Genomic DNA, 115,343 nt, shown 5'->3' on the forward strand with positions numbered 1-115,343 from the left:
CTCGTCTGTCAACGTCACCACGGCCACCGGCCGACCCCTACGAGCCACCCGACAACTCTACAATTCATTAACGAACTTCAGGCGCAGGACACTAGCCGCGGCGGTCGCGCAGCCTGGTCAGGGCCAGCGCGGTCGCGCCGGAGAGGAGCAGCAGGCCGCCGAGCACCAGCAGGCCGCGGACCGGGGTGCCGGAGTCAGCCAGGTGGCCACCGTCCGGGAGGACGGCCGCCGGGTGGCTCGTGGCCCCGAGGGTGGAGCTCGCAGCGGTGGTGGTGGGTTCGGTCGTGGTCGGCTCGGTGGTGGTGGTCGTTGTCGTGGGGGTCGTGGGGATCGCGCACTCCGCGAGGATGTCGGCGAAGGGCGCGTAGTGGATCTCTCCGCCGCTGCCGCTCGTCGCGCCGCCGTGCACGAGGGACTTCACGACCACCGCCCCCTCGATGTTGGCCGCGCTCTCGTCGACCAGGGTGGCGTTCGGCGCGTAGACGGTGCCCCAGACGGTGGGCGAGCCCGGTGGCAGCGCGATCGTGCCCGAGGTGGTGATGTTCCACAGCACGTGCCGCGACGGCTCGTTGCCCTGCCAGCTCACCTGCGGCACGTCCCAGGTGTAGTCACCGGTCACGTCGACGTTGACGATCAGCCACGCCTGGTCGCCGGGCTGCAGGTAGCCGTTGCGCGGGTTGATGTTGTCCAGCGCGCTCATCTGGGCGGCGGTCAGGGTCAGCACGTTCTGGCCCGGCAGGAGGCCGATCGTCGCGTTCGGGTCGGTGCCGTTCCACGGGTTCTGCCCGTTCTGGTCGGTCAACGTCACGGTCGACGGGCACGCCGCCACCTCCGCGTTGAGGCCCCGGTAGGTCGCGAACAACGACGCGAAGTCGAACCCGCTCGGAGCGCCGACCGCCGCGGCGGGCTCCGACGTCTGGATCGAGATGCCGGGTGTGGCGCCCGGGGCGGCGCCGTCGGGCACGACCCACGTCACGCCGCCGGACGGGTGCACGTCCGAGGCGCTCAGGTCGCCGATCTTGGCGTAGGAGTTGGCGAGCACGCTGAGCGTGCCCGTGCTCTGCGCGAAGTCGGGCGCGCCACCGATGACGAGGCTCGTCGGCCGAGTGTCGCCGGGGAGGACGTACGTGCCCGGGTTGTTGGGGCCCGCGTTGTACTGCCGGAACCGGACGTCGCCGCCGATCGCCATCGGACCCTCGGTCTCGTTCTCGTACAGCGCCGCGTCGCCTTCGACGAGCACGAGGAACCCGTGGCTCGGGTCGGCGTACACGTCGTCCGGCGCGACCGGCCGCAGGGGGTTCACCACCGCCGCGGGCCTCGGCTGCGGACCGGGCGCCCACCCGATCGCGAGGACGGCGACGACGACCGCCAGACCGACGGCTCCGACGCGGCTGCTCTGCATGTCCGGCTCCCGTGGAGGTCGACAACCCTCCCCGCAGCCAACGTGACCGCGCCGACCTCAGCACGCGGGCACGCCAAGCTTTCACCCACCAGTGTGATCACCGCGCGAGTCCCACGTTCAGGACCCGTGTGTCGAACGTCCAGGACCCCCGAGTTCAACGCTCACGACGAACGGTTCACTAGTTCGTGAACCAGCCCAACCGGCCGTCCGTCGTCACCAACGGCTCGCAGTGGCCGAGCCTGCCGCGGTGCTCCAGGGCCGTGGCGACCTGGTCCAGCATCTCGTCCAGGCTCGTCCACTCGGGTTTGAGCATCTCGCCCGCCTCGCGGTCCCACTCGACGACGCACCCCGACAGCACGCCCGGCCGCAGGTCGACCGCCAACGCGTCACCGCACCCGTCGAACGCGATCGGCAGCCACATCGGGTGGAACCCGGTCGTCGGCGTGCCCGCCTCGGTGCCGAGGTCCGCGGGCCAGAACCGCTCCTTCAACCGCCACGAGCGCAACGCGTTGGACGGACCGAGCGGCGTGTAGAACGGCGGCAGCACCTCCGCGAACGCCAAGTCGGCGGTGCCACCGCACACCGCCCACCACGCGCGCAGGTCGGCAGGCGGCTCGAGGCCGCTCGCAGCCGCCAGCGCCTCGACCGCGGCGCTGTCCTCAGGGGGCACGAACGCCGATCCGGTCAAGGGGGCGTGGTGGTCGAGCCACGCCACAATCCGTTCCCAATGGCGCAAAACACCCACGTACACATGATCAGGTGACGACACCGCCGGCGGTACCGCTCATCGGGGCAGGATCTCGCCGAACGCCGCACAACCCGCCGGCGGATGGGGCAGGATCGCGTTCGCACGGCACCAAAAGGGGGACGAGGGTGGAACGGGGTTTCGGCGTCGACACCGCGGCGCTGTCGGCGTACGGCAGCACGGCGGCGGGACTGGCGAGCGAGGTCGGCGCGGTGGGCACGTCCACGTTGGCGGGCACGACCTCGTTGGCCGCGGGCAGCTTCGGCAAGATCGGCGACGAGGTCGGCCTCGGCGCGGCTCTCCAGCGAGCGGCACAGGCCCAAGTGGACGGTGTTGCCGCCGCCTCGGCCGGGTTGTCGGCGTTCGCCGCGGAGGTCGCGAAGACCGGCCGGGCCTACACCGAGCAGGAGGCGCGCACCAGCGCCGACCTCGACCGGGCGGCACAGGTCTGACGTGGACGTCGGCGGCTTCCTGGCGGCTCTGGTCCAGCCGATGAAGGACCACCTGGCCAAGCTGGAGGGCGACACCGGCGGCGCGACGAGCGCGGCCGAGGCGTTCGGACGGGCGTCCTCGGCGTTGACCGAGCTCGACGGCAGGCACACGGGCGCGGCGAACGCCGCCATGAGCGAGTGGTACGGGGAGAAGGCGAACGCGTTCCAGACCCGGGTCGCCGCGTTCTCCGGTGGCGTCGGCACGTTGGCGCGCAACGCGACGACGACCCAGCAGGCCGCCACGACCGCGGTGGACGCGGTGAACGCCGGCAAGACCGCGATCCAGGGCCTGATCGACGAGTTCACCGGCTGGGCGTGGCCCCGGCTGGCGGCGGCGGTCGCGGCGGGTGCGTTCGGCGGCATCGGCGCGGTGCTCGCGGTGGCGGCGGAGGTGACCGCGAAGGCCCGCGAGTACGAGGGCAAGACCGGTCAGGAGCTGGAGAAGGTCCGCGCCGAGCTGACGGCCGTGGTCGCGCGGTTGCAGGGTTTGGCGCAGCCGGACTTCGCCGGGATCGGCGACCCGTTGGGCGTGGAGAGCGGTGGCACGACGTCGATGTCGTCGGCGGGTGACGCCGGTGGCAGCGGTGGGTCGTCTTCCTCGTCCGGTGGTGGGTCTGGTGGCGGGTCCGGTGGCGGCGGCGGTGGCGGTGGTGGCGGTGGTGGCGGCGGCGGCGGTGGCGGTGGCGAGCCCACGGGGCCGCGCCTGCCCGTGGCCATCCCGCCGCAGCCCGGCACCGGCGTCGGCGTGAACCTGCCGGACGGCAGCTCCGCCGAAGCGCCCAACGAGACGGCCGCACGCGCCGTGCGCAACGCGTTGTCCGCTCTGGGCACCCCGTACGTGTGGGGCGGCGCGAACCCGCCCCAGGGCACGGACTGCAGCGGCCTGACCCAGTGGGCGTACGGCGGGGCCGGGTTCGACATCCCGCGGCCCGCGTCGTCACAGGCGATGGGCGCGTCCGTGCCGCCGGACCAGCTGCTGCCCGGCGACCTGGTGGTGTGGGACGGGCACGTGGCCATGGTGATCGGCAACGGGCAGATGGTGGAGGCGGGCGACCCGGTGCAGGTCAACCCGATCCGCACGAGCAACAGCGGCATGGGCTTCATGGGCTTCTACCGACCGACCGGCTGAGACGGGCTGAGGACGTGGACGAGACGCAGCGGGCGGCCCGGCGGGTCGCCGACACCGAGCGGCAGGTGGTCGAGCACGTGGCCCGCACCGGTCCGGTGCTCGGCCGGGCCTCGTCACCCGACGGCGCGGTCACGGTCGTCGCCGCGCCCGGCGGGCCGCCGCAGGAGGTGCGGGTTTCGCCGTCGGCGTTGAACATGGGACCGCGGGCGTTGGCGGACGAGATCCTGCGCGTGTCGGCGCGGGCGTCCCGTGACGCCGCGTCGCGCCTGCACCGGACGGTGGCGCGGGTGGCCGACCCGGCGGCGGTGCGGGCGTTGGCCGAGGTCGGTTTCGAGCCCGGCCCGGACGACCGCGGTCCGGACGACGACGAGTTCCACGGCACGTACCTGAGGGAGTCGCGGTGACGCAGGAACAACGGCTCGCGGCGGCCGAAGGGCTGACCGAGGTGCTGGCCCGCACCACCGGCAGCGCCGAGCACCCGACCCGCCTGGCCCGCGCCACGGCGACCGCGTCGGGTGAGCTGAAGGCGCTCGACCTGCACCCGAACGCGTTGGCGCAGGGACCGGACGCGGTCGGCAGGCTGGTCGTGGAGACGGCGCGGTTGGCCACGGACGCGGCGGTGCAGAAGAGCTACAACGAGTTGGCCAAGTCGTTGGGCGACGGCATGGCGATGGCGGTGGAGGCGTTCGCCGGGCCGCCGCCCTTGAGGACGGCGGGGGCAGCCCCTCAGCTGGGGCCCATGGCGGCTCCTCAGCCGCAGGTCACACCGCCGGCGGCACACCGGCAGAGGGCGGCCGGGCCCACTCCGCCGCCGTGGGCGGGACAGGTGGAGAGCCGCCCCGCGCCCCGTCCGCAACCCGAGGAAACGGACGACGACGACTACTTCGCGGACCCTTTCCGTGGTCAACGGCAGTAGCGCGTGATCGACCCCGTACTCTTGCCCCCGCATCGCAAAGGGGCATGGCGTGACCGGGAGGTCGGATGGCACAGGACATCGTCCCGATCGAGCTGGGGCTCACCCAGGGTGATGTCGTCACCCTGTGGGCCCCGCGCTGGCGGGAAGAGGGCGAGGAGTGGGAAGCCTTCCTCGGCCACGAGGAGGACCTGTACGCGTTCCCCGATGCCGCGCACTTGGCGGCGTTCGTGCGCAAGACCGAAGAGCACGACCTGACCGACCACCCCGCGTGGCACGTCGTGCCCGCGCTGTCGGTCGGTGAGCTGTCGCCGGACGACAACCACCAGTTCGACCTGGTCGGCGTGCCCGAACTGGTCTCCGAGGAGCCCGACACGTGGGTCATCGGCGAACTCGCCGACGTGATCTCCATCGTGCGGTCGCTGGCGGACGTCTGCGAGCTGGAGAAGGTGCACGAGATCCTCGACTCGGCGGAGGGCTTCGCGCTGCTCCCGCAGGGCACGCTGCCGTTCACCGGCCGCGAGGGTCAGGCGTTGTGGACCGAGATCTCCCAGGTCGTCGCGGAGAAGTGGGACGAGGTGCTGGACGCGATCGACGAGGTCGTGGCCACGCCGGAGGTCGACGAGACCGCGCTCAAGGCCGCGCAGGACGAACTGGCCGAGTTCGAGGAGGCCAACGCCGCCGCGGCGGCCTCCGCGGAGGAGGACGAAGAGGACGGCGACGAGCCGGTCGGCTTCTGGGGCGAGGTCGGCATCGACCCGATCAAGATCATCAGTGGCGCGGGGGAGTACTACACGCTGCGCTGCTACCTGGACGACCAGCCGGTCTTCCTCGGCCGCAAGGGCAGGATCGACGTGTTCGGCTCGCCGCGCGCGTTGGCCCGGTTCATCGTCGAGGCCGACGACAACGACCTGGCCGAGGTGTCGACCTGGGGCGAGCTGGTCACCAAGGCCACCGGCGGCGACCTGGACGTCGAGGTCGACCCGGACAACGTCTACGTGCTCACGGGCCTGGACGAGGACATCGCCGACGGCCCGGACGCGATCGACCCCACGCAGCTCGACCTCGTGGTCGAACTGCTGGAGGACGCGGGCGAGTGGGCGAACGACGACACCGTGAAGGTCGCGCTGAACCAGTCCGAGCGGCTGGGGTGGCTGGTGTCGTACGTGCTCAAGCCGGACCCGACGCGGCTGGCGCCCAGCCCGCCGTTCGACGACGAGCAGGTGGCGTGGCGGACGCTCGTGGCGGCGTTCGAGGACCGGCTCAAGGTGCACTGAGCGATCGCCGGAGGCGCTGAAGCGCTGAGGCGGTGTGAAGCAGCAGAGGTCGCGGGCAGCCATCGGAGCCCGCGACCTCTGTTTTGTGCTGTTGATCGGGTTGTGCTGCTTCCCTACTGCCCCAGAGCGGTGTAGGCGGGCTCGATCACGTCCTGGATCAGCACCCGGCGCTCCTCGTGCGAGATGAACGCGGCCTTGGCGGCGTTGACGGTGAACTTGCGCAGGTCGTCCCAGCCGAACCCGAAGTGCTCGACCACGGTGGCGAACTCACCGGTCAACGACACCATGCTCATCAGCCGGTTGTCGGTGTTCACGGTGACCCGGAAGCCGAGGTCGTGCATCCGCTTGATCGGGTGCTCGGCCAGCGACGCCACCGCCCCGGTGTGCACGTTCGACGTCGGGCACATCTCCAGCGCGATGCGCCGGTCGCGCACGTACGCGGCCAGCGGGCCGACCTCGTCGCCCTTGATGTCCTCGGCCAGCCGCACGCCGTGGCCCAGCCGCTCCGCGCCCGCGAGCTGCACGGCCTCCCACGCCGACTCCGCGCCCGCCGCCTCGGCGGCGTGGATCGTGAAGTGCGCGTTCTGCTGCCGCAGGTACTCGAACGCGGACAGCTCCTTGCTCGGCGGGAACCCGGCCTCCGGGCCCGCGATGTCGAAGCCGACCACGCCCGAGTCCCGGTAGCGGACCACGAGGTCGGCGATGCGCTGCCAACCGTCGTTCTGACGCATGGCGCACAGCAGCGTGCCGACCCTGATGCGGCCACCCGACGCGGCCTCGCCCTGGCGGAAGCCCTCCTGCACCGCCTCGACGGCCTGCTCCATGCTCAGGCCCTTGTCGGTGAACAGCTCCGGTGCGTACCGGATCTCGGCGTACACGACACCGTCGGCGGCGAGGTCCTGCACGGCTTCGGAGGCGACGCGCACCAGCGCGGACTCGTCCTGCATGACGCCGCACGTGTGCGCGAAGCCCTCCAGGTAGCGGACCAGCGAGCCGGAGTTGGCGTTGTCGCGGAACCACGCGCCCAGCGCGACCGGGTCCGTGGTGGGCAAGCCCTGGTGGCCGCAGGCGTCGGCGAGTTCGATCACCGTCTGCGGGCGGAGGCCACCGTCGAGGTGGTCGTGCAGGAGCACCTTCGGCGCGCGGCGAAGGTCTTCCTGGGTCAGCGGGGTCGGCATGGGCGTCACCGTATACCGGTGACACGCCGTGTCGTTCAGAGCTGCGATGATCAAGGACCGGTATGATCGCCCCCGTGTCACCGGGTGTGTTCAGAACCACTCGATCAGGTGCCGCTTTCGTTGTCGTGAACCTGTTGTGCAGTCGTGATGCAGAACTTTCCGCTACTGGTGACCGGGCTTTAGTCACTCACTCGGCGGATGCTCACACGGAGCAGTCACAGGCGCGCTGGCGGTTACGTTGGGGTAAGGTCGGCGACTGTCACTCCAACGGAGTACACGCAAGGTCGATCCAGGCGGTCCCGGTCGGGGGGCGCTACTGCCCGCCGCCCCAACCTGGTTAGGCTCCCGGAGGTCTCCCCTCCCCTGGACGAAGGCACCCGAGCCGTGAACGAGAACAACAACTCCACGATGTCCTTCGATCGGATGCGCAACATGCTCACGCGCGCCGCGGAGATCCGTGAGAGCGAACAGCAGCAGATCTTCGACGCACTGGACGAGATCCACGCGCGGATGTCCCCGCTCGAGTCGCTGGGTTCCGTTCGCAAGCGCCTGTCCGAGCTGCCCGACCGGACCGAGGTCAGCGTGCTGGCCGAGCGGCTGGACGAGGCGCTGGCCAAGCTGGAGGCGCAGGACACCGCGGTGCAGAGCATCGGTCGGGCCGTCGAGGGCCTGGTCGACAAGCTCGCCAAGCCGTTCGCGCAGCTCGACGGTCGGCTCGACGGGGTGACGGGTCGGTTCGAGGGCGTCGCCGGGCGGATGGACGGCCTGGAGGACAAGCTCTCCCACATCCACAAGCGCCTCGACGACCTCGACGGCCACCTGGACAAGCAGGACGGCAAGGTCGAGCAGGTGCCGGGTGCGGTGACCGGGCCGTTGCGGGAGCGCATCGAGGCGTTGGAGGCCGCGCTGCGCGGTCGCCTGGACGAGGTCGACGAGGGCGTGCACGAGCACCTCGACGGCACGCGTGAGGCGTTGCAGCGGTCGGTGGCGGAGTCCGCGAACGGCTTGACCGGCAAGCTGGACGAGACCCGCGACAACCTCAACAGCACCCGGGACGGGCTGCACGCGGCGTTGACCGAGTCGCGCGAGTCGCTCGTGGCGTCGTTGGCCGACACGCGCAGCACGATGACGGGCAAGCTGGACGAGGCCCGTGAGGCGCTGCACGCGGCGTTGGACGAGACGCGCGACCAGGTCGACGCGACCGACCGGTTGGAGGCGCTCGCGCAGCGCTTGGAGCAGGTGACGTCGCGGCTCGACACCATGGCGACCCGGCTCGACTCGGTCGAGGACGACTTCGCGTCGCGGCTCGGCGAGCTGTCCGGCGTGGTGGAGCAGGGCATCGCCAAGGTCGAGGGCACGCTGGCGACCCGGCCGGACGCCGACTCGCTGGCCGGCCTCGTGCGCAAGAGCAACCAGGAGTCGGAGCTGCGCATCGGCGGGCAGTTGGACGAGGCGATGGCGACGTTCGCCGAGCTGATCCTGGGTGGGGGTTCGCCCACGCCTCCTCCGCCGCCCACCGCGTTGCCGCGGCCTCAGCGGCGGACCCGGAAGAACGGGCCCAAGCCCGGGGAGAACCGAAACCTGGACGACGACGACCTGACGGCTGAGGGCGCCTGATCATTTCTGATCACGTCTGATTGCGTTTGGTCAGGGAAGTCGAGAGGCCCGGTCCGCGGTGTGCGGACCGGGCCTTTTCGTGCGGTGGACAGGAGATCGAATAGCAAAGATCAAGAGAGTCCTCGCCGGACGGGCAGATCAGCAGGATGACGGCCGCTTGGGTGGTTCTGTTCCGGGTCCGTTGTGGGCCAGGGTTTCGTGGAAGGGCGTGGCGTGACGGGTCAGCCGCGGATGGTGTCGATGATCAGCGGTGTGGTTCGGGGTGGGGTGTCGCCGATCTCGTAGCCGTCGGAGAGGGATCCCAGGGCGGCGGGGATGGCGTCCGGGGTGTCGGTGTGCAGTTCCAGGAGTGGTTGGCCCTTCGAGACCTGGTCGCCTGGTTTGGCCAGGCAGAGGATGCCCGCGCCGGCTTGGACCGGGTCTTCCTTGCGGGCGCGGCCGGCGCCCAGGCGCCAGGCGGCGACGCCCACCGAGTAGGCGTCGAGGGTGGTCAGGTAGCCGTCGGACGGGGCGGTGACGACGTGCTTGTGCCGGCCGGTGGGGAGTGGGGCGTCCGGGTCGCCGCCCTGGGCCCTGATCATCCTCGCCCACGTCTCGTAGGCCTCGCCGGAGGCGAGGACGTCGCGTGGTGAGGCGGAGATGCCGGCGCGGGACAGCATTTCTTCGGCCAGGGTGACGGTCAGGTCGATGACGTCGGAGGGGCCGTTGCCCTGGAGGACTTCGACCGACTCGGCGACTTCGACCGCGTTGCCCACGGCACGGCCCAGTGGCACGGACATGTCGGTGAGGAGCGCGGAGATGCGCAGGCCGTGGTCGACGCCGATCGAGACCAGGGCCGTGGCGAGTGCGCGGGCCTGGTCGAGGGACTTCATGAACGCGCCTGAGCCGACCTTGACGTCCAGGACCAGCGCTTCCGCGCCCTCGGCGATCTTCTTCGACATGATGGACGAGGCGATCAGCGGGATCGCCTCGACGGTTCCGGTCACGTCGCGCAGGGCGTAGAGCTTCTTGTCGGCCGGGGCCAGGCCGGTGGTGGCGGCGCAGATGACGGCGCCCACGGAGCGGAGTTGGGAGACGACCTCGTCCACGGAGAGTTGCGCGCGCCAGCCGGGGATGGATTCGAGCTTGTCCAACGTGCCGCCGGTGTGGCCGAGGCCGCGGCCGGAGAGTTGGGGCACGGCGGCGCCGCACGCGGCGACCAGGGGAGCCAGGGGCAGGGTGATCTTGTCGCCGACACCGCCGGTGGAGTGCTTGTCGACGGTGGGGCGGCCGACGTCGAGGGTGAGCCGGTCGCCGGAGTCGATCATGGCGTGGGTCCAGCGGGCGGTTTCGGCCGGGTCCATGCCGTTCAGGAAGATCGCCATGGCCAGGGCCGACATCTGCTCGTCGGCCACGTGCCCGCGGGTGTAGGCGTCGACGACCCAGTCGATCTGGTCGTCGGTCAGCCGGTGGCCGTCGCGCTTGGCCCGGATCACGTCCACGGCGGTGTGGGTCATGGCAGGTCCTCCGGGCCGAACGCGTCGGGCAGCACCTTGCTCATCGGCAGGATGCCGGACGGGGTGTCGATCAGGCACGGCGCGCCGCCCAGCTCGTAGATCACCTGGCGGCACCGGCCGCACGGCATCAGCAGGTCGCCGGCGCCGCTGCGGCAGGCGAGGGCGACCAGCCTGCCGCCGCCGGTGAGCGTGAACTGGCCGGCCAGCGTGCACTCGGCGCACAGGCCGACGCCGTAGGCGGCGTTCTCGACGTTGCAGCCGACGACGATCCGGCCGTCGTCGCACAGGGCCGCCGCGCCCACCTGGAGCCCGGAGTACGGGCAGTAGGCGGACTGCGCGGCCTCGACGGCGCGGGCTCGCAGCAGTTCCCAGTCGATGTCAACCACGGCGGTACACCACGCCGTCCGCCGCGGGCATTCGCAATCGTTGGGAGGCGACCGCGAGGACGATGAGGGTGACCAGGTGCGGCGCGTAGGTGGTCAGCTCGCTCGGCACCTCGTCCACCGAGTAGTACACGGCGTAGAGCAGGCCGGCGGCCAGGATGCCGAACGCGGCGGCGAACCAGCGGCGGCGGACCAGTTGCCAGATCACGATGACGACCAGCAGCAGGACCGCGCCGTAGACCAGGGCGAGGAACGTCTTGCCGCCCGAGCGCAGTTGCAGGCCGTCGGCGTAGCCGAAGAGCGCCGCGCCGCCCAGGAGGCCGCCGGGGCGCCAGTTGCCGAAGATCATGGCGGCGAGGCCGATGAAGCCGCGGCCGTTGGTCTGGCCTTCGAGGTAGCCGGGCTGGCCGGGGTTGAGCACGAGGGCCGCGCCGCCGATGCCGGCCAGCGCGCCGGAGCCGATCACGGCCACGTACTTGTACCAGTAGACGTTGACGCCGAGTGACTCCGCGGCGACGGGGTTCTCGCCGCACGACCGCAGGCGCAGGCCGAACCTGGTCCGCCACAGCACCAGGTAGCTGCCGATCACCAGCAGGATCGCGAGCATGGTCAGCGGTGAGACGCCGGTGACGAGGCCGCGCAGGATGCCGGCGACGTCGGACAGGCCCACTCGTTGCTGCGCTTCGAGTTCGCCGAGCCAGTCCGAGAGGCCGGAGGCGGAGTAGGTGTCGAACTTCGGGACGGCGGGCGATTCCCGGGGGTTGTTCGACAGCGGGAAGAAGATCAGCGTGGAGAGGTACTTGGTCAACCCCGCGCCGAGCAGGTTGATCGCCACGCCGGACACGATGTGGTTCACGCCGAACGTCACGGTGGCGATGGCGTGCAGGAGACCGCCGAGCGCGCCGAACACGGCCGCCGCGACGAGCGCCGCCCACGGGCCCCACTGGTAGCCGGCCCAGGCCGCGCCCCACGTGCCCATGATCATCATGCCTTCGAGGCCGATGTTCACCACGCCCGCGCGTTCCGCCCAGAGGCCACCGAGGGCGGCCAGGAGGATCGGCAACGCCAACCGCACCGCGGTCTGGATGGTGCCGGTGGAGGTCAGCTGCGGCACACCGGTCAGGTACGACGTGGTGGACAGCAGCACGACCGCGCCCGCGACGCCCAGCGCGCCCACGGCCCAGCCGGGGATCCGCCGCGACTTGCGCGGCGGCGGGACGGTGGCGGGCGCCTCGGACGGGTTCATCAAGGAAGTGCTCATGCCGCGTCCTCGCTGACGCTCGTCGACGCAAGAGCACGGTGCGCAGTGTTCATCGATTCGCTCGCAAGCTCGCTCATGCCGCATCCACCGTTCCGAGCTGCCGGCCGACCTGCCGCTGCTGCGCGGCCAGTTCGAACCGGCGGACCACCTCGTACGCGACGACGACCGACAGCACGATCGCCCCCTGCATGATCGTCACGATTTCGCGGGGCACGCCCACGTTGTCCAGCGCCAGGCCCGACTTGTCCAGGAACGCCCACAGCAGCGCGCCGAACGCGATGCCGCCGGGGTGGTTGCGCCCGAGCAGCGCGATCGCGATGCCGGAGAAGCCGATCCCGGCCGGGAAGTTCAGGTTGTAGGTGTGGTCGCGGCCCAGGATCTCCGGCATGGAGACGAGGCCCGCGATGCCGCCCGAGAGCAGCATGGCGATCAGCACCATCTTCTTGGCGTTCACGCCACCCGCGGCGGCGGCCGTCGACGACTCGCCGGAGGCCCTCAGCTCGAAGCCGAACCGGGTGCGGTTCATCATCACCCAGTAGCCGATGCCCAGCAGCGCGGCCAGGAACACCAGGCCGAACACCGTGCCGGACGAGCCGAGCGGGATGCCGGGCACCCAGCCGCTCTCCGGGATCTCCGGCGTGCGGATGTTGTTGCCGCGCAGCTCGCCGAACACGTCCGCGCCGATCAGGTACGCGGCCAGGCCGAGCGCCAGGCCGTTCATCATGATCGTGGAGATGACCTCGTTGACGCCGCGCGTCACCTTGAGGATCGCCGGGATCGCGGCCCACAGCGCGCCCGCGACGGCGGCGGTCAGGATGATCACCAGGGCGTGGATGCCGGGCGGCAGGGCGATCGAGCCGCCGACCACGGCCGCGACGACCGCCGCGACCCGGTACTGGCCCTCGACGCCGATGTTGAACAGGTTCATCTGGAACCCGATCGCCACCGCCAGCGCCGCGATGTAGTAGGTGCCGGTGCTGTTGATGATGTCGACCGCGGTGGTGCCCTCGCCGACCTGCGCGAACATCACACCGAACGCCCGCAGGGGGTCCGCGCCGGACACCACCAGCGCGATACCGCACAGCAGGGCGGAGAACAGGATCGCCAGCACGGGCGGCAGCAGTTTGCCGCGCAAGATTCCCATTACGCGCCTTCCGATTCCGGCGCCGGCGAGGCGCCAGGGGCGTGCTCGGCGCTCGTGGCGCCGGTCATCGCGCTGCCGAGGTCTTCCGGGGTGACCGTGGCCGGGTCGGCGTCCGCGACCAGCCGACCGCGCAGCATCACCCGGATGGTGTCGGACAAGCCGATCAGCTCGTCCAGGTCCGCCGAGATCAGCAGCACGGCCAGGCCGCGGGCGCGGGCGTTGCGGATCTCGTCCCAGATCAACGCCTGCGCGCCGACGTCGACGCCGCGGGTCGGGTGCGACGCGATCAGCAGCACCGGGTCGCCGGACAGCTCACGGCCGACCACGAGCTTCTGCTGGTTGCCGCCCGACAGCGCGACGGCGGCCACGTCGATGCCCGGCGTGCGCACGTCGAAGTCCTCGACGATGCGCTCGGTGTCCCGCTTCGCTCCGGCGAGGTCGAGCCACTGGCCCTTCGACACGGGGCGGCGGGTCTGGTGGCCGAGGATGCGGTTGGCCCACAGCGGCTGGGTGAGCAGCAGGCCCTGGCGGTGCCGGTCCTCGGGGATGTAGCCGATGCCCGCTTCCCGGCGGGCCAGCGTGCCGAGCCTGGTCAGGTCGCGGTCGCCGAGCAGCACGCGACCGTGGTGCGCCTTGCGCATGCCCATGATCGTCTCGACCAGCTCGGTCTGCCCGTTGCCCTCGACGCCCGCGATGCCGACGATCTCGCCCGCGCGCACGACCAGGTCGATGTTGTCGAGCACCGGCCGGGTGCCCTCCGCGGCGACCAGGCCGAGGTTCTCCACCTGGAGCACGACGCGGTCGGTGACGGTGGACTCGCGGGTCTCCGGGCTGGGCAGCTCGCTGCCGACCATCATCTCGGCCAGCTGGCGCGAGCTGACGGCCTTCGGGTCGGCGGTGCCGACCGTGGTGCCGCGGCGGATGATCGTGACGGAGTCGGCGATCGAGCGCACCTCGTCCAGCTTGTGCGAGATGAACAGGAACGTGAAGCCCTGCTGCTGCATGCCGCGCAGGGTGGCGAACAGCTCGTCCACCTCCTGCGGCACGAGCACGGCGGTCGGCTCGTCCAGGATGATCACCTTGGCGCCCCGGTAGAGCACCTTGAGGATCTCGACCCGCTGCCGGTCGGCCACGCCGAGGCGTTCGACGAGCACGCCGGGGTCGACGGTCAGGCCGGTGGCGTCGGCCAGCTCCAGGATGCGCTTGCGCGCCTTGCCGCCGATGCCGTGCAGGGACTCCGCGCCCAGGACGACGTTCTCCTGCACGGTCAGGTTGTCGGCGAGCATGAAGTGCTGGTGCACCATGCCGATGCCGACCTTGATCGCGTCTGCCGGGGTGCGGAACCGGACCTGCTCGCCCGCCACCTCGATGGTGCCCTCGTCGGGTTGCTGCATCCCGTAAAGGATCTTCATCAGGGTGGACTTGCCGGCGCCGTTCTCACCGCACAGCGCGTGCACCTCGCCGACCTGCACGCTGAGGTGGACGTCGCTGTTGGCGACGACACCCGGGAAGCGCTTGGTGATGCCCGACAGGACGACGGCAGGGGTCGTAGTGCTCATGGAAGCTCCGTCTGATCTCCGGCTGCGCCGGGGCTAACCACGCACTGGGCCCCGCGAGGGTGCTCGCAGGGCCCAGTGCGCCGGAGGCCGGATGGGGTTACGGCGTGGACTCGACCTTGATCTTGCCCGCGATGATCTGGGCCTTGTAGCCCTCGAGCACCGCCTTCAGGTTGTCGTCGATCTTGCCACCGGAGGTGGAGTAGCCGACGCCGTCCACCGACAGGTCGAACACCTTCGGCAGGCTCGCCAGGTCGTTCTTGGCGACCGCCTTGACGAAGTCGTACACCGCGACGTCGACCCGCTTGAGCATCGACGAGACGATGACGTCCTTCGACTCCTCGACCGTCTTCTGGTTGTACTGGTCGGAGTCGACGCCGATGGCGAGCGCGTTGCCCGTCTTCGCGGCCGAGAACACGCCCTTACCGGAGGCGCCCGCGGCGTGGTAGAGCACGTCGGCGCCGGCCTCGATCTGGCCGGTCGCGGCCTCCTGGCCCTTGGTCGGGTCCTGGAAACCGGTGAAGTCGCCCGCCGGGGTCAGGTACTTCGTCTCGATCTTGATGTCCGGCGCGGCGGTCTTGGCGCCCTGGGCGTAGCCCGCGTCGAACTTCTGGATCAGCGGGATCTCCACACCGCCGACGAAGCCGATGTGGCACGCCTTCGACTTGTAGGCGGCGATGACGCCGGCCAGGAAGGAACCCTGCTCCTCGGCGAACAGCAGCGGCGTGACGTTCGCCGCGCCCTCGACCGCGCCGTCGACGATCGCGAACTTGACGTTCGGGAACTCCGGCGCGACGACCTTCAGGGACTCTGCGTAGGCGAAGCCGACACCGATGATCGGGTTGAAGCCCTCGCTCGCGAGCTGGCGCAGCCGGGTCTGCTTGGCGTCCTCCGGCTCGTTCGGCGCGGCGGTCAGCTCCTTGACCTCGGCGATGCCGAAGTCGGCCTTGGCCTTGTCCAGGCCCGCCGCGGCGGAGTCGTTGAACGACGCGTCGCCCCGACCGCCGATGTCGTAGGCCAGACCCACCTTCAGCGCGCTGCCGTCGACCTTCTCGCCCGACGCGGCGCTGCTGGAAGTCGCGGTGGCGGCCGGCGGCTTGTCAGCCAGCTTGCAGCCACCGGCGGTGTTGGTCGACCCGGACCCGGTGTTGTTCCCACCGGTGTCCTTGGCGCAGGCGGCCATCGTGAGAACGCTGGTCAGCGCGATCGCGGCCACCGCGAGGCCACGCATTCGACGACGCACGGCTCGTCTCCCTCCCTGCTCGTCTAGGAGCAGACAAATCCCGGCGGCCAGGCCGTCGGGGCTTCCGAGTGGCGAACCGTACCCCGTAGTAATGACACCCGCGCACGTACCGGTCCGCACGTGACCTAATCGTTGGTGCCATCAGGCGACTCCGCCACTCGTAGTGATAGCGCGACTTCCCCGCGTCGTAGCCGATTACTCACTGTCAATACGCGGAGCGGGTGACGTGGCCGTTCGGTGACCGTGGGCCGATCAAGGTTCGGAGGCCCGCAGGGTTAACCCGTTGGTGAGGCGTTGGGGCGGCGTTGGCGGGGTCCGGTGCACTCCACGCTGCACCGATATCCCCCCTAGGAGGTTGAGTTGGACCCCCAGCAGTGGCTCGACAACTTCGAGGCGAAGCTGGCCGACCTGCAGCGGAAGTCGGCCGACCTCCAGGAGAACTTCGAGAACTCGCAGGCCACGGCGTCGAGCCCGGACGGCGCGGTGACCATCACGGTCGGCCCGAACGGCGGACTGCTGAACATCCAGCTCGGCCACCGGGCGACCGAGCTCGGCTCCGCCCGCCTCACCGCCCTGATCATGCAGACGGCCAAGGTCGCGCAGAAGCAGGCCGCGCAGCAGGTGATGGCGGCGTTCGAGCCGCTCGGCGAGGGCACCGAGGCCATGCGGATGGTCAGCGACGCCATCCCGGACGACGAGGTCGAGGACGGCGACGAGCCCGACTACGCCGAGCCGGAGCCCGAGTACGTGCCGCCCGCCCCGGTCGCGCCCCACACCCCGGCCCCGACCCCGTACAGCGGTCAGGCGCAGACGCCGTCGCGACCGGCGCGCCCCTCGCGCCCCGGTGACGACGAGGACGACGACAACCAGCCCTGGTGACGAGGAGACCCTGAGCGATGACCGCCCCCGACACCCCGATCGCCTCGCCGCCGGGCATGGAGATCACCGAGAAGAACAAGTTCAAGGGCTCGCTGTTCATCTCGGCCTGGGACGAGATGATCACCACGATCGGCAAGGACGCGGAGACCGAGACCGAGAAGGCGCTGGACATCACGTTCGCCGCGATCGGCACGGCGTCGTCCATGGCCATGCTGGCGGTCGACCCGTTCGGCACGATCCTCGGCGCGGGCATCGGCTGGCTGATCGAGCACGTGTCGTTCCTGAAGGAACCGCTCGACCAGCTCATGGGCGACCCCGACGAGATCGAGGCCAACGTGGAGGCGACCAAGAAGCAGGCCGCCGAGCTGCGCGTGCTGGCCGAGGACCACCGGCGCGAGCTGGCCACGTTCGACGGGTGGACCGGCGCGTCGTCCGAGGCGTTCCAGAAGAACATGGAGTCGATGGGCCAGGAGCTGGACGCGCTGGCCAACGCCGTCGAGCAGAAGGCCAAGATCGTCGCGATCTGCGGCGTGCTGGTGTCCGTGCTGCGCGACATCGTGCGCGACCTGATCGCCCAGCTGCTCGGGTCGCTGCTGGCGGGCGCGCTGATCGCCGCCGCCACCGCGGTCATCACGTTCGGCGCGTCGATCGCGGCCTACATCGGCTTCGCGGTCGGCAAGGCCGTCGCCCTCGGCGTGAACATCGCGTCCCGGATCGCCCGGCTGACCGCGGCGCTGGCCAGGCAGATGGGCCGGATCAAGAACCTCGACGAGATCACCGAGAGCGTCGGCAAGGGCTGGAACCGGTTCGAGAACATCGCCGACGTGGCCGAGGTCGGCTACGAGTCGTGGAAGGCGCAGAAGGGCGTCGACCGCGAGATCGACAAGGCGTTGGCCAAGGACGTGCAGGACGACAAGGTCACCGACGCCAACAAGAAGGCGGAGGAGGCCAACGAGCGGTACAGCAAGGCCAAGGAGGAAGAGGCCGCCGCCGCAGAGGAGGCCAAGAAGGCCAACGAGGACGTGAACGCGGCGGCCACGAAGGCGAGCGAGGCCAACGCCAAGGCCAACGCGTTCGTCGAGGAGGCCAACGCCGCTGCCGCGCGCGGTGACCAGGCGGGCCGGGACGCGGCCATGGCCAAGTACGAGGCGGCCAAGGTCGAGGCGGACGCGGCGCGCGGTGAGGCGGCCCAGGCGGCGGAGAAGGCGGCGAAGGAAGCCCGCGACGTCGCCGACGCGGCCAAGGCGAGCAACGCGGCGCTGGCCGACGCGAAGCCCGCCGACGAGGCCGCGAAGGCCGCGTACGAGGAGTACAAGCGCAACAACCCGGGCACGGACGACCCGGCGCGCGCGTCCGCCGAGAACGACATGTCGGCCAAGAACGACGCGGCGAAGGCGGCGAACGCCACCTACGAGCAGGCCAACGTGGACTTCGCGGCGGCCAACGCGGCGGCGGCCGAGGCCAACGCCAAGGCGTTCGCGTCCGGCAGCGAGGCCGACATCAAGGCCGCCGAGGAGGCGTCGCGCAGGGCCGAGCAGGCGGGCGCGGGCGTCGAGCAGGCGGCGGACGACGCGAAGGCGGCGGGCGAGGCGGCGAAGTCGAGCTACGACTCGTTCCAGTCGCAGTACTCGCAGCCCGCTTCGGGCGGCACGTCCACCAGTTCCGTCTCGGTCTAGTAGAACCACGGAGAACCAGCCATGGCACGCGGTGGCGGCGGCGTCGACTCGAACACCCCGGGTTCCTCGGGCAACCCGTCGTCACCGCCACCGCCGCCACCGCCGTCACCGGGCGGGCCGACCGGCAACTCCGGCTTCGGCATGAACGAGTCGACCATGTCCGACCTGGACAAGCGGGCGGGCAGCCTGCGGGACCGGCTCACCGCGATCTCCAACGGCTTGCAGGGGCTCAAGCTCGCGCCCAACGCGCTCGGCCCGATCGGCATCGTCGCCGTGCCCGCGTTGAACAGCTCGAACGACGCTTCGGTGAAGCAGGCGAACAACGCGTCGAGCGCGATGGGCAACGTCCAGTCGGGCTTGAAGGCCACGCTCCAGACGCACGTGCAGAACGACCAGTTCAGCCGCGACCAGTTCACCAAGATCGACCCGAACTCGAACGCCCAGCGGCCACCCGGCTCACCCGGCAACGGGCCGCTCGGGGTGAAGGGGCCCGGCGGGCCGGCGGTGACGCCGGTGACCACCGTGCCGGGTGCGTCGGGGCCGAACGGGACGGGCGGGCCGAAGGGTCCGGGTGGGCCGTCCGTCACGCCGGTGAAGAACGTGCCGGGCGCGACCGGGCCCAATCCGACGGGTGGGCCCAAGGGTCCGGGCGGGCCGGCGGTCGGACCGGTGAAGAACCTGCCCGGCGCGCCGGGCGTGACGCCGCCCGGTGGGGCGCCCAAGACGGCCGGTGGGCCCGCGGTGGGGCCGATCAAGAACCTGCCCGGCGCGCCGGGCGTGACGCCGCCTGGTGGTACGCGCGGCACCGGTGGGCCGACGGTCGGACCGATCACGAACGTGCCCGGCGCGTCCGGCCCGAACCAGGGTGGGTCGTCCAAGTCGCCGGGTGGGCCGGCCGTCGGGCCGATCAAGGACCTGCCGAGTGCGCCGGGCGTGACGCCGCCCGGTGGTACGCGCGGCACCGGTGGGCCGACGGTGGGGCCGATCTCCGGCATTCCGGGTGCTCCGGGGTCGCCGGGTGGCCCGCGCGGCGGCGGTGGCGTGCCCGGCGGCGGTGTGCCGGGTGTGACGCCACCCGGTTCGTCGACGTCCGGTGGTCCGGTGGCCAAGGGCGGCCCGACACCGGGTGCGGGCCCGGTGACCGGCGCCACCGCGCCTGGTGGGAGCACGGCGGCCCGCAGCATCGGCGGCGCGCTGTCCGGTGCGCCCGGCGTGACACCGCCTCCAGTGGCCGGTGCGCCGATGGCTCCGGGCGCTGCTCCCGGTGCGCCGGGCGGGTCGGACCGTTCGAGCAAGTTCACGGGTGGGCCGGGCAAGGGCGTCTTCGACGCGCCCAAACCACCCACCGGCGACGGCAACATCAACAAGGCCCCGGCCGCTTCGCCCTCAACGCCGCCACCGGCGCCGAAGCCGACCATCAGCACACCTGGCGGCGGGGGTGTCCCGAGCACTCCCAGCATCACCACCCCGACCACCGGCACGCCCGGCACCGGCACGCCCAGCGCCAACGCACCCGGCAGCGGCGCGCCGAGCACCGCGACCGCCCCGCCGTCGACCGGTGCGAAGCCGACCTCGGGCGCGGTGCCCTCGGTGAGCGCACCGGCGGTGCCCCCGATGGCCGGTGCGCCGATGGCTCCCGGCGCGGCACCCGGCGCGGCCGGTGGATCCGACCGTTCGAGCAGGTTCACCGGCGGGCCCGGCAAGGGCGTCTTCGACGCACCCAAACCACCCCCTGGCGACGGCAACATCACCAAGGCGCCGGTCACCTCCCCCTCCACACCACCGCCGGCCCCGAAGCCGACCATCAGCACGCCCAGCGCCCCGCCGATCAGCACCCCGGCCCCCAGCACCCCCACTCCGAGCACCCCGGGCACCGCTGCCCCGAGCACGGGCACGCCGGCCACCAGCGCCCCGCCCACCGCCACCGCTCCACCCGCGACGGGAGCGAAGCCGTCCCCCGTCGTGGCACCTCCCGTGAGCGCACCGGCAGCGCCACCGGTGGCCGCACCACCGCCCCCGGCCGCTCCGGGCGGGAGCCCGTCGACGGACCGTTCGAGCAAGTTCACCGGCGGGCCGGACAAGGGCGTGTTCGACACGCCCAAGCCGCCCACCGGCGACGGCAACATCACCAAGGCGCCGGTCACCTCCCCCTCCACGCCGCCACCAGCGCCCAAGCCCACCATCAGCGCACCGCCGGCTCCGAGCGCGATCAGCACGCCGCCGACCGACATCACCACCCCGAAGCCCGTCACGCCGCCGCCGGCGGCGGCAACCCCGCCAGCCGACACCAACCCCTCCACGCCTCCAGCACCTCAGCCGGCCAAGCCGTCCGCCCCACCAGTCACCGCCCCACCAGTCACGACCCCGCCAACCGCCACCCCACCAACCGCTACCCCGCCCCCGGCACCGGTCACCCCACCGACGCCTGCCCCCGCAACCTCCAGGCCCACACCGCCGCCCGCCGTCACCACGCCACCGGTCGCCACGCCGCCAGTCACGGCACCACCGGTCACCGCACCGCCAGCCGCCGCACCGGCAGTCACCGCGCCACCGGCAGCCAGCGCACCGCCGGTCTCCACACCGCCGGTCTCCACACCGCCGGTCTCCACACCGCCGGTCTCCACACCGCCGGTCTCCACACCGCCGGTCAGCGCTCCACCAGCCGCTACCCCGCCGGCTGCCACACCACCCCCCGCCACCCGGCCGGCGCCACCCGTCGACACCACTCCGCCCGCCACCACCCCACCGGCCGCAACCCCGCCTGCCACCACACCCCCGGCCACCCGGCCGGCGCCACCCGCTGACACCGCGCCGCCTGCGCCGACCTCGCCGGTCACCACCCCGCCGGCCGCGAACCCACCCGCGGCGAACCCACCGGCCACCCGGCCGGCACCGACCGCCGACCCCGCACAACAAGGCCAGCAGACCAACACACCCGCTCCACCTCCCCCGCCGCCGCCACCCGGTTTCGGGTCCGCCGTGCCGCCACCGCCACCCCCACCGCCGGGCTTCGGCGCGGCCGTGCCGCCGCCTCCGCCGCCGCCGCCTCCGGGCTTCGGCGCGGCCGTGCCGCCACCGCCGCCTCCTCCCGGCACGCAGGTACCCGCCGCGGTGGTCGGGATCCCGATCCCGCCGCCGCCCGGCGCACCCGGCGCGCAGGTCAACGCGCCCACCGCACCAGCGGGCCCGTTCTCGCCCCGCCGGGACACCGCCCTGAAGAACGGCACCCTCAACGGACTGCCGCCGGTGTTCCCCTCCGTGCCGCTGACGGTCACCGACGTCGAGATCAACCTCGGGCAGGTCCAAGCCGGGTTCGACGCGATGTTCGACACCCTGCGCGCCAACCACAACGTGACGACCACGCCCACCGTGAACGCCGACCTGGTCGTGCAGTTCGACGAGAGCACCTTCGCCAAGCACTTCGCCCTGCAGCAGGAACTGGACACGGCGTCGCAGAACGCCGCTCCCGGCGGGCCCGCCGTCATCCAGCTGCCCGACGGCCAGACCATCGACGCCCGCCAGACCCGCGCCGAGATCGTGTCCGGCGACTTCCTGCACCGGCTCAACGACGGCGACCCCGACGCCGTGGCGCAGCTGGACACCCTGCTGAACCAGGTCGTCCAAGCCAAGGTCGGCCCCAACGGCGACGTCGACGCGGCACTGGACGCGCTGGTCGACAGCACCCGCACCAACCCGGCCCGCTCCATCAACGGCCACGTGCTGCTCAACACCGGCCACCTCGACGGCCTCACCACCGACCCCGCGCGCAAGGCCGACGCGATCCGCCACCTGCTGACCCACGAGTTCATGCACGTGCACTCCGTCGGCAGCGACGTCACCTTCGCCCACCGCGACGGCCAAGGCGGCGTCTACAGCACGAACGTCAACCCGGACGAGGCGATCACCGAGCTGCTCGCCCGCAACATCACCGACGCGCTCTCCGAACGCCTCGGCGAGTCCAGCCAGTACAACCAGGACGAGAACGGCGCCAACCGCTACCAGAACTACGTCGACCTGCTCAACAACGAGTTCGACAAGACCCGCGGCAGGTGGGCCGCCCCGTTCGACCCCGACGCGACGTTCCAGGACATGCTCGACGACTACTTCGGTGGCACCGAGCCCGACGCCCCGCCCCAGACGCGGTCCGCCCCGCCCGCCGACATCGACGCGCCGCCGACGGCCGACGCGGACGTGCCACCGGCGAAGGACAAGGACGTCCGCGCCGACGAGTCCTGGCGGCACAGCACGGCGAGCACCGCGGACTGGTTCGCGCCGAAGGACCCGCAGCCCTCGGCGGCGTGGGACTCGGTGCGGGACAAGGCTCCCGTGCGCACCGTCGACACCGAGGTCGCCGACGTGCAGCGGTCGAGCACGCCGGGCAACGTCGACTCCCTGACCGGCCTGATCCGGCACGACGTGCGCCGGATGGAGGTGGCGCCCGGGAACTGGGTGAAGGAGTACACCCTCAAGGTCCACCTCAAGCCCGGCGAGGGCGTCCCCCGGTCCGATGTGGACGCGGTGGCCAGGAAGACCACCGACGGCGTCGAGCGGTTGCTGAACCAGGGCTACCGGCTGCCCTCGGGCGACCAGTTCCACGCCAGGGTCGAGTTCGTCACCGACCCCGCGCAGGCGCACACCACGGTCGACGTGACGCCGTCCGCCACGGCGGACCAGCTCAACTGGGGCGCGCAGACCTCGGAGAACGTGCTCGCCCACGAGGTGGCGCACTACTTCGGCCTGCCCGACGAGTACAAGGACGCGGCCGGCCCGGACGCCCGGATCTTCAACAGCGACGGCAAGCCGCTGCCGCCCGGGCACACCCAGTCGAACCTGGTGGTGAACGACGACGGGCTGATGGGCGCGGGCGTGCACGGCGACCCGTCGATCAAGCCGCGCCACCTGTGGGCGATCGAGCGCACCACCGACAGCCAGGTGATGGTGCCGGACGCCGGCCACGCCACGCTGCACGACCCGGACTCGCCCCGCCAGACGCCTCCCCCGCGACCGCCCGACCAGGGCACCCGGCCCGACATCAACCCCCGGCCGGTCGGCGACACGGACAGCGGCACCGAGGTCGACGCGCAGCCCGCAGGCCCTCCGGCGCCACCGCCACCGCCACCGCCGCCGCCCCCGCCGCCGGGGACCACCTCCACGCAGCAAGCAGCGGTGCCACCGCCTCCGCCGCCACCGCCTGCCTTCGGGTCGCAGGCGCCGCCGCCACCGCCGCCACCACCCGCGCCGACCTCGACGCAGCCCGCGGCGGTTCCCCCGCCGCCACCGCCCTTCGGGTCACAAGCACCGCCGCCACCACCGGCCGGACCCGACACGTCCGGCACGACGGCGACCACGCCCGCCGCCCCGCAGGGTCCGTACTCGAACGTCCGGGACGCGGACCTGAAGACCGGCATCCTGACCAGGCTGCCCGCCCAGATCACCCCGGTGCCGTTGCAGATCGCGGGCGTCCAGGTCGACATCGGGCAGGTGCAGGCCGGTTTCGACGCGCTGTCCGGCAAGCTGGGTGAGTTCGGCATCACCACCACGCCGAACGTGAACCCCGACCTGGTCGTGCAGCTCGACCAGCAGACGTTCGCCAAGCACTTCGCCGTCCAGCAGGAGCTGGACACGGCGTTGAAGACCACCGACCGGGGCGACTCCGACGTCACCGTCGGCCAGCTCAACGGTCAGGGCGTCGACCCGGCGCGGGTCCGCGCCGAGATCCTGTCCGGCGACTTCCTGCGGCAGCTCAACGACGGCGACCCCGACGCCGTCGCACGCCTGGACACCCTGCTGGACCAGGTCGCCCAAGCCAAGGTCGGCCCCAACGGCGACGTCGCCGCCACGCGGGCCGGGCTGATCGAGAGCACCCTCACCAACCCGGCACGCGCGATCAACGGGCACGTGCTGCTCAACACCGACCACCTCGACGGCCTCACCACCGACCCCGCGCGCAAGGCCGACGCCATCCGGCACCTGCTGACCCACGAGTTCATGCACGTGCACTCCGTCGGCAGCGACGTCACCTTCGCCCACCGCGACGGCCAAGGCGGCGTCTACAACAAGAACCTGAACCCCGACGAAGCCGTCACCGAGCTGCTCGCCCGCAACATCACCGACGCGCTCTCCGAACGCCTCGGACAACCCAGCCAGTACAACCAGTTCCCCGACGGCAGCGCGCGCTACCAGACCAACATCGACCTGCTGAACCGGGAATTCGACCGGCCCCGGTCCAAGTGGGACAGCTTCAAGCCCGGTCCCGCGTTCCAGACCATGCTCGGCGACTACTTCGTCGGCGCGACTCCACCCGCCACCACGTCCGGCACGCGCCCCGCACCGCCGACCACCACGCGGGGCGTCGACCACGACGTCCAGCCGCCGAACGCGCCGCGGCGCAACCCGTTCCGCTCCACGCCCGCGCCACCGCCGCCGTCGATCTCCGCGCCGATCCCGCTGGTCGACCTGGCACCCGCCAACACCGACGCCGACACCACACCCGCCCCGACCACGCCCGCTCCCGCAGCACCGGCACCCGCGGCACCCACGCCCGCAGCACCCGCCCCGGCGCCGAACCCCGTGCTCGGGTCGCGGAACCTGCCGGACTTCTTCCAGCAGGGCAAGGCACTGGGCACGATCGCGCCCACCGACGTGCGGGGCGCCGAGCACGTCACCGGCACGATGACCGGCATCACGCCGGCCGACGCCGCCGTCATCGAAAGCGCGGTGAAGAACAACTTCGAGTCGTTCCTCGGCCAGGGCCGCGACTTCCAGGTCAAGATCGACGGCACCTGGTACGAGGCCAACGTCCGGGCCACGATGCTCCCGCCGGCCGACGTCGCCGCCGTCACCAGCACGCCGTCCACCACCACGAAGGTGGACATGGCCGCCCAGTCCGCCGCCAACACGGGCACCGCCACCAACCTCACCACCGCCAACGACGTCGGCCTCGCCGCGGCGGCGAGCGCGGGCGTCGGCCCGTACGGCTCCCTGGCAGGCAAGGCGCAGCTCGCCACCCCCGCCACCACGCTGAACACCTCCTCCGGCACGGTGGACCAGCGGTTCATCCGCGGCGGCGAGAGCTCGACGAACGTCGACGTCCCGGTCTCCTTCCAGGTCACGCTGACCGCCGCCAACGGCGCCGTGCGCCCACCCCAAGCGGTCAACGGCGGCGTCACCCTCGCCGTGCCGAACGACCTGGAGACGATCTCCAACTCCGGCAACGCCCAACCGGCCGCGGCCCTGCCGCCGGGCTGGGGCGCGAAGCTGGAGCACCCGACGCCCGAAGCCGTGACGGACTTCGACGCGAAGCAGGCGTTCACGGAGGTCGCCGCGAAGATGCACCCGTCGATCACCAAGATCGGCGCACCGGGCCGCACCGCGTTGCAGGACTTCCTCAACCCCACCACCGTCCGCGACAACCTCGGCGCGATGCTCGGCGGCTGGGTCACGTCCCCGGACCTGGTCAGCCCGCACGGCAGCAAGGCCAACGCCGTGCAGATGAAGGCCACCCTGCTGACCGCCGAACTGGTCGGCACGACCGACGCCGCCCAGCTCCGGCTGCACGAGTCCCAGGCCACCGGCAGCTCCCTGGCCGCCACCAGCAAGACCGGCTTCGACGTCGCGGCCGGCGTCGGCGGCGGTGTGGGCGTGCCCGGCGTGATCGGCGGCACGGGCGGCGCCACGGCCGGCTACTCGGCCCGGACCTCGGACACCTCGAACGCGGGCACGACCAGCAGCACCCGCACCGGCATCCAGCTCAAGGGCGACACCGGCCTCTACAAGGTGACCGCGAACGTCCACATCCGCACGCCCAACGGCGCGGACGTCGTCATGCCGGTCACGAGCTACATGCGGGTCGGCCTGCCCGAGGCCGCCTCGCTGACCCTGCCGGTGCCGCCGGGCGCCCGGGCCGGGCTGACCGAGCCGGGCACGGCGGGCACCAAGTACCTCCCGCCCTACCTGGCCGCGGACCTGGCGGCGGGCAACGTCAAGGTCGGCGAGTTCGGCCCCGGCGCGCAGGTGCAGTCGCAGGTCCAGGCCACGTTGCGCGACGTGCCCGGCTTCGGCAAGTTCCTGCCGGGCTGGAACGACCCGGCCACCGGCTCGCGCAAGGGCCAGGGCCTGGCCGACGTCGCGGAGGCCATGGCGAACCAGCGCAAGCTCGACGCGGAGCTGTCGCCGACCGCGCTGAAGACCAAGATGGACAGCCTGCTCGGCCCCGGTGTGCAGGTGCAGCTCAAGAAGCGCGGCCTGAGCACCAACGAGTACGTCAACATCACCGTCCGCGCCCGGCCGGTGGGCACCCGGCACCTCGGCCAGGTCGACGCGCGCAACGTGCGCGGCTCGGCGAACACCGCGCCGAAGCTGGACAGCACCACCGCCACGCAGAAGTCGGTCACCGTCGGCGTCGAGGGCAAGGCGGTGTTCCCGGTCAGCACCGGCGCCGCGTCGCTCACCCCGACGCCGCAGGTCGGCGCGAAGTACACCTACGGGTGGGGCGCCAAGAACACCGGCGGACCGACCGTCACCAGCACGGGGCTCAACGTCGGCAGCCCGGACGCCCAGGTGTTCGCGCAGGACCTGGAGTTCGACGTCGAGATCACCACGTTCAGCCGCAACCGGGCGTGGGTCAAGCGGGTCACGCCCGGCTCGCCGATCCTCCAGGTGCCCGACCCCAAGCCGGTCGCCAAGACCGGCGGCCCCAACCCGCCCGGCGTGGTGAGCCTGCCGCAGATCTCCGGCCCGGTGCACCTGTGGGTGTCGGACAGCTCGTCGATGGACCACGACCCGTCCGGCTTCGAGCCGGGCAAGCCGGTGGCCACCAGGCTCGACCGGCCGCCGTCGATCAAGGACCTGCTCAACCCGCCGGTGCCCCGGCCCCCCGCGCCGGACTTCCTGCACGTCGAGGCCGTCGTCAACACCGAGGCGGTCCGCGACCAGGCCATCGAGGCGCTCAACCTGGCCGCGAAGGGCGACTCGTCGCTCACCGTGCCGGGCACGGAGGCGCGAAACCAGATCGACAAGCTGTTCAGCCCGGAGAGCATCAAGGCCAACCTGCGCAAGCTGACCGAGACCGGCATGCAGGAGAACGGCCTGAAGTACGGCCGCCGGGTCACCGACCGCACCGGCGCCATCGGCATGGCGATCGAGCTGGGCAACCCGAAGCTGGTGTCGATCTCCGACAACACCGGCACCGAGAACGCGACCACCGGCGGTTACAAGGCCGGTGACGCGAAGACCAGCAGCCACACCGTCGACCTCACCGCGGGCGTCAACCTGCCGGTCAAGCCGAACGTGGCGCCGCCGCCCGCGGGCGAGCCGAAGCCCGCGTCGGGCTCGGGCGGTGTCGCCGTGGCGGGCAAGATCACGCCGTACTCGTCGTCGAAGACCAGCGCGACCGAGGTCAGCGGCAGCGTCGACCGCAACTTCGTCACCCCGCCGAGCGCGCGGACCGTGCTGATCCAGCTCGACGCGGACGTCACCGTGGTCGGTGAGAGCCGGTCGGGCAACGTCGTCTACGGCGGCACCCCGCGCGTCGAAGGCGCCAAGGTCACCCTGCCCGGCGGCGTGTTCGTGCGGGTCAGCGAGGACGTGGCGCGCGAGCTGGGCGTGCTGCCGAAGGTGCAGCCGACGACGCCGCCACCCGCGTTCGGCACGATGGCGCCGCCGGCCACGGTGACGCCGGACCGGCCGAGCTCGCTCGGCCTGAGCACGCTGGACACCGCGCCGGACCTGTCGGGCGTGGTCTCCGGCCTGATCACCGACCTCAACGAGCGGACCAGCGGTCCGTTCAAGAGCGACCTGGTGCCGGACTCGGTCCTCAAGGACTCGATGAACAACTTCCAGCGGCTGGTCGACTTCACCTCGCCGACGAGCGTCAAGGCGATGATCGACAGCGCGCTGGACGGCGGCGTGCCGCTGCTGCTGCACCAGCCGGGCACGTTCGGCAAGGACACCTACCAGGTCACGCTGAAGGCGCGGGTCACGGACGCGCCGAGCTTCTCCGGCGTCGTCAACGACGGCGTCGACATGGAGCACACCATCGCGGGCGCCCGGAAGGTGACCGACGGCCTCGGCCGGTCGACCGGGTGGGGCGTCGGCCTCAAGTCGCCCGGCCTCGCCCAGCCCGGCAGCGCGAACCCGAACGTGTCCGGCGGCGTCGGCGTGATCGCCGCCGCCAACGTCGGCCGGCAGCACAGCAGCAGCGTCACGAAGGCCACCACCGAGCAGTTCGGCCACCTGCGCGCCGGCGGCGGCCCCGCCGTGAAGTACACCGTGCCCATCGAGTTCGAGCTGGTGGTGGAGAAGGGCGACCAGGTCGTCACCAAGGCGACGGCCCAGCCCCAGGACGTCGTGGTGCGGCTGCACGCGGACAACCAGAAGGTGTTCACCCCGGCCGCCACGCCACCGGCCGGCTACACCTCGACCACGACCCCGCGGCCGGCCGCGGAGGGCACGCCGCAGGCCGCGACGGCCTGGCAGCACAACGGCTCACCGGCCACGTTGCCGCCCAAGGCGTCGGTGGAGAACCTCCGCGGGGCCCAGGACCTGCGTGCGGCGGCGATCCAGGCGCTGACCGCGGCGGGCGCGAACCAGGGCATCACCGGCAAGGGCACCGGCCCGCTGAACACCCTGCTGTCGACGCTCGGCTCGGAGAACCTCCAGCCGAGCCTGCCGGGGATGCTCGACGGCCCGCTGGACGTGCCGGGGCTGCACGAGGCCGCGTTGACGTTCGGTCAGCACGCCGACGTGAAGGTCTACGCCAAGCTGGTCAACCCGAGGCTGGGCGGCCTGAGCGACGGCGTGAACCTGGAGAACCCGAAGTCGTCGGTCACCACGACCTCCGGCGAGGCCAAGCACAGCGAGACCGGCGACGTGTCGGTGGGCTGGGCGACCGGCAGCGCCGCGGTCGCGCCGAGCCAGGACCCGAAGGACACCGCGAGCTTCGCCACCGGCGGCGTCGAGACCCGGCACGCCGCCGAGGACGCCGAGGCGGTGTCCGGCGGCTCGGCGACCAACAAGACCAACAACCTCAAGCCGCAGGGCCGCACCGGTCTGGTCGACTTCGACGTGGAGTACCGCGTGGTCGCCACGGTCGGCGGCCGGACCAGCGTGGTCGACCTGAGCGTGCCGGGCTCGGCGTCGGTGCGGATGCCGTCGACCGAGGCCGAGACCGTGCTCGGGCGTGACTTCGACGCCGGGCTGAGCGACGCGCAGACCGCGGTCAAGGACACCGCCAAGGCGTGGCGCGACGCGGAGCTGGCGGTCGACAAGGCGCGGCACGACGCGCAGGCCGTGATCAACCGGGTGGCCGCCGACGTCGCCCGGCTCCAGAGCGACCTGACGACCTCGCAGGTCGACCACGACAACGCGATCGGCGACCAGCTGGCCGAAGCCGGCCGCGTGCCCGCCCTGGAGCAGGCGGTTCAGGACGCGCAGACCCGGCGCGACGCCGCGAACGACGTGGTCGCGGACCTGCGCGACCGGATCCCGGGCCTCGACGCGGCTCACCGGGACGCGCAGGTCGCGCTGGCCGACGCCGAGGCGGACGCGCGCTCCACCGGGCGTGACCTGGCGGACGCGAACACGGAGCTCGACGCGGCACGGGTCAGGTTGGACGACGCGCAGGCGGCGTTGGACGTCGCCCAGGGCGACCTCGACGCGCACCTCGACGACCGTCCCGAGGACGCCCCGCCGATCGTCGACGACAAGGTCGCCAAGGACCTGGTCGGCAAGGTGGACGACGCCCGTGCCACTCGTGACACCCGTGCGACCGAGGTCGGGACGGCGGTCGAGGTCGTCGCCGCGGCACAGGCCGCGAACACCGGCGCGATCGAGGCGCGGGCCGCCGCGCAGCTCGCCGTCGACCAGGCCCGGACCGCCGCCGAGCAGGCGCGGATCGACCTCGACCAGGCCACCGGCGCCCTGGACACCGCCCAGGGCGAGCTGGACACCGCCGAGATCGGCCTGGTCGACGGCCGTGACGCCGCCCAGCGCGCGGCGGAGGCGCGTCAGCACGCCCTGAGCGCGCAGCAGCAGGTCGAGAACACCATCGCGAACCTGGAAGCCGAGATCACCGCGGCCGAGGTGGAGCTGGACAAGCGCCGCGCCGAGGCCGACGCCCGCCAGCGCGACTGGTGGAACGCCCGCATCGAGGTGGACCAGCGGATCGCCGACTTCAACCGCCCGACCCCGCCTCCCCCGCCGCCCGGCGGCACGCCGGCCATCACCATCACCCCGCCGGCCGACACCACGACGAACGGCACCCAGCCCGCCTCGTCCACGACCGACACCACCGCACCACCGGCGCCGCCCCGATCTCCCGCCACCACCCGATCCACCACCGACGCACCGGAGCCGTCGACCGCCCCGTCAACCGCACCGCAGACACCGGCACCGGCACCGGCACCGGCCAAGTCGACCGAGCGGACCCCCAGCGGTCCCCGCCCCGAGCTGTCGCTCGACCTCCCGCCGGCCTCGCCGCCGTCACCGGAGCAGTCCGCCCGGCTCGACGCCCTGGCCGCGGACCTCGCCGAGTCCAACGCGATGCGCGACCGCAACGGCTACCGCCCCGCCGTGGTCGAGGTCTCCGGCCCCCACGCCCGAGCCGTCGCCGACGTGCTCGCGGCCAAGGGCGTCGACGCCACCACCCGCGACACCAACGGCACGGGCACCACCGACGTGCACGTGGACCACGACCTGCGCCGCCCGGACGGCTGGACGCCGCCCGAAGCGCCCAAGGGCGTGAAGGTCACCGACACCGTCATCACCTCACCCGCGCCGCAGGGGCCGCACCCGGTCCTGGACAACCCGGACTGGCGGCACAGCACCGCGCCCGGCGCCGACTGGTTCGACCCGAAACCGGACGCCGCGACCTCCGCCGACATCCGGACCGCGCGGACGAACGCCCCCGTCACCAGCACCGTCCGGGGTGAGGACGGCGGTGTCCTGGACAGCACCACCATCGGCCCCGACGGCGTCGCCATGAAGGCGTGGCGCGGTCCGATCGCCTACGACACCCGCGTGCTGGACGTCAACGGCGTGCCGGTGCGCGACTTCACCGTCAAGGTCTTCCTCGACCCCGACGGCAACGCCACCCCCGACCAGGTCGCCGACGTCCGGACTCGCACCCGGCAGGGCGTCGACGCGCTGTTCAACAACGGCAGCCGGCTGCCGAGCGGCGAGCAGTTCCACGTCACCGTCGAGTTCACGAACGACCCGGCCGACGCGCACGGCAGCATCGCGGTGACCGGTCCCGAGGGCCGCGCCAACCAGCTGAACTGGCCCGTCGACTCCGACGCCCGCACGCTCGGCCACGAGGTCGGCCACTTCCTCGGCCTGCACGACGAGTACTTCGAGACCGGCGACGTCAAGCCGATCTTCCAGCACCAGGACGGCAAGGGCCGCGTCGTCGGCGACAACGCGCCCATGACGGCAGGCGTCGACGCCCCGGACGCGAGCGTCAAGCCGCGCAACCTGTGGCTGGTCGAGAACCGGATGCACGCGCTGGAGTCGTTCAACCCGCCGGGCACGCCCCCGACCACCACGCCGAGCACGACGCCCGCCCAGGACGCCGACGTGCGACCGCCGAACGCGCCGCGCCTGCCGTTCCGCCGCACCGCCCCGAACCCGGTCATCCCCCTGGCCAGGATCACCCCGCCCACCCCGGGCTGGGTGCTGACCGCCACCAACCTGCCGGACTTCTTCCAGCACAACCAGGCCCTCGGCTCGATCGCACCGGTCGACGTGCGGGGCGCCGCCAGGGTCGCCCGCGCGATCGACGGCCTCGACGCCCGGGACGCGGCCCGCATCGAGACCGCGATCGGCTCCGACTTCGAGTCGTTCCTCGGGCACGGCCGCGACTTCCAGGTCAAGGTCGGCGGTCGCTGGTACGAGGCCAACGTGCAGGCCACGATGCTCCCGCCGGCCGACCAGGCCACCGCGGTCGAAACGCCGTCCACCAACACCAAGGTGGACATGACCGCGCAGAGCGGCACGAGCACGTCCACCACCAACACCCTGGCCACCGCCAACGACGTCGGCGGCGCGGTCACGGCCGGTGTCGCGGTCGGACCGTACGGCTCGCTCGGCGGCAAGGCCCAGCTCGCCACCCCGGCCACCGCCACCACCAGCTCGACGTCCACAGTGGACCAGCGGGCCATCCGCTCGGGCGAGTTCTCCACCCGCGCCGCGGTCCCGGTGACCTACCGGATCACGCTCACCGACGCCCACGGCGCCGCGCAGCCGTCGATCACGGTGGACGGCGACCACACCGGACCGGTCGACGTCACGCTCCAGATCCCGAACGACCTGACCACCATCGTCGACTCGAACCCGACCCTCGCCGCGAACCCGAACGCGCCCGCCGCCGACTGGGGCGCGCGGATCGAGCACCCGGTGCCCGAGGCGGTCGCGGTCACCGACCCGAACAAGGCGTTCACCGACGTGGCGGCCAGGTTGCACCCGTCGATCACCAAGATCGGCTCACCGGGCCGCACCGCGCTCCAGGCGTTCCTCAGCCCCACCACGATCCGGGACAACCTCGGCGCCATGCTCACCGGCTGGGTCACGTCCCCCGACCTGGTCAGCCCGCACGCGAGCAAGGGCTCGGCGGTCCAGATGCGCGCGAACCCCCGCACCGCCGAGCTCGTCGGCGTGCACGACTCCGCGCAGCTGCGCCTGCACGAGCTCACGTCGTTCGGCACGGGTGTCGCCGCCACCACCAAGACCGGGTTCGACGCCACCGGCGGGTTCGGCGGCAACGTCGGCGTGCCCGGCGCGGTCGCCGGCCAGGTCGGCGCGACGCTCGGCTACTCGGCGCGCACCGCGGAGTCCTCGAACGCGGGCACGAACACCACCAACCGCGCCGGCATCCAGCTCAAGGGCGAGACCGGCCTCTACAAGGTGACCGCCGATGTGGAGGTGCGCACCCCCAGCGGCGAGAACGTCACCATCCCGGTGACCGCGTACGTGCGGATGGGCACGCCGGAAGCGGCGGCGCTGAACCTGCCGGTGCCGGAGGGCACGCCGACCGGCATCGCGCAGCCGACCGCCGAACCCCGGTGGGCGCCGCCGTACCTGGCCGGCGCGCTCGCCGCGGGCAACGCGAAGGTCGGCGACTTCGAGCCCGCGAGCCGCGTGCAGCCGCAGGTCGAGGCGGCGTTGCGGAACGTCGAGGGCCTGGCCGGTTTCCTGCCGGCCTGGAACGACCCGGACGCCGACCCGCGCAGCGGCAAGGGCAAGGGCTTCGCGGACGTGGCCGAGCAGCTGGCCAACCAGCGCAAGCTGAACCAGCTCTCGCCGACCGCGCTGAAGTCCAGCATGGACAGTCTCATGGGCCCCGGCGTCCAGGTCCAGCTGAAGACCTCCGACGCCACCACCAACACCTACGTCAACATCACGGTCAAGGCGAAGGTCTCCGACACCGCGCACCTCGGCCAGGCGGACGCGCGCAACGTGCGCGGCTCGTCGTCCACCGGTCCCAGGCTGGACAGCGCCACCGCCACCACCAAGGGCTGGAGCGGCGGCGTCGAGGGCAAGGTCGTGATCCCGAGCAAGACCCCGATCGCGACCGTGACGCCGGCGCCGCAGCTCGGCGCGAAGTACAACCACTCGTGGACGACCAGGAACACCGGCGGCCCGAACGCCAACAGCACCGCGCTGAACGTCGGCAGCCCGAACGCGCAGGTGTTCGCGGGCGACGTGGAGTTCGAGGTCGAGATCACCACGTTCACCCGGCCCAGGTCGTGGGTGCAGCGGGTGACGCCGGCCAAGCCCGGCCAGCACGCGCCGCGGCCCCGGGTCGTCGCCCGCACGGTCGGCGCGCCGCTCGACCCGACCGCCGGCCACAACCCGGAGATCCTGCCGCTGATCAGCGGCAAGGTGAACCTGTGGGTGTCCGACAGCTCGGCCTCGAAGGTCGACCCGTCCGGGTTCGCACCCGGCGTCCCCGACGTCACCAAGCTGACCGACGCGCCCACCGTCAAGGACCTGCTCACCCGGCGCACCGGGACGAAGGCGCCGGAGTTCCTGCACGTCGAGGCGGTGGCCAACACCACGGCCCTGCGTGACGAGGCGGTCGACGCGCTCAACCGGGCGGCGAACGGCGACTCGGCGCTGACCGTGCCGGGCACCGAGTCGCGCAACCAGATCGACCGGATGTTCAGCCCGGAGAACATCAAGGCCAACCTGCGCAAGCTGGTCGAGACCGGCATGCAGGAGCAGAGCCTGCGCTACGACCGGCGGGTCACCGACCGCACCGGCTCGGTCGGCATGTCGATGGAGCTCGGCAACCCCAAGCTGGTCTCGATCTCCGACGACACCGGCACCGAGAACGCGGTCACCGGCGGCTACAAGGCCGGTGACGCCACGTCGGTGAACCGGTCGGTCGACCTCACCGCCGGCGTCAACGTGCCGGTCAAGCCGAACGCCACCCCGCCGCCCGCGGGTGAGCCGACCCCGGCGAGCGGCGCCGGCGGCGTGGCCGTGACCGGCAAGCACACCCCGTGGTCGGACTCGACGGCGCGGGCGCGGGAGATCAGCGGCAGCGTGGACCGCAACGTCGTGACGCCGCCCGCCGCCCGGACCGTGCTCGTGCAGCTGGACGCGGACGTGACGATCGTCGGCGAGAGCCGGGCGGGCAACGTCTTCCACGGCGGCACGCCCCGCGCCGAGGGCGCCACCGTCAAGCTGCCGAAATCGGTGTTCGTGCGGGTCAGCGAGGACGTGGCGCGCGAGCTGGGCGTGCTGCCGGACGTGCGGCCCGACGTGCCACCGCGCACGTTCCCCGCGATGGCGCCGCCGAAGGCGCTGGCCGACGGCGAGCCCGGCGCGCTCGGCCTGTCCGCGGTGGAGGGCGTGCCGGACCTCTCCGGTGTGGTCGCGGACCTGATCGCGGACGTGAACCGGAAGACGGGCAAGCGGTTCGGCGACCCGCTGGTGCCGGACTCGGTCCTGAAGGACTCGATGAACAACCTCCAGCGGCTGGTCGACCTCAGCTCGCCGACGAGCGTCAAGGCGATGATCGACAGCGCGCTGGACGGTGGCGTGCCGCTGCTGGTGCACCAGCCGGGCACGTTCGGCAAGGACTCCTACCAGGTCACGCTGCGCGCCAAGGCGGGCACGCCCCGGTTCGACCGGGTGGTCAACGACGGCGTCGACGTGGAGCACACGGTCGCCGGCGCGGAGAAGGTCACCAGCGGTCAGGGGCGCGGCAAGGGGTGGGGCGTCGGCGTCAAGGCGCCGGGGCTGGCCCAGCCGGGCAGCGCGAACCCGAACGTCTCCGGCACGGCGGGCGTGATCGCCGCCGCGGGCTTCAACCACGCGCAGAGCAGTTCGACCACCGACGCCACCACCCGGCAGTTCGGCCACCTGCGCGCGGGTGGCGGACCGGCCGCGAAGTACACCGTGCCGGTCGAGTTCGAGCTGGTGGTGGAGAAGGGCTCGGCGGTCGTCGCCGAGGCGACGAGCGGCCCGCGGGAGATGGCCGTCCGGCTGCACGCGGACAACCAGAAGGTCGCGGGCGGCGTCACGGCGAACCGGCCGTACATGGCGGCGGCGATCAAGCGCGGACCCGAGTTCGGCACGCCGACCGCCGCGCGGGCCTGGCAGCGGGCGGGCGACCCGGCGGCGCTGCCGTCGAACGCGTCGGTGGAGAGCCTGCGGGGCGCGCGGGACCTGCGTGACGCGGCGGTGCGCGCGTTGACCGCGGCGGGCGCGAACCAGGGCATCACCGGCAAGGGCACCGGCCCGCTGAACACCCTGCTGTCCACGTTGAGCTCGGAGAACCTCCAGGCCGCCCTGCCGGGCATGCTCGACGGGCCGCTGGACGTGCCCGGCCTGCACGAGGCCGCGCTGACGTTCGGCCAGGACGCGGACGTGAAGGTGTACGCGAAGCTGGTCAACCCGCGGCTGGGTGGGCTCAGCGACGGCGTGAACCTGGAGAACCCGCGTGCCACCGTGAGCACGACCAGCGGTGAGGCGAAGGTCAGCGAGAACGCCGACGTGTCGCTCGGCCTGGCCACCGGCAGCGTCGGCGTGAAGCAGCACGGCGACCCCAAGGACACGGTCAACGTGCTCGCGAGCGGTGTCGAGGTCAGGCACGCGGCCGAGGACTCGCAGGCCGTCTCCGGAGGCGCCAGCGACAACAAGGTGAACAACCTCAAGCCGCAGGGCCGGTCCGGGCTGGTCGAGTTCGACGTCGAGTACCGGGTGGTCGCCACCATCGGCGGCAGGACCGGCGTGGTCGACCTGGCCGTGCCCGGCTCGACCTCGGTGCGGCTGCCCGCGCCGGAGGCGGAGACCGTCCTCGGCCGCGGGTTCGACACCGCGCTGACCGGGGCCCAGGACGCGGTCAAGACCGCGGCGAAGGACTGGCGGGACGCCGAGATCGCGGTCGACAAGGCCCGCCACGACGCGCAGGACACCGTCAACGAGGTGGCCGCCGAACTCGCCAGGATCGACGCGGCGCTCACCGACGGCCGGCTCGCGCTCGACGCCGCGGTCGAGCTGGACCGCGTCGAGTCCGGCAAGGTCGAGGGCCTGACGACGCTGGTCGAGGAGGCCCGCGCCGCCGTGGCCAAGGCTCAGGGCGACGTGAAGGACCTCGGCGTGAGGGTCGCCGAGCTGGAGATCGCGGCGCAGATCGCGGACGACGTGCTCGGCGACCGGACCCGTGACGTCGCCGACAGCGCCGACCTCGTCGCGCGCCTGGAGGAGCGGAAGGCCGACGCACGCGAACTCGGCGAGGCGCGGCAGCGGCACGAGGCCGACCTGGCGGACCGGCAGAGCGCCGAGGACGCCGCCACGAAGGCCCACGACGACCTGCGCACGACGGCCGAAGCGCTGGCCGGGGCTCGCGCCGACCTCGCCCTCGCGAACGGCGAGCTGAACACGGCCAAGGACAACCTCCGCGACCAGCGGAAGACCGTCCTGGACACCACGACGGCCCGGACGGACGCCCGGACGCGGCACGACGACCTGCTCACCGCCCGTGCCGCTCAGGAAGCCCGGCTCCACGCGGCCGAGGCGGTGCTGAAGGACAAGCGGATCGAGGCGGACAACCGCCAACAGGCCTGGTGGGACGCCAAACGCGCGGTGGACCGCCAGATCGACACCTTCAACGCCCCACCACCCGCACCCACCCCACCTCCCGCACCACCGGCCACCACCACCGGACCGTCCACTTCGCACACGTCCGCCGCGCCACCGCCCCAAGCACCGGCCCCGGTGCCCCCGGTGCCTCCGGTGTCCCCGACGACCTCGGTGACCCCGGTCGTGTCCCCGGACCTCGTCAACGAGGCCCAGGCCCACCTCCGCTTCACCGCCGACGACCTCCTGCCCTCCGCACCACCACCGGCCCCCGGCGGCCTGTACGCGGCCGTCGCCCAGGTCGTCAACATCCCGCCGGCAGCCCTCCGGCACGAAGTGGTGACCTCCGCCACCGGCATCGCCGAGCACGTCGCCGACTTCACCGCCGCCCACCCGATGCGCAAGACCCACCTGTACGGCGCGCTGGTGGAGAACCTGAACTGGTCGCTCCAGGACCCGGCGGAGAACGCCAGGGCGGGCAACGCCCGCGACCTCGCCGGACGGCTCATCGCGACCCGCCTGGGTGTGAACCTGGTCATCCACCTGCCGGGCGTGCCCCAGCCGACGTGGCTGCCGCCGTTCACCGGCCCGGTCCAGCCGGAGATCCACGTCGACCTGGCCGTGCTGCACGGCGTGGCCACCTACCGACCGCGCTGACCAGCGGACGAGGTCCGCAGTGGACGGTGTCGGTCACCCTTCGGGGTGATCGGCACCGCACAGCCGGACGCCCCGGCGTGTGAGGCGGATCCGTCCGGTGACCACCCGGTGTCTCGTCGCTCACAGACGGGTCGGGCTGTTGGGTCGGGTGGCTCGAGCGGGTCTAGCATCCGGGGGTCAAGGTCCGAGTACGCACGTACCGGAGACCAGTCCACCACTGACGCTGGAGGCCGTTGCGCATGGCCGGCACCACCGCACCCGAGCGGGCGGGCACCTCTAAAGGGGGCGGAACGCTCTACCGCGGCGACCTGGGGATGTGGTCCTGGGTCGCCCACCGCATCACCGGTGTGTTGACGTTCTTCTTCCTGTTCGCGCACGTCCTGGACACCGCGCTGGTGCGGGTGTCGCCGGACGCGTACGACAAGGTCATCGAGACCTACAAGAACCCGATCGTCAACCTGTTCGAGGTCGGCCTCGTCGGCGCGGTCCTCTACCACGCGCTCAACGGCATCCGCGTGATGCTCGTCGACTTCTGGGAGAAGGGCGCGCGCTACCAGAAGCAGATGTTGTGGGTGGTGCTCGGCATCTGGGTGCTGGTGATGATCCCCGGCACCTACTACATGATGGTCCGCACGGTTACCGACCTGCTCGGTGGGGGTCACTGATCATGAGCGAACCGACCCTGGCCAAGCCGCGCGCACCGCGCCGCCCCGCCGCCCGCCGAAGCAACTTCGAGCTGTACAGCTGGCTGTTCATGCGCATCTCGGGTGTCGCGCTGGTGGTGCTGGTGCTCGGGCACCTGTTCATCATGAACATCCTCGACGGCGGCGTGCACCGCATCAACTTCGGCTTCGTCGCCGGCCGCTGGGCCTCGCCGTTCTGGCAGATGTGGGACCTGGCCATGCTGTGGCTGGCCCAGATCCACGGCGGCAACGGCCTGCGCACCGTGATCAACGACTACGCCCGCAAGGACGCGACCCGGTTCTGGCTCAAGGTGCTGCTCTACGTCTCGATGGTGCTGATCATCGCCCTCGGCACGTACGTGATCTTCACCTTCGACCCGAACATCACCGACTGACCCGCTGCGGGGAGTGCTCAGAGCCATGCAGTTCCACAAGTACGACGTCGTCATCATCGGCGCGGGTGGCGCCGGGATGCGCGCGGCGATCGAGTCCGGCCAGCGCGCCCGCACGGCCGTGCTCACCAAGCTCTACCCCACGCGTTCCCACACGGGCGCCGCTCAGGGCGGCATGTGCGCCGCGCTGGCGAACGTGGAGGAGGACAACTGGGAGTGGCACACCTTCGACACGATCAAGGGCGGTGACTACCTGGTCGACCAGGACGCCGCCGAGATCATGGCGAAGGAGGCCATCGACGCGGTCCTCGACCTGGAGAAGATGGGCCTGCCGTTCAACCGCACGCCCGAGGGCAAGATCGACCAGCGGCGGTTCGGCGGCCACACCCGCAACCACGGCGAGGCGGCCGTGCGCCGGGCGTGCTACGCGGCCGACCGGACCGGCCACATGATCCTGCAGACGCTGTACCAGAACTGCGTCAAGCACGGCATCGAGTTCTTCAACGAGTTCTACGTGCTCGACATCTGCATGACCGAGACCGCCGACGGCCCGGTGTGCACCGGCGCGGTGGCCTACGAGCTCGCGACCGGCGAGATCCACGTGTTCCAGGCCAAGTCCGTGGTGTTCGCCACCGGCGGCTTCGGCAAGGTCTTCAAGACCACGTCCAACGCGCACACGCTGACCGGCGACGGCATGGGCATCGTGTTCCGCAAGGGCCTGCCGCTGGAGGACATGGAGTTCTACCAGTTCCACCCGACCGGTCTCGCGGGCTTGGGCATCCTGCTCACCGAGGGCGCGCGCGGCGAGGGCGCGATCCTGCGCAACGCGTCCGGCGAGCGGTTCATGGAGCGCTACGCCCCCACCATCAAGGACCTCGCGCCACGCGACATCGTCGCCCGCTCGATGGCGCTGGAGGTGCTGGAGGGCCGCGGCGCGGGCCCGAACAAGGACTACGTCCTCCTCGACTGCACCCACCTGGGCGCGGAGGTGCTGGAGACCAAGCTCCCCGACATCACCGAGTTCGCCCGCACGTACCTCGCGGTCGACCCGGTGACGGAGCCGGTGCCGGTCTACCCGACCGCGCACTACGCGATGGGTGGCATCCCGACCAACGTGCACGGCGAGGTGTTGCGGGACAACGACAACGTCGTGCCCGGCCTCTACGCCGCCGGTGAGTGCGCGTGCGTGTCCGTCCACGGCGCGAACCGGCTCGGCACGAACTCGTTGCTGGACATCAACGTGTTCGGCCGCCGCGCGGGCATCGCCGCCGCCGAGTACGCGTTGGCGCACGACCACGTCGAGCTGCCCTCGGACCCGGCCGCCGCCGTCGAGGCGCAGGTGGCGCTGGTGCTGTCCGAGCACGGCGAGGAGCGCGTGGCGGACATCCGCACCGAGCTGCAGGCCACCATGGACGCCAACGCGTCGGTGTACCGCACCGAGGACACGCTCAAGACGGCGCTGCACGACGTGCAGGCGTTGAAGGAGCGGTACCAGCGGATCACCGTGCAGGACAAGGGGAAGCGGTTCAACACCGACCTCCTGGAAGCCGTCGAGCTGGGCTTCCTCCTGGAGCTGGCCGAGGTTCTCGTCGTGGGCGCGCTGGCGCGCAAGGAGTCCCGCGGCGGTCACGCGCGCGAGGACTACCCGAACCGCGACGACACGAACTTCATGCGCCACAGCATGTACTACAAGCAGGGCGACGGCTTGCTGGCCGACATCCGGCTCGACTACAAGCCCGTGACGTTCACCCGGTACCAGCCGATGGAGCGCAAGTACTGATGACCGCTACCGCTGAAGTGTCCACCGGCTCGCGCGGGAACCAGCCCCCCGTGCCGGACGGCGCGATCACCGTCACCCTGAAGGTGCGCCGGTTCAACCCGGAGTTCGACGACGAGCCGCGCTGGGACTCGTTCGAGATCCCGGCCCTGCCGTCGGACCGCGTGCTGAACCTGCTGCACTACGTGAAGTGGTACCTCGACGGGACGCTGACGTTCCGCCGGTCGTGCGCGCACGGCATCTGCGGCTCGGACGCGATGCGCATCAACGGCGTGAACCGGCTGGCGTGCAAGGTGCTGCTGAAGGACCTGCTGGCGGGCGGCGGCAAGCCGACCACGATCACCATCGAGCCCATCAAGGGCCTGCCGGTGCACAAGGACCTGCTGGTCGACATGGAGCCGTTCTTCGAGGCGTTCAAGGCGGTCAAGCCGTACCTCATCACGTACGGCAACGAGCCGACGCGTGAGCGGGTCCAGTCCATCGCCGACCGCGAGCGGTTCGACGACACCACCAAGTGCATCCTGTGCGCGGCGTGCACCACGTCGTGCCCCGTGTACTGGACCGAGGGCTCGTACTTCGGCCCGGCCGCGATCGTGAACGCGCACCGGTTCATCTTCGACAGCCGTGACGAGGGCGCCGAGGAGCGCCTGGACATCCTCAACGACGTCGACGGCGTCTGGCGCTGCCGGACCACCTTCAACTGCACCGACGCCTGCCCACGTGGCATCCAGGTCACCAAGGCCATCCAGGAAGTCAAGCGCGCCCTCCTCTTCAAGCGCACCTGACCCACCCGCACACCGCGCACCACCGCGTAAGGCCCCCGAGCATCCCTCGGGGGCCTTACGCGCACCGGCGTGTCGAACGCTCAGCGCCCGCGTGTCGAACGCTCAGGTACCCCGAATTCAACGCTCAGGACGACGCACCCGGCGCGGACTTCGGCCCTGGTGCGGTTCTGAGCGTTGAATTCAGCGGTCCTGAGCGTTCGACACGCCGGTCCTGAGCGTTCGACACGCCGGTTAGGGGACGGTTAGGGGTGGTTTTGGGCGGCGGCGCGGGTGCGGGCGGCGCGGGCGGCCTTGGCGCGGCGGTTGCGCAGGTACATCACCAGGCCCAGGAGCAGGCCGAGGCCGGCGACGGCGGTGATCGGGCCACCGACGTTGCCGAACGCCGTCTGCATGGCGGACGGCTGGGTGCCGTCCGGCGTGGAGTTGGCGACCTCGCCCACACCCGCGCTGGTCGGCGTCGGCCGGGGCTCGGTGGTCTTCTTCTTCGCCTGCGGCGCGCCCTCGACCAGCCTGCCGACCGGGTTGCCCGCCGCGGCGGGTTCCAGGGCGAAGCCGTAGTCGAGCAGGCGGGCGGCCTGGTCGGTCATCCGGATCGGCTGCTGCTGACCCCGCAGCAGCACGACCACGAGCCGCTTGCCGTTGCGCTCGGCCGCACCCACGTAGGTGTGCTGCGCGTCGTCGGTGAACCCGGACTTGCCGCCCAACGCACCCTGGTACGTGGTCAGCAGCCGGTTGTCGTTGACGATCGGGACGGTCCCGTTGCCGTTGGCCGCCGGGAAGTCGATCCGCTGCGTCATCACGGCCTTGACGAAGTCCGGGTACTTCATCGCCTCGCGGTAGATCAGCGCCACGTCGTAGGCCGACGTCGACGTGCCCGGCGCGTCCAGCCCGGACGGCGTCACGGCCCGCGTGTCCAGCGCGCCCAGCTCGGCCGCCAGGGCGTTCATCTTCCGGATCGCCGACGGCACCCCGCCCAGCCGACGGGCCAGCGCGTGGGCCACGTCGTTGCCCGACGCCATGACCAGCGCCTGGAGCATCTGCTCGACGCTGTACTCGGCGCCGTTGCGCAGCCCGATGCAGGTGCACTCCTGCGCGAGGTCCTCCGGCGTCGCCGCCACCGTGGCGTCGGGCGCCAGCTCCTTGGCCACCACCATGGCCAGCAGCACCTTGATCACCGACGCGGGCCGCTGCCGGCCGTGCGGGTCGAGGGCCGCCAGCACGGCGCCGCTGTTCATGTCGGCGAGCAGCCAGCTCTTGGCCGTGATGCCGTCCGGGGGCACGGGCGCGTTCGGTGGCAGCACGAGGCCGCACTCACCGAGGCGCTGTCCCCCGATCGGGCTCTCCGGCACCTCGATCGGTGGTGGAGGCTTCTCGCCTGGCGCCACCTGTTCGGAGGTGTCGACCGGTGGGGGCGGTGACACCTTGTTCTCGCAGGCCGGCTGTGCGGCCGCGACCGGTGCGGCCACGAACGACGCGCCGGCCATCAGCGCACAAGCAGCCAGGACCAGGGCAACGGGCCGTCGGAACGCGGAGGAACGCACCCGCCCAGGCTATCCACCCCGGATGAGTGACCTGCACCCGCCACGTCCGATACTGCTCCGGTGAAGCTCTCCCGCGGCATGTCCGTGTTCCTGCTTGCCTTCGGGGTGTGGTCCTGGGTGATCTGGCCGACCTTCCTGCGCAACATCTGGAAGGACCCCCGTTCGTGGGACGGCGGCCCGACCACGTTCTTCACCGTCCACCTGCTGCTCGTTGTCGCGTCGCTCACATTCGGCACGGTCATCGGCGTGCTGGGCGTGCGCGGGCTGCGGGCGGCCAGAAGCGCCAAGAGCGAGTAAACCCACCACACCTGGAGGCTCCGCCGTGGAGTTCGTGCGCCTACTGCTGGTGTTCCTGCACCTGCTCGGCATGGGCATGCTGATCGCGATGTTCTTCGTCCAGCGCCGGTCCGGGGGCGACGCCCCGCTGAACAACGGCTGGCTGCACGGCAGCGCGTTGCAGCTGCTCACCGGCCTGGCGCTGATGGGCCTGGCCCCGGTGACCGACCAGGACTACAACGACATCAAGATCGGCGTGAAGCTGCTGTTCCTGGTCGTCATCGCGGCGCTGGTCGCGGTCAACCTGAAGAAGAAGCCCGCTGCCTGGCTCACGCCCGTCCTGGCCGGCCTGGTCGTGGTGAACGTCGGCATCGCCGTCTTCTGGACGTAGGCGCGGGCCTCAGCGCCGCCGGAACAACGCGCCCAGCAGCAGCCCCGCGCCGACCAGCCCGACGGCGGCGCGGGGGCTGGGCCCGGACCGCACCTCCACCACGGGCCGGATCACCGCCGGCGGTGGAGCCGCCGGCGGCTCCTCGACCACGTTCTCCCGCGCCGTGGCCGTCCACGCGGTGATGAACAGCAGGAACTGGGCCACCAGGTTCGCGAACACCAGCACACCGATGACCGGCCCGAACGCCGCACCGGCCGGCGAGCTCGTGACGCTGCTCAGGTAGATCGTCGCGACCTGCTTGAGCGTCTCGAACCCGATCGCCGCCGCCGCCGCGCCCTTGACCGCGCTGCGCCAGCCGACGGGCTCGCGCGGCAGCTTGGCCAGCACCCAGAGGAACACCAGCCAGTTCGCGACCAGCGCCAGCGCGATCGTGCCGATCTTCAGCATCGCCTCGCCCCACCCGACGCCGTCCAGCCCGACCCACCGCAGGACCAGCTCGGCGAACCCGCTGCCCGCGGCCGTCAGGCCGAACGACACCACCAGCGCCAGCCCGAGGCTGATCAGCGCCAGGAAGTCCTTCGCGGTCGTCTTCAGGAACGGCCGGTCGGCCTTCGCGTGGCCCCACTGCGCGGTCAACGCGTCACGCAGGTTGCTCATCCAGCCGAGGCCGGAGTAGGCGGCGGCCAGCAGGCCGAGCACGCCGACCGTGCCCTTGGACGTGATGGCCTGCTCGACCACCTCGTTGATGGTGTTGCCGAGCGTGCCCGGCACGGCCTCCGCGATGGAGGCCTTCAGCTCGTCGAGCAGGCCCGGCTCCGAGGCGAGCACGAAACCGGCCACGGCGAAGCCGATCATCAGCATGGGCACGAGCGACAGCACGCTGAAGTACGTCACCGCCGCCGCGTAGTGCGCCCCGTACTGCTCGCTGTACCGCTGGGCGGCCCGGAACAGGTGGTCGAGCCACGGCCGCCGCCGGCGCATCCGGTCGAGCTTCGACTCGGTCCCACCCTTTTCCGCCACCCGGAAAAAGCTAATGCGTCAGGTGATCACACGCCACTCGACAGGAAGCCGATCCGGTCGTAGGCCCGCGCCAGCGTCTTCGCGGCCACGCCGCGCGCCCGTTCCGCGCCGCGCGCCAGCACCTTGTCCAGCTCGGCGGTGTCGTCCAGGTACTCGGCCACCCGCGCCCGGACCGGCGTGACGAACTCGGTGAACACCTCGCCGAGGTCCTTCTTGAGGTCCCCGTAGCCCTTGCCGTCGTAGTCCGCGACCAGGGACTCGATCGAACGCCCGGTCAACGCGGAGTAGATCACCAGCAGGTTGCTCACGCCGGCCTTGTGCTCCGGGTCGTACACGATCTCGCGACCGGTGTCCGTGACCGCCGACCTGATCTTCTTGGCCGACCGCTTCGGGTCCTCCAGCAGCTCCACCACGCCCGCAGGCACGGACTTCGACATCTTCGACGTCGGGTCCTGGAGGTCGTAGATCTTGGCGGTGTCCTTGACGATGTAGGGCTCGGGCAGCCGGAACGTCTTCCCGTAGCGGGTGTTGAACCGCTGCGCCAGGTCGCGGGTCAGCTCGAGGTGCTGCCGCTGGTCCTCGCCGACCGGCACGTGGTGCGCCTGGTAGAGGAGGATGTCCGCGGCCTGGAGGATCGGGTACGTGAACAGGCCGACGCCGATGGCCGACTCCTGCCGCGCGGACTTGTCCTTGAACTGGGTCATCCGGCTGGCCTCGCCGAAACCGGTCAGGCACTGCATCACCCAGGCGAGCTGGGCGTGCTCGGGCACGTGCGACTGCACGAACAGCGACGAGCGGTCCGGGTCGATGCCGAGCGCGAGCAGCTGCGCGGCCGAGACGCGGATGTTCTGGCGCAGCACCTTGGGGTCCTGCTCGACGGTGATCGCGTGCAGGTCGACGACGCAGTAGAACGCGTCGTGCGTCTCCTGCAGCGCCACCCACTGGCGGAGCGCGCCGAGGTAGTTGCCGAGGTGGAAGGAGCCCGCGGTCGGCTGGATGCCGGACAGCACGCGGGGGCGGCTCACCGGAGCCGGGTTCTCGACAGGCTGGCCCACGGCCTCGCCTGCGGCGTTCTCCGTAGAGTTTTCGACGGCCACGGGAGGATTCTCCCAGGCCGATCAGACCCCCGTGGTGGCGGGCCGCACCTCGGCCGGGTCGCCGCCGTCGACCGCCGGGGCGGTGGCGACGGGCTGGTTCGCCGCCGTGCGCACCACCGCGGTCCTGCGACGCCGGACCAGGCCGGCCACCAGGCCGATCGCGCCGAACGCCACCGCGGCGACGCCGACCGGTGCTTCGAGGGAGACGGGATCCGCCACCGCGCCGTCGGCCGCCACCGCGACACCTTCGACGACCAGGGAAGACGCCGCGCCCAGGACCAGACCCAGGACCGCACCGCGACCGCGCACCGCCCAGCCTCCTCACCAACACCGTGCCACTCCACCAAGGAGTGAACCTTGTTGACGGACGGCCGCGAACCTACCGAAGCTGTGAGGCTGCGGTGTTCGGTTCAGGTAAACGCGACCGGCGGCAGACTAACCACAACCGCTCCCACCCCTCCCCGCAGGGGTTACCTCACGACGTCGACTCGGCCATATGTCGTAGTGCGCTGTCGGGCCGGGCGTCCGGCGAGTGCTGCGGTGGCGTGGAGCTGGGTGGTGGTGCGGGCGGAGCCGTGTTCGGAGCCGGCCATGCGGCTGATGGTCTCCTCCATGAGGGTGCCGCCGAGGTCGTTGGCGCCGCCGCGGAGGACTTCGGCGGTGCCGTCGTCGCCGAGTTTGACCCAGGAGCACTGGACGTTGTCGATGCGGCCGTGCAGGGCCAGGCGGGCGAAGGCGTGCACGGCCCGGTTGTCCCGCCTCGTCGGGCCCGGGCGGGCGACGCCGGCGAGGTAGATGGGGGCGTTGCGGTGCACGAACGGCAGCCCCACGAACTCCGTCAGCCCGCCGGTGCGGTCCTGCAGGGCGGCGAGTGCCCGGAAGTGGCCGAGCCAGTGACCCGGGTGGTCCACGTGGCCGTACATCATCGTCGACGAGGAGCGGAGGCCGACCTCGTGCGCGGTGGCGACGACGTCGAGCCAGGTGGCGGCGGGGAGCTTGCCCTTGGTCAGGACCCAGCGGACGTCGTCGTCGAGGATCTCGGCGGCGGTGCCGGGGATGGTGTCCAGGCCCGCGTCGCGCAGTTCGGTGAGCCATTCGCGGACGCTGACGCCGGCCTTGGCGGCGGCGGCGACGATCTCCATCGGGCTGAACGCGTGCACGTGCATCCCGGGCACCCGGGTCTTGATCGCGCGGACGACGTCGGCGTAGTAGGTGACGGGCAGTTTCGGGTCGATACCGCCCTGCATGCACACCTCGGTCGCACCCGCGTCCCACGCCTCCTGCGCCCGATCCGCCACCTCCGCGATGGACAGCCGGAAGGCGTCCGCGTCCCGCTCGCGCTGGGCGAAGGCGCAGAACCGGCACCCGACGTAGCAGACGTTGGAGAAGTTGATGTTGCGGTTCACCACGTAGGTGACGTCGTCGCCGACGACCTCGGCGCGCAGCTCGTCGGCGAGCCGGGTCATCGTCTCCAGCGCCGCGCCGTCGGCGGTGAGCAGCGCCATGGCGGCGTCGGTGTCCTCCAGGATCCCGGCCGGGTTGTCCGCGGCCAGCCGCAGCGCCCTCGCGGTGTCCTCGGGCAGCCGTTCGACGGCCTTGGGGACGGTCAGCGAGGCCCAGTCGCCGTAGACGCTGTCGAAATCGCCGCGCCGGTCTTCGGTGCGGCCCTCGGTGTCGATGGCGGTGTTGAGGTCGGCGCGGCCGTAGGTGTCCACGCCGCCGTCGGGTTCCTGCCACTCCCGGCCTGCGACGGGTGCGTCGGGGTCGGCCAGGCCGTCTTCGCGCGCCAGGGCGGCCACGTGCGCGGTGAGGCGGGTGTCGATCCACTGGCCGGCGGTCGCGGTGACGTACCGGGGGTAGACGGCGAGGCGTTCGTTCAGCTCGAAGCCGGCGTCGCGGGTGTGTCGGGCCAGGGTGTCGACGTGGGGCCACGGGCGTTCGGGGTTGACGTGGTCCGGGGTCACCGGCGAGACGCCGCCCCAGTCGTCGATGCCTGCCCGCAACATCAGGCCGAACTCGTCACCGACGAGGTTGGGCGGGGCCTGCACGCTGGTGGACGAGGGCATGACCAGGCGGGCGACGGCGATCGTGGCGGCCAGCTCGTGCAGGTCCGCGTCGGGCATGCCGCGCATCGCGGTGTCCGGCTTGGCCCGGAAGTTCTGGATGATCACTTCCTGGATGTGCCCGTACTGCCGCGCGATCCCCCGCATGGCCAGCAGGGACTCGGCGCGTTCGGTGATGGTCTCGCCGATCCCGATCAGGATGCCGGTGGTGAACGGCACGTTCACCCGACCCGCGTCCGTCAACACCCGCAACCGGACCGCCGGCTCCTTGTCCGGACTGCCGTAGTGCGGACCGCCCTTCTCCGACCACAACCGCTCCGCCGTGGTCTCCAGCATCATGCCCATGCTGGCCGCGACCGGACGCAACCGCTGCAACTCCTCCCAGCTCAGCACGCCGGGGTTGAGGTGCGGCAGCATGCCGGTCTCCTCCAGCACCGCGATCGCGCAGGCCCGCACGTAGTCGAGGGTGGAGGAGTAGCCGCGGGCCTCCAGCCACTCCTCGGCCTGGGGCCACCGTTCCTCGGGGCGGTCGCCCAGCGTGAACAGGGCCTCCTTGCAGCCCTGCGCCGCCGCCGCACGCGCGATGTCCAACACCTCGTCCCGTTCCAGGAACGCCGCCGGCAGCTTGTGCGGAACCGTCGCGAACGTGCAGTAGTGACACCGGTCCCGGCACAGGCGGGTCAGCGGGATGAAGGCGTTGCGGCTGTAGGTGACGACCCCCGCACGCCCCTCCGCCAGCAGGTGCGCGTCACGCACCCGGCCCGCCGCCTCCAGCAGCACCTCCAGATCATCACCGCGGGCGTGCAGCAGCACCGCGGCCTCGGTGACGTCCAACACCGCACCGTCGGCGGCACGGCGCAACGCGCGTCGCATCGACGATCCACTGGGCGTCGGATCCGGCGGGGCGATCGAGATGTCCACGGCCACGACAACGACACTAGGTGGCGAAAATTCCTGATCACGTTCAGTGTGATCTCCACCACGAAGCGCGGTCGGTCACCGGACCGGCGCCCTCCCGGCGACGAGGAGCTCGGTGTTGCGGTCGGTCGGCGTGCCGACCGCGTCCACGTTGGCGTGCGGGTCGTTGAACGCGAACTCACGGGCCAGCGAGGCGAGGCCGCGCGGCGAGAAGTCGTCGTAGTCGGCCTGGTAGGGCGCGTCCCCCTCGACCAGGGTCGTGAACAGGGACAACGTGCCGTCGCCGTTGTCGGCCAGCTCGATGATCCGGGCGTGCTGCGGGTGGTCGACGTGCGCGGCGGTGTTGATCTCCCAGAACGCCCGCTCGCCCGTGCCGTGCGGGACGATCCGGTTCTCGTGGGTGTGGCCGTTGACCCAGGCGACGACGTTCGGGAACCGGCCGAGGAGGTCGACGAGCGCCTTGCCGTCCAGCCTCGGGTCGAGCGGGCGGCGGCGGTCGGGCAGCACGTTGCCCATGGTCCAGCTGGTGTGGTGGCTGAACAGGATGAACAGCTCGTCGGTGACGTCCTGGCGGTGCGGGAAGCCGAGCACGTCGTAGTAGCGGGAGCTGCCGCGCTTGAGGGTGCGTTCCAGCCACAGGTACTGGTGCAGGCCGATCGAGCCGTCGGCGAAGCCCGCGGTGGTCGTGGTGTCGAGGCTGACGCCGGTGACGCCGGGCGCGATCGGGAACGTGTAGAAGACGTCCACGCCGTCGGCGTTGTCGTCGGTGAAGCCGTGGCCGTGCGGGCCGGGGCCGGTGTGGCGGGGGTCGAGGTGCGCCTGGACGAACTCGGCGGTGGTGAACGGCCGGCGGCGGGCGTCCGGGGTGACCGTGCGGACCAGACCGCCCTCGGCGACGACGGCTGCCGCGTCCAGCACGTGGGCGGGGTCGGTCATGGCCCTGGCGAGCCGCTGCACCTGGCCGTCCGCGAAGCCCATGATCTTGCGGTTCGAGGTGTAGAGGCCGTCGACGACCGGGATGCCGTCGGGCAGCGTGCCGACCACGCTGTCGTCGTGGTTGCCGAACGTGCAGTACCACGGGATGCGCAGGCCGGGGCTGTCGAACGGGCGGATGGCGGCGTCGAGCAGGCCGGGCAGGTGGGGGAAGCCCTTGGCCTGGTAGTCGTCGAGGAGGGTGGAGTGCGGGTTCCAGTAGGACTTCACGCCGGAGTCCTGGACGCCTTCGTAGCGGGTGGGGTCGCCGGTGTTGGCGGTGATCCGGCCGCCGTTGAGGACGGCGAGGAACCAGTCGAGCTCGATCAGCTCGTGGTTGTCGGTGTTGTCGCCCGTGGTCACCATGAAGTCGATCGGGCGGTTGGTGAACGGCCCGGTGCGGATGGAGTTGATCCGCTGGACCAGCGCCGTCGACGTGTGCTGGGCCAGCGTCTCGTGGGCGCGGAAGGCGCCGGCGCCCAGCAACGGGTGGGTGTACTCGAAGCGGGCGGGGCTCTGCACGTCGACCACGTGCATGTCGGTGAACTGGACGAAGCAGGCCAGTGACGTGCGCCGATCCGCCCGTCCCGCGCCGGGCGTCGCCAGGTCGGACCGCACCACCACCGGCCACCCCGGTCCCGCCTGCAACCTCCGGTACCCCGTGCCGCCGACCGCCGTGGCCGCGGCGTCCAGGGTCGTGCCGGTGGTCGCCGCCCAAGCGGGCCCACCCCACAAGAACACCGCGCCGGCCGCACCCGTCGCCTGGAAGAAACGCCGCCGGCTGATCCCGCCCATCGAACACTCCCGCGTCTCGGTTAGGTGAAAAGTTCTCACGAACCGGGGAGCGGGTCACGAACTCGGGGCGAAGTGCGGCCGAACGAGCGAAGTCGAACGTCGGGTTGACCGATTCCGTTGCGGTGCGACGGACCAACGGACTGACGCGGACCGATCAGCTCCGCGGCGGGATCAAGCCGTACAGCTCACTGGCCCGGCTTCGGCCAGTCGAAAGTCACGGTGACGGGAGCGTGGTCGGACCAGCGCTCGGCGTAGGTCGCGGCCCGCTCGACCACGGCCGTGCGGGCGGTCGCGGCCAGGGCTTCCGTGGCAACGTGGAGATCGATCCGCCAACCGGAGTCGTTGTCGAACGCCTTGCCCCGGTACGACCACCAGGTGTACGGGCCCGCCACGTCCGGGTGCAGGGAGCGGACCACGTCGACGTAGCCCGCCTCGCCGTACACGCGGTCCATCCAGGCGCGCTCCTCCGGCAGGAAGCCGGACGACTTCTGGTTCGTCTTCCACGCCTTGAGGTCCTCGGCCCGGTGCGCGATGTTCCAGTCGCCGCACACCAGCACCTCGCGCCCGTCGGCGGCGGCCTTGTCGCGCAGTTCCACCAGGTACGGCAGGAACGCCGCCATGAACCGGTCCTTCTCGTCCTGCCTCGGCGTGCCGACGTCACCGCTCGGCAGGTACAGCGACGCCACGACCACGTCGGCCAGCTCGACCTCGACGTACCGGCCCGAGTGCTCGAACTCGGCCACCCCGAACCCGATCCGCACGGCCTGCGGCGCCTCGCGCGTCAGCACGGCGACCCCGTTGCGCCCCTTGACCTCGGAGAACGCGTGCGCCACGTGCCAATCCTCCGGCGAGCGCACCTCGTCCGCCAGCTGCCCCGGCTCGGCGCGCACCTCCTGCAGGCACACGACATCGGCCGCCGTCGCGGCCAGCCACTCCAGGTAGCCCTTCTTCGCGGCGGCACGCAGCCCGTTGACGTTGATCGAGGAGACGGTCAGCACCCGGGCAGCCTAACCGCGATCCGCGACCGCCCAGCCGTGCGGGTACTCGGCGCCGCAGCCCGTGCAGGACGCGGTCAGGCCCCACATCAGCACCAACGGGCTGCTGCCCTCCGGCGACGGCACCCCCGCCATCTCGTGCCCGTCCACCACCGACCGCAGACCGGGCCACTCCGGCTCGCACGCGCAGGTCACCACGCCACGCCGGAACGAACGCCACTTGAAGAACATCCGCCAATCAGATCACGTGCAGCCGCTGTCCGAGGTGGGTGTCACGAACTCGGCCTTCACCCACCGCCCGTCCGACAGCAGCCGGAAGCCGTTCTCGATCCGCGCCTCCGCCCGCACGACCGCGTCACGCGGCATGGTCGCCACGATCGGCTGGGTGTCGGCCGGTCCCGACCGCACGTTGAGGATGTCGGCGATCACCGTCACCTTGCACTCGCGCGCGGCCGTCTCGTCCACCCCGAGCTTCTTGCCCTCGTTGGCGACGTACATCAACCCCGCCGCCGCGAGCACGCCCGCGACGACCATGCCGCGCACCGGAATCCCGAACATCACGCCTCCCGACACCTCTGCCGAAGTGCAGATATAGCGCGAGCCGGTGGGCCGCGGGCCGGTCGGCGGCGCATTCCACCCCACCGGGGAACCGGACGGGTGACGCGACTACCCGGCGATTACCGAAGTTCGACCACGGGCGGCGAGTTCGTCCAACTCCAGCAGTCCCCGCAACGGGTTGCTCGCCGCCCGCTGCTTCTGGTCAGCGTGCACCAGGAGTCCGACGACCGCAGCGGCCCACAGCACCAGCAGGGCGGCCGTTTCGAGCCAACCGAACGCCGCGCCGCAGGTCAGCAGGACAGTGGTGATCGCCACCGGGCCGGACAACGCGAACAGCACCGCGACAACGCTGGTGACGAAGTCCCGGAGGTTGCGGATCTTGGTGTACGCGTTCCAGTCGTCGTAGGAGAACACCCCGATGAACGGAACCACCACGGCCAACGGCAGGTCCCGGTCTCTCAGCGCCAAACCGATCAACACCATGGCTCCCGCGGTCAAGGCCCACACCGCCACTCCGACCGCAGGTGGCCCCCAACGCCATCCGTGCAGGAGTCCGACGGACGTGGCGGCAATGCTGACCAGCCAGAACGCACTCGCCATCAGGACGGCGAGCAGCACCGCCCGTCCCCGTTGCGCCTCGTACACCGGAGCGGCACGGTCGATCTCGGTCCAGTCCCGTTCCCGTACCACGAACGCCTTGTGCCCCTCGCGCAGCAACGGCTGGAACTCGGCACCCCGGATCAGCCTCCGGAGCAGTTCACGACGCACACCCGGCCGCAGCGTGCCCAACAGGAGCAGCTCCAGCGGTTCGAGACCGACCGCGACCGCCCAGGCGTAGCAGACCCAGTCGACCTCCCACTCCGGCACGCCGGTCGCCACCGCGTGATCCAGGAATTCGACCACCTCGTCCCGCGAGGTCACGGTCCGATGCAGCCGGGGGAAGGACCCCCACCTCCTCCGGACCGTTTCGGATTCGAGGTGGCTCCGTACCAGCTCGCGTTCCCGGGCAGGCAGCCGAGCGATCCCCTTCCGCAACCGGGCGGAGGCCCGAACCGAGGTCAGCGGGATCACCAGCCGGGGGTCGATCGGCCCGGGGTCGCCGTCGAACGACCACGACGTGGCCAGCAGGTACGCGATCCTGGCTGCGACCACGGCGATGTTCGGCGTGGCCGAATCGCGGAACGGCACCCACACCCAGTCCAGCCGGGGCACGCCCGCCTTCGGCTCGACCTCGGCGAGCGCGGCCTCCACCTCGGGATCGGCGATGAGCACCGCCAAGTGCCAACCAGCGCTGTAGGCGTCGTCGCTGTCATCCCAGATCAGGGACGCCAGCACTTGAGCGGCGGCCGGTGTGGCGATGGCCCGCAGGGCACGGCGCGCGTCACTGCGTCCGGTGGCCGCTGCCAGCACGGGGACCGCGAGATCACCCATGCTGATCAGTTCCGCGAACGCGCCCATCTCCAACAGGACCTCGGCGGCCTCCGGCAGCTTGGTCGCCGCGAGCACGGTCGCCGGGACCTCCCCGCCGCCGGCACGCACCGATTCGACCAACGACCAGAAGATCGCCCGGCCGCGCGGGCGCGGGTCGGCGGCGACCGCGCCGAACGCCTTGACCACCTCCGGGGTCGACTCCGACAACCGCGCCCGGAAGTGTTCGGTGATGCCGTCGGCCACGCGGGGGTCGACCACCTGGGCGTCGGCCAGGCACTCGAAGGCCAGCACCGGGTCCAGTGCCCACACCGCCTCGATCATCGGCGCGCTGTCCTCGGCCACCGTGCCGCACCACAGCTTCACCGTCTCACGCCAGTCCTCCGGCGACCGCCGGTACCTCGCCAGCAGCCCGGCGCGGTCCTGGGCCAAGGCCTCGGCGGCCAAGTACTCCTGCAGGCTGAGGTGGGCGAACTGGTACCGCTCACCGCCGTCCACGGCCAGCAGCAGCCCGCTGCGGTCCACGATCTCGCGGAGCACCGCCTCGGCCTCGGACCCGTCGATGGTCAGCTTGGGCAGCATGGTCGAGATCTCGGCCAGCACCTGCTCGTAGCCGAGGGTCCGCCGGTCGGCCGTGGCCTCCGGCATGTCCTGGGTCAGCAGCGCCAACCGGCGCAGCACGGCCTTCTTCGCCGGGCCTTGGTACCGATTCGCGCTGTGCTTGAGTCTGCTGAGCAGGGCCTGGGTCGCCTCCTGGTAGAACTCGGCCCGCGAGTGCGGCAGCACGCGCTCCTGGTGCGCGTCGTCGCCGTACAGGTAGGCGATCATGGTCAACAGGAGCGGGTTCGCCGCCAGGCGCATGATCCGCGGGTTGTCCCGCAACGCCGACAGCAGCCGGTCCACCCCGTGCATCCCCGGCCACTGCCGCAGGAAACGCCTGATCAGCCGCTCGTCGAACTCCAAGACGTGGAAGGCGGCGTCGATCTCGGGTGCCAGGTTCCGGTCGTAGATCGCGGTGCGGCAGGTCACCACGACCTGGCACGTCGGGTGGCTGCGCACGAAGTCACGAAGCCACAGGGCGACCCGCGCCCGCTCGGCGGCGCTGACCTCGTCCAAACCGTCGAACAGCACCGACAGCCGTCCGGACTTCAGTGCGCGTTCGACGAACCGGGACGCCTTGGGGAAGCCGTCGCGGTCGAACTGCTCGACGACCAGTTGCTCCAACGTCGTCTGGTTGCCGTTGCACCGGTGCAGCTCGACCAGCACCGGGACGCGGCCGCGGCCCTCGCCCTCCGCCCAGGTGAGCATCGAGTGCCGCAGCAGCATCGACTTCCCAGACCCCGGCGGGCCGAGGACGACGACGTGATCGGTGGCCCGGATGCGGCTGTAGGCGTCGTCGCCGTTGCCCGGCCCGACGGCCTTCAGCGGCACGTACACCCGGCCGACGTCGACCCCGAGGTCGGTCGCGAACAGCACCGGCAGCTTCGCCGACGAGACAGCGACCTGCCTGCGGTAGCGGCGCAGCGACCAGCGGCGCAGCAGCCGGGTGCCGGCCAGGGCCGCCGCCACGCGCTTGACGGCCCACTCCACCAGTGCGGGAACCCACTTCTTGCCGCCCTCCCACAGCAGGAGGAGCAGGGCCGCGCCGATGACCAGCCACCACGCGCCGAGGCCGCCCAGGTCCTTCAGGTCTGGCCACTTCATGACCGACTAGTCGGCGGAACGGCCCGGGTCGCTACCGACGTCACCCGAAAATACGAAGGGCCCGACCGCTGCTCGCGATCGGGCCCTCCAAGAGGAACGGCGTCAGCCGGCCATCTTCTTCTGCAGGTTCTCGTCCAGCGTGCCGAGGAAGTCCTCGGTGGTCAGCCACTCCTGGTCCGCGCCGACGAGCACGGCGAGGTCCTTGGTCATCCGGCCGCTCTCGACGGTCTCCACGATGACCTGCTCCAGCGTCTCCGCGAAGCCCGTCACCTCGGGGGTGCCGTCCAGCTTGCCGCGGTGCTTGAGGCCACCGGTCCACGCGAAGATCGACGCGATCGGGTTGGTGGACGTCGGCTTGCCCGCCTGGTGCTGGCGGTAGTGCCGGGTCACCGTGCCGTGCGCGGCCTCGGCCTCGACGGTCTTGCCGTCCGGCGTCATCAGCACCGACGTCATCAGGCCCAGCGAGCCGAAGCCCTGCGCGACCGTGTCGGACTGCACGTCGCCGTCGTAGTTCTTGCACGCCCAGACGTAGCCGCCCTCCCACTTCATCGCGGCGGCCACCATGTCGTCGATCAGGCGGTGCTCGTAGGTGAGGCCCGCCGCGTCGAACTGCGCCTTGAACTCGTCCTCGAACACCTGCTGGAAGATGTCCTTGAACGCGCCGTCGTACGCCTTGAGGATGGTGTTCTTGGTCGACATGTACACCGGGTAGTTGCGCTGCAACCCGTACGAGAACGAGGCGCGCGCGAAGTCCTCGATGGACTTGTTGAAGTTGTACATGCCCATGGCCACGCCGCCGTCGGGGCCGTAGTTGGCCACCACGTGCTTGATCGGCTCGGAGCCGTCCTCGGGCGTGAACGTGATGGTCAGCTCGCCCGCGCCGGGGACCTTGAAGTTGGTCGCCTTGTACTGGTCGCCGTGCGCGTGACGGCCGATGATGATCGGCTTCGTCCAGCCCGGCACCAGCCGCGGGATGTTCGAGATGATGATCGGCTCGCGGAACACCACGCCGCCGAGGATGTTGCGGATCGTGCCGTTCGGCGAGACCCACATCTTCTTCAGGCCGAACTCCTCCACCCGCGCCTCGTCGGGCGTGATGGTGGCGCACTTGACGCCGACGCCGTGCTTCTTGATGGCGTGCGCGGAGTCGATGGTGACCTGGTCGTCGGTGGCGTCCCGGTGCTCGATGCCCAGGTCGTAGTACTCGAGGTTGACGTCCAGGTACGGGTGGATCAGCTTGTCCTTGATGAACTGCCAGATGATCCGCGTCATCTCGTCGCCGTCGAGTTCGACGACGGTCCCCTGAACCTTGATCTTGCCCATACTCAGGGCGCTCCTCTCGCGACAATGCAAGCAAGACAAGCGTACTGCTATGTCGGGTTGCTTGCGTCCACCCGGCGGAAAAAGGGAACGGCGTCACATCTGCGCCGAGGCCGTGACCGCCGGTGGCAGGTGTGGTCTCCGGCCAATACAACCAGCCCCGCCGACGGGCCGCCGCACGGGGACGACCCGGGGCGACACTCGAACACGCGTTCGTCGAATGCACCCTCGGCACGCCCCGGCCCCGCTAACCTCGACCCGTACGAGTGATCAAGGGGGCAGCGTTGTCGACGGGTCCTACCCACGCCATGAGCGGTCTGCTGGCCTGGGCGGCGGTGACCGCGCTGGCCGAGAACCACCCCATCGGCCAGCTCACGCCCCAGAGCTGGGCGGTCGGCGCGGTGCTCGCCACCGGCGCCGCCCTGCTGCCCGACCTCGACCACCCCTCCTCGACGATCTCGCGCACGTTCGGGCCGGTCAGCGCGGGCGCGTCGGCCCTGATCAACACGATCAGCTCGTTCGTCTACCGCACCACCCGCACCCGCAAGGACTCCAACCGCGACGGCGGGCACCGCGGCCTCACGCACACGCTGGCGTTCGCCCTGGCCGCCGCCGTCGGCACGACCGCCGTGGTGCAGCAGTCGCAGAAGTGGGCGCTGCCCGCGCTGATGTTCGTGTTCGCCGGCCTCGCCGTGCGCGGGATCATGAACGACTGGTGCCCGCAGAAGGACGCCCTGCTCATCACGGGCGTCTCGGCCGCCATCACGGTCGCCTGCGTGGCGTGGACGGCGCAGACGCCCGCCAGCGCGGCGGCGTGCGGGGTCGCGGTCGGCGTCGGGTGCTTCGCCCACTACCTCGGCGACGCGATCACCGAGCAGGGCTGCCCGATCCTGTGGCCGATCCCCCTGATGGGCAAGACCTGGTTCCCGGTCGCGCCGCCGAAGATCATGCGGATGAAGACCGGCGGCACGGTGGAGATGGCGATCGTCGGACCGCTGGTCACGATCCTGAGCGTCTGGCTCTCCGCCGCCGCGTTGCAGCAGGCGGGCGCGCTCCCCTTCCTCGAAAGTTTCGATCTGCTGCCCATCTGATTTTCAGATAACGGCCATTCGGCGGCTACCACTTCATCACCCGAACGGACTAGCCTCCAGCGAAATCCTGTCCCGCGCCGATCGCGTCGAGGAGGACTTCGTGCCCCACCCCACGCACGACAACGTCGTCGAGGCGGCCGGATGACCACCTGGCTGGGCCTCAACGCCGGTCACGACGACCGGACGACCGCGGACGCCGTCGCGGTGTCGCTCTACGAAACGCTGCTGTTCCACGCCCAGCTCGTGTGCGTCCACGAGGTGGAGGGACGACACGCGATGTCGTTCCGGCTCACCGAGGAGCCCTCGGAGAACACCGTGTCGACGCTGATCGAACGCGGCTACGGCGTGGCGGTGCACAACGGTTCGCTGCAACGGCTCGCCGGACCCGAGGAGCTGACCCGCGGCGCGCTGCGGGCGGCGTTGGCGCACCGCGACCGGCGGGAGGGCCGGGCGTTGCGGTTCCCCGGCCAGCGCACGCTGCGCGGCCGTTACGGGGTGTCGGACATCCTCGCGTTCAGCGCGATCGAGGAAGTCCTGCCGCACGGCACGAAGAGCGTGGACGCGCGCGGCGACCTGCAGCCCACGTTCGTCAACGGCAGGCTGGTGCTGGACTGCGGCTGAACCGGCCCTCAGCCGGGGTGCGCGCCGACGGTGTCCTTGATCTCGGCGCCGAGATGGTCGGCGCTGCGCGCGCAGTGCGCGCAGCAGAAGAACCGGCCCCGCACCTCGACGCCGTGGCCGAGGATGCGGCAGTCGCAGTGCTCGCAGCGCGGCGCCAGGCGTTGGATCGCGCACTCGAAGCTGTCGAACGTGTGCACGCCACCGCCGACCGTGCGGACCTCGAAGGCCATCCAGTAGTCGTTGCCGCAGACGTCGCAAGTCGCCATGGCCGAAGCGTGCGCCGGTCGCCGGGCACCGGCAACTCGAACCCGGCCGACGACTGCCCGGACCTCGCGCGCGCGAAGTCCGGCCGAGCGGACCAGGCCGGACTCGAACCGGCGTCCTCCCTCCCCGGGGGAGGGCGCGTCAACCACTGCGCTACATGGTCCCGAGCCGGGCCGGATTCGAACCGGCGTCCTCCCTCCCAGGGGGAGGGCGCGACAACCACTGCGCTACCGGGCTCCTGCCCAACACTAACCATGACCGAGGTCCCGGAGACAGGGCCGCTAAGGTCTGCCCTCGTGCGCGGAGTCGACTACTACGAACTCCTCGGGGTCGGCCGCTACGCGTCCGAGGCGGAGATCAAGTCCGCTTACCGCTCCCTGGCCAAGGTCATGCACCCGGACGCGGGCGGGTCCTCCGGCACCTTCCGCATGCTGCAAGAGGCATATGACACCCTGCGGGATCCGGCTCGCCGACGTGACTACGACCGCGGGTGGTCGTTCACCCGTCCGGGCGCGCGCCCGACGTCGCCGACCCGCCCGCCGCGCTCCGGCCGGACCGGTCGGTTGCGCAACTTCGGTGAAGATCCCGACTTCGTACCTCCGAAGCCCGTGGTGGACCTCGGCGGCCTGGCGTGGTGGCACCTGGTCGACGTCGGCCAACGGGTCCGGTACGCGCCCGCCGCCGGTCCCGGCCACGCGCCCGCGCTGGCGGCCATGTGCGGGTGGTTCTTCCTGCTGCTGCCCGTGGTCGTCATCGACTTCTCGCCGTTGGCGCTCGGCGTCTGGCTGCTGGTGGTGGCCGCCGCGGCGGCGGTGGCGTTCCGGCTCGTGCGGCGGTACCTGGCGGCGATCCGGGCCGACCGGTCGTTCACGTCGGACCACGACACGGGCGTGGTGCACGGGACCACGGACGACCGGGTCTGCGAACGGCTCACCGCCGACCTGCTCAGCCGGTACCTGACCCGGCTGCCCGGCGCGCGGATCTTCCACGGCCTCGCGTGGCCCGGCTCGGTGTTCGCCGACGTCGACCACGCCGTGCTGTGCGGGCGGAAGCTGGTGCTGATCGAGTCGAAGTCGTGGCTGCCCGGGCACTACGAGGCCGAGGACGACGGCACGGTGTGGCGCAACGGCCACCCGTTCCGGGGCGGCGGCATGCGGATGCCGCGCAGCCTCGCGGTGTACAGGAAACTGCTGCCGTGGCTGGAGATCCGGACCGCGCTGCTGGTCTACCCGAGCCGCGACGGCGTCGTGACCACCGAGGAACCGGCGGACGCCATCGTGCCGCCGATGACGCCCACCCAGTTCGTCGAGGAGATCGGCGACTGGCTGGCCGAGGACCCGGCCACGGTGGACCGGGAGGCGTTGCGCCTGCTGATCGGCCAGGTCGTGCCGATCGTGCGGACGGCCGGTTGAAGACGGCCATCTCCCCGAGCGCGTAGCCGTGCGGCGGCGGGTCGTTGGGTGGCAGCGCTCAACCGGTCGGCAGTCAACCGAATGGCGCATGTCGCGGCGGACGTGCGCGGGCTACGTTCCGACGAGCCCACGGGGGAGTCGGCTGTGAAGATCGACGTCTTCAACGAGATCCAGGACCCGCGCCCGTGGCAGGAAGGGCACCAGCACGCGCGCATCGCGGAGGCGTTGGCGCAGGCGAGGTTGGCGGACGAGCTCGGCTACGGCTGCTGGTGGCAGGTCGAGCACCACGGCGCCGACGGGTTCAGCCTGTCGTCCGCGCCGGAGCTGGAGCCGGCCGCGATCTCGCAGCAGACGTCGCGGATCAGGCCGGGGCACGCCGCGGTGCTCGCGCCCGCGCCGTTCAACCACCCGATCAGGGCAGCCGAACGTGCCGCGATGCTCGACCACCTCAGCGGTGGGCGGCTGGAGTTCGGGCTGACCAGGTCCACCGCGCCGGAGTGGCGGCTGTTCGGCGTCGACCCGGCGGACGCGCGGCGGCAGACGCAGCAGGCGTTCGAGATGATCCCGAGGATGTGGACGTCGGAGCGGTTCTCGCACGTCAGCGAGGACTTCGAGATCCGCGACGTGCCGATCGTGCCCAAGCCGCTGCCACAGCCCACCCGCCGCTGTGGCAGGCGGCGGCGACCCCGGCGTGGTTCGAGGAGGCCGGGCACCGTGGCGTCGGGGTGCTCGGCACGACGATCTGGGAGTCCGTCGAACGGGTGCGGCGGATGGTCGCGCTGTACCGGGCGGCGGCCGAGGCGTGCACGTCGCCGGTCGGCTCGTACGTCAACAACCAGGTCGCCTTCTTCACGTTCGTGCACTGCGCGGAGACCGACGAGCAGGCGGTCCGGAACGGCGCGGTGGCCGCAGCGGCTTGGTACACGGTCGAGGCGCTGACGTTCTTCGAGGCGGCGGACGCGTTCGTCGACAACGTCCGGCGTCAGGAGGAGCTGGTGAACGCCCCCGACGGCGGCGGGCTGACCGGCGATTTCCTGCGGGCCGAGGTGGCCGGCTCCACCTGACCGAACCACGCCCAACTGGTGATCGGCCGGGTCCTGCAAGGCGACGACGTGGCGCCGGAGGAGATCTTCGAGGCGCTGAACGCGCAGGACTCGCTGATCGTGGGCAGCCCGGAGACGTGCCGGAAGAAGCTGCGGGTCCACGCGGACCTGGGCACCGACCGGCTGATGGCCTTCCACCCTGAAGCACGAGGACGTCATGCGGAGCCTGCGGCTGGTCGGCGAGCTCATCCCCGACTTCGACAAGTCGGGCTGACCCGACGTTCGCCGAACCGGGCCGATCCCCCGGGTTCGCCGAGTGGAGTCGCGGGATCCGGTGGGAGGATGCCCGCATGCCGAAGAAGCTGCGCCTGACCGGTGACCCGGTCGCCGACAAGCTGCTGAGCGACGACCCGTTCGCGTTGCTGGTGGGGCTGTTGTTGGACCAGCAGTTCCCGATGGAGCACGCCTTCGCCGGGCCGCGGAAGATCGCGGACCGGATGGACGGGTTCAGCATCACCAAGATCGCCGAGACCGACGTGGAGGCGTTCGTCGAGCTGTGCGTGCAGCCGCCGGCCATCCACCGGTACGGCGCGTCGATGGCACGTCGGGTCCACGCGCTGGCGTTGCACGTGATCGAGCACTACAAGGGCAAGGCCGCGAACATCTGGAAGACCGGCCAACCGGACGGCAAGGAAGTGCTGCGCCGGGTGAAGGAGCTGCCCGGGTTCGGCGACCAGAAGGCCCGGATCTTCGTCGCGCTGCTCGGCAAGCAGCGCGGTGTGACGCCGGACGGGTGGCGGGAGGCGGCCGGCGCGTACGGGGAGGAAGGGTCGCGGCGGTCCATCGCCGACGTGACCAGTGCCGAGACGTTGGCCGAGGTGCGGGCGTTCAAGAAGGCGGCGAAGGCCGGAGGCGCGGCCGGCGCCCAGGTGGAGGGCCCGGCGGGAGTGAAGGCGGCGGCGAAGGGCACGACCGCGGTGAAGGCCGCGGCGAAGGGGAAAACGGCGGGCAAGGCGGCGGCGAAGGGCTAGAGTCCCCGCGTGGAGTTGCCTGGTCTGACCGATCTCACGCCGTTGGGCCAGGGTGGTTTCGCCACCGTCTACCGGGCTCGCCAGGTGCAGCTGAACCGCGACGTCGCGGTGAAGATCGACAACCGGGTGCTGCAGAGCGAACGGGACCGTCGGCGGTTCCTGCGCGAGGCGCACGCCGCCGCCCGGCTGTCCGGCCATCCTCACGTGGTCTCGGTGCACGACGCGAACTTCACCCCGCAGGGCACGCCCTACCTGGTCATGGAGCTGTGCACGGGCGGCTCGCTGGCCGACGTGGTGCAGCGCGAAGGGCCGCTGCCCGCGGCGAGGGTGCGCGAGTTGGGCGTGCAGCTGGCGGACGCGTTGGCCGCCGCGCACGCGGAAGGCGTGCTGCACCGGGACATCAAGCCGGGCAACATCCTGCTGGACCGCTACGGCACGGTGAAGCTGGCCGATTTCGGGTTGGCGGCGTTGCTGGACGCCGAGGGGTCGAGCACGGTCACGCGGGACGCGTTGAGCCCCAGCTACGCGCCGCCGGAGGCGTTCGCGATGGCTCCGCCGACGCCGGCGGCGGACGTGTACTCCCTGGCGGCGACGCTGTACGACCTGCTGGCGGGCAAGCCGCCGCGACCGGTGCCGTGGCCCGTGGAGTCGTTCGACCAGTTGGGGCACGTGCTGCGGGCCCCGGTGCCGTGGGTGCCCGGGGTGCCGCAGGGGATGCACGAGGCGCTGGTGCGGGCGTTGGAGCCCGAGGTCGGTCGTCGGACGCCCGCGGCGGCCCGGTTGCGCGACGAGTTGCGTCGGGTGGCGGAGGCGTCGGTCCCGTCGCAGGTCTCCCGGCCGGCGGCGGAGTCACCGGCCTGGGGGTCGCCGCCGCTGGCCGGGTTGCCGCCCCGGGACTCGCGGCCGGTGGCGGGCGCGTCGCCTCGGGTGTCGCCGCCGTTGGCGGGGTCCGGTTACGTCCGGCCGCCTGCCAAGAAGCCCTGGCCGTTGGTGATCAGCGCCGCGGTGCTGGCGACGCTGGTGGCCGTGGGCACGTGGTGGTGGGCGTCCAAGTCCACCGCCACCTCCACCACGTCGACGCTCGACGCGGAGTCCACCGCCGGGAGCTCGAGCAAGACCCTCCCGCCGCCCAACCTGAAGGAGTGCGCGACCGGTTACTGCGTCGCCGAACCGACCTGCTACCGCGGCATCGTGTCCGTCGGTGGCAAGGCGGCCAGTGCGCGCAAGGTCGGGAACTGCTCGGAGGAGCACTTCTGGGAGGCGTTCGCGGGCGGGTGGCTGTCCGGGCCGGTCCCGGACGTCGACAACGACGAGCTGGCCAAGGCGCCCGAGGTGGCGAGCGTCTGCACGGCCGAGGTGATGGCGGCCAACACCCGGCCGAGCGTCGACACCTCGGGCTGGAGGTTCACGGCGGTGGGTTTCACGGACGGCGACCTGACCTACTTCCACTGCCTGGCCGCGCCGTCCGCGGGCGGCGAGACGACGACCAGCGCGTTCGGCGGGTCCTGACGCGGTTCGGGCTTGAGCGTGAAGATCAGCATCACGAGGGCCACCAGCGCGAGGAGCGCGGCGATCGGGGCGAGCGGGACGAGTCCGACCCAGCTGATCACCACGCCGCCCAGCACGCCGGACAGACCCACGCCGAGGTAGATCGCGGAGGCGTTGAGCGACAGCAGCAGGCCGCTGTTGGCGGGTGCGAGCTCGATCAGCCAGCTCTGGATGGGCGGGTTCGCCGACCACGTGAGCGCGCCCCAGACGAAGAGGGCGACGGCGGCCGACACCGGGGTCGTCGCGGTGAGGGGCAACGTCGCCAGCACGACGGTGAAGCAGCTGAAGAGGGCGACGAGCAGCTTGCGGGTGTCGAAGCGGTCCGTGAGGCGGCCGGCGCCCCAGTTGCCGAGCACGGAGCCCAGGCCGTAGGCGACGAGCAGGATGCCGATCGTGGCGCCCTCCACGTCCGCGGTCTCGGCCAGCAGGGGCGCGATGTAGTTGAAGACGCTGAACACGGCCAGGCACGCGAGCACGGTCAGGCCGAGGACCATCAGCACGCGGCGGTCGGCGGCGGGTGCGAAGCGCTGCCGCAGGCCGACGGCGGGCGGGGCGTCGACGCGGGGCAGCCAGAGGCGCACGGCGATCGCGGCGAGCACCGAGACGACCGCGATCAGCGCGAACACGCCCTGGTAGCCGAGGGGTCCGCCGAGCAGGTTGCCCGCGGGCACGCCGAGGGCGAGCGAGAACGACAGGCCGCCGAAGACCAGGGCCACGGCTCGGCCGCGGTGTTCCGGTGGGGTCAGCACGGTGGCGACGAGCGTCGCGGCGGGTGTGTAGACGGCCGCGCCGAGCGCGCTGATCACGCGGGCGACCATGAGCAGCGGGTAGTTCGGGGCGAGCGCGGCCAGGAGGTTGCCGAAGGCCGCGACGCCGAGGGCCACGACGAGCAACGTGCGGCGCTCCCACCGTCCGGTGAGGACGGCGAGGAGGGGTGACGAGACCGCGTAGGCGATCGCGAACGCGGTGAGCAGCTGTCCCGCGGTGGCGTGCGAGACGTCCAGCTCCTCGCTCACGGCCGGCAGCACGCCGGAGACGATGTACCCGCTCGTGCCGATGGCGAACGCCCCGGCGGCGAGGAGGTAGGTGCGTGCCGACATGTGTGATCCCCCAGTCGAGTGCGTTCCGGCGGGGATCGTACTACGACGTTCATCGAAGTTTGATGGGACTCGTAGTATGGGCGTTGTGACGGTTGTGCTCCCCCACCCGGATCGGGACGAGATCCGGATAGCGTCGGTGCTGCACGCGCTGGCCGATCCGGTGCGGCTCCGGATCGTGCGCGAGTTGGCGACGCACGAGGAGGGCATTTCGTGCGGTGTGCTGCCGCTGGGGGTGACGGCGTCGACGCTCACCCACCACGTGCGGACGTTGCGGGAGGCGGGTGTGGTGCGCGTCCGACCGCAGGGGACTTCGCGGATCAGCTCGTTGCGCCGGGAGGATCTGGATGCGCTGTTCCCGGGGCTGCTCGACGGTGTGCTGGCGGCACGCCGGTGAGCGGGGCGAACGACTGGGAGTGGGTCCGGGTGCTCGCCCAGGGGCGGGTGTACGACGAGGAGCGGCCCGCCGCGAACCGGCTGGCGTGGGCGGCAGTGGCGTTGGCGGCCTCGCACGGTGGTGAGCGGAGCGGGGTGCGGCGGGCTCGGGCGGTGGCGGACCGGTTCGCGTTGCGGGCCCGGGTGGTGCGGTCGCTGGGTGTCCGGGCGGCGGATCCGGACGCGTTGGCGGCGGACGTGCTGGCCGAGGTGACGGCCGAGGACGGGTTGTCCGGGAGGTACGAGAAGGCGGTGGCGCAGGCGGTCGGGCCGGTCGTGTCGCAGGTGCGGGACGACGGGTTGCGGGAACGGGTGCAGGGGTGGGTGTCGGCGCGGTCGTAGTCCGGTAATTGGGTTGCGACGGTTCCTAGGGTGAACAACCGTGCGCGCTTACGTCTTTCTAGCGCTGGCCGGATTCCGCAGATACTCCACCTACCGACAGGCGATGGTCGCCGGAATGGCGACGAACGTCGTATTCGGCCTGCTCAGGATGGCCGTGCTGGTCGCAGCGGTCACGCAGGGACCCATCGCGGGCTATGACGTCGCGGCCACGGCGACTTACGTGTGGCTCGGCCAAGGATTGATGGCCGTGGTCGTCCTGTGGGGCGACAAGCACCTCGCCGATCGGGTGCGCAGCGGTGACGTGGTGGTCGACCTCTATCGACCATGGCACTTGCAGCTCGCCCTGTTCGCCGAGGACGTGGGGCGCGCGGGGTACGCCGTGGCCGTCCGGCTCGCCCCGCCGGTGGCGTTCGGGGCGTTGCTCTTCCCCTTCCGGTGGCCTTCGGCCGGCACGTTGCCGGTGTTCGCGGTCAGCGTGGCGCTGGCGGTGACCGTCAGCTTCGGCCTGCGGTTCCTGCTCAACGCGACCACGTTCTGGCTGCTGGACAACCGCGGCGTCCAAGCTCTCTACACGGCGCTCACCTGGCTGTTGTGCGGGCTGGCCGTGCCGCTCGCGTTCTTCCCGGAGTGGGCGCTGCCGATCGTGTGGTCGACGCCGTTCGCGGCCATGCTGCAGGCGCCGATCGACATCTTCCTCGAACGCGGGTCGCCGTGGCCTTTCCTCGCGGGGCAGGCGTTCTGGGCCGTCACCGCGCTGGCCGCGGGTCACCTGGTGCTGACGCGGGCGGTGCGGAAGGTGGTGGTCCAGGGTGGCTGAGAGCGTGTACGTGAAGCTCGTCGGCGCGCGGTTGCGCGGCCAGATGTCCTATCGCGCTTCGTTCCTCATGCAGTGCCTCGCGCAGGCGATCAACCAGCTCGCCGAGTTGGCCATCATCCTGGTGCTGTTCAACCGGGTGAGCGCGCTGGGCGGGTTCTCGGTCTCGGAAGTCGTGCTGATGTACGCGATCGCGGGCACGGCGTTCGGGATCGCCGACATGGTGGCGGGGCAGTTGGACGAACTGCCCGCTTACATCCGCACGGGGACGTTCGACGTGCTGCTGTTGCGCCCCTTGGGCACGTTGGCGCAGATGATGGCGTCCGACCTGCACCTGCGGAAGGTCGGGCGCATCGTCGCCGGCGTCGGGGCGCTGGTCTACGCCTTGAGCCACAACGACATCGCGTGGTCGGCGTGGACCGCCGGACTGGTCGTCCTGGCGCCGATCAGCGGCGCGGTGATCTTCTCCTCGATCTGGGTGGCGGCCAACGCCGTGTGCTTCTGGGTCGTGGACGGCCAGGAGCTGGCCAACACGGTCACGTACGGCAGCAACGCCTTCACCTCCTACCCCGCCACGGTCTACGGGCCTTGGCTGCGGCGGTTCTTCGCGTTCGTCATCCCCGGCGCGTTCGTCGCCTACTACCCCGCCCTCGCCCTGCTGGACCGACCGGACCCGTTGGGCGGGCCCGCCCTGCTGGGGTGGATCTCGCCGTTGGTCGCGGGCGCGGCGGCGGTCGTGGCCGGTCTGGTGTGGCGGACGGCCGTTCGGCACTACCGAGGGACTGGATCATGATCGAAGTGCGCGACCTGCGTCGCGAGTTCACGGTCACCACCAAGGTCGGACGATTCCGGCGGGAGAAGCGGGTGGTGCGGGCGGTCGACGCCGTCGCGTTCGACGTGGCGGCGGGCGAGGCCGTCGGGTACGTCGGACCCAACGGGGCGGGCAAGTCGACCACCATCAAGGTGCTGACCGGGATCCTGGTGCCCACGTCCGGTCACGTCCGGGTGTGCGGGGTCGAACCGTCGCGGGGCAGGCGGGAGCTGGCCCGGCGGATCGGCGTGGTGTTCGGCCAGCGCAGCCAGCTGTGGTGGGACCTGCCCTTGCGGGACAGCTTCGAGTTGTTGCGGGCGATCTACCGGGTGCCGCGGGACGACTACCGGAATCGGTTGCGGGAGTGCGTCGAGCTGCTGGAGCTCGGGCCTTTCCTGGACACGCCGGTCCGGCAGTTGTCGCTCGGTCAGCGGATGCGGGGCGAGGTCACGGCGTCTTTGTTGCACGGGCCGGAATTGCTGGTCCTGGACGAGCCGACGATCGGGCTGGACCTGGAGTCCAAGGAGCGGCTCCGGGAATTCCTCGCCGATCTGAACACGCACCGGGGAACCACCCTGCTGCTCACCACGCACGATCTGGACGACATCGAACGGCTCTGCCCCAGGTTGGTCGTGATCGACCGGGGCACGGTGCTCGCGGACGGCGCGCTGGACGAGCTGCGCGCCGAGGTCGCGCCGGAGCGGGTGCTGGTGGTCGACCTGGAGAAGCCCAGCGGTGAGCTGGCCGGGCTGCACGGCGTGACGTCGAGCCGGATCGACCTGAACGGTTTGCGACACCACCTCACGTTCCGCCGGGCCGACACCACGGCGGCGGCGCTGATCTCGGCCGTGGCCGCCCGGGCGGAAGTGCACGACCTGGTGGTTGTCGAGCCGGAAATCGACGACGTGGTGCGTCGGCTGTACGCGCGTCGGTAGAGTCGGACGAAACGGTCAACGTAGAACGGGAGCACCCTCATGCGCGCAGGTCGTCCGGTAGCCACCCTCTTGCTGGCAATGGGACTCGCCGCCGCGGTCTCGGGCTGCGAGGCCGTGCAGCAGGCCTCGGACACCGCCAACCAGGTCGGCGCCGCCGCGGACAAGGCGCAGCTGTGCATCGACGCGCTCAAGCTGGCCGGCTTCACGCCCGACGCCACCGACCCGCAGAAGGCGCTGGAGGAGACCCAGAAGAAGGCCGAGGAGCTGAACGCGCTCGCCGCCAAGGCAGGCGACACGACGCTGCAGGACGCCATCACCGGCGTCTCCGACACCATGGGCAAGGTGACGCTGGAGGACCTGAACCCGGCCAACATCGGCGCGTGGTCGCAGCAGAAGCTGGACCAGGTGGCGAAGCTGTCCAACGCCTGCGCCTGAGCGGAAACGTCAGGCTGTCGGTACCTTCGGAACAGTCCTACGCTGTGACGCACCGGAGGTGTTGCAGATGCACGCGACAGTAGGCGACCGGTTGCACATCCACAGCCGCGCGGTTGGTCTCGACGAGACGGTCGGCGAGATCCTCGAAGTGCGCGGCCCGGAGGGTGCGCCCCCGTATCGGGTCCGCTTCTCCGACGGCCACGAAGGGCTGGTCTACCCCGGCCCCGACAGCCTGGTGGAGCCCCGGACCCCCGAATCACCCAGGATCAAGGACTCGACCTCGGCGCGGTAGAGCAGCGCCGGGTCGACCCCCATCGGCCCGAACTGGCCGGAAACCTCCAGGCTGAGCACGCCGTGCAGCCTGGTGAACGCACGCAGGCCGGTGAGCAGCACGGCGGGGGGCACGTCACCCTCGCCGCGCGCGCCCGCCCACCCCGCGAGCTGGGCGTCCAGTGTGGACGACCCGGCCGTGGCGGAGCCGTCGCGCGGCAGGACGCGGAACAGCGCGCTCATGGTGCGGTGCGCCAGGAGGATCGTGTCCTGCGGCGCGTGGTAACCCGGTAGTGGCGTGCCGAACAACAACAGGTACCGGTGCGGCTGGGTGACGCCCCACGACCGGAACCCCTCCGCGAACGCACGCACCCGATCGGGTGGTGATGCGCCGCCCGACGCCGCCACCGCCTCCTCCACCGCTTCCGCGAGGTCGTGCCACGCGTCGCGGACCAGGTCGTTGAGCAGGTCGTCGCGACCCTTGAAGTACCGGTAGAGCGCCGGACCCGTCACGCCCATGCGCTTGGCGATGGCGTTGACCGAGATGCCGGCGATCCCCTGCCCGGCCAACTGCTCCAGCGCGATGCGCTTGGCCTCGGTCTTCGTTTCCTCGCGGTACCGCTCCCGGCGGACGTTGACCACGCTGCCCTCCTTGACGCAGGCACTCTAACTTGTGTTAGAACTTCTAACAGAAGTTACGACTTGATACGAGGGGCGTCATGTCGACGGTCGTGCTGGGTGCGGGGCGGGGGATCGGGTGGGAGGTCGCCCGACAGTTGGTGGAGGACGGCCGCGAGGTGCGGGCTGTCACTCGTTCAGGTGGAGTTCCGGAGGGCGCGCAGGACGTGCGGGCCGACCTCATGGACCGGGCGTCGACGGTCGAGGCCGTGCGGGGCGCCTCGGTCGTCCACCTGGCGGCGAACGTGCTGTACTCGGACTGGGTCGAGATGTTGCCGACGATGGTCGAGAACACGATCGCGGCGGCCGAGTCCGCGGGCGCGAAGATCGTCTACACGGACAACCTGTACGCGTTCGGGCCGGTGTCGGGGCCCATCCGGGAGGACACGCCGGAACGGCCGGCAGGCGTGAAGGAGAAGCTGCGCAGCGAGCCCGGCAAGCGCTTGCGGGCGGCTTCCGTGCCGGTCACGACGTGCCGGTCGTCGGACTACCACGGGCGGGGCGGCACGGGTTCGCTGCCCGGTGAGCTGCTGATCAAGCCGATGGCGGCGGGCAGGGCGGGCATGTGGTTCTGGCCGCTGGACCTGCCGCACACGTTCGCCTACCTGCGCGACACGGCGCGGGCGCAGATCGTGCTCGGCGACGACGAGCGGGCCGACGGGAAGCTCTGGCTCACGCCGGCGGCGGAGACGTTGACCGTTCGGGAGTTCGCGGCGTTGACCGGGCGGGTGCTCGGCAACGCGCGCAAGCCGGTGCGGCTGCCCGCGTTCTCGGTCGCGGTGGGTTCGCTGTTCGACAAGCGGCTGCGGGGCTCGGGCGAGATGGACCACCAGCGCACCGCGCCGTGGGTGGTGGACCACTCCGCGTTCGAGGCCACCTTCGGGCCGTTGCCCGTCACGCCGCACGAGCAGGCGATCGAGGACACCGCGCGCTGGTACCGGGGTTGAGCGGAACGGCAACCTGGGAACGGTCTCAGCCCAGGATCGTGGTGATCAGGTCGTCGGCGAGGGCGGGCGTGGCGGCGGCGACGCCCGACCAGCGGCGGGACAGGTCGAGGTCGAAGGTCAGCGGCCGGCCCCGCACGTCGAGCAGCGCTCCCCCGGCGGCGGGCACGGTGACGAGGGCGGCGATCAGGTCCATCAGGCGGTGGGTGTCCGAGCCGGGGTCGGCGAACGCGTCCACCGCGCCCTCGGCCACCAGGACCGCTTCCAGGCACGTGGTGGCGAGGATGCGGACGCGGTCGGCTCGGTCGGCCACGCGCATCCAGGCGTCCTCGGTGCCGCGCTTGGGTCGCATCATGCAGATCGATGCGCCGTTGAGGGTGGTGCGGCCGGTGGTGCGGTAGGGCGTCGGCCTGCCCGCGTGCGCCGACCAGGCGCGACCGGTGTCGAACCAGACGGTGAGGGCCTCGACCGGCTGGTCGTCGATCACCAGGGCGCCCGCGAAGCAGGACAGCGGCACGCCCATGGCGGCGTTCGCGGAACCGTCCACCGGGTCGACCACCAGGGTGGCGGCGGAGCCGTTGTCGAGGAACCCGGCCTCTTCGGAGAGCAGGTTCGCGCCCGCCTCGGCGGCGGCCTCGGCGATCGCGGCCTCCACGATCGCGTCCACCCGCATGGTGGGCGTGCCGTCCGCGCCGTCGGCGACCTCCTCGCGCAGCTGCGCGCGGGTGAACTCGCGCCGCGCGCCGTCGTAGGCGGCCGAAGCGGCGAGCGCGGTGGCGGCGAGCGCCGGGTGCACGTCGGCGGGCAGGTTCGGGGTCGGCACGGGCCAGGTGTCCATGCCCCCAACGTGCCACGGGAGGGCCACCGGCGGCGGCCCTCCCGTGGGCTGGTGCCGCGACCGCCGGCCTTTGCCCCGTGTTCCGCCGGTCAGACGGGCGGATCGCGGTGCCGGCCCCACGTCCTCATCCTGGCCGGATGGGGGCGTGGGGCCGGTGCCGCGAGGCGCCCTGCTGAGCGCCGGAAGACGCGGTGAAGGTCGCCGGTCGCGGCACTGGGGCTCAGATCAGGCCGAGGGCCTTGACCGCGTCGCGCTCCTCGACCAGCTCGGCCACGGAGGCGTCGATGCGGGCGCGGGAGAAGTCGTCGATCTCCAGGCCCTGCACGATCGAGTACTTGCCGTCGGTCACCGTGACGGGGAACGACGAGATCAGGCCCTCCGGCACGCCGTAGGAGCCGTCCGACGGGATCGCCATCGACACCCAGTCGCCCTCGGCGGTGCCGTTGACCCAGTCGTGGACGTGGTCGATGGCCGCGTTCGCCGCCGACGCCGCCGAGGACGCGCCGCGCGCCTCGATGATCGCCGCGCCGCGCTTGGCGACGGTCGGGATGAACTCGTTCTCCAGCCAGGCCTGGTCGTTCACGGCCTCGGCCGCCACCTGGCCGTTGACCTCGGCGTGGAACAGGTCGGGGTACTGGGTGGCCGAGTGGTTGCCCCAGATGGTGAGCTTCTTGATGTCGGTGACCGACACCCCGAGCTTCTTCGCCAGCTGCGACAGCGCCCGGTTGTGGTCCAGGCGGGTCATCGCGGTGAACCGCTCGGCGGGCACGTCGGGCGCGTGCTGCTGGGCGATCAGGGCGTTGGTGTTGGCCGGGTTGCCGACGACCAGCACGCGCACGTCGTCCGCCGCGCCCGCGTTGATCGCCTCGCCCTGCGGCTTGAAGATGCCGCCGTTGGCCTCCAGCAGGTCACCGCGCTCCATGCCCTTCGTGCGCGGGCGGGCGCCGACGAGGAGCGCCACGTTGACGCCGTCGAAGGCGGTCTTGGCGTCGTCGGTGATGTCGATGCCGGACAGCAGCGGGAACGCGCAGTCGTCCAGCTCCATCGCGGTGCCCTCGGCGGCCTTGACGGCCTGCGGGATCTCCAGCAGGCGCAGGCGGACCGGGACATCGGGACCCAGGAGGTGGCCGGAGGCGATGCGGAACAGCAGTGCGTAGCCGATCTGGCCGGCCGCACCGGTGACGGTGACGTTCACGGGCGTGCGGGTCATGTGCCTTCCCGAATGTTGTGGCTTCAGTCCTCGGGCACGACCACTAGGCAGGCTGACGACCTGTCAGCGGCGGTCTCTACTCCGGGACCGCGCACCGGGCGGGTTGCCCGGCAGGTCGGAGGTTACCAACTGGGCGGCGATGACAAGGTGTGACAGTGGACATCATCGGCGAGGACTACTCCGACGCGGTCTTGTACGGGCAGGAGTGGGAAGGCAGGTCGTTCGTCCGGTGCGACTTCACCGAGGCCGACCTGCGCGGGTTGGCGACGTCGGGCTGCACGTTCACCGACTGCACGTTCGACCGGACCGACCTGGGCGAGTCCACCCACAAGGCCACCGCGTTCCGCTCCTGCCGGTTCACCCGCGCCGTGCTGGGGTCCGCCGAGTTCACGTCGTGCTCGTGGCTCGGGTCGATGTTCGTGGACTGCGCGCTGCGGCCGATCACGTTGACCGAGACCGATCTCACGCTGGCCGGGCTGTCCGGCGCCGTGCTGCGGAAGGCGTCGCTGCGCGGGTTGCGGTTGCGGGAGGCCAACCTCCAGGAGGCGGACCTCCGTGACGCGGACCTGCGTGACGCCGACCTGACCGGCGCGCGGCTGCGGGGGTGCCGGCTCGAGGGCGCGGACCTGACCGGCGCGCGGCTGGACGCCGACGGGCTCGTCCAGGCCACCCTGCGCGGTGCGCGGGTGGACCTGGACACGGCCGTCGCCTTCGCCGCGGCGCACGGGTTGCGCGTCGGCTAGTGCCGTGACCGGCACTAGTGGCCGGGGGCCTCCTGGCCCGCGACCTCGACCAGCACGCCGTCGGCGACCATGTCGTCGATCGTCTTCGGCATCAGGTAGGCCGTGCCGCCGCCGGGCTGCTCGAACCACGGCACGGCCACACCGGTCAGCACCTCGACCGGTCGGCGCAGCCGGTACACGTGGTACGGGCGGTTGACCCACGACGGCACCAGCGAGCGCTGCGGGAACGGGGTGCCCGCCGCGTAGACGAGGTTGCCCTCGCCCTCGCCGAAGCGGTCCACCTCCATGCCGGCGGGCAGCTCGATCATCGCCTTGTGCCGGAACAGGGTGAGCGGCGGTTCGCCGTTCATCGGGTTGATCGGCCACGACCGCTGGGGCTTGGGCTCCTGCGTCGACGTCGTCGCGCCCGAGGGCTGCGCCGCGCCCTGCTGCGCCTGGACCGGCGCGGGCGGTTCGACCGGCGGGCGTTGCGGTGGCGCGGGACGGCGCGGCGGCTCCTCGCGGAACCCGTTGGTCATCGGCGGGCGGGGGCGCTGCGGCGGCGGGGGCGGCAGCGGGCGCGGCGGCCGGCGGCTGGTGAGCACCAGCTTGCCGGTCAGGTACGCGGCGGCGTCCTCCAGCCGGTCGAAGCGGACCGGGTTGGTCGGTCCGTGGTCGAACCACGACACCTCCCAGTCCGGGCCCTCGGTGCGCAGCAGCCAGGCGCGGTCGGCGGGCTCGCCGAACCGGTAGGCGGCGGGCGGCACGTCGAGCTCGTCCAGCGCGCGGCGGATGGACGAGAGCTCGCGCTCCTCCTCCGGCGTGACCTGGCGCGGCTCGACGGGTGGCGGCTGGACCGGCGGCGGGGGCGGCGTCAGGCTCGGCACGGGCGCGGCGGCCGGGCTCACGTCGTCGAACGGCCGCACGGCCTCGGCGAACTCGGTCGCCTGGTCCGCGAACGGCGGCGGCACCTGTTCCACGAACTGCGGCTGGTCGGCCGGTTCGGCGTGGACCTCGCGCCCGTCGCGGCCTTCGTGGTCTTCGTGGTCGTCGCGCACGTGGTGGTCGTCGTGGTGGTCGTCGCGGTCGTCGCGGTGGTCGTCGCGGTCGTCGAAGCGGGACTCGGGCTCGTCGTGCCGGTCGTCGTGCCGGTCGTCGGCGGCCTGCTCGGCGAACAGCGGCTCGTCGGGATGGGTGAACGCCTGCTCGGCCGGTTCCTCGAACCGGGACTCGGCGCGGTCGGCGAAGCCCGGCTCCTCGGCGTGTTCCGGCGTGTAGAGGCGGGCCTGGTCGACCTCGAACTCGGCGGTGACCTCGGCCTCGTCGGCGGGGTGGCGCGCGTCGACCTCGGGCGACCGCTCCTCGGCCGGCCGCGGCTCGTGCTCGACCTGCTCGTGCTGGTGCGGGTCGTACCCGGGCTCGTGCTGCTGCTCGTACACCGGCTCGTGCGACGGCTGCTCGTACGAGGGCTGGTGCGGCGGCTGGTCGTGCGGTGCGTGCTCGTGCGGTGCGGGCTCGTGCGCGGGCTCGTCGGCGACCGCCTCGACCTCGCCGGTCTCCTCGGCGGGCCCGGTCTCCGGTTCCTCCTCGGTGAACGGGCTCCAGGTCTGGGTGTCCTTGAGCTCGGGCTGGTCGTCGTCCGCCTCGCGCTCGTAGGCGCGGGGCGCGAACAGGTCCATCCCGTCCACGTAGGACTCACGCCGGTACCGGTCGTCGATCACCGGGCCGTCCTCGTCGAACCGCACCCGGTACGGCGGGCCGTCCTGCGCGTACTCGATCACGTCCGGCTCGAGCTCGGTGAGGTTCGCGGTCCTCTCGACGTCCACCGGCCCGGCCGCCTCGGCGGGCGCCGGCTCGTCGTCCGGCAGTCCGGGCAGCGGCGCGGCCGCGGTGGCGCCCACCTCGACCGGCGGCTCGACCGGCGCGGGCGCGGGCTCGGCGACCGGCAGCTCGGTGCCCTGCGGCGCGGCGGGCGCGCCCAGGTTCGCCGCGGCGGCGACCCGGGCCTCCTCGGTCACCTCGGGCAGCACGAAGTCCAGCGCCTTGGCCCGCTCGACCAGCTCCGGCTCCGGCGGCACGCCGTAGGCGCGCAGGTAGTAGCCGACCGCGGCGGGCCAGATCCAGTGGCCGTCGGTCTGGAACGCCACCGGCACCACCGACGGCGCGTCCGGGTTGAGCACGTCCACGTCGAACCCGCGCCCGATCACCGCGACCGGCGCCCGGTCCAGGTAGCTCAGCAGCAGGGCGTGGTCGGTCTCGGCGATCGGCGGCCGGTTCACCGAGGGTCGACCGCCGGGACCCGCGCCGTCGAACACCCGGGCCGTGCGGAACGCGCGGGGCGGCGGCGGCTGGTCGACGGGCGGCGGCGGGGGTGGCGCCTGCTGGAGCCGTCGGCGCAGCCAGTCCGGCACGTTGTCGTCGGTGCGCGGGAAGAACCGCATCTCGTCCAGGTACGCCTGCGGTGGCGGTGGCGTGGTCCAGGACGGCTCGGCGCGGTCGAAGTCGAGGTTGTAGCTGGACGGGTGGTCAAGCTGGTAGCGGGCGTTGGACCAGCTGCCCCGGCCGTCCCGGTACATGCCCGCGCGCAGCCGCGAGAACAGCCCGGCCACCTCCTGGGGCGGCGACCAGGCGCGCAGGGCGCCGTCGACGGTGCGCACCTCGGCGGCCAGCTCGAAGTACCGGCCGGTCGCGCGGTACTCCGCGGTCACGTGCCGCCACTCCTCCGGCGCGGCCCGCATCAGCGTCAGGCCGATCTGCTTGACCAGCGCATCCTGCTCGGTCGGGTTCAGCGGCTTCAGCTCGGACACGTGCAACATCTTCCCCCGCGACTCCCAGTGCCCGCACGGGCCCCCGCTGAGCCGAACGGAGTAATGACGCCACGCGACCGTGCCTAGACGCCCGGTTGCGGCTGCTGGAGCGCCGCCGCGGCCACTTCGACCAGGCTCCCGTCGGCCAACAGGTCACGCACGGAGTGGGCCAGGAAGTAGCCCGTGCCGCCGCCTGCCTGCCCGAACCACGGCACCGCGACGCCCTTCAGGGCCGGCACCGGCTTCTGCACCCGGTACACGTGGTAGCGACGGTTCAGCCAATCCGGTGGCAACGATCGGTGGCCGAACACGGTCCCGGCGGCGTAGACGAGGTTGCCCGGCTCCGCGCCGAACCGGTCGAGCTCGGCCCCGACGGGGATGACCACGTTCTCGCGGTCGCGGAACAGCGACAGCGGCGGCTCGTCGGGCATGGGCTGGATGTCCGCGACCGGCAGCACCAGTGCGCCCGTGTCCGCCGCCGCACGCGTGCGGGCCAGGTCGGCCCGCCAGAGCAGCTCGGCCAGCAGCACCTTCGCCGCGTCCACCGCGTGCTCGTACACGCGCGGCCGACCGTGCGGCCCGCGGCTGGCGTCCCAGAACTGGACCTGCCAGCCGGACCGGCCGGGCGCCGGCTCGATGACGAACGCGTCGGGCTTCGGTTCGAGGATCCCGTACTCCGAGGCGTCGACCCCGAAGTGGTCCAGCCGCTCCTTGAGGTGGTCGAGCGCGCGCCGGTCGACCTCGGTGATCACGCGCGGCTCGTGCTCGGGCAGCGGCGCGCCCTCGGCCTGCCCGGTGGCGACGGCGACGGCGGCCTTCTCGGCCTCGGCGTCGACCGGCGGCACGGTGTAGCCGTTGTCCCGGATGTGCTGCACGAGCTGCGGCACCGGCGGCACGTGGTGGTTGCGCAGGTAGTACGCCACCCCGCCGGGCCACACCCACGTGCCGTCGGTGTGGAAGGACAGCGGCACGGACGGCGTCGCCTCCGGCTTGAGCGCGTCGGGACCGTAGGAGCGCGCGGCCAGCACGACCGGCGCGTTCTCCAGGTAGGCCAGCACGTCGTCCAGCTCCTGCGGGTGCACGGCCGGCCGGTCGTGCGCGGTCGGGTCCGGCCCGTCGAACAGCGGCGCGGCGAACACGGTGCTCCCGGCCGGGCCGAGGCCGGCGCGTTCACGGAGCCAGGCCGGGATCGCGTCGTCGTCGCGCGGGTAGAGCTCCAGCTCTTCGGCGTAGTGCTGCTCGGCGGGCGGGTGGGTCCAGTCCGGCTCGGCGTCCCGGTCGAACTCGGCGGAGTACGTGTCGGGGTGCACGAGGTGCAGCTTCATCGTGAACCACGTGCCGTGCCCCGGTCGCGCCATGCCGTCGCGCAGCTGCACGAAGAACGGCAGCGCCTCCGGCGGCAGTTCCCAGTCGAACGACGAGCCGTACATGGTCAGCCCGGAGACCTGCGTCTCCACGTGCCGACCCGTCATCCGGAAGTCGACGAACAGCTGCTCCCAGTCGCCGGGCAGGCGCTGCACCAGCAGGGTGGTGACGGAGCCGAGGATCGCGTTCTGGTCCTCGACGTCCAGCTGCGGCGCGGTCATGCGTTCTGCTCCTCGGTCGTCTCGCTCGCCTCGACCAGCTTGGCGCGCAGCCAGTCGGGGATGAAGGCCTCGTCGCGCGGGAAGGCCTGGAGGTCGCGGGCGAAGTCCGCGGCGGGCACGGGCGGCTCGAACCTCGGGTCGTGGTCGAAGTTGTAGGTGATGTCGATGCGGACCGGCGCGTTCACCACGCAGCGCGCGGAGAACCACGTGCCGCGGCCCGGCTGGTACAGCACCTGCCGCATCTCCTGGAACGCCGGGATCAGCCCGGCCGGCGGCATCACCTCGGGGGTGGTGCGGTCGGGCAGGTAGACCTTCAGCGTCGCGTCCTGCACCGCCACGGTCATCCGCACCAGCAGGTCGATCCGCCGGAAGCCGTCCGGAGCAGCGTCCAGCAGCATGCCGCCGATGTGCTGGAGCAGCTCGTCGTGGCGCTGCTCAGAACCCGGCCGGCCAGAGGGCTGCGTTGTGCTCATTCGGGTAGCTCCTGACGTAGATCTCGGTCGTGCCGTCGGCGAGCGTCACACGCCACCGCGTCTGGTAGGTGTGCGGGTGGCGTTGCAGCGGGTCGCGCAGGGCGAACGTGTCGATCATCTCGACCGTACCGCCGGACTTCACGAAGGCCGCGCGGTCCCGCTCCATCCGGTGCCACGTCTCGGCGGTGACGAACGCCGGGCGCTCGTTGCCCTGGTTCTGGTCGCGCTGCTGGCTCGACTGGTTCGCCGCCTCGCCGGGCCCGCCGGTCTCGTTGCCCTGGTGGTGCCCGCCGTCGGACAGCTTCTTGCCGTCCGCGTCGACCTCACCGTGGTTGCCGACGTCGAGCTGGGCGCTGCCGTCGCGGCGGATCGCGCCGCCGGACTTCAGGTCCGGCCGACCGGTCGTGGCGACCGTCTCGCCGTCGCCGTTGGTGCGACCGCGCCACGCGTCGTTGTCGGCGACCAGCACCGCGTTGGGCAGCGGGTTGTTCAGGTCCGGGCTGAACGGTCGGAACGTGTGCACGTGCGAGGCCGTGCCGTCCGGGCCGGTCTGGAACGTGCCGTAGCCCTGCTTCTTGTGGTCGTCCAGCACGAACCGGGTGCCCGGCGGCAGGTCGGCGCGGCCGGCGAACGGGTCGGCGTTGGAGAACGGCCTGGTCACGGCGGCGCGCTGCTCGGGCGTCCAGCCGCTGGTGTCGCCGCTGACGACGTGCACCGAGTAGACGTAGCCGTCGTCGGTCTTGGTGCGTCGCATGGCCAGCTCGACCTCGCCGTTGGCGGGCGCGGGCCAGCTCCGGGTCGGGTTCTCGGCCTTGCCGAGGCCGTAGAAGCCGTCGGACGTCACCTGGGCGTGCGACGGCGCCTGGGTGATCTCGGCGTTGACCCGGCTGCGCTGGCCCGAGTAGGTGTCCTCGAAGACCACGTGGCCCGACCCGTCGGTGAGGAACCGGCCGCGGCGCTGGCCGTGCTCGTCGGTGACGAGGTACTCGGTGCTGGGGTCGTGCACCTGGCCGGGCCTGCTGAACGGCTCGCCCTGCCGGAGGTCGGTGACCGGGGCCTGCCTGGTCGTGGTCGGCTCGGTGCGCTCGACCGCGTGCTGCGGGTGGCCCTCGGCGTTGGTGGTGAACTCCTGGTGCAGGGGGCCGCGGTCGATGTTGTAGTTCGTGCCCTGCGAGGTGTGCTGGACCTCGGGGTTGCGGACGTCGGTGGACAGGTAGTCGGGCGCGGCCACCCACCTCGGCTTGCCGTCCGCGTCGGTCTGGACCGTGCCGCGGTACGTGCCCTCGGTGTCGTGGACCTCCATCCGCGTGTTCGGCGGGAGGTCGGTGCGCGCGGTGAACGCCTCGTCCGGTCTCGGCGACAGCGGGTGGTCGCGGTCGATCACCTGGCGGCCGTTGGCGGGCTCGGGGATCGGTTCGATGATCACCGCGCGGTCGATCGTGACGACCCGGTCGCCGATCTTGATCGTGTCCTGGGTGGTCCGGCGGGTGCCGTCGGCGTCGGCCACGAACACGTCGTGCCGGTGGCCGAGCTCGACGCGGTAGTGGGCGTTCGGGGCGGGGTGCCGGACCTCGGGGTTGTCGCCGTGGCGGGTGTTCGGCGCGATGGCGTCGACGTGGACGTTGCCGTCGGCGTCCACGTGCACGACGGTGCGGACGGCGCCGTCCTCGCCCTGGATCGTGATCCGGGTGTCGCGCGGCAGGTCCTGGCCGCTGTGGAAGAACGACTGGTCGTCGCGCAGTTGGACGTTCTGCTCGTTGGTGGTCTCGGGCGCCGTCCACGGCTGCTGGACCTGCGGCTCGATGTCGAGGCGGCCTCGGTGCTCCTGACCGTCGGTCGCGAGGTCGCCCCTCGGCTCGTGGCCGGGCGGCATGCCGTTCTCGCCGACGGGCGCGTGCGTGCCGTCGGGCTCGAACGCGTGCCAGCCGCCGTCGGGCGGGAGCTTCGGGCCGGTGCCCGCCTCGTCGGGCGCGCTGGAGTAGACGTTGCCGTCCCGGTCGGACCAGGCCAGGTTGTCCGGTGCGATGACGCGCTGGCCGGTCTCGCGGGCGACGTGCGCGGCCAGGCTGTTCTCGCCGCCCGTGCCCGCGTCGCAGCCGACGAACATGATCGGCCGGTCGGCGAGGTCCGGGTGGTTGTTGATCAGTTCCACCAGCTCGGCGCGGGTGTAGTGCGTGTCGCCGATGCGGACGCCGTCGCCGTCGGTGTGGATGTCGAGGACGACGTGGTCGGCATTGGCCGGGATGCGGCTCGACAGGTCGCGCAGGCGGTCCTCGGTGTGCAGCGCGACGCCCGAGTCGGTGACCTGGCTGTTGCGGATCGCCTGGTCGACGCGCTGGGACACCTCGCCGATCGGGATCGGTCCCTGGTGCGCGACCGGGCCGAGGTCGGGGTTCGGGGTGAGGGTGGCGGGCGGGTCGGCCGGGGTGTAGCCGTCGAACGCGCCGTCGCGGGCGTCGGCCACCGTGACCGGGTCGGGGGTGCGGACGTTGCCGTCGCGGTCGAACGTGCCGAAGTCGGGCGGCAGCACGCGACCGTCGGCCGGCGGCACGTCGACCTCGTGCAGGACGCCCAGGTCGATCAGGCGTTGGACGCTCATCCTGCCCGTGGCCGGGTCGGCGAGGGCGGCGTCGAGGACGGGTTGGAGCTGGCGCGCGCCGCCGTTCTGGTCGAAGGCGGGCGCGACCGGGGCCAGCTCGACGGTGAGCGGGGCGTCCAGGACGTAGACGTGGTAGCCCTTGCCCAGGCTGTCCGGCATGATCGCGCGCTCGCCGAACCCGTAGGCCTGGCCGTCCGGGCGCAGCGGGGAGAGGAAGTCGCCGTTGGGGCTGCCGAACCGGTCGAGCACGGTGCCGGCGGGCAGTTCCACGACGACCCGCGGGCCGTCCGCGCCCTGGTTCGGCGGCCAGTCGATGCTGCCGTCGGGCTTGGAGTGGGCGTCGCGGAACGACTGGTAGTCGCCGTACGGGCCGTAGGGCTGGTAGGTCGGCTCGATGAGGGCGGCGGCGCGTTGGTCGTACGTGCCGACGGACTGGTCCGTGGGTCCGGTGCTCTCGTGGACGGCGACGTAGGGGCCGTCCTGGGAGAAGCCGGGGACGACGCCCGCGGGCTGGCCCCAGACGTTCTTCTGGGGGAACGGATCCGCGGCGGTACCTGCGCCGGTCTCGGTGCCGGTCGTGGTGTCGGTCTTCGGGTCGGTCTCGGCGGGCCACTCGTGGCCGGACGCCGGGGTGTGCTCGTCGCCGGGCTCGCCGACCAGGTCGCTCGGCGTCTCGGTGCTGTCGGAGCTGTCGGTGTCCGGAGTGCCCTCCGCGGCGTCGGGCGGCGTGCTGTCGGACGGCGTGCGGTCGACCGGGGCGCTGTCGGGCTTGGGCCCGTCCGTCGACGGCGCGGCGCCGTCGGTGGCCGGGGTCGGGCTGCTGGTGGCCGGCGTCGGGCTGTCGGTGCCGCGAGCGGAGGGAGCGGGCCCGTCCGTGCGGATCGGAGCCGTCGGCGGCTGAGCGGTAGCCGGCTGGGCCGAACGTGCCGCGGGTTCCGGCCCACGCGGCGCGGAAGCATCCGGTCGAGCCGGTGCGCCAGGTTGCGGACCGGCAGGCGCGGGTCCACCGGGCTGCGGGCCGAACCCGCCGGGCTGGGGGCCGAACCCACCGGGCTGCGGCGCGGGCGCGGACGTCTGCGGTGGAGCAGTGGACGCGGGCCCGCGCTGCTCGGGCATCGACCCGGGACCGGTCGCGGGCAACGGCTGAACCGGCATCCCGGTCAAGGAACTGGCACTGACGGCGTCGTTCCCGCGCCCGGTCTGATCCCGGCTGGAAGGTGAACCGGAAGATGCGGGAGGAGCGGCGGGATCGGCCACGAAGCCACTGGCCGCAGGCGCGGCAGGCCCACGCCCACCGCCGGGCGCACCGCTGGTCGGAGGCGCAACACCCCCGGCCGCACCCGCCGTCGGGGCCCCGGCCGCCGGAGTCCCAGCCGCCGGAGCCCCGGTGCCCGGAGCCGCCCCACCAGCCGCCGGACCACCACCGCCCGCCACCGGCGCGGAACCAGCAGGCGCCGAACCGGCGGGCGCGCCGCTGGAAGGCGCGGAACCCGAAGGCGCTGATCCAGGCGTAGGCCCACCCGTCGTCACCGGCCCACCAGGCGTAGATCCACCAGGCGTCGACCCACCGGACACCGACCCGCCGGGAGCAGCCCCGCCAAGCGGCATCCCACCCGCCATCACACCGCCCGCAACCGCCCCACCGGCGATCGCCCCACCAACAGGCGCACCACCCGGCACCGGCCCACCAGCAGCCGGACCACCAGGAACCCCGCCGCCAGGCACCGACCCACCAGGCATTGCGCCACCAGGCGTAGCCCCACCGGGAACCGCCCCGGGCACCGGCCCACCCGGCACTGAGCCACCAGGCATCGATCCACCCGGCGTGGCACCACCGGGCAATGCACCACCAGGCACCGATCCACCAGGCACAGCTCCGCCAGGAACCGGTCCACCAGCGGTCGCGCCACCGGGCATCGAGCCGCCGGGCGTCGCGCCACCGGGGACAGGCCCGCCGGCCGTCGGACCGCCCGGAGTCTGCCCACCGAGCGGCGTCGGACCGCCGGACGCCGTCCCGCCGAGAGCGGGCCCGCCGGGGGTCGCCCCACCGAACGACGAACCACCCGGCACAGACCCACTCGGCACAGACCCACCCAGAGCAGACCCACCCAGAGCGGGTCCACCGGGCATCGCCCCGCCCGGCCGGAGACCGGGTGCGGCGGACGCGCCCTGAGATGTCGCGGCGGGAGCGGCGCTCAACCCGTTCGGCGGACCGCCGGCCGTGCCCGGCGAGAACGCGGGACCACCGGCAGGCATCCCACCGGGCATCCGGGCGCCGGCAGCACCCGGACCCGGTGCCGAACCGGGAGCCGGACCGCCGGGCGCGCTGCTCGGGGCCGGTCCGCCGGGAGCCGTGCCGAGCCGACTGCCGATGGAGGGCCCGGTCCCACCACCACCGGGTGACGTCGGCACCGACGCGCCGCTGCGCCCACCGGGCGTCCCGGCCGGACCGTTGAAGGCCGAAGGCGTCGGAGAACCACCAGGCGAAGACCCGCCGTGATCACCGCCGACCGAAGGCGGCGCACCGACCCGAGGCCCGGGCGCGGGCGGCGCGGCCACGGACGAGGTCGCGGTCGTCCCGGCAGGCGGCCGGTTCAAGCCGTCACGGTTCACCGGCGGACCGGACGGCGAACCCCCGGGCACACCACCAGGCACACCACCGGGAACGCCGCCCGGCGTCGGCCCGAGGTTCGGCGGACCGCCGTCCGGTCCGCCGGCGTTGACCCGCGGCGGTTCGACGGAGATCCCGTCCTTCGCACCGCCGATCCCACCGGACACCGCACCGGCCGACGCGCCCATCAGCACGTCCCGCGCCGAGATGTCCTGCCCCATCACGGCCGCCGTGCCCACCGTGGACACCGCACCCTCGACCGCGCCACGCGTCGCGCCGACCGCCACCTGCCCGGCCAGCCCACCACCCTCGAACTTCAGCCCGCCCGACACACCGCCGACCAGCCCGGACACCGCGCCCGAGACCGCCGCCTCGGTGGTCTTGCCCCAGTCCCACGACTCACGGTCCCCGCGCGCCACCTGGATCGCCTGGATGGCCGCGTCGATGCCGACCGAGATCGCGACCTCCTTGAGGATCGCGATGATCAACTGCCGGAACGTGAACTGCACGATCAGCCTCGTCGCCTGCTGCGCGATCGGGATGCCGGCGGTCGTCGCGCCGAACGTGCCGAACGCCGCCGCGATCAGCGCGGCGATCTCGATCGCCAGCGCGATCAGCGACGCGATGATCGACAGCTTGGTGTACTCCACCTCCAGCGCGGTGTTGTCGCAGCTGTCCGCCAACTGCTCGCAGATCTTCTGCAGCTTCGGCAGGTAGGAGTCGTCACCCTCGGAGAACTTCTTCCAGTACTCCTCGAACGCCTTGACGGCCTCACCGGTCTGGCTCGCGTACACGGTGGACGCCGCGCCGTTGCCCTCGTCGATGACCGCCTTCACGCCTTGCGCGGCCGTGCGGTAGGCGTCGGCCATCCGCCGAAGCGCCGTCTCGTCACCCTCCGGCCAGCTCTGCCCGACCACGATCGGGAAGAGCCAGGTGACCTCGCCCGGGATCTCGATGCCCACCGCAGTGCCCCTCAGTAAGTCCGGGAGATCCCGGTCGCGTTGCCCTGGTCGGAACCCTCGTAGGCATCGGCGGTCTGCTCCACGCCGGTGCGGATGTCGGCAAGGGCCGTGGCGAGGTTGCCGAAGGCCTCCAACGTCGCCTGCGAATTCGGCACGTACTCCTTGGCGAACGCCTGCCCGGACTCGTCACCACCCCAGCACTGGCCCTCGGCCTGCAACGCCGAGCTCAACGCCTGCAGCACGCCGCCCAGCGAATCACCCGCCGCTCCGAACTGGCCCGCGCCTCGGCGGAGGCCGGACACGCTGACGTCGAACCCGCTCACCAGCCACTCCTGTCCATGAAGCTGTCGCCGTCGTCATCGTCGGACCGCGGCGCGGGACGACGCGGCTGCGTCGACGGCTGCGGCACGACGGGCGGCTGGGGGATGAGGTCGGCCAGTGACGGCACGCCGGGCAGCATCTCCGACAGGTCGATGCTCGGACCTCCCCGCGCGGGCGCCAGCACCTCGTTCAGCTCGGTCCTGGCCTTGGCCACGGCCTGCTGCACGGTCTCGGCGGTGAGCCGGGCCAGCTTGTCGGGCGTGGTGCGCTCGAACGCGTTGGCGGAGAACTCCAGGGACGTCAACGCGCCGGCGGAGTCGACGGTGGCGCGCACGGAGCCGTCCTTGGACACCGCGGTCGCCGTGATCGCCATGGCCTGCGCCTGCGTCTCGCGCAGCTCATCGGTCTTCTTCCTCAGTTCGGCCAGGAGGGAGTCGACCTGCTCGCGCATGGCCGCGTTCCGCGCCTCCAACTCGGCACGTCGTCCTGTCGGATCGGTCACAGCGGTCCCCTCGTGAGCGCTCTCCAGAGGTGCTGACGCTAACCGAGGCCCCCGGGTTCCCGCGGATATTCGGCGGTGGGTTGTCGGTGGGTGCGGGCAGAGTGTCACCGTGCTCCGTCCGTACCGGGAACTCGCCGCCGTGCCCCACTTGCCGTGGCTGCTGGTGTGGTCGGTGATCGGCCGCATCCACCTGCCGGGCACGCCGCTGGCGGTGTCGTTCCTGATAGCCGGGTGGACCGGGTCGTACGCCCTGGCAGGCGTGGTCGGCGGGGCGTTGACGTTGGGCATGGGTGTGGCAGGTCCGTTGCGGGGTCGTGCGGCGGACCGGAGCCCGGCCGGGCGGCTGCTGCTGGTGACTTCGGCGGGCTACGGCGTCGGCATCGCGGTGCTCGGTGTGCTGCCCGCCGTCATGCCCGGCGGGATGTGGCCGTTGGCGGTGGTGGCGGCGTTCCTGACCGGGCTGTCCACGCCACCGGTGACGGCGATGAGCCGGGCGAGCTTCCCGCGGCTGGCGACGGGGCCCGCGCAGTCGGCGGTGTTCACCGTCGAGGCGTCCATGCAGGAGGTCATGTACATCGTCGGTCCGGCGCTGGCGGCGACCGTGGTGGCGGTGTGGAACGCGCAGGTCGCGCTGTGGTTGTGCGGCGCGCTCGCGGTGCTCGGCGCGCTCGGCTTCGGCGGGGCGCTGCGGCGGGCGGGGCTGGACCGGCCGGTGGCGCGTGAGGCCGCGCGCGGTGGGCCGACGTTGCTGCGCGACGGTTCGCTGGCGTTGGCGCTGCTGACCGCGCTGTTCCTGGTGGCCTCGCTGGTGGTGATCGACATGGTGATCATCGCGTGGGCACGTGACCTGGGCAGACCCGCGATGGCCGGTGTGCTGACGGCCGTGTGGGGCGTGGGGTCCGTGGTCGGCGGGTTGATCGCGGGAGGGCTCGTCGGGCAGGCCCGGTTCACGAGACGGATGCTGTTGATGGCGCTGGGCGTCGCGCCGCTGGTGCTGGTGCTGCCGCCGGTGATGGACCCGTCGTCGGCGTGGTTGATCGGTGCGGTGCTGGGGGTGGGCGGCATGGCGATCGCGCCCGCCATCGCGGCCAACAACCAGCGGATCAGCGGGCTCGCGCCGGACGACCGCAAGGCCGAGGCGTTCGGCTGGATGGGCACGTTCACCACGGCGGGCTCGGCGTTGGCGCTGCCGGTGGCAGGGTCGTTGCTGGACCACTTCGGTCCGGCCGCGGCGGCCGGTGCGAGCACGGTGGCGGCGCTGGTCGGGGCGTTCCTGGCGAGCCGGGTGCGCGAGCGGGAGGACGTGCCGGTTGGGTGACCGGGTTCGGCTTGTGGGTGCGCTGCTCGCGTTCGTCGGCGGGGCGTTCCTGGCTGTTCAGGGGCGGTTGAACGGCGAGTTGGGGCACGTGTTCGGCGACGGGTTCCTGGCCGCGCTGGTGTCGTTCGGCGGCGGGTTCGCGTTGTTGCTGCTGGGCGTGCCGACGACGGCGGCCGGGCGGGCGGCGCTGGGTCGGCTGTGGTCGTCGCTGCGGGACGGGCGGATCCGCTGGTGGCAGTGCGTCGGCGGGGCGTGCGGGGCGTTCTTCGTGGCCACGCAGGGGTTGACGGTCGCGGCGCTCGGGGTGGCGGTGTTCACCGTGGCGGCGGTGGGCGCGCAGGCGGTGAGCAGCCTGCTGGTGGACCGGGCGGGCATCGGTCCGGCCGGACGGGTGGCGTTGACCTGGCCGCGCGTGGTCGGTGCGGCGTTGGCGGTGGTGGCGGTCGCGGTGGCCGTGTCGGACGAGGCCGGTGACGCGTCGGCGTTGTGGTTGGCGCTGCTGCCCGCGCTGGGCGGGTTCGGGCTCGGCTGGCAGCAGGCGGTGAACGGGCTGGTGCGCGAGGCGGCGCGGAGCACGCGCGTGACCACGTTGGTCAACTTCGGCACCGGGACGGCGGTGCTCCTCGTCGTGTGCGCGGTCGACGTGGCGGTGCGCGGGCTGCCCACCGCCGCGCCGAGCGAGCCGTGGTTCTACGCGGGCGGGGCGCTCGGGGTCTGCACCATCGGCTCGGCGGTGCTGGCGGTGCGGTGGCTGGGCGTGCTGCTGGTCGGGCTGTGCCAGGTCGCCGGACAGCTCGTCGGCGCGCTCGCGGTGGACGTCATCGCTCCCGCCGCAGGTGAGGAGGTGTCCGTGCTCGCGCTGGTCGGCACGGCGTTGACGCTGCTCGCGGTGGTGGTCGCCGCGTTGCCCGGTCGGCGGTGATGAGAGGATGAGGCACGTGACTGCGACGATCCTCAACGGCAGGGCCACCCGGGACGCGATCTTCGAAGACCTGCGGGCGCGGGTCGGCGCGTTGCGCGAGCGGGGGGTGACACCGGGGCTGGCCACCGTGCTGGTCGGTGACGACCCGGGCTCGCACTCGTACGTCCGGGGCAAGCACCTGGCGTGCGAGAAGGTCGGCATCACGTCGATCCGCCGCGACCTGCCCGCGGACACCACGCAGGCGCAGCTCGAAGAGGTCATCGACGAGCTGAACGCCGACCCGGCGTGCACCGCGTACATCGTGCAGTTGCCGCTGCCCAAGCACCTCGACCCGAACCCGATCCTGGAGCGCATCGACCCGCGCAAGGACGGCGACGGCCTGCACCCCGTCAACCTGGGCAAGCTGGTGCTCGGTGACGAGGCCCCGCTGCCGGCGACGCCGCGCGGGGTGGTGGAGCTCCTGCGCCGGTACGACGTGCCGCTGTCGGGTGCGAACGTCACCGTCGTCGGTCGCGGTGTGACGGTCGGCCGCCCGATCGGGCTGCTGCTGACCAGGCGTTCGGAGAACGCCACGGTGACGTTGTGCCACACCGGCACCAAGGACCTGGCCGCCGAGGTGCGGCGGGCGGACATCGTCGTCGCGGGCGCCGGCAGCCCCGGCCTGATCACCGCGGACATGGTGAAGCCCGGCGCGGCCGTGGTCGACGTCGGCATCACCCGTACCGAGGCCGGTCTGGTGGGCGACGTTCACCCGTCCGTGGCCGAGGTGGCGGGTTTCCTCGCGCCGATCCCGGGTGGCGCGGGTCCGATGACCATTGCGATGCTGCTGACCAACACGGTCGAAGCGGCCGAGCGCACGGCCTGAGGCGGGAAGCGGTGGAGTTGTTGCCGGAGCAGCGCTGGCGGTCCGCGGCGGGCAAGCACCTGCCGTTCGCGCTGGTGCTCGTGGTCGTCGGGCTCGGTCTCGTGCGGATCATCCAGTACCACTGGCGGCAGGGCGCGGTGCTGATCGGCGTCGCGCTGCTGGTCGCGGCTCTCCTGCGGGTGTTGGTGACCGACGAACAGGCGGGGCTGATCGCGATCCGGGGGCGGAGCGTGGACGCGCTGCTGTACTCGGGGTTGGGTTTCGCGGTGATCTTCGTGGCGATGACCATCATCGGTGGCCCGTTGGACCGGTGACCGGGGTGTGGGGCCCGCTCGGTCAGGTTCGCTCGACCAGCGCTGTGATCAGTTCCGTCATCTCCTCTTGCGGCAGCACGTCGGGCAGGGTCAGGTGCTCCACCATCAGCCCGCTCATCGCCAGGTAGAGCGACACCGCCGTGGTGCGGTCGCCGGGTAGGCCCGCGTCCAGGTGGAAGCGGACGTTCTGCTCCAGGTTCTCGCTGATCGTCTTGGTCAGCGCGGCCTGGAGCTCGGGGCGTCTGGTGGCCTCCAGTCTCAGCTCCAGCAGGGCCAGGTAGCCCGTGCGGTCGACCTGGAGGCGTTCCAGCAGTTCCTGCAGCAGGCGAACCACGAGGCTCTTGTCCGGTGGCGCGTCCATCGTCCTGGCCAGCCGCTGCGCGTCCGGCGTGAGCCGGACGTGGATGTGCTCGCCGACCTGCCGCAGCAGGTCGTCACGGCTGGTGAAGTAGTTCGACGCGGTGCCGTTGGGCACCCCCGCCTCCTGGTCGACGGCGCGGAACGTCAGACCTCGCGCGCCCTCGCGCGCCAACACCTCGACCGCCGCGTCGACCAGCGCCATTCGCCTGTTCGGATTACGAACCACGATTCCTCCTTGACAACCACTCCGGCCATAGTACTACAGTCGGAGCACTACGGGCGGAGTGGTTGCCGGTCTTCCGTGCCGAACCCGAGACCCGAGACCTCCGGAGGAATCCACCATGCGAACCCTGACCTACTTCGTCGCGACCTCGCTCGACGGCTTCATCGCCGACCCGAAGGGCGGTTTCGGAGACTTCCTGTTCGAAGGCGACCACATGACCGCCCTGGTCGAGGAGTACCCCGACACGCTGCCCGCGCAGGCCCGCGAGGCCATGGGCATCGACGCGCCCAACCAGCACTTCGACACGATCCTCATGGGTCGCGCCACCTATCAGGTGCCGGGAGGACTACCGAGTCCCTACCCACATCTGCGGCAATACGTGGTGTCGACACGGCTGAGCACCACGCCCGAGGACGTGCAGGTGGTGGCGGATCCGCCGGCCAAGGTCCGTGAGCTGAAGGAAGAGCCGGACGGCCTGGGCATCTGGCTGTGCGGAGGAGGCAGGCTGGCCGCCGCCCTGCTGCCAGAGATCGACGAACTGGTGCTCAAGATCCACCCGATCGTGTTGGGCAAGGGCATCCCCCTGTTCGCGGGCGACTTCCCCACCGCCCGCTTCGCGAAGGCGTCGACCAGAATCTTCGACTCGGGCGTCGTCTTTGCCTCCTACGCCAAGGCGGACGGCGTATGACCCGCGTGGGAGATTCCGTTTGATGCCCGCTCAGGTTCGGCCCGAAGTTGTTGGCCGAGCGCCTGGCCTGTCTTGATCTTGTGACGCGAGGGGTGGGCACCGTTGAGGCGTGTCGGTTCGTGGGTGTCAACCGGCGGACCGGCACCGGTGGCGGCACGACCGCGTGGGCGGGACGGAGCGGGAATCGAACCGGGTTCCCGCCCCACCCGCGCGGGCGGGCCTCTCCCATCCACCGGTGTCGTCGCGATTCCTGTCCCAGGTCGATCGGCGGACCTGGCCGGTCTCGGGGTGAGGGCCATCGCCAGGCGACTCGTGCGCGATCCCTCCACGATCAGCCAGACCCGGCAGGATCGCGGCGAACTACGCCGCGAACTCGCTGCCGCGCTGCGCACCGGCCGCACCGTGCGCAAACCCCACCGCACCCCGACACCCGCCGGCCCCGCTTCACCGCACCGATGCCGATGATCAGCGGCCGACCCGCCGAAGTGGAGGACCGCGCCGTGCCCGGCCACGGGGAAGGCGACCTCACCACCGTCGCCGCCCGACTCAACCGCCGCCCACGCAAAACCCTCGCCTGGGACACCGCAGCCGAGTGCCTCGCCACACTCCTCACCAACACCAGTTGATCATGCGTGTCGCGACGACCGCTGGAATCCAGATTGCGGGCGGGCAGGGGCGGGGGATGTGGGCGGCGGGGATTGGCTGGGTGGTGGCGAGGGTTAGCGGAAGTCTCGCGACCGTGAAGGGATGCGCAGGTCCAGCTGCTGCAAGCGTTCCGCGCGAATGCTGATCACTCCTTCGGCGGACTCGACGACGCCTCGGATCAGCAAAGCGGGGCTGGTTCGGGCGACTTTGCGGTAGCGGGCCCACAGGCCCGTGGTGCAGACGACGTTGACCATGCCGGTCTCGTCCTCGATGTTGAGGAACGTGACGCCGCCCGCGGTGCCGGGGCGTTGTCGGTGGGTCACCGCGCCGCCGATCAGCACCCTGGTGCCGTTGGGCACGGTGGCCAGGTCCGCGGTGGCCAGGGCTCCCAGCGCCGTCAGCCTGTCCCGGACGAACTCGGTGGGGAAGCTGCCCGGGGACAAGCCCATCGCCCAGACGTCGGCGACCGCCAGTTCGACCTCGTCCATGCCGGGCAGGGCCGGCGCCTCGGTGCCGACCACGGTTCCCGGCAGGCGGTCGGGCCGGATCTTCGCGACGGCTCCTGCCGACCAGAGAGCGGCTCGTCGGTCCAGCCCGAAACACCCGAAGGCGCCCGCCGTGGCCATGGCCTCCACCTGCGCCGTGGTCAGCCGGACCCGGGCGCCGAAGTCCGCCATGTCCCGGAACGGACCCGATTCCCGTTGCGAGACAACGTCTTCGGCGACCTTCTGACCGATCGTCCGGATGCCGCCCAGGCCGATGCGCACGGCCTGCTCACCGTCCACCAGCTCGAGGGTGGCGTGCGGGAGGCCGGCGTTCACATCCGGACCGAGCACGCGCACGCCGTGACGACGGGCGTCCGCGACCAACGACTGAGGGGAGTAGAAACCCATGGGCTGAGCGCGCAGCAACGCCGCGCAGAAGGCGGCCGGGTGGTAGAGCTTGAACCAGGCGCTGACGAACACGAGGTGCGCGAAGCTGAGCGCGTGGCTCTCCGGGAAGCCGAAGTTGGCGAACGCCAACAGCTTCGCGTAGATCTTCTCCGCCAGCTCGTGACCGATGCCGTTGGCCTTGGCGCCCTCGTAGAAGCGCTCACGGAGGCGTTCCATCCGGTGCGTGGAGCGCTTGGCGCCCATGGCGCGGCGCAGTTCGTCCGCCTCGGCGGGGCTGAAGTCGGCCACGTCGACGGCGATCTGCATGAGCTGCTCCTGGAACAGCGGCACGCCGAGGGTCTTCTTGAGCGCCCCCTCCAGCAGGGGGTGGTCGTAGTCCCACTGCTCCTTGCCGTTGCGCCGGCGGATGTAGGGGTGCACCGAGCCGCCCTGGATCGGGCCGGGGCGGATCAGCGCGACCTCCACCACCAGGTCGTAGAACGTCCGCGGCTTGAGCCGGGGCAGGGTCGCCATCTGGGCGCGGCTCTCCACCTGGAACACGCCGACGGAGTCGGCGCGCTGCAGCATCTCGTAGACGTCCGCGTCTTCGAGGTCGAGGTTGCCGATGTCGACCTCGACGCCCTCGTGCTCGCGCACCAGGTCGATGGCGTAGTGCAACGCCGAGAGCATGCCGAGGCCGAGCAGGTCGAACTTGACCAACCCGATGGAGGCGCAATCGTCCTTGTCCCACTGCAACACCGTGCGGTCGGTCATCCGGCCCTTCTCGACCGGGCACACCTCGCTGACCGGCCGGTCGCAGATGACCATTCCGCCGGAGTGGATGCCCAGGTGCCGAGGGAAGTTCTCCAGCTCGGCGGCCAGTTCCAGCACCGGACCGGGAATGCCGCCCTCGTCCGCTGTGGACCGCAACGGGCCCCAGCGGTCGATCTGCTTGCTCCACGCGTCCTGCTGGCCGACCGAGTAGCCGAGCGCCCGCGCCACGTCACGGATCGCCGACCGGCCGCGGTAGCTGATGACGTTGGCGACCTGTGCGGCGTGCCGCCGTCCGTACTTGCGGTAGACGTACTGGATGGCCTCCTCACGGCGGTCGGACTCGATGTCGAGGTCGATGTCGGGAGGGCCGTCGCGGGCGGGCGCCAGGAAGCGCTCGAAGAGGAGGTCGAAGCGGACCGCGTCGACGTTGGTGATGCCGAGGGCGTAGCAGACGGCGGAGTTCGCGGCCGACCCCCGGCCCTGGCAGAGGATGTCGTTGCGCCGGCAGAACGAGACGATGTCGTGCACGACGAGGAAGTAGCCGGGGAAGTTCAACTCCTCGATGATCTTCAACTCGTGCTCGATCTGCTGGTACGCCCTGGGGTTCTCGCCGATCGAGCGGTAGCGGCGGGCCGCGCCGTCGTAGGTCAGCTCACGCAGGTAGCTGTTCTCGTCGTGCCCCGCCGGCACGTCGAACGGCGGCAGTTCCGGCGCGATCAGCTTGAGGTCGAACTGGCACTGCAGGCCGAGCACCGCCGAACGGTGCACCGCACCGGGGAACCGGGCGAACCGGCGGGCCATCTCCTCCCCCGACCGCAGGCACGCCGTGCGGCCGGGCGGCAGCCAGCCCGCCATCTCGTCCAGGCTGCGCCGCGCCCGCACCGCCGCCATCGCCGCCGCCAACCGACCCCGCGCGGGCACCGCGTAGTGCACGGCGTTCGTCGCCACGGTCGGCAGCCCCAGGTCGTGGGCCATGCCCCACAGCAGGTCGTTGCGCGGCCCGTCCTCGGGGTAGCCGTGGTCGGTCAGCTCCACGAACACCCGGTCCGCCCCGTACAGGTCGACCAACCTCCGCAGCTGCGCGAACGCCGCCTCCGGCCCTTCCCGCGCCAACGCCCGCCGCACCGCGCCCTTGCGGCAGCCGGTGAGCACGACGCAGTCGTCCCGGGTGTCCGCGACCACCTCCTCCAACCGGTACACCGGCCGCCCCTTCTCGCTGCCCTCCGCGAGCTGACCGGTGGTGATCGTGCGGCACAACGCGTGGTAGCCGTCGCGGTCGGTGGCCAGCAGGAGCAGGTGCTCGCCCTCGGGGTCCGGCACGCCGTTCTGCGGCTCGGACAGCCCGAGGCTCAGCTCCGCGCCGAACACCGTGCGCACGCCGAGCTCCTTGGCTGCCTCGGCGAACCGCACCACGCCGTACATGCCGTCGTGGTCGGTCAACGCCACCCCGTCCAGCCCGAGCTGCTGCGCCGCCTCCACCAGCTCCTCCGGGTGGCTCGCGCCGTCGAGGAAGCTGAAGTTGGAGTGGCAGTGCAGCTCGACGTACGGCACGCGGGCGCGGGTCGCCCCGAGGTCGTCCACCTTGACCGCGAAGTCGGGCGGGGCCTCGTAGCGGTCGCGGTGGCGCGTCCACGCCGGGCTGTCGCCGCCGTCGGGCACCGGGGGCTTGCCCGACAGCGCGCGTTCCAGCTCCGACCACCGGACCGGCGGGTTGTTCCAGCCCATCAGCGCGAGTCGTCGAGTGCTCGCCGAGGGGACGGGATCGACGGCGCCGCCGGTGGCAGCCGTGCCGGCAGCCAGCCGAAGCTCACCACGTAGGCCGGTCCACCGCGCTGGTCCGGCACCTCACGCCGGTCCGGCACGGCGCAGTCGTCCAGCCAGTCGGCCAGGCTCCGGCGATCCTGTTCGGAGAAGTCACCGCTCATCAGTCGTACACCCCTTCCACCGCCCACTTGCCACCCGCGCGGATCAGCAGGAACGCGAGCTCCTCGCCGTCCGCCGCGGTTCCCAGCACTTGCAGTCGTGCACCGCGCATCGCGGTCTCCGCGTCCCACCAGCGCTCGTCCACCGGCCACGGCCCCGACCACGCCACGACCTGCCGCGCACGGCCGCCGTGCACGATCCGGTGTGGCCGCACGACCAGCTCGGCGTAGCCGGTGACCACGACGTCCGCGCCCGAGGAGTCCAGCAGCGCGACCGGTTCGGGTTCGGCGAACACCGTCGCGGGCGACGGCCCGGGCAGCTGCCCCGGCCACGGCTGCTCCGCGTCGGCAGCCGGGGTGCGCTCGTCGCCCCACGGCACCAGCCGCACCCGCTCGACCGGTCCACGTCCACCGCCGAGCACGGGCGTGAGCACGGCGTCCGGCCCGAGCAGGCCTTGGACGTGCACCATCGCGCGCGCCGCGCGTTCCGCCGCCTCACCCTGGTCCTGACCCGCGCCCGGCCACAGGCCCAGTTGCAGCGCGGTGGCGTCGACCACCTCTTCGGGGTCCAGGCGCAACAGGTGGATGCCTGCGGTCGGGCCGGCCCCGTCGCGGTGGGCACGGGTGAGCCAGCCGTCGAGCTGCCAGCGGACGCGGTCGGCGATGCCCTGCGGGGTGAGCGGCTCGGCGCAGCGCCACAGCCGGTGCAGCTCCTCGCCGTTCTCGGTGGTGGCCCGGATGCCGAGGCGGGTGCAGGCCAGACCGCGGTCGGCGAGGCCCGCGTGCAGGCGTTCGGCGAGGCCCTTCGCCGCGAACGCCGCCGCGTCGACCCGGTCGATCGGCGGGTCGAGTTCCCGGGTGACCGACAGCTCGGGCGGCGGACGGCGGCGTGACCTGGGACGTTCCTCCAGCCCGGCGGCCAGCCGGTGGGCCAGCACGGCGGCGCGGCCGAAGCGGGTGGCGACGTCGCGCTCGGGCACGGCGGCGAACGCGCCGAGCGTGCGCAGGCCGAGGCGGCGCAGCAGGTCGACCAGCGCGGCCCGGTCCTCCCGGCGTTCGGCGGGCTGGTCGAGCTCGTGGATGCCCAGCGGCGCGAGGAACTCCCGGGTCCGGCCCGGCGGCACGACCAGCCCGCGGTGCGCGGCCAGGGTCGACGCGAACAGCCCGTCGGCGAGCCCGACCTGCGCCTCGACCCCGGCGCGCACCGCGATGTGGTCGACCACGCGCTCGGCGGCCGGCTCGGCGGACCCGAAGTACCCGACCGGCCCTCGGGCGGCGACGACCACCAACCCCGGCCGGACCACCTCGATCCCGGGCGCGAGCTCCTCCACCGCCGCCGCGACCGGCTCGAAGAGACGGGCGTCGCGCACCTCGTCGTACTCGAAGACGGCCAGCTCGGGACACTGCCCCTGGGCCGCGCGCCGCCGCATCCCGCGTCGCACGCCTTCGGCGCGGGCGACCGCCGAACAGGCGACGACTTCACCCGACCGCATGACGGCGGCGGGGACGTGCGGCGGGAGGGAAGCCTCGGCGGAGGCCGCCACCACCGGCCAGTCAGGGCACCAGACGGCAAGCGTGTACAGGGGATTCACCTCTTCGACGGGTTCGTTCGACGGGTTGGGGACGCGCACGGCTCACACCGCCTCGACAGCGGCCGGGGAGGACGGGCCGGGCGGATCGGTGGAGGCGGGACGCGGCGGGCCGGCGGGAAGCAGCGGCGGGTTGGCGGGCGGTAGCGGTGCGTCAGTGGTCGGCGTGGGGACCAGGGACGGGCGTGCGGGTGGCTCCGCGGTGGTCCCGGGCAGCACCAGGCTCGTTCGCCGTGGCCTCGCCGCGGCGCCTCGGCCCGTCGCCTGGACGCTGACGGTCCGAGCGGTCAGGAGGCCGTGACCCGCTTCCAGCCCGGTCCACCGGCCGGAGGTCGCCGTCAGCTCCACGTCCGCACCCGGCCACGAGACCGTGAAGGGCAGCAGGACCGCTTTGCGGTGGCGGGCCCGTGCCGAGAGCTTGCGCGAAGTCGCCGCGGTGACCGGCGTGGCCAGCACGACCAGGTCGAACCCGTCCAACAGGGCCGCCACGGTCTTCTCGACCTCGCCCTGGTCCCTGCCAGGTCGAGGGACCAGGGCGAGTCGATGGACGGCCACGCCCAACTCGGCCGCCGCGAGTGCCCCACACCCCGGCAGGCCGACCACGGCCGCCCAGCATCCTTCCGCGGTCGCCGCGGCCATCAGCGCGAACAGCAACGATGTCGACCCTCGCACCGACACCGTGCTGCCCCGCCGCAGGCCACCCCACGGGAGGAGCCCTGCCAGTTCCCCGCGAACCGGCAGGGCCCGAACCGGTGCCTTGGTCAGCTCGCCCGCCGCGCCTACCCCGAGCGCGGTCAGCGTCGCCGTTGCCGACCTGGACACCAGCCCTCCTCCCACAGATCCGCGCGCACCCCTGTGCGCGGATCGCCGTGGGAAGTTCGGCGACCTGTCTGTCGAACATCTGTTCGAACGACACGGTGATCTTATCCCTAACCAGCCACCCCCTGTCAATGCCGGCAGCGTCCACGATCGGGTGGCCGGCAGACTGCTGCTCGCGACACCGACCGGCACACGGGGGGAACCGTGAACGCACCTCAGAACCCGCAGAACTGGCCCCAGCAGCCACAACCCGGCTACGGCCCACCTCAGCCGGGCCCCCAGCAACCCGGGCAGCCGGGCGGGTACGGCCAGGGCCAACCCGGGGGCTACGGACCACCCCCGCCCGGTTTCGGACCGCCCGGCCCCCAACAACCCGGTCACGGCCCGTACGGCCCCCAACCGCCGAAGAAGAGCCGGACGGGCCTGGTCGTGGGCATCGTGGTCGCCGTCGTCGTGCTGGTCCTGGGCGGTGTCGCCACCACGTTCCTGCTGGACTACTACGAGCAGCCCGGCGGCGGACCCGGCGAGCAGCCGATCGCCGAGTGCGACCTCAGCGCCGACCTCAAGTCACAGGCGCACGTCAGCAGCTTCCGCCTGGTCGAGAAACCCGCGCAGGACAAGGGCCTGAAGCGCTGGAACTGCCACTGGCAGCAGACCGAGGGCAAGGACGGCCGCAACCCGCGCAGCATGGCCTTCTACATCTACGACTACCGGGACTTCACCGACAAGTCGAACCAGAACGTCGAGCACGCGGAGAGCACCTACGACGACGCCGCCGGGTTCGCCAACGGCCTGCAGACCAAACCGGTCGAGGGCCTCGGCGACGAGGCGATGCTGATCATCGAGCCCACGCCGCGCGACTCGATCGACGTGAAGCTGATCGCCCGCCAGGACGCGGTGGTCTGGAGCATCACCTACAGCGGGCGGGACAAGGGCATCATCAGCGACTCGCCGATGCCGCTGACCGACGCGGAGGCCGTGGTCCGCAAGACGGCCGAGGAGCTGATCGCGAAGAAGTGAAACGCGGGGGCTCCCCGTCAGCCGACGAGGAGCCCCGGAGCGCTAGTGCGCGAAGTGCCGCGTGCCGGTCAGGTACACGGTCACGCCGGCCGCCTCCGCCGCCGCGATCACCTCGGCGTCACGCACCGAACCACCGGGCTGCACGACCGCGCGCACCCCGGCCTCCACCAGCACCTCCAGCCCGTCCGGGAACGGGAAGAACGCGTCCGACGCGGCCACCGCGCCCCGCGCCCGCTCACCGGCACGCGCCACCGCCAGCCGGGCCGCGTCGACCCGGTTGACCTGACCCATGCCCGCGCCGACGGTCGCGCCACCGGACGCGAGCAGGATCGCGTTCGACTTCACCGCCCGGCACGCCCGCCACGCGAACGCCAGGTCGGCCAAGCCCGCCTCGTCCAACGGCGTGCCGCACACGTGGGTCCACTTGGCCGGGTCGTCGCCCTCGGCCTCGATGGTGTCCGCCGTCTGCAACAACAACCCGCCGGACACCGCTCGCATCTCCACGCCACCGCGCTCGGGCGCCGGCGCGACCAGGATGCGCACGTTCTTCTTCCGCGTCAGCACGTCCACCGCGCCGTCGGCGTAGGAGGGCGCGATGACGACCTCGGTGAAGATCTCCGCCACCTGCTCGGCCATCTCCACGGTCACCTCGCGGTTCGCCGCGATCACGCCGCCGAACGCGCTCACCGGGTCGCACGCGTGCGCGTTGCGGTGCGCCTCGGCGATCGCGCCCGGACCGTCCACGTTGGACACCGCGATGCCGCACGGGTTGGCGTGCTTGATGATCGCCACGCACGGCAGCTCGTGGTCCCACGCCGCCCGCCACGCCGCGTCGGCGTCGACGAAGTTGTTGTAGGACATCTCCTTGCCGTGCAGCTGCTCCGCCGTCGCCAGCCCGGAACGCCCGTCGCCCTGCGTGTACAACGCGGCCCGCTGGTGCGGGTTCTCGCCGTACCGCAGCACCTGCTTGCGGTTCCACGTCGCGCCGACCCAGCCCGGGAAGCCGGAGCCCTCGTCGTCCGCCGCGACCGCGCTGCCCAGCCACGAGGCCACGGCCACGTCGTAGGACGCGGTGTGCCGGAACGCGTCCACGGCCAACCGCTGCCGGTCCGGCAGCGTGAACCCGCCGGCCTCGACCTGCTCCAGCACCCACGAGTACCGCGACGGGTCCACGACGACGGCCACGCTGGCGTGGTTCTTCGCCGACGCGCGCACCATGGCCGGGCCGCCGATGTCGATCTGCTCCACGCACTCGTCCGCCGACGCGCCGGAAGCCACCGTCTGCGTGAACGGGTACAGGTTCACCACGAGCAGGTCGAACGGCTCGATGCCCAGCTCGCGCAGCGTCTCCAGGTGCGACTCGCGCCGGGTGTCGGCGAGCAGCCCCGCGTGCACGCCGGGGTGCAGCGTCTTCACCCGACCGTCCAGCGCCTCCGGGAACCCGGTGACGTCCTCGACCGGCGTGACCGGCACGCCCGCGTCGGCCAGCGCGCGCGCCGTGCCGCCGGTGGAGACGATCTCGACTCCGGCCGCGTGCAGGCCGGTGGCCAGTTCCAGCAGCCCCGACTTGTCGGAAACCCCGATCAGGGCCCGGCGAACCGGTCGCCTCTCGGCAGGAGTGGTCACGGGATGCTCACCTTTCGTCCGTTCACGGTGCAGCCCTCGCGGGCCAGGCGGGCGACCACGTCGACCAGCAGCCGCCGCTCCACCACCTTGATGCGCTCGTGCAGGCTTTCGACGTCGTCGTCATCGGCGACGACGACCGCTTCCTGGGCCAGGATCGGCCCGGTGTCCACACCGCCGTCCACCAGGTGCACGGTCGCGCCGGTCACCTTCACGCCGTAGTCGACGGCGTCGCGGACGCCGTGCGCGCCGGGGAAGGCGGGCAGCAGCGCGGGGTGGGTGTTGACCATCCGGCCGCCGAAGCGGGCCAGGAAGGCGGGTCCGAGGATCTTCATGAAGCCGGCGGTGACCACCAGGTCGGGCTTGTGCGCCTCGACGGCGTCGGCCAGCGCGGTGTCCCACGCGTCGCGGTCGGCGTGGTCGCGGAGCTTCACCGCGAAGGAGGGGACGCCCGCGCGCTCGGCGCGGCTCAGGCCCTCGATGCCGGCGCGGTCCGCGCCGACGGCGACCACCTCGACCGGGTATCCGGGGTCTGCCGCCGCGTCCAGCAACGCCTGCAACAGGGTGCCGGAACCGGAGACGAGGACGACGACCCTGGCGGGGACGGGAAGCCGGAGTGTGGTCGCGGCGCTCAGCGTGCTCTCCTTGCTGGGGACTGTCACAGCAGCTCAAGAGCAGCCTAGGCGTTGCCTAGCGGGGCTTGTCGGCCAGGTCCTCCGGGTCGGCCTCGTCGCCCTCGTCGGGGTCGGCGTCCTCGACCAACTCCTCTTCGAGGTCGTCGTACTCGTCGAGGTCGTGGTCGAACTCTTCGTCGTCCTCTTCGCCGAGATCTTCGTCGAGCTCTTCCTCGTCGAACTCCTCGCCGTCTTCTTCCTCGTCGAACTCCTCTTCGAGCCCTTCGGCTTCCTCGTCGTACTCGGCTTCCTCGTCGTAGTCCTCTTCGTCCACGACGGCCTCCGGCTCCGGCTCGGCTTCCACCACGCGCGGCGGCCGGGGCCCGGAGAACCAGGCCACCACCGCGCCCGGCACGGTCACCCAGCCGAACGTCAGCACGGCCAGCAACCCGGCCGGGATGGTGACGGGGGTGAACACCCCACCGCCCAGCGCGCCACCGGCCACCGCCGCCAGCACCAGCGCGCCGACGCCCGCGGTGATCGCCGCGACCAGCACCGCGCGCACCCGGGCCCGCGGCGTCTCGGCCGCGTCGCGCAGCGAGAACCCGGCCACCACGCCGATCACGCCCGGCAGCACGAGCACCAGCGGCAGGTAGGACGCCTGTTCCTCGGGCAACGCGGCCAGCAGCGGCACGGCGGGCACCGGGCCGCCGACGAACTCCAGCGGGCCCACCACCGCCGCGCCGATCGAGAACCCCGAGCCCACCACGTACGACAACGCGCCGACCACCGCGTTCGGCAGGTACGCCAGGCACAGCAGCCAGATGCCGAGGACCGTGCCGATGGTGCCGCCGCTCTGGTCGAACAGGACCGCGGTGGTCGACCACGAGAACACCAGCCCGAGCGCCAGCACCAGCGCACCCGCCGCGACCAGCGCGAACAACGCCAACGCGCCCGTGCGCAGCCCGCGCCGCGCCACCGGGTCGACCCGCTCGAACACGACTTCCACCAGGCCGCAGCGCTGCGCGACGCCCGCGACGGCCGCCAGCCCGGACACCACCGCGCACCCGAAGAACGCCACCGCGGGCGTGGCCCGGACCGGACCCTCGTCACCCATCAGGAACGCGATCACGCTGCCGACCACGGCGTGCGCGCCGGCGATGCTGAACACCACCGACCGCGCCTGCAACGGCTCGAACAGCCCCAACCGGTCCGCCGCGCCCGCCGCCGCCCGGTACACCAGCAGCATCACCAACGCCGTCGGCAGCAGCGGCAGCAGGCCGAGCTGCCCGCCGTCGAAGCGCAGCGGCACGTGGTGCGCGACCAGCCAGCCCGGCGCGGCGGCGGTCAGCACACCGGTCGTCGAGAACGACGCGTGCGCGGCCGTCGAGGAGATCAGCGCCAGCAGCGCGGCGACGCCCGCGTAACCGATGACCACCGACCCGGCGGCGGTCATCGTGAGCACGCGCACGCGTTCGGCGCGGGAGAACTCGGGCGGGCGGACGGAGTCCGTCACGACACCGTGCGAGGTCGTTTGCTGCACCGACATCCTCCCACTGTCCCAGTAGCGGTGAGCCGTTCGGTCGAGACTCGCCGGACACGCGAAGAGGGGTGGCGCCCGGGTTCCGGCGCCACCCCTCTCACGACGTGCTCAGCCCTGCTGCGGGCCGCCGAACCCACCGGGGGGCGTGCCCTGGCCGGGCTGCTGGCCGGGCTGGCCGAACTGGCCGGGCTGCGGCATGTAGGACGTCGGCTGCGGCTGGCCGGGCTGCTGGACCGGCTGCTGCTGCGGCGGCGGCGCCTGCTGGCCGAACTGGCCGGACGGCGGGCCGAACTGCTGCGGCTGCTGGCCTTGCTGCGGGAACGCGCCGGACTGCGGGTTCCAGCCGCCCGGCTGGCCGTAGACGTTCGCGGGCTTCGGCTGGAGCTTCACGATGCCGGTCTCCAGCAGGAGGCTCATCACGACGGCCGCCGACAGCAGCAGCGACACGATCAGCAGCACGATCTGCATGCCCTGGACGTCGGCCTCGGTGGTGATCAGCCCCTGGAGCAGCCTGAGCGTGGGGATCAGCGCGATCGGCACCGCCGCGTACAGCAGGCCCTTGGGGGCCCGCGGCAGCACGGACAGGCCGGCGAGGATGCCCGCCGCGATCAGGAAGTCGTCGAACTGGACGTCGTCGGCGAACGCGAGCAGGAACGCGATCAGCGCCAGACCGGCGGCGACCAGCGGAAGGATGAGGTTCAGGTTCACACCCACCGCCGGCTGCGCCGGACCCGGCTGCTGCTGAGGGGCGCCGTACGGCTGGGACATGATGCGGTCTCCTCCACCTGCGGAACTGATTTCGGGTCGACAGAACGCTAGCCGATGCGCACTCTCCGACGGCGACCGGACCTCCGTGGTTCCCCCCAATGTGCGCATTGACTCGTCCCGGAACGCACTGAGGGCCACCTCCGGGGGAGGTGGCCCTCGATGTCGCGCACGAACGGCCCAGTGTCAGCCGATGGACTGCATGATCTCCCGCATCAGCGCGGCCGTCTCGCTCGGCGTCTTGCCGACCTTGACGCCCGCCGCCTCCAGGGCTTCCTTCTTCGCCTGCGCGGTGCCGGCCGAGCCGGACACGATCGCGCCCGCGTGGCCCATCGTCTTGCCCTCGGGCGCCGTGAAGCCCGCCACGTAGCCGACGACCGGCTTGGTGACGTTCTCCTTGACGTAGGCCGCGGCCCGCTCCTCGGCGTCGCCGCCGATCTCGCCGATCATCACGATCGCCGCGGTGTCCGGGTCGGCCTCGAAGGCCGCCAGCGCGTCGATGTGGGTGGTGCCGATGATCGGGTCGCCGCCGATGCCGATGGCGGTGGAGAAGCCGAAGTCGCGCAGCTCGTACATCATCTGGTAGGTCAGCGTGCCGGACTTCGACACCAGACCGATCTTGCCCGCGCCGGAGATGTTGGCCGGGATGATGCCCGCGTTGGACTGCCCGGGGCTGATCAGGCCGGGGCAGTTCGGGCCGATGATCCGGGTCTTGTTGCCGGTCGCCACGGCGTGCGCCCAGAACGCGGCGGTGTCGTGCACCGGGATGCCCTCGGTGATCACGACGGCCAGGCCGATGCCCGCGTCGATCGCCTCGATCACGGCCGCCTTGGCGAACGCCGGCGGCACGAAGATCACGGTGACGTCGGCGCCGGTCGCCTCCATGGCCTCGGCCACGGAGCCGAACACCGGCAGCACGTTGCCGTCGAAGTCGACCTTCTCGCCCGCCTTGCGCGGGTTCACGCCGCCGACGATGTTCGTGCCCGAGGCCAGCATCCGCTTGGTGTGCTTGGTGCCCTCGGCGCCGGTCATGCCCTGGACGATGACCTTGCTGTCCTTGGTGATGAAGATAGCCATCGTCAGACCCCCGCAGCCGCGAGCTCGGCGGCCTTGTCGGCCGCGTTGTCCATAGTGTCCACCACGGTGACCAGCGGGTGGTTGGCCTCGGCGAGGATCCGGCGGCCCTCCTCCACGTTGTTGCCGTCCAGGCGGACCACGAGCGGCTTGGAGGCCTCGTCGCCCAGGATGCCCAGCGCGGCCACGATGCCGTTGGCGACCGCGTCGCACGCGGTGATGCCGCCGAAGACGTTCACGAAGACCGAACGCACGTCGGGGTCGTGCAGGATGATGTCCAGGCCGTTGGCCATGACCTCGGCCGACGCGCCGCCGCCGATGTCGAGGAAGTTCGCGGGCTTGACGCCCTTGTGCTTCTCGCCCGCGTAAGCCACCACGTCGAGGGTGGACATCACGAGACCGGCGCCGTTGCCGATGATGCCGACCTGGCCGTCCAGCTTGACGTAGTTGAGGCCCTTCGCCTTGGCCTTGGCCTCCAGCGGGTCCTCGGCCTGCTTGTCCACCAGCGCCTCGTGGGCGGGGTGGCGGAAGGAGGCGTTCTCGTCGAGGGTGACCTTGCCGTCGAGCGCGACGATCTTGCCCTCGGGGTCGCGGACCAGCGGGTTGACCTCGACCAGCGTGGCGTCCTCGGAGACGAAGGTCTCCCAGAGCTTCACGATGACGTCGGCGACCTGGTCGGCCACCTCGGCGGGGAACTTGGCGGCGGCCACGATCTCGTCGGCCTTCGCGCGGTCGACACCGGTGATCGCGTCCACCGGCACCTTGGCCAGGGCCTCGGGCTTGGTCGCGGCGACCTCTTCGATGTCCATGCCGCCCTCGACGCTGGCCATGGCCAGGAAGGTGCGGTTGGCGCGGTCGAGGAGGAAGGAGAAGTAGTACTCCTCGGCGATGTCGGACGCGGGCGTCACCAGCACGCGGTGAACGATGTGCCCCTTGATGTCCAGACCGAGGATCGCCTCCGCCTTGACCTCGGTCTCGTCCGGGTTCTCGGCGAGCTTGACGCCGCCGGCCTTGCCGCGGCCGCCCGTCTTGACCTGGGCCTTGACCACGACGGTCTGGCCGAAGCGCTCGGCGATGGCCTTCGCCTCGGCGGGGGTGGTCGCCACGTCGCCCGGAAGTACCGGGACGTCGTGGGCGGCGAAGAGGTCCTTCGCCTGGTACTCGTACAGGTCCACTCGGGTCTCCTGCGACGTCGGTGTCGGACACCGCGTCCTGTTCGTGCGGTCCTCTCCAGGTCCCGGCGCTCCAGGCTGGTGCCTGGTGCGCACACGTACCAGGCATCACCTGGAACGCCGGCACAGCCGTGGGGGGACCGGCTCGACGCGGCTTCGCAAGACACTATCGACCGGTCCGGAGTCCACCGCACCCCACGCCCGTGAACTCCGTCATAGAGGTGGTGAGGTCGATCACCACGCCGGTGGGCCGACCACCTCACGACCGGTTCAGCGGGCCGTGCGCAGGGCCGCGGCGACGACGAACGCGGCCGTCGCGGCGGCGGCCAGCCACAGCCCCGGACCGGGGGCGGCCTCGGCGGCACGCGCGGCGGTGAGCGGGTACTCCCAGGCGCGGACGGCCGTGACGACGGCCGCGCCGAGCAGCAGCGCCGCGCCCCGGCTCGGCCTGGCCTTGAGCGCGACCACCGCCGCGACCACGACCGCGGCCAACGCCACCAGCAGGCCGAACGAGCCGACGCGCAGCCCGAACGCGCCGATCGCCACGTAGTCCGGCGCCCGCAGCACGGGCAGGCTGAACGCGCCGACCGCGAGCAGCGCGGCGATCAGGGTGGCGGCGACCAGCGGCAGCGCCGGCTCCGTCGTGGCCGTGCCCACCTCGTCCCGCTCGACCGCGCCGGCCAGGGCGGCGGTGACGGCGGCAGCCGCGGCGGCAACCACCGAGCCCGCGGTGAACCAGACGCCGACGCCGGGCTGGACCACGTCCACCTGCGTCGCGGTGAAGACGGCGTCGAGCGCGCCGGCGGCGCTCAGGGGGATGGTGGCGACGGCGACGGTGAAGGCGGGCCGGACGGCGGCCTTGGCCAGCAGCGCGGCGGCGAGGACGCCGGTGGCGATCGCGGCGGGCCACAGCAGGCGCGCGGCGTAGTCCGCGGGCGGCGGGAAGCCGTCGGGCAGGACCAGGTGGTCGGTCGACGCGCCGACCGCGGCGGTCGCGGCGGCGACCAGGCCGAACGCGCCGGCGATCACGTGCAGGCGGCGTTGGCCCGGCAGTTCGACGTCGTGCTCCCCGTCCTCGTCGTCCTTGACGGCCCGCTGCGGCCAGGCGAGCGCGGCGGCGGCGGTGAGGACCAGGAACGGACCGACGGCCGGGCCGACGGCGTCGACCGAGAAGGCCGTGGCGATCGGCGGCACGGCGAAGCCGAGCAGGACGGCGGCCAGGCCGAGCAGCCCGCCCCGGCGTGCCTCGTGGGTGGTGGCGCTGGCCGCGAGGACGGCGAGCGCGGGCGCGGCCAGGGTGACGACGAGGCCGCCCACCATCGGCAGCGTCGGCGAGTCGAGCGTCCCGTGCGCCGGGATCAGCGCGTCGGACGAGGTGAACGGCGCGGTGAACAGGCCGATGCCCGCGACGATGCCCGCCGTGGCCGGCAGGGCGAAGCTCGCGCGGTCGCTGCGCACGTCCGGTTCCGCGCCGAGGGTGGCCAGCGCGCCGGCCGCGATCAGCAGGACGTGCCCGGCCAGGAGCAGCCACAGGCCGATCGCGGGCGCGGGCGGGTCGAGGCTCGCCGCGCGCATCAGCTCGGGCCGGGCGGCGTCGATCGGGTCGACGAGGAGCTGCAGGTCCTCGAGCAGCCGGCCGACGGCGAACACGGCGGGCGCCACGAGGGCCGCCGCCGCGGTGAGCTCCTGCCCGCGGGCGAGGAAGACCGCCGCCAGGGCGGTCGGCAGCAGGGCGAGCAGCGCCAGCCACGGCCAGGCGGTGAACGCGGGCGGCGCGGAGCCGTCGACCACGCCGACGGCCGGAGCCACCGCGGTGAGGAGCGAGCCGGCCACGGCTGCCGCGACCGCCGTCCGGAGCCTCGTGCGAGTCGGTGAGACCGGTTCAGCGGTTCGCATCACCGGTCGGACGCTAGCAAACGGAGCAGGCGGCGGCGGGCGGCCGGTCGGGACCACCGGGGTTGTGAACAGCGGCCGTCGGGTACTGATCGTGGGTGGGGGCATCACCTACGTTCAGCCTTATGAGTGACGCGGCGCGGCGGCTCGTGGCGACCTGGTCGGGCCGGGTCGGCGCGGGCGTGGACGCCGGGCTGGGCGTGGCGGGCGAAGCCCTCGGTCTCGCGGGCGGCGTGCTCCGGGCCGTCGCTTCCCCCGGCGGCGTGCGGGGTGTGGCCGTCGAGGCCGCCTGGCTGGCCGCGCGCACCGTCCTCTACCCGTGGGGCGTGGCGGAGGAGCGGGCGAAGCCCGAAGGCCACTACCGCACCGACCGCCTGTCACCCCGCCGGCGCGGCCTCCTGGTTTCGGCCATGGACGCGGCGGGCACCCCGATCGTGCTGGTGCACGGCATCGGGGACAACAGGTCCGCCTTCGCAGTGCTGTCGGGGGCACTGCGGAGGCGTGGCTTCGCCGCGGTGCACGCGGTGAACTACAGCGTGCTGACCGCGTTGACGGGGGACGTCCGGCGGTCGGCGGCGCTGCTCGGGGAGCACGTCGAGCGGATCTGCGAGGAGACCGGATCGGACCGGGTGCACGTGGTCGGCCACTCGCTGGGCGGCCTGATCGCCCGTTACTACGTGCAACGCCTGAACGGGGACGCGCGGGTGCGGACGCTGGTCACCCTCGGCACCCCGCACGGCGGCACGTTGACCGCCTACCTGCTCCCCACGGCGCTGACCAGGCAGTTGAGGCCCGGTTCGGACCTGTTGGCCGAACTGTCCGAACCGTCCCGGCCCTGCCGCACCCGGTTCGTCGTGGTGTGGAGCGAGATGGACCAGGTGGTCGTCCCGCAGCGGAACGCCCGGTTGGAGCACCCGGCGTTGGTCGTCGAGGAGCATCGGATACGTGATTCAGGTCACCTTTCCCTACCGGTTGACACTCGCACCCTTCACCTCGTTGTGACGGCCATCACGCGTTCGTATGACAGTGCGGTTCACCCCATCGTGCCTGTACGTGAGGGGTTTTCGTAGCCCGCCCATGACCGTGAGTCACCAGTCATACGCGCGGATGTCCCACTGACCACTAAACGGGCATCCTCGGCTTCGGGGATTGCCCTTAGGGGCTCCGCGCCGTTATCTTCCCCCGGTCCGTTGTCACGGTCTGGTCACAAGCAGGACGACGAGCCGGTACCCCGACCGGCTCAACCGGGATCCCCCGCCCGGTAGTCCGACCGGACTCCCCGAAGACGGAAGGCCAGGTTTTGTCTCAACACCGCTCCCCCGGCGGCCATACGAGTTCTGCTGTGCTCGAAGAAGCGGTGGACCGCGCTTCGACCCGCACGGTGAGCACGCACCGGCTCCCGCCTCCGCCCTCGGCGCTGCGCGGACGGATCGTGGTCGCCGCGGTCGCCGTCGGCGCTTTCGCCGCCGCCGGCGCAGGGCAGACGCTCCACGCGCTCGGCTCCGACTCGCCGGCCTCCGCCGACGAGGTCACACCGCTCGCGAACTCCGCGGCCGACGGCGCCGCCGCGTTCGGCGTCGGTGGCACCGGCCCCGCCTCCCCGCAGGTCCTGCCCGTCGCGAAGACGGTCGACCCGGCGGCAGAGGCGCAGAAGCTCGTCAAGAGCCAGCACATCACCGAGACCCGCGAAGCCGAAGAGGCCGAGGCGCGTCGACCCAAGTTCGCCCGTCCCGCCGCCGGCGACTTCACGTCCGGCTACGGCGGCCGCTGGGGCGAGATGCACTACGGCATCGACATCGCGGGCCCCATCGGCACGCCGATCCTGTCCGCCGCCGATGGTGTCGTGATCGAGGCCGGTGCGGCAAGCGGTTTTGGCCTGTGGGTCAAGGTCGAGCACGCCGACGGCTCCGTGACCGTCTACGGCCACGTGGACAGCTACTCGGTGCGCAAGGGCCAGCGGGTCATGGCGGGCGAGCAGATCGCGCGCATGGGCAACCGCGGCTTCTCCACCGGTCCGCACCTGCACTTCGAGGTCTGGAACCCGGACGGCAAGAAGATCAACCCCCTGGGCTGGCTGAACTCCAAGGGCATCAGCGTCTGAGCCGATCCGGCTCGTCACAAGCGCAAGTGGAGGGGCCGGGCTGCTGAGCAGCCCGGCCCCTCCACTGTGCGGAACCGCCCCCCGAAGGTGATCCCCTCTTGCGGTCACCGCCCCGACGCGGCTCCCGCCCCTCTGCCTACCCCCGTAGGCACCCCCCGTGCCGCCAAGCGGCTCTCTCCGGCCGGTTCGCCCCGAACGACCCGGCCATCCACGCTTGTGACACCCCTATAGACGCACGTGCGGGATTCGGGTTGCACGGGAATTCGGCCACGTTCAAGTGAACACCGGTCGACCCCCAGGGGCCGACCGGGACACCTCATACACGCGTAAGGCAGCGAACTACGGCTGAGCGCGCCTCAGAGCTTCACGAGGGGCACGCCGCCGATGAGCATCAGCCGCACCGTCCCCGCGCCGCCGAAGTCGATCGTGGCGGTCGCACGGGGCCCCGAACCGTCCACGGCCACGACCCGGCCGAGGCCGTACTTGTCGTGGCTCACCCGGTCGCCCACGTCCAGCTTCAGCGCGGGCGTGTCCTTCCAGCCCGCGTTCGTCGGCGCCGGGCGCGGCGTGCCCGACCCCCGACCGCCGCCCCACGACGTCGGCGCGGACGGCGCGGAGCGCTTGGGCTCCGTCCGCCGCCAGTCCACGAGGTCCGCCGGGATCTCGTCCAGGAACCGCGACGCGGGGTTCGTCGACGGCTGGCCCCACGCCGAGCGCACCAGCGCCCGCGACAGGTACAGCCGCTTCTGGGCGCGCGTGATGCCCACGTAGGCCAGGCGCCGTTCCTCGGCCAGCTCCGTCGGGTCGCCGAGGGCCCTCATGTGCGGGAAGACACCGTCCTCCCAGCCGGTGCAGAACACCACCGGGTACTCCAGGCCCTTGGCGGTGTGCAGCGTCATCAGCGTGACCACGCCGTCGGACTCCGCGTCCGGCACCGAGTCGGCGTCCGCGACCAGCGCCACCCGCTCCAGGAACGCCGCCAGCGACCCCTCGGCGGGCAACCCCTCGTCCGGCGCCGGCGCAGCCGAGCCGAGATCGCCGAACTCGCGGGCCACCGTGACCAGCTCGTTCAGGTTCTCGACCCGGGTGTGGTCCTGCGGGTCCTCGCTGGCCTCCAGCTCGGCCCGGTAGGCGGTCTTCTCCAGCACCGCTTCGAGGATGTCGGCCACGTCGTCGCCGCGCTCGACCAGCTCGCCGAGCTCGTCCATCAGCTCGACGAACCCGGCGATCGCGTTGCGGGAACGCGGGTTGAGCAGCGGCACCTTGCCGGTCACCGCGTCGCGCAACGCCGCCGCGAAGCCGATCCGCTCGCGTTCGGCGTACATCGACACGCACGCCTCCGCGCGCTCGCCGATGCCGCGCTTGGGCACGTTCAGGATGCGCCGCAACGACACCGTGTCGTCGGGGTTGGACAACGCCCTCAGGTACGCCAGCGCGTCACGCACCTCGCGCCGCTCGTAGAACCGGACGCCGCCGACCACCTTGTAGGGCAGGCCGAGGCGGATGAAGATCTCCTCGAACACGCGCGACTGGTTGTTGGTCCGGTAGAACACGGCGATCTCGCCGTTGTTCGCCTCGCCGCCGTCCACCAGGTGGTCGATCTCGCGCGCGACGAACGCCGCCTCGTCGTGCTCGTTGTCCGCGACGTAGCCGACGACCTTCTCGCCGTCGCCGAGGTCGCTCCACAGCCGCTTGTCCCGGCGGTTCGGGTTGCGCGAGATGACCGCGTTCGCCGCGCTCAGGATCGTCTGCGTGGACCGGTAGTTCTGCTCCAGCAGGATCGTGGTGGCCTGCGGGTAGTCGCGCTCGAACTCCACGATGTTGCGGATCGTCGCGCCGCGGAAGGCGTAGATCGACTGGTCGGCGTCGCCCACCACGCACAGCTCGCCCGGCGGCACGCCGTCCTTGCCTGTGCCGATCAGCTCGCGGACCAGCGTGTACTGCGCGTGGTTGGTGTCCTGGTACTCGTCGACCAGCACGTGCCGGAACCGGCGGTGGTAGTGCTCGGCCACCTCCGGGTGGTTCTGCAGCAGCTCGACGGTCCGCATGATCAGGTCGTCGAAGTCGAGCGAGTTCGAGTCGCCGAGCCGGCGCTGGTAGCTCTCGTAGACCTCGGCGACGCGGCGCTCCAGGTCGTTGCCGGCCCGCTCCTTGGCGGTGGCGGCGTCGACCAGCTCGTTCTTCAGGTTCGAGATGTGGATCGCGAGCGTGCGCGCCGGGTAGCGCTTGGGGTCCAGGTCGAGGTCGCGCGCCACCAGCGTGATCAGCCGGCGGGTGTCGTCGGAGTCGTAGATCGAGAAGCTGGACGACATGCCGAGGGTCTTGGCCTCGCGGCGCATGACCCGCACGCACATCGAGTGGAACGTGGACACCCACATCGAGCGGGCCCGCGCGCCGACCAGGTCGGCCACGCGTTCCTTCATCTCGGCGGCGGCCTTGTTGGTGAAGGTGATCGCCATGATCTCGCCGGGGTGGACGTCGCGCGCGGCGAGGAGGTAGGCGATGCGGCGGGTGAGCACGCGCGTCTTGCCCGAGCCCGCACCCGCCACGACCAGCAGCGGGGCGCCGGCGTGCTCGACGGCCCGTCGCTGGGACGGGTTGAGGTCTTCGAGCAGCCGCGCGGACCGGGGGGAGGGGGGACTTGCGGGCAAGTCGAACAAGGCGCTCATCGCCTGTCCACGTTACCGGGTACCCCCGACAGTCCGTGGCTGTGGCATGATGAGCCGGTGCGCATGGCCCACTTCGAGTTTTTTTACGGGAACCGGACTCCGGCTCCCGTGGACCGCTAGCGCCGACAAGCCACCACGAAGCCCCGGAGTCCTCGGACCCCGGGGCTTCGCTGCTGCCAGGGCTGGGACTCCAACCAGAGTCGAGAGGTCGTCACCATGAACAGCACCGAAGCCGCACCGGACATCGACGCGTTGCGCCAGGAGATCGACCACCTGGACGCCGAGCTGCTGAGGCTGGTCAAGCGGCGGGTCGAGGTCTCCAAGATCATCGGGGCGGCGCGGATGGCCGCCGGCGGCACGAGGATCGTGCACAACCGGGAGATCGACGTGATCAACCGCTACAAGGACCTCGGCCCGGAGGGCCGGGACCTGGCGATGATCCTGCTCAAGCTGGGCCGCGGCCACCTCGGCAGGTAGACGAACAGACAGCCGTGCGGGGCCGCGCCGGTCAGCGGGCGAACGTCCAGTCGGTGAGCGTGGACCTGGCACGGGCCAGGTCCGCGTCCACCAGTTGGGTGTCGTCCGGCACGTAGGCCAGCGGGTCGTCCAGCAGGTCCACGCCGACCAGGCCCTCCACCAGCGCGTGCAGGCACAGCGCCGAGTAGCCGCGCAGGTAGCCGCCCTCCTGCGTGAGCACGGTCGGCAGGCCCAGCCCCGACACCGCCCGGCCGATGTCCCGGTAGCCGGCGGCGGTGAGGTTGTGCCTGCCGTTCGGGTCGAACGCGGAACCGTCGAACCCGGACGCGCAGACCAGGAAGTCCGCGCCGAACTCGGCCAACGCCGGGAACGCGATCTCCGCCAGCGCCCGCCGGTACGCGCCGTCGCCCGCGCCGAGGGACAGCTCGACGTTGACGTTCGAGGCCCCCGACTCGGCCGGCGCGCCGGTCTGGGCGTGGTTGGCGCCCCACGGGCCGTGCCGCATGTGCACCGACACCGTGAGCACGTCGTCGGTGTCGCGGAACACCTCCTGCGTGCCGTTGCCGTGGTGCACGTCCCAGTCGAGGACGGCGACCCGGTGTCCCGCGCGGCGGGCCGTCTCGGCGACCAGCGCGGCGTTGTTGACCAGGCAGTAGCCGTCCGCCATGGTCGGCTGGGCGTGGTGGCCCGGCGGGCGCACCAGGGCGTACGCCAGGCGCGTCCGACCGGCCGCGACCGCCTCGTACGCCGCCAGCGCGGTGCCCGCGGCGGCCCGGATCGCGTCCCACGAGCCGGGGCCGACGACGGTGTTCACCTCGACGGCGGTCCGCCGTTCGCACGCGGCCCGGAGCCCTGCCAGGTAGGACGGCGCGTGGACGCGGGCCAGCTCCTCGTCGTCGGCGAACCGGCCGCTCGACCAGGACAGGTGGGGCGCGACCGGCCCGTGCGCCAGCGCGTGCCGGAACGTGCGCAGCCGGGCCGCGTTCTCCGGGTGCGGTTCGGCCACGTCGAGCCACTCCCACCGGCCGGGCAGCTCCCACAGCCCCGTGCCGGTGTCGTGCTCGAGGCAGGCGTCGTGCCAGAAGACCTCCACCCCTGGGAGATATCAGGGCGATCACGGATGGTCCAGCGGGTTTGACCACGGGCACACTGGTGTCATGGTCATCGGTCTCATCACGGGCCTCATCGCGATCATCGGTGTGCTCGCCGCGCTGGCGCACGACGGTTACCTCGCGATGCTCGGTTCCGCCGCCAAGTCCAAGCGCGCCGCGGGCGCGCCCATCGCCCAGTACGTGCGCAGCCGGTGGACCGTCGCCGGGGTGACGACGATCATCGCGCTCGTCGGCCTGCTGATCACGTCGGGCGGCTCCACCTCGGGCGACATCATCGGCGCGCTGATCGCGGGCGGCGCCGGCCTGGCCGCCACCAACGCGCTCCAGAGCACCAGGAAGAAGCTGAACAGCGGGAGCTGAAGATTCACTCTTACGTGTGTCGCTGAGCCCCACAAGGCTGATCAGCGCAGCTCTGCGTGCACCCTGCACCTACTCTGAGGTAGTGGCGGGGTCCTCGGCGTCCCACCCCCATTCCCCGCGCCACCTGGAGCCACAGGTGGACTCGAGCCACCAGGTGAACCTCGAGGGCCGGCAGGTCGGGGGGCGGGAGGGGTCTGCACAGCATGGACATCGGGGAACCGGAACGGTCGGGTCGGCATCGGCTGGAGGACGGGGCGGCGATCTGGCTGCCCATGGGCGGGGAGTTCGACCACACACCGCCCGATCGCGCGGCGCGACCGGCGCCCGCGCCGCCACCGACAGCGCCGCCACCGCCGGACCCGTTCGTCGACACCGACCCCGTGGGGCTGCGCAAGTTCAACATCGGACTGGTGCCCGCGTCGGTGACGCCACCCCGGACGTGGAAGCGGGCCGCCTGGTTCACCGTGCTGTCGTCGGCCGGCGTCCTGGTCGGGCTGGCCGTCGCGGCGTCCAACCTGGTCGGCACGAACGGCCCGGCCGAGCGCATCGGGTTGCCCGGCTACCCGACCGACATGCCGCTGCTGACCGGCTTCCCCACCGCACCGCCCCCGCCCACCTCCTCCACGGCGGGCCGCGTGCCCGCCGAGGCCGTGGCGAACGGCCTGGTCCCCGCCGGCGGTGACCGCGTCGCCGCGGCGGGCAGCGCGTCGACCGGCGACCCGGTGGGCGCCCTGGGATCGGGGACGTCCCCGCACGTCACCACGGTTCCCGCGGAGTCCGCGCCGGTCGTGGACGCCGACGCGATCGCGGCGAGCACCGAGCTGTTCTACGAGGAGGTGGCGGCGAACTCCGACGGCGCGCTGACGCTGGTCTCGGACGGGTTCCGGGTGACGGGCGAGGTGCTCGACCTGGAGCGGGAGTTCGCGGACGTGACGCAGATCGAGGTGCGGGAGATCAGCGTCGACCCGACCCGGGGCATCACCGTGAGCACGTTGGACGTGACCCACGAGGACGGGTCGCGGACCACGGAGACGCGGGAACTGGTGTTCACCACCGGCGGCACGCCGCTGATAGACGGTGAACGGCGCGCGGGCGGCGCCTGAGACCACCGGGGGTGGGCATCGCTCCGTAATCCTTCCTCCGTTCGAGGTACGGGCGTCGACCACTAGCCGCCACGAACGAGTGAAGTCCCACGCTGAGCTGGATTCCCGCCGCTCCCCCACGGTACGAGTCTTGGCGACTACACGACCGAGGGAGTCGCCAGTGCAGCGCCCTACGACGAGCGGTCGCAGGCACAACCGCGCGGGTTCGGTCACCGTGGCGGAGCTGATCAGGAAGCAGCCCGCGCCGGTGCGGATCCGGTCCCGCGAGCAGGCCGCCACCCATGGCCTGATCACCGATCTGTTGCGTGAGGAGAACGACACGGCTCCCTCGGCAAGACGTCCCACCCGGGCGGCGAAGCTCGCCGGCGTGACCACCGGGGCGGTCGTGCTGCTCGCCTCGATCGCCGCCACCGCGGTCCTCGCGGGCAACCGCCCCGAAGGTCCCGACGGACCCCTGGTCGAGCCGCCCGCGGCGATCAGCGGGTCGTCCGCGCTGCGACCGGACCTGCTGTCGGCCCAGCTGGGCGTCGGTCGACCCGACCGACTACCGGCGCAGGCACGCCTGGCCGTCCCGTCGGCCGCCGACACGCCGCTGGAGCCGCCGAGGATGGTCCCGCCGCCACAGGTCGACGTCGGCCCGGAACCGGAGGTCGACATCGTGCGGAAGTTCTTCGAGCTGCTGCCCGCCAAGCCCTCGCAGGCGGCCCGGCTGCTGTCGCCGGAGCTGCTCGGCGGCAGCACGCGCGACTTCGTCGCGTCCTGGGGCCACGTGCAGGCGATCACGATCGAGTCGACGTCGCGGCGGCCGGACGGCGCGGTGCTCGCGGTGGTGTCGATGCAGGAGCGGACGGGCCGGTGGCTGCGGGTCGAGCAGCTCTTCCGGTTGACCGACACGAGCGTTCCCCGCATCGTCGCGACCGAAGTCCTATCAGCCCAACGGGGTTGACCCAGCGTAACCATCACGCCCCAGCTGTTCACTCAGCGTTCAAATAGCCCGTGATTCCGTAGGAAACTTCACTCAAAGGGGTTACGTAGACGGTCACGATTCGGTATCCATGGTCCCGGTCAGTAGCGCAACGCACTCCCCCGGGAAAGGTGTCCAGCGGTGTCGAACGACGACAAACGCCGTCGACAGGATGGCTCGACGGCCAAGCTGTCGGTCGCCGAACTGATCGCCAGGCGCGAGGCGGAGACGCAGCCGATCCCGCGGATCACCGACGGCGGAGCCGTCAATCGGGCAGCAGACGGCCGTGGCGCCA

89 protein-coding genes, 2 tRNA genes and 5 pseudogenes (1 of these 96 running past the window's edge) are annotated in these 115,343 nt (G+C 72.0%); 45 read left to right on the forward strand and 51 right to left on the reverse strand.

What is annotated here, in order from left to right; genetic code table 11:
* Positions 1-91: 91 nt before the first annotated feature.
* Both AB0H12_RS15515 and AB0H12_RS15520 read right to left on the reverse strand, forming a co-directional pair.
* On the reverse strand, positions 92-1,402 hold the full coding sequence (locus tag AB0H12_RS15515; RefSeq protein ID WP_499623548.1) for a collagen-binding domain-containing protein: 1,311 nt from the start codon (positions 1,400-1,402) through the stop codon (positions 92-94).
* 178 nt (positions 1,403-1,580) lie between these two features.
* Positions 1,581-2,090 carry an SMI1/KNR4 family protein gene (locus tag AB0H12_RS15520; RefSeq protein WP_230570386.1) on the reverse strand — a complete coding sequence of 170 codons (510 nt, stop codon included), beginning with the start codon at positions 2,088-2,090 and terminating at the stop codon, positions 1,581-1,583.
* A gap of 185 nt (positions 2,091-2,275) precedes the next feature.
* On the opposite strand from AB0H12_RS15520, the gene AB0H12_RS15525 reads away from it, so the two are divergent.
* From AB0H12_RS15525 to AB0H12_RS15545, 5 genes are all read left to right on the forward strand, one after another.
* Positions 2,276-2,599 (forward strand): hypothetical protein, encoded by a 324-nt coding sequence (locus tag AB0H12_RS15525; RefSeq protein WP_499623550.1) that lies wholly within the window; start codon positions 2,276-2,278, stop codon positions 2,597-2,599.
* Between the two features lies 1 nt (position 2,600).
* Positions 2,601-3,767 carry a C40 family peptidase gene (locus AB0H12_RS15530; RefSeq protein ID WP_499623551.1) on the forward strand — a complete coding sequence of 389 codons (1,167 nt, stop codon included), beginning with the start codon at positions 2,601-2,603 and terminating at the stop codon, positions 3,765-3,767.
* Between the two features lie 14 nt (positions 3,768-3,781).
* Positions 3,782-4,171, forward strand: a complete 390-nt coding sequence (locus AB0H12_RS15535) for a YbaB/EbfC family nucleoid-associated protein (protein WP_499623552.1) — start codon at positions 3,782-3,784, stop codon at positions 4,169-4,171.
* Positions 4,168-4,683 (forward strand): YbaB/EbfC family nucleoid-associated protein, encoded by a 516-nt coding sequence (locus AB0H12_RS15540; RefSeq protein ID WP_499623553.1) that lies wholly within the window; start codon positions 4,168-4,170, stop codon positions 4,681-4,683. Before AB0H12_RS15535 ends, AB0H12_RS15540 begins: the two co-directional genes overlap by 4 nt.
* A gap of 65 nt (positions 4,684-4,748) precedes the next feature.
* Positions 4,749-5,957: a SatS C-terminal domain-containing protein gene (locus AB0H12_RS15545; protein WP_499623554.1), complete on the forward strand. Its 1,209-nt coding sequence runs from the start codon at positions 4,749-4,751 to the stop codon at positions 5,955-5,957.
* A 113-nt stretch (positions 5,958-6,070) separates the two neighbouring features.
* On the opposite strand, the gene AB0H12_RS15550 is transcribed toward AB0H12_RS15545, so the two are convergent.
* Complete coding sequence (locus AB0H12_RS15550) at positions 6,071-7,135, reverse strand: adenosine deaminase (protein ID WP_499623555.1); 1,065 nt, start codon at positions 7,133-7,135, stop codon at positions 6,071-6,073.
* A gap of 408 nt (positions 7,136-7,543) precedes the next feature.
* Between AB0H12_RS15550 and AB0H12_RS15555 the strand changes: the two genes are divergently transcribed.
* The gene (locus AB0H12_RS15555) at positions 7,544-8,752 is read left to right on the forward strand and encodes a hypothetical protein (RefSeq protein ID WP_499623556.1); all 1,209 of its coding nucleotides are present in this window, start codon (positions 7,544-7,546) and stop codon (positions 8,750-8,752) included.
* A gap of 221 nt (positions 8,753-8,973) precedes the next feature.
* Here the strand turns inward: AB0H12_RS15555 and AB0H12_RS15560 are convergent, their stop codons facing one another.
* The 6 genes from AB0H12_RS15560 to AB0H12_RS15585 all read right to left on the reverse strand — a co-directional run bounded on the left by AB0H12_RS15560 (position 8,974) and on the right by AB0H12_RS15585 (position 15,823).
* The gene (locus AB0H12_RS15560; protein ID WP_499623557.1) at positions 8,974-10,248 is read right to left on the reverse strand and encodes a thymidine phosphorylase; all 1,275 of its coding nucleotides are present in this window, start codon (positions 10,246-10,248) and stop codon (positions 8,974-8,976) included.
* Positions 10,245-10,634, reverse strand: a complete 390-nt coding sequence (locus AB0H12_RS15565) for a cytidine deaminase (protein WP_499623558.1) — start codon at positions 10,632-10,634, stop codon at positions 10,245-10,247. Before AB0H12_RS15565 ends, AB0H12_RS15560 begins: the two co-directional genes overlap by 4 nt.
* Positions 10,627-11,892 (reverse strand): ABC transporter permease, encoded by a 1,266-nt coding sequence (locus AB0H12_RS15570; RefSeq protein WP_499623559.1) that lies wholly within the window; start codon positions 11,890-11,892, stop codon positions 10,627-10,629. Before AB0H12_RS15570 ends, AB0H12_RS15565 begins: the two co-directional genes overlap by 8 nt.
* Positions 11,893-11,965: 73 nt before the next feature.
* Positions 11,966-13,036 (reverse strand): ABC transporter permease, encoded by a 1,071-nt coding sequence (locus tag AB0H12_RS15575; protein WP_499623560.1) that lies wholly within the window; start codon positions 13,034-13,036, stop codon positions 11,966-11,968.
* The gene (locus tag AB0H12_RS15580) at positions 13,036-14,595 is read right to left on the reverse strand and encodes an ABC transporter ATP-binding protein (RefSeq protein ID WP_499623561.1); all 1,560 of its coding nucleotides are present in this window, start codon (positions 14,593-14,595) and stop codon (positions 13,036-13,038) included. The genes AB0H12_RS15575 and AB0H12_RS15580 overlap by 1 nt, the downstream gene beginning before the upstream one ends.
* 97 nt (positions 14,596-14,692) lie before the next feature.
* A complete protein-coding gene (locus tag AB0H12_RS15585; protein ID WP_499623811.1) occupies positions 14,693-15,823 on the reverse strand; it encodes a BMP family lipoprotein in 1,131 nt (376 codons plus the stop codon).
* Between the two features lie 372 nt (positions 15,824-16,195).
* Here AB0H12_RS15585 and AB0H12_RS15590 point away from each other — a divergent pair, with 372 nt between their 5' ends.
* Both AB0H12_RS15590 and AB0H12_RS15595 read left to right on the forward strand, forming a co-directional pair.
* Positions 16,196-16,714 carry a YbaB/EbfC family nucleoid-associated protein gene (locus AB0H12_RS15590; protein ID WP_499623562.1) on the forward strand — a complete coding sequence of 173 codons (519 nt, stop codon included), beginning with the start codon at positions 16,196-16,198 and terminating at the stop codon, positions 16,712-16,714.
* A 17-nt stretch (positions 16,715-16,731) separates the two neighbouring features.
* Positions 16,732-18,390, forward strand: coding sequence for a WXG100 family type VII secretion target (locus tag AB0H12_RS15595; RefSeq protein ID WP_499623563.1), 1,659 nt, complete (start codon positions 16,732-16,734; stop codon positions 18,388-18,390).
* On the opposite strand, the gene AB0H12_RS15600 is transcribed toward AB0H12_RS15595, so the two are convergent.
* Together AB0H12_RS15600 and AB0H12_RS15605 are read right to left on the reverse strand one after the other, a co-directional pair.
* On the reverse strand, positions 18,387-20,690 hold the full coding sequence (locus AB0H12_RS15600; protein WP_499623564.1) for a hypothetical protein: 2,304 nt from the start codon (positions 20,688-20,690) through the stop codon (positions 18,387-18,389). The genes AB0H12_RS15595 and AB0H12_RS15600 overlap by 4 nt on opposite strands.
* A gap of 12 nt (positions 20,691-20,702) precedes the next feature.
* Entirely contained in the window at positions 20,703-21,272 is a 570-nt protein-coding gene (locus AB0H12_RS15605; protein WP_499623565.1) for a hypothetical protein, read from the reverse strand.
* A gap of 97 nt (positions 21,273-21,369) precedes the next feature.
* Between AB0H12_RS15605 and AB0H12_RS15610 the strand changes: the two genes are divergently transcribed.
* The 5 genes from AB0H12_RS15610 (at position 21,370) to AB0H12_RS15630 (ending at position 41,767) form a co-directional block, all read left to right on the forward strand.
* Positions 21,370-38,130 (forward strand): coiled-coil domain-containing protein, encoded by a 16,761-nt coding sequence (locus tag AB0H12_RS15610; RefSeq protein WP_499623566.1) that lies wholly within the window; start codon positions 21,370-21,372, stop codon positions 38,128-38,130.
* Positions 38,131-38,369: 239 nt separating this feature from the next.
* Positions 38,370-38,795, forward strand: coding sequence for a succinate dehydrogenase, cytochrome b556 subunit (gene sdhC, locus AB0H12_RS15615; RefSeq protein WP_230570370.1), 426 nt, complete (start codon positions 38,370-38,372; stop codon positions 38,793-38,795).
* A 2-nt stretch (positions 38,796-38,797) separates the two neighbouring features.
* The gene (locus AB0H12_RS15620; RefSeq protein ID WP_499623567.1) at positions 38,798-39,208 is read left to right on the forward strand and encodes a succinate dehydrogenase hydrophobic membrane anchor subunit; all 411 of its coding nucleotides are present in this window, start codon (positions 38,798-38,800) and stop codon (positions 39,206-39,208) included.
* A 25-nt stretch (positions 39,209-39,233) separates the two neighbouring features.
* Positions 39,234-40,985, forward strand: a complete 1,752-nt coding sequence (gene sdhA, locus AB0H12_RS15625) for a succinate dehydrogenase flavoprotein subunit (protein ID WP_499623568.1) — start codon at positions 39,234-39,236, stop codon at positions 40,983-40,985.
* The gene (locus AB0H12_RS15630) at positions 40,985-41,767 is read left to right on the forward strand and encodes a succinate dehydrogenase iron-sulfur subunit (protein ID WP_367135105.1); all 783 of its coding nucleotides are present in this window, start codon (positions 40,985-40,987) and stop codon (positions 41,765-41,767) included. Before sdhA ends, AB0H12_RS15630 begins: the two co-directional genes overlap by 1 nt.
* Positions 41,768-42,009: 242 nt before the next feature.
* Here AB0H12_RS15630 and AB0H12_RS15635 read toward each other — a convergent pair whose 3' ends face one another.
* On the reverse strand, positions 42,010-43,308 hold the full coding sequence (locus AB0H12_RS15635; RefSeq protein ID WP_499623569.1) for a D-alanyl-D-alanine carboxypeptidase family protein: 1,299 nt from the start codon (positions 43,306-43,308) through the stop codon (positions 42,010-42,012).
* 60 nt (positions 43,309-43,368) lie between these two features.
* Here AB0H12_RS15635 and AB0H12_RS15640 point away from each other — a divergent pair, with 60 nt between their 5' ends.
* Together AB0H12_RS15640 and AB0H12_RS15645 are read left to right on the forward strand one after the other, a co-directional pair.
* Positions 43,369-43,605: an SCO4848 family membrane protein gene (locus AB0H12_RS15640; protein ID WP_498782022.1), complete on the forward strand. Its 237-nt coding sequence runs from the start codon at positions 43,369-43,371 to the stop codon at positions 43,603-43,605.
* Positions 43,606-43,630: 25 nt separating this feature from the next.
* On the forward strand, positions 43,631-43,975 hold the full coding sequence (locus AB0H12_RS15645; protein WP_499623570.1) for a hypothetical protein: 345 nt from the start codon (positions 43,631-43,633) through the stop codon (positions 43,973-43,975).
* 9 nt (positions 43,976-43,984) lie between these two features.
* Here the strand turns inward: AB0H12_RS15645 and yhjD are convergent, their stop codons facing one another.
* From yhjD to AB0H12_RS15695, 10 genes are all read right to left on the reverse strand, one after another.
* Positions 43,985-44,995, reverse strand: a complete 1,011-nt coding sequence (yhjD, locus tag AB0H12_RS15650; RefSeq protein WP_499623571.1) for an inner membrane protein YhjD — start codon at positions 44,993-44,995, stop codon at positions 43,985-43,987.
* A gap of 26 nt (positions 44,996-45,021) precedes the next feature.
* Positions 45,022-46,050, reverse strand: coding sequence for a tryptophan--tRNA ligase (trpS, locus tag AB0H12_RS15655; protein ID WP_499623812.1), 1,029 nt, complete (start codon positions 46,048-46,050; stop codon positions 45,022-45,024).
* Between the two features lie 63 nt (positions 46,051-46,113).
* On the reverse strand, positions 46,114-46,401 hold the full coding sequence (locus AB0H12_RS15660) for a hypothetical protein (protein WP_499623572.1): 288 nt from the start codon (positions 46,399-46,401) through the stop codon (positions 46,114-46,116).
* 161 nt (positions 46,402-46,562) lie between these two features.
* Entirely contained in the window at positions 46,563-49,082 is a 2,520-nt protein-coding gene (locus tag AB0H12_RS15665) for a bifunctional FO biosynthesis protein CofGH (RefSeq protein ID WP_499623573.1), read from the reverse strand.
* Positions 49,083-49,151: 69 nt separating this feature from the next.
* Positions 49,152-50,840, reverse strand: a complete 1,689-nt coding sequence (locus tag AB0H12_RS15670; protein ID WP_499623574.1) for a TIGR03767 family metallophosphoesterase — start codon at positions 50,838-50,840, stop codon at positions 49,152-49,154.
* Positions 50,841-51,025: 185 nt separating this feature from the next.
* A complete protein-coding gene (locus tag AB0H12_RS15675; RefSeq protein WP_499623576.1) occupies positions 51,026-51,838 on the reverse strand; it encodes an exodeoxyribonuclease III in 813 nt (270 codons plus the stop codon).
* 9 nt (positions 51,839-51,847) lie between these two features.
* Complete coding sequence (locus AB0H12_RS15680) at positions 51,848-52,066, reverse strand: hypothetical protein (protein ID WP_230572334.1); 219 nt, start codon at positions 52,064-52,066, stop codon at positions 51,848-51,850.
* 12 nt (positions 52,067-52,078) lie between these two features.
* Complete coding sequence (locus AB0H12_RS15685) at positions 52,079-52,393, reverse strand: SH3 domain-containing protein (RefSeq protein ID WP_499623577.1); 315 nt, start codon at positions 52,391-52,393, stop codon at positions 52,079-52,081.
* Positions 52,394-52,501: 108 nt separating this feature from the next.
* Positions 52,502-55,525, reverse strand: coding sequence for an NACHT domain-containing protein (locus tag AB0H12_RS15690; RefSeq protein WP_499623578.1), 3,024 nt, complete (start codon positions 55,523-55,525; stop codon positions 52,502-52,504).
* Positions 55,526-55,627: 102 nt separating this feature from the next.
* Positions 55,628-56,848 (reverse strand): NADP-dependent isocitrate dehydrogenase, encoded by a 1,221-nt coding sequence (locus AB0H12_RS15695; protein WP_230572336.1) that lies wholly within the window; start codon positions 56,846-56,848, stop codon positions 55,628-55,630.
* 281 nt (positions 56,849-57,129) lie between these two features.
* Here AB0H12_RS15695 and AB0H12_RS15700 point away from each other — a divergent pair, with 281 nt between their 5' ends.
* The gene (locus tag AB0H12_RS15700; RefSeq protein ID WP_230572337.1) at positions 57,130-57,936 is read left to right on the forward strand and encodes a metal-dependent hydrolase; all 807 of its coding nucleotides are present in this window, start codon (positions 57,130-57,132) and stop codon (positions 57,934-57,936) included.
* Positions 57,937-58,077: 141 nt separating this feature from the next.
* Complete coding sequence (locus AB0H12_RS15705) at positions 58,078-58,557, forward strand: hypothetical protein (RefSeq protein WP_499623579.1); 480 nt, start codon at positions 58,078-58,080, stop codon at positions 58,555-58,557.
* A gap of 8 nt (positions 58,558-58,565) precedes the next feature.
* Here AB0H12_RS15705 and AB0H12_RS15710 read toward each other — a convergent pair whose 3' ends face one another.
* From AB0H12_RS15710 to AB0H12_RS15720, 3 genes are all read right to left on the reverse strand, one after another.
* Positions 58,566-58,823, reverse strand: a complete 258-nt coding sequence (locus AB0H12_RS15710; RefSeq protein WP_499623580.1) for a metallothionein — start codon at positions 58,821-58,823, stop codon at positions 58,566-58,568.
* An 88-nt stretch (positions 58,824-58,911) separates the two neighbouring features.
* Positions 58,912-58,985: transfer RNA gene (locus tag AB0H12_RS15715), tRNA-Pro, on the reverse strand.
* Positions 58,986-59,059 (reverse strand) — tRNA-Pro (locus AB0H12_RS15720).
* Between the two features lie 58 nt (positions 59,060-59,117).
* Between AB0H12_RS15720 and AB0H12_RS15725 the strand changes: the two genes are divergently transcribed.
* The 5 genes and pseudogenes from AB0H12_RS15725 (at position 59,118) to AB0H12_RS15745 (ending at position 63,816) form a co-directional block, all read left to right on the forward strand.
* The gene (locus AB0H12_RS15725) at positions 59,118-60,233 is read left to right on the forward strand and encodes a J domain-containing protein (protein WP_499623581.1); all 1,116 of its coding nucleotides are present in this window, start codon (positions 59,118-59,120) and stop codon (positions 60,231-60,233) included.
* 81 nt (positions 60,234-60,314) lie between these two features.
* A pseudogene (locus AB0H12_RS15730) lies at positions 60,315-60,827 on the forward strand (LLM class flavin-dependent oxidoreductase); the annotation flags it as partial.
* Between the two features lie 131 nt (positions 60,828-60,958).
* Positions 60,959-61,297: a hypothetical protein gene (locus tag AB0H12_RS15735; RefSeq protein ID WP_499623820.1), complete on the forward strand. Its 339-nt coding sequence runs from the start codon at positions 60,959-60,961 to the stop codon at positions 61,295-61,297.
* A 329-nt stretch (positions 61,298-61,626) separates the two neighbouring features.
* A pseudogene (locus AB0H12_RS15740) lies at positions 61,627-62,199 on the forward strand (HhH-GPD-type base excision DNA repair protein); the annotation flags it as partial.
* A gap of 117 nt (positions 62,200-62,316) precedes the next feature.
* The gene (locus tag AB0H12_RS15745) at positions 62,317-63,816 is read left to right on the forward strand and encodes a serine/threonine-protein kinase (RefSeq protein WP_499623582.1); all 1,500 of its coding nucleotides are present in this window, start codon (positions 62,317-62,319) and stop codon (positions 63,814-63,816) included.
* Here AB0H12_RS15745 and AB0H12_RS15750 read toward each other — a convergent pair.
* Complete coding sequence (locus AB0H12_RS15750; RefSeq protein ID WP_499623583.1) at positions 63,747-64,955, reverse strand: MFS transporter; 1,209 nt, start codon at positions 64,953-64,955, stop codon at positions 63,747-63,749. The genes AB0H12_RS15745 and AB0H12_RS15750 overlap by 70 nt on opposite strands.
* Positions 64,956-65,031: 76 nt before the next feature.
* Here AB0H12_RS15750 and AB0H12_RS15755 point away from each other — a divergent pair, with 76 nt between their 5' ends.
* From AB0H12_RS15755 to AB0H12_RS15785, 7 genes are all read left to right on the forward strand, one after another.
* Positions 65,032-65,349 carry an ArsR/SmtB family transcription factor gene (locus AB0H12_RS15755; RefSeq protein ID WP_499623584.1) on the forward strand — a complete coding sequence of 106 codons (318 nt, stop codon included), beginning with the start codon at positions 65,032-65,034 and terminating at the stop codon, positions 65,347-65,349.
* On the forward strand, positions 65,346-65,729 hold the full coding sequence (locus AB0H12_RS15760) for a hypothetical protein (RefSeq protein WP_499623585.1): 384 nt from the start codon (positions 65,346-65,348) through the stop codon (positions 65,727-65,729). Before AB0H12_RS15755 ends, AB0H12_RS15760 begins: the two co-directional genes overlap by 4 nt.
* Before the next feature lie 115 nt (positions 65,730-65,844).
* Positions 65,845-66,546 (forward strand): ABC transporter permease, encoded by a 702-nt coding sequence (locus AB0H12_RS15765; protein ID WP_499623586.1) that lies wholly within the window; start codon positions 65,845-65,847, stop codon positions 66,544-66,546.
* Positions 66,539-67,336 carry an ABC transporter permease gene (locus tag AB0H12_RS15770; protein WP_499623587.1) on the forward strand — a complete coding sequence of 266 codons (798 nt, stop codon included), beginning with the start codon at positions 66,539-66,541 and terminating at the stop codon, positions 67,334-67,336. Before AB0H12_RS15765 ends, AB0H12_RS15770 begins: the two co-directional genes overlap by 8 nt.
* The gene (locus tag AB0H12_RS15775; RefSeq protein ID WP_499623588.1) at positions 67,333-68,289 is read left to right on the forward strand and encodes an ABC transporter ATP-binding protein; all 957 of its coding nucleotides are present in this window, start codon (positions 67,333-67,335) and stop codon (positions 68,287-68,289) included. The genes AB0H12_RS15770 and AB0H12_RS15775 overlap by 4 nt, the downstream gene beginning before the upstream one ends.
* A 39-nt stretch (positions 68,290-68,328) precedes the next feature.
* Positions 68,329-68,724, forward strand: coding sequence for a bacteriophage spanin2 family protein (locus AB0H12_RS15780; RefSeq protein ID WP_499623589.1), 396 nt, complete (start codon positions 68,329-68,331; stop codon positions 68,722-68,724).
* Between the two features lie 67 nt (positions 68,725-68,791).
* Positions 68,792-69,016: a DUF1918 domain-containing protein gene (locus AB0H12_RS15785; protein ID WP_073885810.1), complete on the forward strand. Its 225-nt coding sequence runs from the start codon at positions 68,792-68,794 to the stop codon at positions 69,014-69,016.
* On the opposite strand, the gene AB0H12_RS15790 is transcribed toward AB0H12_RS15785, so the two are convergent.
* Positions 68,938-69,636, reverse strand: a complete 699-nt coding sequence (locus tag AB0H12_RS15790) for a TetR/AcrR family transcriptional regulator (RefSeq protein ID WP_499623590.1) — start codon at positions 69,634-69,636, stop codon at positions 68,938-68,940. The two genes, AB0H12_RS15785 and AB0H12_RS15790, sit on opposite strands and share 79 nt — an antisense overlap.
* A 77-nt stretch (positions 69,637-69,713) precedes the next feature.
* On the opposite strand from AB0H12_RS15790, the gene AB0H12_RS15795 reads away from it, so the two are divergent.
* Positions 69,714-70,619 carry an NAD(P)H-binding protein gene (locus tag AB0H12_RS15795; protein ID WP_499623591.1) on the forward strand — a complete coding sequence of 302 codons (906 nt, stop codon included), beginning with the start codon at positions 69,714-69,716 and terminating at the stop codon, positions 70,617-70,619.
* Between the two features lie 25 nt (positions 70,620-70,644).
* On the opposite strand, the gene AB0H12_RS15800 is transcribed toward AB0H12_RS15795, so the two are convergent.
* Both AB0H12_RS15800 and AB0H12_RS15805 read right to left on the reverse strand, forming a co-directional pair.
* Positions 70,645-71,454 carry an inositol monophosphatase family protein gene (locus tag AB0H12_RS15800; RefSeq protein WP_499623592.1) on the reverse strand — a complete coding sequence of 270 codons (810 nt, stop codon included), beginning with the start codon at positions 71,452-71,454 and terminating at the stop codon, positions 70,645-70,647.
* 220 nt (positions 71,455-71,674) lie between these two features.
* The gene (locus AB0H12_RS15805; RefSeq protein ID WP_053721608.1) at positions 71,675-72,664 is read right to left on the reverse strand and encodes a malate dehydrogenase; all 990 of its coding nucleotides are present in this window, start codon (positions 72,662-72,664) and stop codon (positions 71,675-71,677) included.
* A 155-nt stretch (positions 72,665-72,819) separates the two neighbouring features.
* On the opposite strand from AB0H12_RS15805, the gene AB0H12_RS15810 reads away from it, so the two are divergent.
* Positions 72,820-73,407 (forward strand): pentapeptide repeat-containing protein, encoded by a 588-nt coding sequence (locus tag AB0H12_RS15810; protein WP_499623593.1) that lies wholly within the window; start codon positions 72,820-72,822, stop codon positions 73,405-73,407.
* Between the two features lie 14 nt (positions 73,408-73,421).
* Here the strand turns inward: AB0H12_RS15810 and AB0H12_RS15815 are convergent, their stop codons facing one another.
* The 8 genes and pseudogenes from AB0H12_RS15815 to AB0H12_RS15850 all read right to left on the reverse strand — a co-directional run bounded on the left by AB0H12_RS15815 (position 73,422) and on the right by AB0H12_RS15850 (position 85,247).
* On the reverse strand, positions 73,422-76,193 hold the full coding sequence (locus AB0H12_RS15815) for a TNT domain-containing protein (RefSeq protein ID WP_499623594.1): 2,772 nt from the start codon (positions 76,191-76,193) through the stop codon (positions 73,422-73,424).
* Between the two features lie 83 nt (positions 76,194-76,276).
* Positions 76,277-77,779, reverse strand: a complete 1,503-nt coding sequence (locus AB0H12_RS15820) for a TNT domain-containing protein (RefSeq protein WP_499623595.1) — start codon at positions 77,777-77,779, stop codon at positions 76,277-76,279.
* Positions 77,776-78,252, reverse strand: coding sequence for a hypothetical protein (locus AB0H12_RS15825; RefSeq protein ID WP_230572356.1), 477 nt, complete (start codon positions 78,250-78,252; stop codon positions 77,776-77,778). The genes AB0H12_RS15820 and AB0H12_RS15825 overlap by 4 nt, the downstream gene beginning before the upstream one ends.
* Positions 78,215-82,006 carry a glycohydrolase toxin TNT-related protein gene (locus AB0H12_RS15830; protein ID WP_499623813.1) on the reverse strand — a complete coding sequence of 1,264 codons (3,792 nt, stop codon included), beginning with the start codon at positions 82,004-82,006 and terminating at the stop codon, positions 78,215-78,217. The genes AB0H12_RS15825 and AB0H12_RS15830 overlap by 38 nt, the downstream gene beginning before the upstream one ends.
* 464 nt (positions 82,007-82,470) lie before the next feature.
* A complete protein-coding gene (locus AB0H12_RS15835) occupies positions 82,471-82,614 on the reverse strand; it encodes a hypothetical protein (RefSeq protein WP_499623821.1) in 144 nt (47 codons plus the stop codon).
* A 1,420-nt stretch (positions 82,615-84,034) separates the two neighbouring features.
* A pseudogene (locus AB0H12_RS15840) lies at positions 84,035-84,424 on the reverse strand (WXG100-like domain-containing protein); the annotation flags it as partial.
* Between the two features lie 11 nt (positions 84,425-84,435).
* Positions 84,436-84,747: a WXG100 family type VII secretion target gene (locus AB0H12_RS15845; RefSeq protein WP_230572357.1), complete on the reverse strand. Its 312-nt coding sequence runs from the start codon at positions 84,745-84,747 to the stop codon at positions 84,436-84,438.
* A complete protein-coding gene (locus AB0H12_RS15850; RefSeq protein WP_499623596.1) occupies positions 84,744-85,247 on the reverse strand; it encodes a YbaB/EbfC family nucleoid-associated protein in 504 nt (167 codons plus the stop codon). Before AB0H12_RS15850 ends, AB0H12_RS15845 begins: the two co-directional genes overlap by 4 nt.
* Positions 85,248-85,356: 109 nt before the next feature.
* Between AB0H12_RS15850 and AB0H12_RS15855 the strand changes: the two genes are divergently transcribed.
* Genes AB0H12_RS15855 through AB0H12_RS15870 form a run of 4 tightly spaced genes read left to right on the forward strand, consistent with a single transcriptional unit; the run spans position 85,357 to position 88,666 of the window.
* On the forward strand, positions 85,357-86,565 hold the full coding sequence (locus AB0H12_RS15855; RefSeq protein ID WP_499623597.1) for an MFS transporter: 1,209 nt from the start codon (positions 85,357-85,359) through the stop codon (positions 86,563-86,565).
* A gap of 13 nt (positions 86,566-86,578) precedes the next feature.
* Positions 86,579-87,487, forward strand: coding sequence for a DMT family transporter (locus AB0H12_RS15860; RefSeq protein ID WP_499623598.1), 909 nt, complete (start codon positions 86,579-86,581; stop codon positions 87,485-87,487).
* 16 nt (positions 87,488-87,503) lie between these two features.
* On the forward strand, positions 87,504-88,352 hold the full coding sequence (locus AB0H12_RS15865) for a bifunctional methylenetetrahydrofolate dehydrogenase/methenyltetrahydrofolate cyclohydrolase (protein WP_053721596.1): 849 nt from the start codon (positions 87,504-87,506) through the stop codon (positions 88,350-88,352).
* A 20-nt stretch (positions 88,353-88,372) separates the two neighbouring features.
* Positions 88,373-88,666, forward strand: a complete 294-nt coding sequence (locus AB0H12_RS15870; RefSeq protein WP_499623814.1) for a DUF3017 domain-containing protein — start codon at positions 88,373-88,375, stop codon at positions 88,664-88,666.
* Between the two features lie 22 nt (positions 88,667-88,688).
* Here the strand turns inward: AB0H12_RS15870 and AB0H12_RS15875 are convergent, their stop codons facing one another.
* On the reverse strand, positions 88,689-89,252 hold the full coding sequence (locus tag AB0H12_RS15875; protein ID WP_499623599.1) for a TetR/AcrR family transcriptional regulator: 564 nt from the start codon (positions 89,250-89,252) through the stop codon (positions 88,689-88,691).
* 115 nt (positions 89,253-89,367) lie between these two features.
* Here AB0H12_RS15875 and AB0H12_RS15880 point away from each other — a divergent pair, with 115 nt between their 5' ends.
* Both AB0H12_RS15880 and AB0H12_RS15885 read left to right on the forward strand, forming a co-directional pair.
* Positions 89,368-89,937 (forward strand): dihydrofolate reductase family protein, encoded by a 570-nt coding sequence (locus AB0H12_RS15880; RefSeq protein ID WP_499623600.1) that lies wholly within the window; start codon positions 89,368-89,370, stop codon positions 89,935-89,937.
* A 47-nt stretch (positions 89,938-89,984) separates the two neighbouring features.
* Positions 89,985-90,464 (forward strand): annotated as a pseudogene (locus AB0H12_RS15885) (transposase); the annotation flags it as partial.
* 192 nt (positions 90,465-90,656) lie between these two features.
* Here AB0H12_RS15885 and AB0H12_RS15890 read toward each other — a convergent pair.
* From AB0H12_RS15890 to imuA', 4 genes are read right to left on the reverse strand one after another with little or no spacing between them, the layout of a single operon-like run.
* Complete coding sequence (locus AB0H12_RS15890) at positions 90,657-93,953, reverse strand: error-prone DNA polymerase (RefSeq protein ID WP_499623601.1); 3,297 nt, start codon at positions 93,951-93,953, stop codon at positions 90,657-90,659.
* Positions 93,953-94,153 carry a hypothetical protein gene (locus AB0H12_RS15895; protein WP_499623602.1) on the reverse strand — a complete coding sequence of 67 codons (201 nt, stop codon included), beginning with the start codon at positions 94,151-94,153 and terminating at the stop codon, positions 93,953-93,955. Before AB0H12_RS15895 ends, AB0H12_RS15890 begins: the two co-directional genes overlap by 1 nt.
* Positions 94,153-95,781, reverse strand: coding sequence for a DNA polymerase Y family protein (locus AB0H12_RS15900; protein ID WP_499623603.1), 1,629 nt, complete (start codon positions 95,779-95,781; stop codon positions 94,153-94,155). Before AB0H12_RS15900 ends, AB0H12_RS15895 begins: the two co-directional genes overlap by 1 nt.
* A gap of 3 nt (positions 95,782-95,784) precedes the next feature.
* Positions 95,785-96,561, reverse strand: coding sequence for a DnaE2-dependent mutagenesis accessory factor ImuA' (imuA', locus tag AB0H12_RS15905; protein ID WP_499623604.1), 777 nt, complete (start codon positions 96,559-96,561; stop codon positions 95,785-95,787).
* Positions 96,562-96,762: 201 nt separating this feature from the next.
* Between imuA' and AB0H12_RS15910 the strand changes: the two genes are divergently transcribed.
* A complete protein-coding gene (locus AB0H12_RS15910; protein ID WP_499623605.1) occupies positions 96,763-97,578 on the forward strand; it encodes a hypothetical protein in 816 nt (271 codons plus the stop codon).
* 42 nt (positions 97,579-97,620) lie between these two features.
* Here the strand turns inward: AB0H12_RS15910 and purH are convergent, their stop codons facing one another.
* From purH to AB0H12_RS15945, 7 genes are all read right to left on the reverse strand, one after another.
* On the reverse strand, positions 97,621-99,204 hold the full coding sequence (purH, locus tag AB0H12_RS15915; RefSeq protein WP_499623606.1) for a bifunctional phosphoribosylaminoimidazolecarboxamide formyltransferase/IMP cyclohydrolase: 1,584 nt from the start codon (positions 99,202-99,204) through the stop codon (positions 97,621-97,623).
* A complete protein-coding gene (gene purN, locus AB0H12_RS15920; RefSeq protein WP_499623607.1) occupies positions 99,201-99,863 on the reverse strand; it encodes a phosphoribosylglycinamide formyltransferase in 663 nt (220 codons plus the stop codon). The genes purH and purN overlap by 4 nt, the downstream gene beginning before the upstream one ends.
* A 28-nt stretch (positions 99,864-99,891) precedes the next feature.
* Positions 99,892-101,364, reverse strand: coding sequence for a cell division protein PerM (locus AB0H12_RS15925; RefSeq protein ID WP_499623608.1), 1,473 nt, complete (start codon positions 101,362-101,364; stop codon positions 99,892-99,894).
* A gap of 102 nt (positions 101,365-101,466) precedes the next feature.
* A complete protein-coding gene (locus AB0H12_RS15930) occupies positions 101,467-102,126 on the reverse strand; it encodes a DUF5336 domain-containing protein (RefSeq protein WP_499623609.1) in 660 nt (219 codons plus the stop codon).
* Positions 102,127-102,309: 183 nt separating this feature from the next.
* The gene (gene sucD, locus AB0H12_RS15935; protein WP_499623610.1) at positions 102,310-103,200 is read right to left on the reverse strand and encodes a succinate--CoA ligase subunit alpha; all 891 of its coding nucleotides are present in this window, start codon (positions 103,198-103,200) and stop codon (positions 102,310-102,312) included.
* Positions 103,201-103,202: 2 nt separating this feature from the next.
* Positions 103,203-104,372, reverse strand: coding sequence for an ADP-forming succinate--CoA ligase subunit beta (gene sucC, locus AB0H12_RS15940; protein WP_499623611.1), 1,170 nt, complete (start codon positions 104,370-104,372; stop codon positions 103,203-103,205).
* Between the two features lie 267 nt (positions 104,373-104,639).
* On the reverse strand, positions 104,640-106,202 hold the full coding sequence (locus tag AB0H12_RS15945; RefSeq protein ID WP_499623612.1) for a hypothetical protein: 1,563 nt from the start codon (positions 106,200-106,202) through the stop codon (positions 104,640-104,642).
* Between the two features lie 185 nt (positions 106,203-106,387).
* Between AB0H12_RS15945 and AB0H12_RS15950 the strand changes: the two genes are divergently transcribed.
* Together AB0H12_RS15950 and AB0H12_RS15955 are read left to right on the forward strand one after the other, a co-directional pair.
* Positions 106,388-107,332 (forward strand): esterase/lipase family protein, encoded by a 945-nt coding sequence (locus AB0H12_RS15950; RefSeq protein WP_499623613.1) that lies wholly within the window; start codon positions 106,388-106,390, stop codon positions 107,330-107,332.
* Positions 107,333-107,604: 272 nt separating this feature from the next.
* Positions 107,605-108,363, forward strand: a complete 759-nt coding sequence (locus tag AB0H12_RS15955) for a M23 family metallopeptidase (RefSeq protein ID WP_499623614.1) — start codon at positions 107,605-107,607, stop codon at positions 108,361-108,363.
* Positions 108,364-108,719: 356 nt separating this feature from the next.
* Here AB0H12_RS15955 and pcrA read toward each other — a convergent pair whose 3' ends face one another.
* Positions 108,720-111,032 (reverse strand): DNA helicase PcrA, encoded by a 2,313-nt coding sequence (pcrA, locus tag AB0H12_RS15960; protein WP_499623615.1) that lies wholly within the window; start codon positions 111,030-111,032, stop codon positions 108,720-108,722.
* Positions 111,033-111,218: 186 nt separating this feature from the next.
* On the opposite strand from pcrA, the pseudogene AB0H12_RS15965 reads away from it, so the two are divergent.
* Positions 111,219-111,509, forward strand: a pseudogene (locus AB0H12_RS15965) (chorismate mutase); the annotation flags it as partial.
* A 31-nt stretch (positions 111,510-111,540) separates the two neighbouring features.
* On the opposite strand, the gene AB0H12_RS15970 reads toward AB0H12_RS15965, so the two are convergent.
* Complete coding sequence (locus AB0H12_RS15970) at positions 111,541-112,602, reverse strand: arginase family protein (protein WP_499623616.1); 1,062 nt, start codon at positions 112,600-112,602, stop codon at positions 111,541-111,543.
* 64 nt (positions 112,603-112,666) lie between these two features.
* Between AB0H12_RS15970 and AB0H12_RS15975 the strand changes: the two genes are divergently transcribed.
* The 4 genes from AB0H12_RS15975 to AB0H12_RS15990 form a co-directional block, all read left to right on the forward strand.
* Positions 112,667-112,981: a hypothetical protein gene (locus AB0H12_RS15975; protein WP_499623617.1), complete on the forward strand. Its 315-nt coding sequence runs from the start codon at positions 112,667-112,669 to the stop codon at positions 112,979-112,981.
* Positions 112,982-113,184: 203 nt separating this feature from the next.
* Positions 113,185-114,084, forward strand: a complete 900-nt coding sequence (locus AB0H12_RS15980) for a hypothetical protein (protein WP_499623618.1) — start codon at positions 113,185-113,187, stop codon at positions 114,082-114,084.
* 160 nt (positions 114,085-114,244) lie between these two features.
* On the forward strand, positions 114,245-115,030 hold the full coding sequence (locus AB0H12_RS15985; protein WP_499623619.1) for a hypothetical protein: 786 nt from the start codon (positions 114,245-114,247) through the stop codon (positions 115,028-115,030).
* 159 nt (positions 115,031-115,189) lie between these two features.
* Positions 115,190-115,343, forward strand: partial view of a hypothetical protein gene (locus AB0H12_RS15990; protein ID WP_499623620.1) — the start only. 815 nt of this gene lie beyond the right edge of the window; 154 of the gene's 969 nt are visible here — the first part of the coding sequence; it begins with the start codon at positions 115,190-115,192; its stop codon lies off the right edge, out of view.

It is taken from the genome of Actinosynnema sp. NPDC023794, from assembly GCF_040639675.1.
Taxonomy (GTDB): domain Bacteria; phylum Actinomycetota; class Actinomycetes; order Mycobacteriales; family Pseudonocardiaceae; genus Actinosynnema; species Actinosynnema luteola.

Bases quoted from the DNA above. Each gene is read 5' to 3' on its own strand.
- AB0H12_RS15515 (WP_499623548.1), bottom strand. From the start codon at position 1,402: ATGCAGAGCAGCCGCGTCGGAGCCGTCGGTCTGGCGGTCGTCGTCGCC.
- AB0H12_RS15545 (WP_499623554.1), top strand. From the start codon at position 4,749: ATGGCACAGGACATCGTCCCGATCGAGCTGGGGCTCACCCAGGGTGAT.
- AB0H12_RS15550 (WP_499623555.1), bottom strand. From the start codon at position 7,135: ATGCCGACCCCGCTGACCCAGGAAGACCTTCGCCGCGCGCCGAAGGTG.
- AB0H12_RS15555 (WP_499623556.1), top strand. From the start codon at position 7,544: ATGTCCTTCGATCGGATGCGCAACATGCTCACGCGCGCCGCGGAGATC.
- AB0H12_RS15560 (WP_499623557.1), bottom strand. From the start codon at position 10,248: ATGACCCACACCGCCGTGGACGTGATCCGGGCCAAGCGCGACGGCCAC.
- AB0H12_RS15570 (WP_499623559.1), bottom strand. From the start codon at position 11,892: ATGAGCACTTCCTTGATGAACCCGTCCGAGGCGCCCGCCACCGTCCCG.
- AB0H12_RS15575 (WP_499623560.1), bottom strand. From the start codon at position 13,036: ATGGGAATCTTGCGCGGCAAACTGCTGCCGCCCGTGCTGGCGATCCTG.
- AB0H12_RS15580 (WP_499623561.1), bottom strand. From the start codon at position 14,595: ATGAGCACTACGACCCCTGCCGTCGTCCTGTCGGGCATCACCAAGCGC.
- AB0H12_RS15585 (WP_499623811.1), bottom strand. From the start codon at position 15,823: ATGCGTGGCCTCGCGGTGGCCGCGATCGCGCTGACCAGCGTTCTCACG.
- AB0H12_RS15595 (WP_499623563.1), top strand. From the start codon at position 16,732: ATGACCGCCCCCGACACCCCGATCGCCTCGCCGCCGGGCATGGAGATC.
- sdhC (WP_230570370.1), top strand. From the start codon at position 38,370: ATGGCCGGCACCACCGCACCCGAGCGGGCGGGCACCTCTAAAGGGGGC.
- AB0H12_RS15620 (WP_499623567.1), top strand. From the start codon at position 38,798: ATGAGCGAACCGACCCTGGCCAAGCCGCGCGCACCGCGCCGCCCCGCC.
- sdhA (WP_499623568.1), top strand. From the start codon at position 39,234: ATGCAGTTCCACAAGTACGACGTCGTCATCATCGGCGCGGGTGGCGCC.
- AB0H12_RS15630 (WP_367135105.1), top strand. From the start codon at position 40,985: ATGACCGCTACCGCTGAAGTGTCCACCGGCTCGCGCGGGAACCAGCCC.
- AB0H12_RS15670 (WP_499623574.1), bottom strand. From the start codon at position 50,840: ATGGGCGGGATCAGCCGGCGGCGTTTCTTCCAGGCGACGGGTGCGGCC.
- AB0H12_RS15680 (WP_230572334.1), bottom strand. From the start codon at position 52,066: ATGTTCTTCAAGTGGCGTTCGTTCCGGCGTGGCGTGGTGACCTGCGCG.
- AB0H12_RS15685 (WP_499623577.1), bottom strand. From the start codon at position 52,393: ATGTTCGGGATTCCGGTGCGCGGCATGGTCGTCGCGGGCGTGCTCGCG.
- AB0H12_RS15690 (WP_499623578.1), bottom strand. From the start codon at position 55,525: ATGAAGTGGCCAGACCTGAAGGACCTGGGCGGCCTCGGCGCGTGGTGG.
- AB0H12_RS15695 (WP_230572336.1), bottom strand. From the start codon at position 56,848: ATGGGCAAGATCAAGGTTCAGGGGACCGTCGTCGAACTCGACGGCGAC.
- AB0H12_RS15705 (WP_499623579.1), top strand. From the start codon at position 58,078: ATGACCACCTGGCTGGGCCTCAACGCCGGTCACGACGACCGGACGACC.
- AB0H12_RS15710 (WP_499623580.1), bottom strand. From the start codon at position 58,823: ATGGCGACTTGCGACGTCTGCGGCAACGACTACTGGATGGCCTTCGAG.
- AB0H12_RS15750 (WP_499623583.1), bottom strand. From the start codon at position 64,955: ATGTCGGCACGCACCTACCTCCTCGCCGCCGGGGCGTTCGCCATCGGC.
- AB0H12_RS15755 (WP_499623584.1), top strand. From the start codon at position 65,032: ATGGGCGTTGTGACGGTTGTGCTCCCCCACCCGGATCGGGACGAGATC.
- AB0H12_RS15765 (WP_499623586.1), top strand. From the start codon at position 65,845: ATGGCGACGAACGTCGTATTCGGCCTGCTCAGGATGGCCGTGCTGGTC.
- AB0H12_RS15775 (WP_499623588.1), top strand. From the start codon at position 67,333: ATGATCGAAGTGCGCGACCTGCGTCGCGAGTTCACGGTCACCACCAAG.
- AB0H12_RS15780 (WP_499623589.1), top strand. From the start codon at position 68,329: ATGCGCGCAGGTCGTCCGGTAGCCACCCTCTTGCTGGCAATGGGACTC.
- AB0H12_RS15785 (WP_073885810.1), top strand. From the start codon at position 68,792: ATGCACGCGACAGTAGGCGACCGGTTGCACATCCACAGCCGCGCGGTT.
- AB0H12_RS15795 (WP_499623591.1), top strand. From the start codon at position 69,714: ATGTCGACGGTCGTGCTGGGTGCGGGGCGGGGGATCGGGTGGGAGGTC.
- AB0H12_RS15800 (WP_499623592.1), bottom strand. From the start codon at position 71,454: ATGGACACCTGGCCCGTGCCGACCCCGAACCTGCCCGCCGACGTGCAC.
- AB0H12_RS15805 (WP_053721608.1), bottom strand. From the start codon at position 72,664: ATGACCCGCACGCCCGTGAACGTCACCGTCACCGGTGCGGCCGGCCAG.
- AB0H12_RS15820 (WP_499623595.1), bottom strand. From the start codon at position 77,779: ATGACCGCGCCGCAGCTGGACGTCGAGGACCAGAACGCGATCCTCGGC.
- AB0H12_RS15825 (WP_230572356.1), bottom strand. From the start codon at position 78,252: ATGAGCACAACGCAGCCCTCTGGCCGGCCGGGTTCTGAGCAGCGCCAC.
- AB0H12_RS15830 (WP_499623813.1), bottom strand. From the start codon at position 82,006: ATGCCGGTTCAGCCGTTGCCCGCGACCGGTCCCGGGTCGATGCCCGAG.
- AB0H12_RS15880 (WP_499623600.1), top strand. From the start codon at position 89,368: ATGCGAACCCTGACCTACTTCGTCGCGACCTCGCTCGACGGCTTCATC.
- AB0H12_RS15890 (WP_499623601.1), bottom strand. From the start codon at position 93,953: ATGGGCTGGAACAACCCGCCGGTCCGGTGGTCGGAGCTGGAACGCGCG.
- AB0H12_RS15895 (WP_499623602.1), bottom strand. From the start codon at position 94,153: ATGAGCGGTGACTTCTCCGAACAGGATCGCCGGAGCCTGGCCGACTGG.
- AB0H12_RS15925 (WP_499623608.1), bottom strand. From the start codon at position 101,364: ATGTCGGTGCAGCAAACGACCTCGCACGGTGTCGTGACGGACTCCGTC.
- AB0H12_RS15930 (WP_499623609.1), bottom strand. From the start codon at position 102,126: ATGTCCCAGCCGTACGGCGCCCCTCAGCAGCAGCCGGGTCCGGCGCAG.
- sucD (WP_499623610.1), bottom strand. From the start codon at position 103,200: ATGGCTATCTTCATCACCAAGGACAGCAAGGTCATCGTCCAGGGCATG.
- AB0H12_RS15950 (WP_499623613.1), top strand. From the start codon at position 106,388: ATGAGTGACGCGGCGCGGCGGCTCGTGGCGACCTGGTCGGGCCGGGTC.
- pcrA (WP_499623615.1), bottom strand. From the start codon at position 111,032: ATGAGCGCCTTGTTCGACTTGCCCGCAAGTCCCCCCTCCCCCCGGTCC.
- AB0H12_RS15975 (WP_499623617.1), top strand. From the start codon at position 112,667: ATGGTCATCGGTCTCATCACGGGCCTCATCGCGATCATCGGTGTGCTC.
- AB0H12_RS15980 (WP_499623618.1), top strand. From the start codon at position 113,185: ATGGACATCGGGGAACCGGAACGGTCGGGTCGGCATCGGCTGGAGGAC.